Origin of the sequence: Halomonas flagellata (genome assembly GCF_022487945.1) — a bacterium.
GTDB lineage: Bacteria > Pseudomonadota > Gammaproteobacteria > Pseudomonadales > Halomonadaceae > Halomonas > Halomonas flagellata.
The window spans coordinates 1-105,959 of the sequence record NZ_JAKVPY010000017.1 but is presented as its reverse complement, the minus strand read 5'-3'; the positions used below and the strand labels follow the sequence as shown (position 1 = coordinate 105,959).

At 67.5% G+C, this 105,959-nt stretch carries 96 protein-coding genes, 2 tRNA genes, 1 other RNA gene and 1 pseudogene; 47 read left to right on the top strand and 53 right to left on the bottom strand.

Going from position 1 to position 105,959, the window contains the following annotated elements:
* Nucleotides 1-683: 683 nt before the first annotated feature.
* A complete protein-coding gene (gene tyrS / locus MKP05_RS14530) occupies nucleotides 684-1,883 on the bottom strand; it encodes a tyrosine--tRNA ligase (protein WP_240568983.1) in 1,200 nt (399 codons plus the stop codon).
* 118 nt (nucleotides 1,884-2,001) lie between these two features.
* Between tyrS and MKP05_RS14525 the strand changes: the two genes are divergently transcribed.
* Complete coding sequence (locus tag MKP05_RS14525) at nucleotides 2,002-3,141, top strand: anhydro-N-acetylmuramic acid kinase (RefSeq protein ID WP_240568981.1); 1,140 nt, start codon at nucleotides 2,002-2,004, stop codon at nucleotides 3,139-3,141.
* A gap of 15 nt (nucleotides 3,142-3,156) precedes the next feature.
* Here MKP05_RS14525 and MKP05_RS14520 read toward each other — a convergent pair whose 3' ends face one another.
* Nucleotides 3,157-4,299: a PilT/PilU family type 4a pilus ATPase gene (locus MKP05_RS14520; RefSeq protein ID WP_240568979.1), complete on the bottom strand. Its 1,143-nt coding sequence runs from the start codon at nucleotides 4,297-4,299 to the stop codon at nucleotides 3,157-3,159.
* Nucleotides 4,300-4,327: 28 nt separating this feature from the next.
* A complete protein-coding gene (locus MKP05_RS14515; RefSeq protein WP_240568977.1) occupies nucleotides 4,328-5,362 on the bottom strand; it encodes a type IV pilus twitching motility protein PilT in 1,035 nt (344 codons plus the stop codon).
* A 64-nt stretch (nucleotides 5,363-5,426) separates the two neighbouring features.
* On the opposite strand from MKP05_RS14515, the gene MKP05_RS14510 reads away from it, so the two are divergent.
* From MKP05_RS14510 to MKP05_RS14480, 7 genes are all read left to right on the top strand, one after another.
* Entirely contained in the window at nucleotides 5,427-6,134 is a 708-nt protein-coding gene (locus MKP05_RS14510) for a YggS family pyridoxal phosphate-dependent enzyme (protein ID WP_240568990.1), read from the top strand.
* A 65-nt stretch (nucleotides 6,135-6,199) separates the two neighbouring features.
* A complete protein-coding gene (gene proC / locus MKP05_RS14505; protein ID WP_240568974.1) occupies nucleotides 6,200-7,024 on the top strand; it encodes a pyrroline-5-carboxylate reductase in 825 nt (274 codons plus the stop codon).
* A 34-nt stretch (nucleotides 7,025-7,058) separates the two neighbouring features.
* On the top strand, nucleotides 7,059-7,652 hold the full coding sequence (locus MKP05_RS14500; RefSeq protein ID WP_110285407.1) for a YggT family protein: 594 nt from the start codon (nucleotides 7,059-7,061) through the stop codon (nucleotides 7,650-7,652).
* Nucleotides 7,653-7,705: 53 nt separating this feature from the next.
* Complete coding sequence (gene metX / locus MKP05_RS14495) at nucleotides 7,706-8,863, top strand: homoserine O-succinyltransferase MetX (protein WP_240568988.1); 1,158 nt, start codon at nucleotides 7,706-7,708, stop codon at nucleotides 8,861-8,863.
* Complete coding sequence (gene metW / locus MKP05_RS14490) at nucleotides 8,863-9,462, top strand: methionine biosynthesis protein MetW (protein WP_110285484.1); 600 nt, start codon at nucleotides 8,863-8,865, stop codon at nucleotides 9,460-9,462. Before metX ends, metW begins: the two co-directional genes overlap by 1 nt.
* Nucleotides 9,463-9,511: 49 nt before the next feature.
* Nucleotides 9,512-9,964, top strand: a complete 453-nt coding sequence (locus MKP05_RS14485) for a DUF4426 domain-containing protein (RefSeq protein ID WP_240568972.1) — start codon at nucleotides 9,512-9,514, stop codon at nucleotides 9,962-9,964.
* A gap of 8 nt (nucleotides 9,965-9,972) precedes the next feature.
* Nucleotides 9,973-11,244: an RNA polymerase sigma factor gene (locus MKP05_RS14480; protein WP_240568970.1), complete on the top strand. Its 1,272-nt coding sequence runs from the start codon at nucleotides 9,973-9,975 to the stop codon at nucleotides 11,242-11,244.
* A gap of 51 nt (nucleotides 11,245-11,295) precedes the next feature.
* Here MKP05_RS14480 and sfsA read toward each other — a convergent pair whose 3' ends face one another.
* The gene (gene sfsA / locus MKP05_RS14475) at nucleotides 11,296-12,066 is read right to left on the bottom strand and encodes a DNA/RNA nuclease SfsA (RefSeq protein ID WP_110285411.1); all 771 of its coding nucleotides are present in this window, start codon (nucleotides 12,064-12,066) and stop codon (nucleotides 11,296-11,298) included.
* Between the two features lie 5 nt (nucleotides 12,067-12,071).
* Complete coding sequence (locus tag MKP05_RS14470) at nucleotides 12,072-13,232, bottom strand: pyridoxal phosphate-dependent aminotransferase (RefSeq protein WP_110285412.1); 1,161 nt, start codon at nucleotides 13,230-13,232, stop codon at nucleotides 12,072-12,074.
* A gap of 220 nt (nucleotides 13,233-13,452) precedes the next feature.
* Between MKP05_RS14470 and dksA the strand changes: the two genes are divergently transcribed.
* From dksA to MKP05_RS14410, 12 genes are all read left to right on the top strand, one after another.
* Nucleotides 13,453-13,890, top strand: a complete 438-nt coding sequence (gene dksA / locus MKP05_RS14465) for an RNA polymerase-binding protein DksA (protein WP_102629279.1) — start codon at nucleotides 13,453-13,455, stop codon at nucleotides 13,888-13,890.
* A gap of 93 nt (nucleotides 13,891-13,983) precedes the next feature.
* Nucleotides 13,984-14,877 (top strand): tRNA glutamyl-Q(34) synthetase GluQRS, encoded by an 894-nt coding sequence (gene gluQRS / locus MKP05_RS14460; protein ID WP_110285413.1) that lies wholly within the window; start codon nucleotides 13,984-13,986, stop codon nucleotides 14,875-14,877.
* Between the two features lie 12 nt (nucleotides 14,878-14,889).
* Nucleotides 14,890-15,066: a hypothetical protein gene (locus MKP05_RS14455; protein WP_181422133.1), complete on the top strand. Its 177-nt coding sequence runs from the start codon at nucleotides 14,890-14,892 to the stop codon at nucleotides 15,064-15,066.
* Nucleotides 15,067-15,102: 36 nt separating this feature from the next.
* The gene (locus tag MKP05_RS14450) at nucleotides 15,103-18,063 is read left to right on the top strand and encodes an ATP-binding protein (protein ID WP_110285414.1); all 2,961 of its coding nucleotides are present in this window, start codon (nucleotides 15,103-15,105) and stop codon (nucleotides 18,061-18,063) included.
* Nucleotides 18,041-19,414 (top strand): sigma-54-dependent transcriptional regulator, encoded by a 1,374-nt coding sequence (locus MKP05_RS14445; RefSeq protein WP_110285415.1) that lies wholly within the window; start codon nucleotides 18,041-18,043, stop codon nucleotides 19,412-19,414. Before MKP05_RS14450 ends, MKP05_RS14445 begins: the two co-directional genes overlap by 23 nt.
* Before the next feature lie 568 nt (nucleotides 19,415-19,982).
* Entirely contained in the window at nucleotides 19,983-20,219 is a 237-nt protein-coding gene (locus MKP05_RS14440) for a hypothetical protein (protein WP_146218741.1), read from the top strand.
* Nucleotides 20,220-20,305: 86 nt separating this feature from the next.
* Nucleotides 20,306-21,703, top strand: coding sequence for a polynucleotide adenylyltransferase PcnB (pcnB, locus tag MKP05_RS14435; RefSeq protein ID WP_110285416.1), 1,398 nt, complete (start codon nucleotides 20,306-20,308; stop codon nucleotides 21,701-21,703).
* On the top strand, nucleotides 21,700-22,194 hold the full coding sequence (folK, locus tag MKP05_RS14430) for a 2-amino-4-hydroxy-6-hydroxymethyldihydropteridine diphosphokinase (RefSeq protein WP_110285417.1): 495 nt from the start codon (nucleotides 21,700-21,702) through the stop codon (nucleotides 22,192-22,194). Before pcnB ends, folK begins: the two co-directional genes overlap by 4 nt.
* Before the next feature lie 115 nt (nucleotides 22,195-22,309).
* Nucleotides 22,310-23,101, top strand: a complete 792-nt coding sequence (gene panB, locus MKP05_RS14425) for a 3-methyl-2-oxobutanoate hydroxymethyltransferase (protein WP_240568968.1) — start codon at nucleotides 22,310-22,312, stop codon at nucleotides 23,099-23,101.
* Between the two features lie 12 nt (nucleotides 23,102-23,113).
* On the top strand, nucleotides 23,114-23,962 hold the full coding sequence (gene panC / locus MKP05_RS14420; protein WP_240568967.1) for a pantoate--beta-alanine ligase: 849 nt from the start codon (nucleotides 23,114-23,116) through the stop codon (nucleotides 23,960-23,962).
* Nucleotides 23,963-23,996: 34 nt separating this feature from the next.
* The gene (gene panD, locus MKP05_RS14415) at nucleotides 23,997-24,377 is read left to right on the top strand and encodes an aspartate 1-decarboxylase (protein ID WP_110285420.1); all 381 of its coding nucleotides are present in this window, start codon (nucleotides 23,997-23,999) and stop codon (nucleotides 24,375-24,377) included.
* 185 nt (nucleotides 24,378-24,562) lie between these two features.
* Nucleotides 24,563-25,741, top strand: coding sequence for an acetyl-CoA C-acetyltransferase (locus MKP05_RS14410; protein WP_110285421.1), 1,179 nt, complete (start codon nucleotides 24,563-24,565; stop codon nucleotides 25,739-25,741).
* Nucleotides 25,742-25,949: 208 nt separating this feature from the next.
* On the opposite strand, the gene pnp is transcribed toward MKP05_RS14410, so the two are convergent.
* The 15 genes from pnp to rlmE form a co-directional block, all read right to left on the bottom strand.
* Nucleotides 25,950-28,085, bottom strand: coding sequence for a polyribonucleotide nucleotidyltransferase (gene pnp, locus MKP05_RS14405; RefSeq protein ID WP_240568965.1), 2,136 nt, complete (start codon nucleotides 28,083-28,085; stop codon nucleotides 25,950-25,952).
* Nucleotides 28,086-28,380: 295 nt separating this feature from the next.
* On the bottom strand, nucleotides 28,381-28,650 hold the full coding sequence (gene rpsO / locus MKP05_RS14400) for a 30S ribosomal protein S15 (RefSeq protein ID WP_110285423.1): 270 nt from the start codon (nucleotides 28,648-28,650) through the stop codon (nucleotides 28,381-28,383).
* 79 nt (nucleotides 28,651-28,729) lie between these two features.
* On the bottom strand, nucleotides 28,730-29,647 hold the full coding sequence (truB, locus tag MKP05_RS14395; protein ID WP_240568963.1) for a tRNA pseudouridine(55) synthase TruB: 918 nt from the start codon (nucleotides 29,645-29,647) through the stop codon (nucleotides 28,730-28,732).
* Nucleotides 29,647-30,087 carry a 30S ribosome-binding factor RbfA gene (rbfA, locus tag MKP05_RS14390; RefSeq protein ID WP_110285425.1) on the bottom strand — a complete coding sequence of 147 codons (441 nt, stop codon included), beginning with the start codon at nucleotides 30,085-30,087 and terminating at the stop codon, nucleotides 29,647-29,649. The genes truB and rbfA overlap by 1 nt, the downstream gene beginning before the upstream one ends.
* A gap of 16 nt (nucleotides 30,088-30,103) precedes the next feature.
* Nucleotides 30,104-32,614, bottom strand: a complete 2,511-nt coding sequence (infB, locus tag MKP05_RS14385) for a translation initiation factor IF-2 (protein WP_240568961.1) — start codon at nucleotides 32,612-32,614, stop codon at nucleotides 30,104-30,106.
* Nucleotides 32,615-32,718: 104 nt separating this feature from the next.
* Nucleotides 32,719-34,209 carry a transcription termination factor NusA gene (gene nusA, locus MKP05_RS14380; RefSeq protein ID WP_110285427.1) on the bottom strand — a complete coding sequence of 497 codons (1,491 nt, stop codon included), beginning with the start codon at nucleotides 34,207-34,209 and terminating at the stop codon, nucleotides 32,719-32,721.
* A 66-nt stretch (nucleotides 34,210-34,275) separates the two neighbouring features.
* Entirely contained in the window at nucleotides 34,276-34,737 is a 462-nt protein-coding gene (gene rimP, locus MKP05_RS14375; RefSeq protein WP_110285428.1) for a ribosome maturation factor RimP, read from the bottom strand.
* Between the two features lie 236 nt (nucleotides 34,738-34,973).
* Nucleotides 34,974-35,050, bottom strand: a tRNA-Met gene (locus MKP05_RS14370).
* Between the two features lie 132 nt (nucleotides 35,051-35,182).
* Nucleotides 35,183-35,269, bottom strand: a tRNA-Leu gene (locus tag MKP05_RS14365).
* Between the two features lie 42 nt (nucleotides 35,270-35,311).
* Nucleotides 35,312-35,671 (bottom strand): preprotein translocase subunit SecG, encoded by a 360-nt coding sequence (gene secG / locus MKP05_RS14360; protein ID WP_110285429.1) that lies wholly within the window; start codon nucleotides 35,669-35,671, stop codon nucleotides 35,312-35,314.
* A gap of 4 nt (nucleotides 35,672-35,675) precedes the next feature.
* Complete coding sequence (gene tpiA, locus MKP05_RS14355) at nucleotides 35,676-36,425, bottom strand: triose-phosphate isomerase (RefSeq protein ID WP_240568959.1); 750 nt, start codon at nucleotides 36,423-36,425, stop codon at nucleotides 35,676-35,678.
* A gap of 86 nt (nucleotides 36,426-36,511) precedes the next feature.
* Nucleotides 36,512-37,861, bottom strand: a complete 1,350-nt coding sequence (glmM, locus tag MKP05_RS14350) for a phosphoglucosamine mutase (protein WP_240568958.1) — start codon at nucleotides 37,859-37,861, stop codon at nucleotides 36,512-36,514.
* Entirely contained in the window at nucleotides 37,854-38,720 is an 867-nt protein-coding gene (folP, locus tag MKP05_RS14345; RefSeq protein WP_439108997.1) for a dihydropteroate synthase, read from the bottom strand. The genes glmM and folP overlap by 8 nt, the downstream gene beginning before the upstream one ends.
* A gap of 88 nt (nucleotides 38,721-38,808) precedes the next feature.
* On the bottom strand, nucleotides 38,809-40,788 hold the full coding sequence (ftsH, locus tag MKP05_RS14340; protein WP_240568956.1) for an ATP-dependent zinc metalloprotease FtsH: 1,980 nt from the start codon (nucleotides 40,786-40,788) through the stop codon (nucleotides 38,809-38,811).
* Between the two features lie 219 nt (nucleotides 40,789-41,007).
* Nucleotides 41,008-41,679, bottom strand: a complete 672-nt coding sequence (gene rlmE / locus MKP05_RS14335; protein ID WP_240568954.1) for a 23S rRNA (uridine(2552)-2'-O)-methyltransferase RlmE — start codon at nucleotides 41,677-41,679, stop codon at nucleotides 41,008-41,010.
* Nucleotides 41,680-41,864: 185 nt separating this feature from the next.
* On the opposite strand from rlmE, the gene yhbY reads away from it, so the two are divergent.
* Nucleotides 41,865-42,191 carry a ribosome assembly RNA-binding protein YhbY gene (yhbY, locus tag MKP05_RS14330; protein WP_240568953.1) on the top strand — a complete coding sequence of 109 codons (327 nt, stop codon included), beginning with the start codon at nucleotides 41,865-41,867 and terminating at the stop codon, nucleotides 42,189-42,191.
* 203 nt (nucleotides 42,192-42,394) lie between these two features.
* Here yhbY and greA read toward each other — a convergent pair whose 3' ends face one another.
* The 6 genes from greA to MKP05_RS14300 all read right to left on the bottom strand — a co-directional run bounded on the left by greA (nucleotide 42,395) and on the right by MKP05_RS14300 (nucleotide 49,213).
* On the bottom strand, nucleotides 42,395-42,871 hold the full coding sequence (greA, locus tag MKP05_RS14325) for a transcription elongation factor GreA (RefSeq protein ID WP_110285435.1): 477 nt from the start codon (nucleotides 42,869-42,871) through the stop codon (nucleotides 42,395-42,397).
* Complete coding sequence (gene carB, locus MKP05_RS14320) at nucleotides 42,868-46,098, bottom strand: carbamoyl-phosphate synthase large subunit (RefSeq protein WP_240568951.1); 3,231 nt, start codon at nucleotides 46,096-46,098, stop codon at nucleotides 42,868-42,870. The genes greA and carB overlap by 4 nt, the downstream gene beginning before the upstream one ends.
* Nucleotides 46,099-46,144: 46 nt before the next feature.
* Complete coding sequence (gene carA / locus MKP05_RS14315; protein ID WP_240568949.1) at nucleotides 46,145-47,296, bottom strand: glutamine-hydrolyzing carbamoyl-phosphate synthase small subunit; 1,152 nt, start codon at nucleotides 47,294-47,296, stop codon at nucleotides 46,145-46,147.
* 449 nt (nucleotides 47,297-47,745) lie between these two features.
* Entirely contained in the window at nucleotides 47,746-48,549 is an 804-nt protein-coding gene (gene dapB, locus MKP05_RS14310) for a 4-hydroxy-tetrahydrodipicolinate reductase (RefSeq protein WP_240568948.1), read from the bottom strand.
* A gap of 54 nt (nucleotides 48,550-48,603) precedes the next feature.
* Complete coding sequence (locus MKP05_RS14305; protein WP_240568947.1) at nucleotides 48,604-48,906, bottom strand: HigA family addiction module antitoxin; 303 nt, start codon at nucleotides 48,904-48,906, stop codon at nucleotides 48,604-48,606.
* A 25-nt stretch (nucleotides 48,907-48,931) separates the two neighbouring features.
* A complete protein-coding gene (locus tag MKP05_RS14300; protein ID WP_240568946.1) occupies nucleotides 48,932-49,213 on the bottom strand; it encodes a type II toxin-antitoxin system RelE/ParE family toxin in 282 nt (93 codons plus the stop codon).
* Between the two features lie 126 nt (nucleotides 49,214-49,339).
* On the opposite strand from MKP05_RS14300, the gene MKP05_RS14295 reads away from it, so the two are divergent.
* Entirely contained in the window at nucleotides 49,340-51,280 is a 1,941-nt protein-coding gene (locus tag MKP05_RS14295; RefSeq protein ID WP_240568945.1) for a Clp1/GlmU family protein, read from the top strand.
* Nucleotides 51,281-51,302: 22 nt separating this feature from the next.
* Here MKP05_RS14295 and MKP05_RS14290 read toward each other — a convergent pair whose 3' ends face one another.
* The 3 genes from MKP05_RS14290 to MKP05_RS14280 form a co-directional block, all read right to left on the bottom strand.
* The gene (locus MKP05_RS14290; protein WP_240568944.1) at nucleotides 51,303-52,220 is read right to left on the bottom strand and encodes an EamA family transporter; all 918 of its coding nucleotides are present in this window, start codon (nucleotides 52,218-52,220) and stop codon (nucleotides 51,303-51,305) included.
* Entirely contained in the window at nucleotides 52,217-52,498 is a 282-nt protein-coding gene (locus tag MKP05_RS14285) for a DUF2218 domain-containing protein (RefSeq protein ID WP_240568943.1), read from the bottom strand. The genes MKP05_RS14290 and MKP05_RS14285 overlap by 4 nt, the downstream gene beginning before the upstream one ends.
* A gap of 84 nt (nucleotides 52,499-52,582) precedes the next feature.
* Nucleotides 52,583-52,855 carry a DUF2218 domain-containing protein gene (locus MKP05_RS14280; RefSeq protein ID WP_240568942.1) on the bottom strand — a complete coding sequence of 91 codons (273 nt, stop codon included), beginning with the start codon at nucleotides 52,853-52,855 and terminating at the stop codon, nucleotides 52,583-52,585.
* Between the two features lie 145 nt (nucleotides 52,856-53,000).
* Here MKP05_RS14280 and MKP05_RS14275 point away from each other — a divergent pair, with 145 nt between their 5' ends.
* The 3 genes from MKP05_RS14275 to MKP05_RS14265 are packed head-to-tail and all read left to right on the top strand — an operon-like array spanning nucleotide 53,001 to nucleotide 55,931.
* Nucleotides 53,001-54,128 carry an ABC transporter substrate-binding protein gene (locus tag MKP05_RS14275; RefSeq protein WP_240568940.1) on the top strand — a complete coding sequence of 376 codons (1,128 nt, stop codon included), beginning with the start codon at nucleotides 53,001-53,003 and terminating at the stop codon, nucleotides 54,126-54,128.
* On the top strand, nucleotides 54,118-55,188 hold the full coding sequence (locus MKP05_RS14270; RefSeq protein WP_240568939.1) for a FecCD family ABC transporter permease: 1,071 nt from the start codon (nucleotides 54,118-54,120) through the stop codon (nucleotides 55,186-55,188). The genes MKP05_RS14275 and MKP05_RS14270 overlap by 11 nt, the downstream gene beginning before the upstream one ends.
* Nucleotides 55,182-55,931 carry an ABC transporter ATP-binding protein gene (locus MKP05_RS14265; protein ID WP_240568936.1) on the top strand — a complete coding sequence of 250 codons (750 nt, stop codon included), beginning with the start codon at nucleotides 55,182-55,184 and terminating at the stop codon, nucleotides 55,929-55,931. The genes MKP05_RS14270 and MKP05_RS14265 overlap by 7 nt, the downstream gene beginning before the upstream one ends.
* Here the strand turns inward: MKP05_RS14265 and MKP05_RS14260 are convergent.
* On the bottom strand, nucleotides 55,909-56,802 hold the full coding sequence (locus tag MKP05_RS14260) for a DMT family transporter (RefSeq protein ID WP_240568934.1): 894 nt from the start codon (nucleotides 56,800-56,802) through the stop codon (nucleotides 55,909-55,911). The two genes, MKP05_RS14265 and MKP05_RS14260, sit on opposite strands and share 23 nt — an antisense overlap.
* A gap of 239 nt (nucleotides 56,803-57,041) precedes the next feature.
* Between MKP05_RS14260 and MKP05_RS14255 the strand changes: the two are divergent.
* Nucleotides 57,042-57,356 (top strand): annotated as a pseudogene (locus MKP05_RS14255) (HNH endonuclease); the annotation flags it as partial.
* Nucleotides 57,357-57,428: 72 nt separating this feature from the next.
* On the opposite strand, the gene dnaJ reads toward MKP05_RS14255, so the two are convergent.
* From dnaJ to grpE, 3 genes are all read right to left on the bottom strand, one after another.
* Nucleotides 57,429-58,586 (bottom strand): molecular chaperone DnaJ, encoded by a 1,158-nt coding sequence (gene dnaJ / locus MKP05_RS14250; protein ID WP_240568931.1) that lies wholly within the window; start codon nucleotides 58,584-58,586, stop codon nucleotides 57,429-57,431.
* Nucleotides 58,587-58,678: 92 nt separating this feature from the next.
* Complete coding sequence (gene dnaK / locus MKP05_RS14245) at nucleotides 58,679-60,610, bottom strand: molecular chaperone DnaK (RefSeq protein WP_110285447.1); 1,932 nt, start codon at nucleotides 60,608-60,610, stop codon at nucleotides 58,679-58,681.
* A 129-nt stretch (nucleotides 60,611-60,739) separates the two neighbouring features.
* A complete protein-coding gene (gene grpE, locus MKP05_RS14240) occupies nucleotides 60,740-61,366 on the bottom strand; it encodes a nucleotide exchange factor GrpE (RefSeq protein ID WP_110285448.1) in 627 nt (208 codons plus the stop codon).
* A 247-nt stretch (nucleotides 61,367-61,613) separates the two neighbouring features.
* On the opposite strand from grpE, the gene recN reads away from it, so the two are divergent.
* Nucleotides 61,614-63,287 carry a DNA repair protein RecN gene (recN, locus tag MKP05_RS14235; RefSeq protein WP_240568929.1) on the top strand — a complete coding sequence of 558 codons (1,674 nt, stop codon included), beginning with the start codon at nucleotides 61,614-61,616 and terminating at the stop codon, nucleotides 63,285-63,287.
* A gap of 105 nt (nucleotides 63,288-63,392) precedes the next feature.
* Here the strand turns inward: recN and fur are convergent, their stop codons facing one another.
* Nucleotides 63,393-63,842 carry a ferric iron uptake transcriptional regulator gene (fur, locus tag MKP05_RS14230; RefSeq protein ID WP_110285450.1) on the bottom strand — a complete coding sequence of 150 codons (450 nt, stop codon included), beginning with the start codon at nucleotides 63,840-63,842 and terminating at the stop codon, nucleotides 63,393-63,395.
* A gap of 72 nt (nucleotides 63,843-63,914) precedes the next feature.
* Here fur and MKP05_RS14225 point away from each other — a divergent pair, with 72 nt between their 5' ends.
* Complete coding sequence (locus MKP05_RS14225) at nucleotides 63,915-64,364, top strand: outer membrane protein assembly factor BamE (RefSeq protein ID WP_240568927.1); 450 nt, start codon at nucleotides 63,915-63,917, stop codon at nucleotides 64,362-64,364.
* A gap of 51 nt (nucleotides 64,365-64,415) precedes the next feature.
* Here the strand turns inward: MKP05_RS14225 and MKP05_RS14220 are convergent, their stop codons facing one another.
* A complete protein-coding gene (locus MKP05_RS14220; RefSeq protein ID WP_240568925.1) occupies nucleotides 64,416-64,718 on the bottom strand; it encodes an RnfH family protein in 303 nt (100 codons plus the stop codon).
* Nucleotides 64,705-65,142, bottom strand: a complete 438-nt coding sequence (locus tag MKP05_RS14215) for a type II toxin-antitoxin system RatA family toxin (RefSeq protein WP_110285453.1) — start codon at nucleotides 65,140-65,142, stop codon at nucleotides 64,705-64,707. Before MKP05_RS14215 ends, MKP05_RS14220 begins: the two co-directional genes overlap by 14 nt.
* Before the next feature lie 127 nt (nucleotides 65,143-65,269).
* Here MKP05_RS14215 and smpB point away from each other — a divergent pair, with 127 nt between their 5' ends.
* From smpB to MKP05_RS14180, 7 genes are all read left to right on the top strand, one after another.
* Nucleotides 65,270-65,761, top strand: a complete 492-nt coding sequence (gene smpB / locus MKP05_RS14210; protein ID WP_110285454.1) for an SsrA-binding protein SmpB — start codon at nucleotides 65,270-65,272, stop codon at nucleotides 65,759-65,761.
* Between the two features lie 40 nt (nucleotides 65,762-65,801).
* Nucleotides 65,802-66,182, top strand: a transfer-messenger RNA (tmRNA) gene (ssrA, locus tag MKP05_RS14205).
* A 205-nt stretch (nucleotides 66,183-66,387) separates the two neighbouring features.
* Entirely contained in the window at nucleotides 66,388-66,630 is a 243-nt protein-coding gene (locus tag MKP05_RS14200; RefSeq protein ID WP_240568922.1) for a type II toxin-antitoxin system ParD family antitoxin, read from the top strand.
* 5 nt (nucleotides 66,631-66,635) lie between these two features.
* Complete coding sequence (locus MKP05_RS14195; protein WP_240568920.1) at nucleotides 66,636-66,929, top strand: type II toxin-antitoxin system RelE/ParE family toxin; 294 nt, start codon at nucleotides 66,636-66,638, stop codon at nucleotides 66,927-66,929.
* A gap of 192 nt (nucleotides 66,930-67,121) precedes the next feature.
* Complete coding sequence (locus tag MKP05_RS14190) at nucleotides 67,122-68,321, top strand: saccharopine dehydrogenase family protein (protein WP_110285455.1); 1,200 nt, start codon at nucleotides 67,122-67,124, stop codon at nucleotides 68,319-68,321.
* 6 nt (nucleotides 68,322-68,327) lie between these two features.
* The gene (nspC, locus tag MKP05_RS14185) at nucleotides 68,328-69,485 is read left to right on the top strand and encodes a carboxynorspermidine decarboxylase (protein ID WP_110285456.1); all 1,158 of its coding nucleotides are present in this window, start codon (nucleotides 68,328-68,330) and stop codon (nucleotides 69,483-69,485) included.
* Nucleotides 69,486-69,678: 193 nt separating this feature from the next.
* A complete protein-coding gene (locus MKP05_RS14180) occupies nucleotides 69,679-70,971 on the top strand; it encodes an aspartate kinase (RefSeq protein ID WP_240568918.1) in 1,293 nt (430 codons plus the stop codon).
* A gap of 56 nt (nucleotides 70,972-71,027) precedes the next feature.
* Here the strand turns inward: MKP05_RS14180 and MKP05_RS14175 are convergent, their stop codons facing one another.
* The 4 genes from MKP05_RS14175 to iolE (MKP05_RS14160) are packed head-to-tail and all read right to left on the bottom strand — an operon-like array spanning nucleotide 71,028 to nucleotide 75,375.
* Nucleotides 71,028-72,020, bottom strand: a complete 993-nt coding sequence (locus MKP05_RS14175) for a Gfo/Idh/MocA family protein (RefSeq protein WP_240568915.1) — start codon at nucleotides 72,018-72,020, stop codon at nucleotides 71,028-71,030.
* Nucleotides 72,021-72,038: 18 nt separating this feature from the next.
* On the bottom strand, nucleotides 72,039-73,196 hold the full coding sequence (locus MKP05_RS14170; protein ID WP_240568913.1) for a Gfo/Idh/MocA family protein: 1,158 nt from the start codon (nucleotides 73,194-73,196) through the stop codon (nucleotides 72,039-72,041).
* 53 nt (nucleotides 73,197-73,249) lie between these two features.
* Nucleotides 73,250-74,413 carry a Gfo/Idh/MocA family protein gene (locus MKP05_RS14165; protein ID WP_240568911.1) on the bottom strand — a complete coding sequence of 388 codons (1,164 nt, stop codon included), beginning with the start codon at nucleotides 74,411-74,413 and terminating at the stop codon, nucleotides 73,250-73,252.
* A 41-nt stretch (nucleotides 74,414-74,454) separates the two neighbouring features.
* Nucleotides 74,455-75,375: a myo-inosose-2 dehydratase gene (gene iolE / locus MKP05_RS14160; RefSeq protein ID WP_240568909.1), complete on the bottom strand. Its 921-nt coding sequence runs from the start codon at nucleotides 75,373-75,375 to the stop codon at nucleotides 74,455-74,457.
* A gap of 91 nt (nucleotides 75,376-75,466) precedes the next feature.
* Between iolE (MKP05_RS14160) and MKP05_RS14155 the strand changes: the two genes are divergently transcribed.
* Nucleotides 75,467-76,516, top strand: coding sequence for a LacI family DNA-binding transcriptional regulator (locus tag MKP05_RS14155; protein ID WP_240568908.1), 1,050 nt, complete (start codon nucleotides 75,467-75,469; stop codon nucleotides 76,514-76,516).
* Between the two features lie 24 nt (nucleotides 76,517-76,540).
* Here MKP05_RS14155 and MKP05_RS14150 read toward each other — a convergent pair whose 3' ends face one another.
* From MKP05_RS14150 to MKP05_RS14140, 3 genes are all read right to left on the bottom strand, one after another.
* Nucleotides 76,541-77,425 carry a helix-turn-helix domain-containing protein gene (locus MKP05_RS14150; protein WP_240568907.1) on the bottom strand — a complete coding sequence of 295 codons (885 nt, stop codon included), beginning with the start codon at nucleotides 77,423-77,425 and terminating at the stop codon, nucleotides 76,541-76,543.
* A gap of 67 nt (nucleotides 77,426-77,492) precedes the next feature.
* Nucleotides 77,493-78,665 (bottom strand): Gfo/Idh/MocA family protein, encoded by a 1,173-nt coding sequence (locus MKP05_RS14145; RefSeq protein WP_240568906.1) that lies wholly within the window; start codon nucleotides 78,663-78,665, stop codon nucleotides 77,493-77,495.
* 16 nt (nucleotides 78,666-78,681) lie between these two features.
* Nucleotides 78,682-79,617 (bottom strand): TIM barrel protein, encoded by a 936-nt coding sequence (locus MKP05_RS14140; protein WP_240568905.1) that lies wholly within the window; start codon nucleotides 79,615-79,617, stop codon nucleotides 78,682-78,684.
* A 483-nt stretch (nucleotides 79,618-80,100) separates the two neighbouring features.
* Between MKP05_RS14140 and lhpI the strand changes: the two genes are divergently transcribed.
* Genes lhpI through MKP05_RS14125 form a run of 3 tightly spaced genes read left to right on the top strand, consistent with a single transcriptional unit; the run spans nucleotide 80,101 to nucleotide 82,503 of the window.
* Nucleotides 80,101-81,063: a bifunctional Delta(1)-pyrroline-2-carboxylate/Delta(1)-piperideine-2-carboxylate reductase gene (gene lhpI / locus MKP05_RS14135; protein ID WP_240568904.1), complete on the top strand. Its 963-nt coding sequence runs from the start codon at nucleotides 80,101-80,103 to the stop codon at nucleotides 81,061-81,063.
* A gap of 40 nt (nucleotides 81,064-81,103) precedes the next feature.
* Nucleotides 81,104-81,244: a hypothetical protein gene (locus MKP05_RS14130; RefSeq protein WP_240568903.1), complete on the top strand. Its 141-nt coding sequence runs from the start codon at nucleotides 81,104-81,106 to the stop codon at nucleotides 81,242-81,244.
* The gene (locus tag MKP05_RS14125; protein ID WP_240568902.1) at nucleotides 81,241-82,503 is read left to right on the top strand and encodes an NAD(P)/FAD-dependent oxidoreductase; all 1,263 of its coding nucleotides are present in this window, start codon (nucleotides 81,241-81,243) and stop codon (nucleotides 82,501-82,503) included. Before MKP05_RS14130 ends, MKP05_RS14125 begins: the two co-directional genes overlap by 4 nt.
* Nucleotides 82,504-82,603: 100 nt before the next feature.
* Here MKP05_RS14125 and MKP05_RS14120 read toward each other — a convergent pair whose 3' ends face one another.
* Entirely contained in the window at nucleotides 82,604-83,449 is an 846-nt protein-coding gene (locus MKP05_RS14120; RefSeq protein ID WP_110285468.1) for a helix-turn-helix transcriptional regulator, read from the bottom strand.
* A gap of 119 nt (nucleotides 83,450-83,568) precedes the next feature.
* Here MKP05_RS14120 and MKP05_RS14115 point away from each other — a divergent pair, with 119 nt between their 5' ends.
* Both MKP05_RS14115 and putA read left to right on the top strand, forming a co-directional pair.
* Complete coding sequence (locus MKP05_RS14115; protein ID WP_181422137.1) at nucleotides 83,569-83,736, top strand: hypothetical protein; 168 nt, start codon at nucleotides 83,569-83,571, stop codon at nucleotides 83,734-83,736.
* 98 nt (nucleotides 83,737-83,834) lie between these two features.
* On the top strand, nucleotides 83,835-87,500 hold the full coding sequence (gene putA, locus MKP05_RS14110) for a bifunctional proline dehydrogenase/L-glutamate gamma-semialdehyde dehydrogenase PutA (protein WP_240568900.1): 3,666 nt from the start codon (nucleotides 83,835-83,837) through the stop codon (nucleotides 87,498-87,500).
* A 159-nt stretch (nucleotides 87,501-87,659) separates the two neighbouring features.
* Here the strand turns inward: putA and MKP05_RS14105 are convergent, their stop codons facing one another.
* The 7 genes from MKP05_RS14105 to MKP05_RS14075 form a co-directional block, all read right to left on the bottom strand.
* Complete coding sequence (locus tag MKP05_RS14105) at nucleotides 87,660-89,162, bottom strand: CoA-acylating methylmalonate-semialdehyde dehydrogenase (protein ID WP_240568898.1); 1,503 nt, start codon at nucleotides 89,160-89,162, stop codon at nucleotides 87,660-87,662.
* A 31-nt stretch (nucleotides 89,163-89,193) separates the two neighbouring features.
* Nucleotides 89,194-90,093, bottom strand: coding sequence for a myo-inosose-2 dehydratase (gene iolE, locus MKP05_RS14100; protein ID WP_240568896.1), 900 nt, complete (start codon nucleotides 90,091-90,093; stop codon nucleotides 89,194-89,196).
* Nucleotides 90,094-90,386: 293 nt separating this feature from the next.
* Nucleotides 90,387-92,237: a 3D-(3,5/4)-trihydroxycyclohexane-1,2-dione acylhydrolase (decyclizing) gene (gene iolD, locus MKP05_RS14095; RefSeq protein ID WP_240568894.1), complete on the bottom strand. Its 1,851-nt coding sequence runs from the start codon at nucleotides 92,235-92,237 to the stop codon at nucleotides 90,387-90,389.
* 59 nt (nucleotides 92,238-92,296) lie between these two features.
* On the bottom strand, nucleotides 92,297-94,216 hold the full coding sequence (locus MKP05_RS14090; protein ID WP_240568891.1) for a bifunctional 5-dehydro-2-deoxygluconokinase/5-dehydro-2-deoxyphosphogluconate aldolase: 1,920 nt from the start codon (nucleotides 94,214-94,216) through the stop codon (nucleotides 92,297-92,299).
* 253 nt (nucleotides 94,217-94,469) lie between these two features.
* Nucleotides 94,470-95,480 carry a bifunctional inositol 2-dehydrogenase/D-chiro-inositol 1-dehydrogenase gene (gene iolG, locus MKP05_RS14085; RefSeq protein ID WP_240568889.1) on the bottom strand — a complete coding sequence of 337 codons (1,011 nt, stop codon included), beginning with the start codon at nucleotides 95,478-95,480 and terminating at the stop codon, nucleotides 94,470-94,472.
* Nucleotides 95,481-95,495: 15 nt separating this feature from the next.
* Entirely contained in the window at nucleotides 95,496-96,398 is a 903-nt protein-coding gene (locus tag MKP05_RS14080; protein ID WP_240568887.1) for a sugar phosphate isomerase/epimerase family protein, read from the bottom strand.
* A 28-nt stretch (nucleotides 96,399-96,426) separates the two neighbouring features.
* Nucleotides 96,427-97,254, bottom strand: a complete 828-nt coding sequence (locus MKP05_RS14075) for a TIM barrel protein (protein ID WP_240568885.1) — start codon at nucleotides 97,252-97,254, stop codon at nucleotides 96,427-96,429.
* Between the two features lie 482 nt (nucleotides 97,255-97,736).
* On the opposite strand from MKP05_RS14075, the gene MKP05_RS14070 reads away from it, so the two are divergent.
* From MKP05_RS14070 to MKP05_RS14050, 5 genes are all read left to right on the top strand, one after another.
* Complete coding sequence (locus MKP05_RS14070; RefSeq protein WP_240568883.1) at nucleotides 97,737-98,600, top strand: MurR/RpiR family transcriptional regulator; 864 nt, start codon at nucleotides 97,737-97,739, stop codon at nucleotides 98,598-98,600.
* Between the two features lie 49 nt (nucleotides 98,601-98,649).
* On the top strand, nucleotides 98,650-99,453 hold the full coding sequence (iolB, locus tag MKP05_RS14065) for a 5-deoxy-glucuronate isomerase (protein ID WP_110285480.1): 804 nt from the start codon (nucleotides 98,650-98,652) through the stop codon (nucleotides 99,451-99,453).
* Nucleotides 99,454-99,725: 272 nt separating this feature from the next.
* Entirely contained in the window at nucleotides 99,726-100,646 is a 921-nt protein-coding gene (locus MKP05_RS14060) for a sugar ABC transporter substrate-binding protein (RefSeq protein ID WP_240568881.1), read from the top strand.
* A gap of 57 nt (nucleotides 100,647-100,703) precedes the next feature.
* Nucleotides 100,704-102,254 (top strand): sugar ABC transporter ATP-binding protein, encoded by a 1,551-nt coding sequence (locus MKP05_RS14055; protein ID WP_240568878.1) that lies wholly within the window; start codon nucleotides 100,704-100,706, stop codon nucleotides 102,252-102,254.
* A gap of 35 nt (nucleotides 102,255-102,289) precedes the next feature.
* Complete coding sequence (locus MKP05_RS14050) at nucleotides 102,290-103,327, top strand: ABC transporter permease (protein ID WP_240568877.1); 1,038 nt, start codon at nucleotides 102,290-102,292, stop codon at nucleotides 103,325-103,327.
* A 60-nt stretch (nucleotides 103,328-103,387) separates the two neighbouring features.
* On the opposite strand, the gene MKP05_RS14045 is transcribed toward MKP05_RS14050, so the two are convergent.
* The gene (locus MKP05_RS14045; protein WP_240568876.1) at nucleotides 103,388-104,131 is read right to left on the bottom strand and encodes a sulfite exporter TauE/SafE family protein; all 744 of its coding nucleotides are present in this window, start codon (nucleotides 104,129-104,131) and stop codon (nucleotides 103,388-103,390) included.
* A 103-nt stretch (nucleotides 104,132-104,234) separates the two neighbouring features.
* Nucleotides 104,235-105,257: a type I glyceraldehyde-3-phosphate dehydrogenase gene (gap, locus tag MKP05_RS14040; RefSeq protein ID WP_240568874.1), complete on the bottom strand. Its 1,023-nt coding sequence runs from the start codon at nucleotides 105,255-105,257 to the stop codon at nucleotides 104,235-104,237.
* 377 nt (nucleotides 105,258-105,634) lie between these two features.
* On the opposite strand from gap, the gene MKP05_RS14035 reads away from it, so the two are divergent.
* Nucleotides 105,635-105,959: pyruvate kinase (locus tag MKP05_RS14035; RefSeq protein ID WP_240568872.1), on the top strand; the 325-nt coding region annotated here is incomplete at its 3' end.

Genomic DNA, 105,959 nt, shown 5'->3' with positions numbered 1-105,959 from the left:
CAAACGTTCTCAAAAAGACCCGAAGGTCTTTGACGAGTCGCTTGCCTTGATGGTTCTGTGACTGGTCACCGACCCATCGACAAGCGCCCACATGAATTACCTGATCGATTGTTAAAGAGCGGCTCCGGACTCTCGTAAGGAGCGGAGCGTCTCGCTGTTGCTGTGCCGTCTGGCCCAGCGCCCGGCGAGGAAGGCGTATTCTACGTGACCGGCGCTCGCTGTCAAGGCTTCGTGTCACCACCCGACCGGGTGGGAAACCTCGACGCGCCAGCCTCGCTGGTCGCCGATAGAGCCCTCAGCGGGTCTCTGTCACGAGTGGTGCGCATTCTACCGAATCCGCCGCGCCTGTCAAGTGAGAGCTTTTCGAAAGCTACGAAAAACCTCATAAATAACAAACACTTCTACCACTCATCACCGCCTGCAACGTTGCCCGTCGCCGGCAGCGGATGCGTACTTTACGGATTTCCGCGGGCCTCCACAAGGCCTTTTCGAGAAAAACCTCGAGGCTATGATAGGAGACCCGCTAAGGCTGGTGAAAGTTCGCCCACAGGGAGCTGCGGTGGCAAGAGGTTGTGGATAAGCCGCCGTCCACCAGACAGCACAACGCCCGCACAGGGCGGGCGCTGGCAGTGAGGGAGTTGGGAGAGCCAAGGAGCAACTGACTTGTAATCAGTTGCTCTACGTCAGCGCACGGTCACCCGAGCGAAGCGCTTCTTGCCGGCCTGGATGACGTAGCTCTTGCCGCTGTCGAGCATATGGTCGCGCTCGACCACCTCGCCATCCACCTTGACCCGCCCGTTGCCGAGCATGTCCTTGGCCTGGGCACTGTTGTTGGCCAGGCCGGAGCGGTTGAGCACCGCGGCGATGGGTGCCTGGGCACTGCCCGCGAAATCGACCTCGACCTCGGGCAGGTCTTCCGGCAGCTCGCCCTCGGCCAGCAGGTTGCCGGCGGACCGGTGGGCATTGGCCGCGGCTTCCTCACCGTGATAACGACCGATCAGTTCGCGGGCGAGGAGCATCTTGATGTCGCGGGGGTTGGCCCCCTGCTCCGCATCGCGCTTGAGTGCCTCGATTTCCTCGTTGGGCTTGAGCGACAGCAGCTCGAAGTAGCGCCACATCAGGCTGTCGGGCATGGAGACCAGCTTGTTGAACATGGCGCCCGGCGCCTCGTCGACGCCCACATAGTTGCCCAGCGACTTGGACATTTTCTGCACGCCATCGAGACCTTCCAGCAGCGGCATGGTGATCACGACCTGGGGCTCCATGCCGAAGTGCTTCTGGATCTCTCGGCCCATCAGCAGGTTGAACTTCTGGTCGGTGCCGCCGAGCTCCACGTCCGCCTTCAGTGCCACGGAGTCGTAGCCCTGCACCAGCGGGTAGAGGAACTCGTGGATGGAGATGGACTGTCCGGACTGGTAGCGCTTCTCGAAATCGTCGCGCTCGAGCATGCGCGCCACGGTGCTCTGCCCTGCCAGCTCGATCATGTCGGCCGCGCTCATGGCGGAGAACCACTCGGCGTTGAAGCGCACCTCGGTCTTCTCGGGATCGAGGATCTTGAACACCTGCTCCTTGTAGGTCTCGGCGTTGACCCTGACCTCCTCCGCGGTGAGCGGCTTGCGCGTCACGTTCTTGCCGGAGGGATCACCGATACGGCCGGTGAAGTCGCCGATCAGGAAGATCACCTCATGACCGAGCTCCTGGAACTGGCGCATCTTGGTCAACAGCACGCTGTGGCCCAGGTGCAGATCGGGGGCCGTCGGGTCGAAGCCCGCCTTGATGCGCAGCTTGCGCCCGGACTCGAGCTTCTTGACCAGCTCCTCCTCCAGCAGAATCTCCTGGGTGCCTCGTTTCAGAAGCGCCAGCGCGCTCGCCACATCGGTCATCTTCTCCCACTCCACGAAATCACGGTTGATCCCCCTGCGCACAGGGCCCATCGAATGGGGCAGAATGGTAGCATGACTCGGTGGCGTGAGGTTACGCCGCATCGCTCGGGAGAAATGCATGTCACTGTTCATCGGCCTGATGTCCGGCACCAGCCTCGACGGTATCGACGCCGCCCTGGTGGAGATAGCGGAAAACGACGCCGAGGGTCGCCCGCGCCTGGTGGCGACCCACGCCGAGCCGATGCCCGAACCGCTACGCCAACGGCTCTGGCAGCTCTGCCATGCCGACCGGGCGAGCTTCGCCGAGCTGGCCGCCGCCGAGGATGCCTTCTGCCGCCTCCAGGCCGGCACCATCGAGGCACTACTGGCCACCAGCAACACGCCGCGCGAGGCGATCACCGCCGTGGGCAGCCATGGCCAGACCATCGAACATGCCCCCGGAGGCCATGGCGACGGCCCCGCCTACACCCTGCAACTCGACAACCCCAGCCTGCTCGCCGAACTCACCGGCTGCCCGGTGGTGGCCGACTTCCGCCGCCGCGACCTCGCCGCCGGCGGCCAGGCCGCCCCCCTCGCCCCGGCCTTCCACGAGGCGCTGCTGCGCGCCCCGGGCCAGTGGCGACTGGTGCTGAACCTGGGCGGTTTCGCCAACCTGACGCTGCTGCCACCGACAGAGGACCAGCGCGAGCCGCTCGGTTTCGACACCGGCCCGGCCAATGCCCTGCTGGATGCCTGGCATGCCCGCCACCGCGGCGGCCGCTTCGACGAGGGAGGGGAGTGGGCGGCCTCGGGGCGAGTCGATGACGCCCTGCTGGAACGCTTGCTGGCGGAGCCGTTCTTCCACCAGCCGCCGCCTCGCAGCACGGGCCGCGAGCTGTTCCACCTCGATTGGCTGGAACGACGGCTGACGGGGAAGGAAACGCCGCAGGATGTCCAGGCGACCCTGGCCGAGCTGACCGCAACCAGCGTCGCGCTCGGCATCGGGATGGCGCGGGAGCAGCTGGCGGCCCCCACCGCCGCGGCCCTGATCCCCTGCGGCGGTGGTGCCCACAATCCGGACCTGCTGGCCCGCCTGGGCCGCCACCTGCCCGAGACGCCGCTGGTGGCAAGCGCCGACTGGGGCTGGCCTGCCGACTGGCTGGAGGCCGGCGCCTTCGCCTGGCTCGCCGGGCGAAGGCTCCAGGGGCTGTCCGGCAACCTGCCCTCGGTCACCGGAGCCTCGGGCCGCCGGATACTTGGCGGCGTCTACGCCCCCTGACTTCAGCAGAACGCTCTAGAAATCGTCCTCGCTGCGCAGCGACAGGTTCGACGCCGCCTCCCTGGACCGGGAAAGCCCTTCGCTGTTCTGGTCGGCGTACTTGATCATCATGCGCAGATCGTTGGCGGAGTCGGCGTGCACCAGCGCCACCTCCTCGGTGATCTTGCCCGCCCTGAAGAGGTCATAGAGCGCCTGGTCGAAGGTCTGCATGCCCAGATCCCGTGAACGCGCCATGGCATTCTTGATATCGGTCACCGCCCCCTTGCGCACCAGGTCGCCGACAAGCGGCGACTTGAGCAGGATCTCGATGGCCGGGCAACGACCACCGTCCATTGTCGGCAACAGCTGCTGCGCCACGATGGCCTGCAGGTTGAGCGACAGGTCGAGCCAGATCTGCTCGTGCCGCTCGTGGGGAAAGAAGTGGATGATGCGATCCAGCGCCTGGTTGGCATTGTTGGCGTGCAGCGTGGCCAGGCAGAGGTGGCCGGTCTCGGCGAAGGTCAGCGCATGCTCCATGGTCTCCCGGGTGCGCACCTCGCCGATCAGGATCACGTCGGGCGCCTGGCGCAGGGTGTTCTTCAGGGCCACCTCGAAGGAGTCGGTATCGATGCCCACTTCCCGCTGGTTGATGATCGCCTTCTTGTGCGGGTGAACGTACTCGATGGGGTCCTCGACGCTGATGATGTGGCCGCCGATGGTCTCGTTGCGCTGCTGGATCATCGACGCCAGGGTGGTCGACTTGCCGGTGCCGGTACCCCCGACCACGAACACCAGGCCGCGCTTGATGTTGGCCAGCTCGCCCAGCACCGGGGGCAGCGACAGCTCCTCCAGGTGGGGAATCTCGAAGGCGATGCGGCGGATCACCATCGCCAGCTGGTTGCGCTGCTGGAAGGCGCTGACGCGGAAGCGCCCACGCCCCGTGAGACTGAGCGCGAAATTGGCCTCCCGTTCGGTCTGGAAGCGCTCGCGCAGCCCCTCGGGTACCGAGGCATTGACCAGTTCATTGACCTGCTCGGCGCTGAGCACCTGGTCGCCCAGCGGCGTGAGCTGGCCTGCCATCTTCAGGGTCGGTGGGGCATTCACCGAGATCAGCAGATCCGACGCCTCCTGCTGCACCATGATGTCCAGCAGCTGGTGAAGCCACTCTGTTGCCGTCATGTCCCTGCTCCTTGTCGTTGTGTCTTCCTCAGCTCGCCAGCACGCTCTTGGCCTTGGCCTGAGCCTCGTCACGAGCCACCACGTTGTCGGCCACCAGCCTGGACAGCGAGGCGTCCAGGGTCTGCATGCCCAGGTTGCCACCGGTCTGGATCGCCGAGTAGATCTGCGCCACCTTGTCCTCGCGAATCAGGTTGCGCACCGCCGCCGTGGCGATGAGTATCTCGTGGGCCGCCACCCGACCGCCACCCTGGCGCTTGACCAGGGCCTGCGAAACCACCGCCTGCAGCGACTCGGAGAGCATCGAGCGCACCATGGACTTCTCGTCGCCGGGGAAGACGTCGATGATGCGGTCGATGGTCTTGGCCGCCGAGGTGGTGTGCAGGGTGCCGAACACCAGGTGCCCGGTCTCGGCCGCGGTCAATGCCAGGCGAATGGTCTCCAGGTCACGCATCTCCCCGACCAGGATGATGTCCGGGTCCTCGCGCAGGGCGCTGCGCAGGGCCGGGGCAAAGCCATGGGTATCACGGTGCACCTCACGCTGGTTGACCAGGCAGCGCTTGCTGCGATGGACGAATTCCACCGGGTCCTCGATGGTGAGGATATGCTCGTAGCGGTTGTCGTTGATGTAGTCGATCATCGCCGCGAGGGTCGTGCTCTTGCCCGAGCCGGTGGGACCGGTCACCAGCACCAGGCCACGGGGCAACATGGCCAGCCGGCGAAAGACGTCCCCCATTCCAAGGTCATCCAGGGTCAACACTTCCGAGGGAATGGTGCGAAACACCGCCCCGGCCCCGCGCGCCTGGTTGAAGACGTTGACACGAAAGCGCGAGACCCCCGGGACCTCGAAGGAGAAGTCGGTCTCGTAGAACTCCTCGTAGTCGCGACGCTGGCGATCCGCCATGATGTCGTAGATCAGCTTGCGGACCTCCCGGTCCTCCATGGCCGGCACATTGAGCCGGCGGATGTCGCCATCGACGCGTATCATCGGCGGCAGGCCTGCCGACAGATGGAGGTCCGAAGCGTTCTGCTTTGCCGAGAACGCCAGCAATTCGGTAATATCCATGCGTTTCCCCTGCTCCCGGGATAAGGTTCCCTTCAGTTATGACCAGTATGATAGACCTTTCGTGATGAAGGCTTTGGTACTTTCCGAGTCGCTGGCCGCTGCCCGTGCTCGCCTGGCCGAGGCCCTGCAGGCCGCCGGGCGCCCCGTCACGGATGCCCGCCTGCTCGCCGTCAGCAAGACCAGGCCGACGGCGATGATCCGCGAGGCCTGGCATCTCGGCCAGCGCGACTTCGGCGAGAGTTATGTCCAGGAAGCCCTCGACAAGCAGGCCGAGCTGGCGGACCTCGACGACATCGTCTGGCATTTCATCGGGCCGTTGCAATCCAACAAGACGCGAGCCGTGGCCGAGCACTTCGCCTGGGTACACAGCCTAGACCGGGAGAAGATCGCCCGGCGTCTGAACGATCAACGCCCCGAGGGCCTCGGGCCGCTGAACGTCTGCCTGCAGGTCAACATCAGCGATGAGCCCAGCAAGTCCGGCGTCATGCTCGCCGAGCTGCCGGCCCTGGCCGGGGCGGTGCTGGCGATGCCGGCCCTGCGCCTGCGCGGGCTGATGGCGATTCCCGCGCCGGCCGAGGGCCGCGAGGCACAGCGCGAGCCCTTCGCCCGGTTGCGCGAGGCCCTGGCAGCGTTGCAGGAACGCTTTCCGGACGCGCCGCTGGACACCCTGTCGATGGGCATGACCGCCGACCTGGAGGCCGCCGTAGAGGAAGGCGCCACCCTGGTCCGGCTGGGCACCGCCATCTTCGGCGAACGGGCAGCATCACAGTAGCGACAACACGCGTGCCGGTACCGCAAGCCGGCCGAACATTCGTCGACCGACACAGGACAGATCGCATGGCCAGCAGAGTCACCTTCATCGGCGCCGGCAACATGGCCAGCGCCATCATCGGCGGCATGATCGACAACGGCTTCTCGCCCGCCGCCATCACCGCCACCTCGCCCAGCGACGAGATGCTCGCCCCGGTACGCCGCCGACTGGGCATCCACACCGCGACCGACAACGCCGCCGCGACCGACCAGGCCGACGTGGTGGTGCTGGCGGTGAAGCCACAGGTGATGCGCGACGTCTGCGCGGGACTGCGTGACGTGGTCCAGCGCCGCCGTCCGCTGATCGTTTCGGTGGCCGCCGGCCTGCCCGCCGAGACGCTCGAGCACTGGCTGGGCGGCGACCTGGCGGTGGTACGCTGCATGCCCAACACGCCTTCGCTGGTCGGCGCCGGCGCCGCCGGCCTCTTCGCCAATGCCAACGTCAGCGATGCGCAGCGCCAGCTCGCCACCGAGATGCTGGAGGCGGTGGGCCTGGTCGAGTGGGTCGAGCAGGAAGCCCTGCTCGATGCCGTAACCGCGGTTTCCGGCAGTGGCCCCGCCTATTTCTTCCTGATGTTCGAGGCGATGGAGGAAGCCGGCGTATCCCTCGGCCTGCCCGCCGAGACCGCCCGCCGGCTGGCGATACAGACGGCCCTGGGCGCGGCGAAGATGGCCCAGCAGAGCGACAAGCTTCCCGCCGAGCTCAAGCGCAATGTGATGTCCCCCGGCGGCACCACCGAGCGTGCCATCGAGCACCTGGAGAGCGCCGGCCTGCGCCGGACCCTGGGGGAAGCGCTCGAGGCCTGCGCCGCCCGAGCCCGCGAAATGGCCGACGAGCTCGGCAAGCGCTGACCCGGCAAGCTTTCACGAACAAGGAGGAGCCCTGATGGGCAGTCAACTGGGAAGTGCCGGCCTGCTGCTGGTCAACACCCTCATCAATATCTACCTGTTCCTGCTGATGCTGCGCTTCCTGCTGCAGGCATCACGGGCCGACTACTACAATCCCATCAGCCAGTCGGTGGTGAAGATCACCCAGCCGGTGGTGCGTCCCTTCCAGGGCTTCCTCGGGCCGGTGATGAACCGCTTCGACCTGGCCACCCTTGCGGCCGGCTTCGTGATCAAGGCGGTGAGCATCGTGGTCATCCTGCAGGTGGCCGGCTTCGGCATGGCGCCGCTGCTCGGCGTGGCCATCGGGTCGGTCGCGGCGCTGGCCAACGCCATCCTGAAGATCTATTTCTTCGCGCTGATCGTGATGATCATCCTCAGCTGGGTCGCCCCCAATGCCAGCCACCCCGGCGCGCTCCTGGTGATGCAACTGGTGGAGCCGATCATGGCGCCGTTGCGCCGCGTGATCCCGCCGCTGGGCATGATCGACATCTCGCCCATCGTGGCCTTCATCGCCATCAGCATCATCGATGGTATCGTGGTGGGCTCGCTGACCCGTGCGGCCGGCATCTCCGGCGCCCTGGTCGGCCTCTGAGCCAGGTCCCCATGACAACAGGCACCACGCAACGACTGGACACCGAACGACTGATGCCCGAGCTTCCGCGTGACTCGGTCGGCCTGGTGACGCCGCAGACGGCGCACTTCGACGACCCCCTGGCCCTGGCCTGCGGCAAGACGCTGCCGGCCTACGACCTCGTCTATGAAACCTACGGCACGCTCAACGCCGCGCGCTCCAATGCGGTGCTGGTCTGCCACGCCCTCTCCGGTCACCACCATGCCGCGGGCTTCCACGCCCCCGACGAACGCAAGCCGGGCTGGTGGGACGCCCATATCGGCCCCGGCAAGTCCATCGACACCGAGCGCTTCTTCGTGGTCTCGTTGAACAACCTGGGCGGCTGCCACGGCAGCACCGGCCCGAACAGCGAGAACCCCGAGACCGGCCGCCAGTGGGGACCGGACTTCCCGATGATGACGGTGGGTGACTGGGTCCACAGCCAGGCGCGGCTGGCCGACCGGCTCGGCATCGAGCGCTTCGCCGCGGTGATCGGCGGCAGCCTCGGTGGCATGCAGGCGGTCCAGTGGACCCTCTCCTATCCCGAGCGGGTGGCCAATGCAGCGGTGATCGCCGCCACGCCGAAGCTGTCGGCCCAGAACATCGCCTTCAACGAGGTCGCTCGCCAGGCGATCCGCTCCGACCCCGACTATCATGACGGCTGGTATGCCGAGCAGGGCAAGGTGCCCCGACGCGGCCTCAAGCTCGCCCGCATGGTGGGACACATCACCTACCTGTCGGAAGACGCCATGGGCAGCAAGTTCGGCCGCGACCTGCGCACCGACGACCTCAACTTCGGCTACGACGTCGAGTTCCAGGTGGAGTCCTACCTGCGCTACCAGGGGGACACCTTCTCCACCTCCTTCGACGCCAACACCTACCTGCTGATGACCAAGGCGCTGGACTACTTCGACCCGGCCGCGGCCCATGGTGGCGACCTGGCCCGGGCCCTGGCGCCGGCGGCCTGCCCCTTTCTGGTGGTCAGTTTCACCACCGACTGGCGCTTCCCGCCGTCACGCTCGCGGGAGCTGGTCAACGCCCTGATCCGCGCCGGCAAGGCGGTCAGCTACGCCAACATCGACTCCCCCCACGGTCACGACGCCTTCCTGATGCCCGAGCCCCGCTACCAGGCGGTGTTCTCCGCCTTCATGGCCCGCGTGGCCCGGGACCTCGGCCTGGAGGACCACCCATGATGCGTGCCGACTTCAAGCTGATCCATGACTGGGTGCCCGCGGGGGCCCACATCCTCGATCTGGCCTGCGGCGACGGTACCCTGCTGGCGGCCCTGGCCCGGGACAAGAACGTCACCGGCTACGGCCTGGAGATCGACCCGGAGGGCATCACCGCCTGCATCGCCCGGGGCGTCAACGTCATCGAGCAGAACCTCGACGAAGGGCTGGCCAACTTCGAGGACGACGCCTGCGACCTGGTGATCATGACCCAGGCGCTGCAGGCCCTGCGCCGCCCCGACCGCATGCTCGACGAGATGCTGCGGGTAGCGGAAGAGTGCATCATCACCTTCCCCAACTTCGCCTACTGGCGCCACCGGGCCTATCTCGGCCTCAAGGGCTACATGCCGGTCTCGAAGTCGCTGCCCCACGCCTGGTACGACACCCCCAACATCCACCTGTCGACCTTCAACGACTTTGAACAACTCTGCCGCGACAAGGGTCTGATCATCGTCGACCGGGCGGTGGGCATCGGCGACCATGAGGGCCACTGGACCTCACGCTGGTGGCCCAACCTGTTCGGCGAGATCGCCATCTTCCGCGTCACCCGCCGGAGTGATTGACTCGAACAGAGAAAGAACGCAAACCGAAGCGCAAGACCGGGGGCACACCATGATCCAGCGATTCCTGACCGGCCTGGCCCTGGGGTGGCTACTGCTGCTTGCCCTGCCGCTGCAGGCCCAGCAGTTCGAACAGATCGGCGACTACCAGATCCACTACAGTGCGGTGAACACCAGCTTCCTGCCCCGGGAGGTGGCCGAGGAACACCGCATCCAGCGCAACCAGGTGATGGCACTGCTCAATGTCAGCGTGCTCGAGGAGCGGGAGGACGGCACGACCCGGGTGGTGCCGGCCACCGTCAACGGCCGGGTCAGCGAGCTGGGCAGCAGCGACGGCGAGCCGCTCGCCTTCCGTACCCTGCGCAGCGACGACAGCGTGTCGCAGATCGCGGTCTTCCGCATCCACGAGGACGCCCCCATGCGCTTCGACCTCGAGGTGCGTTACGACCGCAACAGTGAGCCCGCGGAAGTCAGCTTCATTCAACGATTCTACATAGACAGGTAACCCTTCGGATGCATGGTCGTCTGCCGGAGAGCCCGGCCCCCCTGACGCAGGCCCTGGACGCTTGCCGCCGCCGGGACCCCGAGGGGTTTCACCGGCTTCGGCAGTTCATCGCTCCCCCGATGCTGGCCACCGCCGACCACTTCCTGGAGGCCCCCCGACAGGCCGAGGATGTCGTGCACGACACCCTCCTGCTGGCCTGGCTCAACGCCGGGCGCTTCGCTGCCGATGAGGACCACCCCGGTTCCTGGCTCTTCACCATCCTCGGCAGCCGGCTGCACAATCAGCTCGAGGCCTTGACCACCGCTACACCCTCGGCCACGCGGAGGATCCCCGCCAGGCTCCAGGGGCAGGCACTCTGGACGCTATCCCGCGACCTGGAGCCGAGGCCACCCAGTCCGTCGCTGAGCGATCGCCTGGGCGACTCCCTGTCGGCTCGGCTGGCGGCCCCGCAGTTGCCGAGGACCCCCACCGGTGAACTGGTGCACCCGCCGCTCTACGATGCCAGGCTTCGCCGGAAGATGCTGACCTCCCGCCTCGCCTACCAGGCCAAGGAGGGCTTCAAGCGCCGCCTGGGCCGGCCCCTGGAAGACTGGCTGTTCCGGCGCTGGCTGGCTCAGCGATCCGGCTGCCATTGGCTGGAAGCCCAGGGGTTGCCGCGGCGCAGTATCGAACACGCCCTGGGCGATCGCCTGGACCTCGAGGTGAACCCCGGGCGACTGGTCCGCAGCCTGAGCTATCCGGATGCCTTTCCCAACCGCGCGGAGCGGCGCAAGGCATCGAACCTGTTCCTGTGGTCCGGAGACTGGGACCTGCCCCGCCATGACCTGGTCGACAGCAGTCGCACCCGCTTCATCCGGGATCTCTGGACCCATCGACTCGACCCGAGCCGCAGCGAGACCTGCCGGCAACTGGAACGGCAGCTGGAACAGGGCCGCCCGCTGCGCTCCCACCACAAGGGGATGCTGCTCGACAGCCGTGAGCGCATCCTCGAGTACCTGCGGCTCTACCTGCTGTACATGGAGAACATGGCCTGTTTCGGCTTCGACATGCACGAGGGAAAGGACAGGCTGGGGGTGACCATCGACCGCCACGGCAGGCTCATCAAGACCAACAAGGGCCTGCATCGGCTGGCGATGGCGCAGGTCCTGGGCCTGGCCGTGGTCACGGTCCGGGTCCGCAGCGTTCATCGTCAATGGTGGGAACGGCACGCCGGTGACGCCAAGGGGCGTGACGCCCTGGAGCGCGTGGCACAGGCCCTGGCGGATTGCGCCCCGGCCTGAACGGATGACATCAACGAGCGATGCGTGGCAACCTCGAGGGAGATCCCCGACTCAGTCGAGGGCAACATCCACCCGGCGCTCGAGCAACACCGGCAGCCGCCGGCCCAGGCGGATCGCCACCGGCACGCCTTCGCGGCGCATGACCTCGCAGCGGTGGGCCAGCACCTCCACCCCACGCCCGGCCACGTCACGCAGCGTCGCCGCATAGGCCGGATCCAGATGAGCCGCCGGGGCCACGTCGGGGATGCCCTCGTGGGCCACGCAGAACAGCAGCACGGCACGCTGGCCCCGAGCGGCGAGCTCGGCCAGCACCTCGAGGTGTTTCCTGCCCCGTTCGCTCACCGCATCGGGGAAATAGCCGTGGCCATCGGTTTCCTTCAGCGTCACCTGCTTGACCTCGACGAAGGCCGAGCCCCGCGCCGGATCATCGAGACGGAAGTCCAGCCGGGCGGCCTTCTCACCGGCCCCGTGCGCCACCTTCACCTCGCGCCTGAGGGCCGAGTAGCCGGCGAGCGCCGGCACCCGCCCCTCGCGCAGCGCCTCCTCGACGATGCGGTTGGCCCGGCCGGTCTGCACCGAGGCCAGCGCCCACGAGTCGTCGGACTGGGGCAGCGCGATCAGCTCCCAGGTCCAGGCCAGCTTGCGCGCCGGGTTGTCGCTGGGCGAGAGCCAGACCCGGCAGCCCGGTACGTTCACCGCCCGCATCGAGCCGGTATTGGGGCAGTGCGCCACCACCTCGCGGCCATCGTCGAGGCGCACGTCGGCGAGAAAGCGCTTGTAGCGGCGCAGCAGGGTACCGGGCACCAGGGCGGGATAGTCCATGCCGTCTAGCCCCTTGCCAGGAAGCGTTCGAGCCGGCTCACCGCCTCCTCCAGGCGCGCGATGCCGGTGGTGAAGGCGATGCGCACGTGATGCTCGCCGCCCGAGAGGGCGAAGTCGATGCCCGGGGTGATGGCGACGTTCTCCTCCTCGAGCAGCCGCTGGCAGAAGGCCTGGCTGTCGTCGCTATAGCGCGAGATGTCGAGCCACAGGTAGAAGGCCCCCTGGGGCGGCAGCGACGGCGCCAGCCCCAGCCGGGCGAGCCCGGCCAGCAGGGCATCGCGGCGGCGCCCCAGCTCGACGCGCCGCGCCTCGAGGATCCCGCGGCACTCGGGGGTGAAGGCGGCCAGGGCCGCATGCTGGGCCGGCGTGGGCGCGGCCAGGAAGACGTTCTGGGCCAGCCGGGTCAGTGGCTCCACCGCGGCCTGGGGCGCCAGCAGCCACCCCAGGCGCCAGCCGGTCATGCCGAAGTACTTGGAGAAGCTGTTGACCACGAAGGCATCCGGCGTCAGAGAAGCCACCGATAGCGACGGCAGATCGAAACAGAGGCCTTGGTAGATCTCGTCCACCAGCAGATGTCCCTCGCGCGCCGCCACCGTGGCGGCCACCCCGGCCAGTTGCTCGGCATCGAGCATATGGCCGGTGGGGTTGGAGGGGCTGGCGAGCATCGCCAGCCGGGTATCGTCGCGCCAGTGACGGGCGACCAGCTCCGCGTCGAGCTGCCAGCCGCTTTCGTCGCCCACCGGCACGGCATCCACCTCGGCCCCGGCCAGGGCCATGAAGTGGCGGTTGCAGGGATAGTTGGGGTCGGCCATCAGCACCCGGTCGCCGGGGCCGACCAGCAGCTGGCTGGCCAGCAGCAGCGCCCCCGACGCCCCCGGGGTGACCAGGATCCGCGCCGGGTCGACCTCGGCGCCGAAGTGCTCGGCGTAGTGGCCGGCGATGGCCTCGCGCAGCGCCGGCAGCCCCGCCGCCGGCGTATAGCGGGTGTGCCCCGCGGCCAGGGCCTCACCACCGGCGGCGACCACCGGTTCGGGGGTGGGGAAGTCAGGCTCGCCCACCTCCAGGTGGATCACATCGTGCCCGGCCGCCTCCCGGGCCTGGGCGGTCTCCAGCAGGCTCATGACCCGGAAGGGGGCGACCCGCGCGACACGCGAATTCCATGGCATGACTGGCTCCTGTACGGATGATCGACTGGACGGGCATTCTTTCGCCTCCGCGCGGTCCAACGGGAATATTGTACCGACTTTCGTGGAACCCGCGCAGGTCGTGCGGCCCGGGGAGTTGCAAAGCCTGCGTTTTTCCGCTAAACAAGCATCCTTTTGGCGTGAGATACCTTGCACCATGGCGGGTATTGATCAGCAGTCACTACAGTAACGAGGCAATCCCATGCCAGTAGCAGAAAAGAAGACGGAAGCGCCGAAGAAATTCACCCCGTACGAGCCGGCGGCGGGTGAAGAGTACATGAACGAACAGCAGCTGGAGCACTTCCGACAGATCCTGCTGGGCTGGAAACAGGAGCTGATGGAAGAGGTGGACCGCACCGTGCGCCACCTGCAGGAAGAGGCCAACAACTACGCCGACCCTGCCGACCGCGCCACCCAGGAGGAGGGGTTCAGCCTGGAGCTGCGCACCCGGGACCGTGAGCGCAAGCTGCTCAAGAAGATCAACGAGACCCTCGAGAAGATCGACGAGGACGACTACGGCTTCTGCGAGGCCTGTGGCGTGGAGATCGGAATCCGCCGCCTCGAGGCGCGCCCCACCGCCACCCTGTGTGTCGACTGCAAGACGCTGGCCGAGCTCAAGGAAAAGCAGCTGGGGGGCTGATCCGGCCATGCCGATCGCCTTGCAACAGCAACGTCGCGACGGGCACCCAGGGGTGCCCGTTTGCATGTCCGAGCGTCACCGGAGGTGGTGCCCATGAGCCGCTACCGCGGCCGCTTCGCCCCGACCCCCTCGGGGCCGCTGCACTTCGGCTCGCTGGTGGCGGCACTGGCGAGCTTTCTCGACGCCCGACGGGCCGGCGGGCAGTGGCTGCTGCGCATCGAGAACATCGACCCGCCGCGTTGCCCGCCGGGCGCGGCCGAGACCATCCTGCACCAGCTCGAGGCCTTCGGCCTGCACTGGGACGGCCCGGTCCACTGGCAGCATGAGCGCGACGCGGCCTATCAGGCGGCGCTGGACACCCTGGTCGACCGGGGCCTGGCCTACCCCTGCAGCTGTTCGCGCAAGCAGTGGCGCGACCATGCCCTCTACCCCGGCTGGTGCCGCGACGGCCCGCGTGAGCCCGGCGGGCCGGTGGCCTGGCGGCTACGCAGCGACCTCGGCCTGCGCCCGATCGCCTGGCAGGACCGGCTGTTCGACGAGCAGCGCTTCGACCCGGCCGCGCTCGGCGATGTGGTGCTCAAGCGCAAGGACGGCCTCTGGGCCTACCAGCTCGCCGTGGCGGTGGACGACGCCGACCAGGGCATCACCGATGTGGTCCGGGGGTTCGACCTGCTCGACAACACTCCCTGGCAGCGCCAGCTGCAGCACGCCCTGGGCCTGCCCCACCCCCGCTATCTGCATCTGCCGCTGATCATGGGCGACGATGGCCAGAAGCTCTCCAAGCAGAACCTGGCCCCGCCACTGCCGCGGGAAGACGACGCGGTTCGCCCGCTGCTGCACCGGGCCCTGACGGCGCTGGACCAGCGACCGCCCGCGGAGCTCGCCACGGCCCCGGTGGCCGACCAGCTCGCCCGGGCCATCAGCGCCTGGGACGCCGGCCGGATCCACCCCCACCCCGAGCGCTCGGCCACCGGGGCCCGCCACTGAGAGGAGAGCCCCATGTATGTCTATCGCCTCATGCTCTTCCTGGTCTTCGGCGGCTACCTGCTCTCGCCACTGCTGATGAGCGGCTGGGCCAGCCCCGGCGTGGCCTGGTACCGTCCCTTCCTCATCTGGGGGGTGCTGATCGCCCTGACGCTGTGGCTGGAGCAGAAGAGGAAGCTCGATGAACGCTAGATGGTTACTGGCGCCCCTGGGCGACGAGGAGCGCCGATGAGCGCCAGCCTGGTCAGCGTACTGGCGCTGGGGACCGGCTACCTGCTGCTGCTGTTCCTCTGTGCCCTGGCGGTGGAGCGCGGCTGGATACCTGCGCGCATCGCTCGCCACCCGGCGGTCTACACCCTGGCGCTGGGGGTCTATGCCAGCGCCTGGGCGATCTACGGCAGTCTGGAGCTGGCCAGCAACGCCGGCTTCGGCTACCTGGCCTACTACCTCGGGGTGGCCGGCGCCTTCCTGCTCGCCCCGGTGCTGCTGGTGCCGATCCAGCGGCTGAGCCGCACCTACCAGCTCTCCTCGCTCGCCGACCTCTTCGCCTTCCGCTTCCGTTCGCGCTGGGTCGGTACCCTGGTCACCCTGGTCAGCCTGCTGGCGGTGATGCCGCTGCTCGCGCTGCAGGTGCAGACCATGGGCGACGCCATCTTCCTGATGACCGGGGCCGCCTCGCCGTCGCTACTGGCGCTGGCCTTCTGCGTGCTGATCGCGCTGTTCACCATCCTCTTCGGGGCCCGCCACACCCGGCTGCACGCCCGCCACGACACCCTGCTCGTGACCATTGCCCTGGAATCGGCGGTCAAGCTCGGCGCCATGCTGGCGCTGGGCGCCTTCGCCCTGTTCGCCGTCTTCGACGGCCCCGCCGACCTCCAGGTCTGGCTCGACGGCCCCGGTCGTGCGGCCCAGGCCGGGGTCGAGCACCTCGACCCCGCCCAGTGGCGCACCCTGCTGCTGCTGTTCTTCGCCGCGGCCTTCCTGATGCCGCACATGTTCCATATCACCTTCGCCGAGACCCTCTCCCGGCGCACCCTGCTCCAGGCCTCCTGGACACTGCCGCTGTTCCTGCTGCTGATGGCACTGCCGGTGCCGCTGATCCTGTGGGCCGCCCAGCGGGTCGGGGCAGAGGCCACGGGGAGCGGGGCGGCCTACCTGGCCTTCGCGCTCTCGGAGTCCTGGTGGGTCGGGGCCCTGGCCTTCATCGCCGGCCTGGCCGCGGCCAGTGGCACCATGATCATCATCTCCCTGGCGCTGTCGGGGATGATCCTCAACCACCTGGTGCTGGTGGCCCATCCACCGATCGACCAGCCCGACCTCTACCACTGGCTGCGCTGGCTGCGTCGGGCACTGATCGGCGCGGTGATCCTCGGCGGTTGGCTCTTCTATCGCACCGTGGGGGTGAATCACGACCTCACCACCCTGGGCCTGGCCGCCTTCATCGGCATGGCCCAGTGCCTGCCGGGCATGCTGGCGCTGCTCTACTGGCCGGGCGCCAACCGCAAGGGCATGGTGTCGGGCCTCGCCGCCGGCACCCTGATCTGGCTGGCCGGCCTGTGGCCGCCGCTGCTCACCGACCTGCCGGCCCTGGTGGTGCTGCCCCCGGGACTCGAGATGCTCGCCGGCGAGCCGGAGTGGTACATCGTGACCCTGGTGTCGCTTGCCACCAACATCCTCATCCTGATCCTGGTCTCGCTGGCCACCCGCACCTCCCCGGGGGAGCGGGCCGCCGCCGAGGCCTGCTCGGTGGACGCGGTGATCCGCCCCAAGCGCCTGCCGCTGGAGGCCGCCAACGGCGAGGAGTTCAAGCACCACCTGGCCCGGGCGCTGGGTGACGATGTCGCCTCGCGCGAGGTCGACCGCGCCCTGGCCGCCCTGCACCTCTCGCCGCTGGAGAGTCGCCCCTACGCGCTGCGTCGCCTGCGCGACCGCATCCAGGCCAACCTGTCCGGCCTGATGGGTCCGTCGGTGGCCCAGGACATCGTCGACCGCTACCTGCCCTACCGTCAGGATGGTGGCGACGCCACCGAGGACATCCACTTCGTCGAGAGTCGCCTGGAGGCCTACCGCACCCGCCTGACCGGCCTGGCCCGGGAGCTCGACGGCCTGCGCCGCTACCACCGCCGCACTCTGACCCGTCTGCCCGTGGGGCTCTGCGCCTTCGGCGACGACGGTGAGCTGCTGATGTGGAACGACGCCCTCTCCGCCCTCACCGGCATTCCCGGCGAGAGCGTGGTCGGCGCGCGGCGCGACAGCCTGCCGGCCCCCTGGGGCGAACTGCTCGGCCGCATCCTCGCCGAGCCCCACAGCCACCTCTACAAGCAGCCGGTGGAACTCGAGGGCGGGCTGCGCTACCTGACCCTGCACAAGGCCGAGCTGCACGAGGACCGGCACGAGCCCGGTGGCAAGGTGATCCTGATCGAGGACCACAGCGAGATGAAGTGGCTGGAGGACGAGCTGGTGCATGCCGCCAGGCTGGCCTCGATCGGCCAGCTGGCCGCCGGGGTGGCCCACGAGATCGGCAACCCCATCACCGGCATCTCCTCGCTGGCCCAGAACCTGCGCTACGACACCGATGACCCCCGGCTGCTCGAGACCGCCGGGCAGATCCAGCAGCTCACCGACCGGGTCTCGCGTATCGTCTCCTCGCTGGTCGGCTTCGCCCATGGCGGCCGCCATGTGGCGGGACAGGCCTTCGCCCCGGTGTCGATGGCCGCCGTCACCGACGAGGCGCTGCACTTGATCCACCTGGCCCGCTCGGGGGAGGATGTGGACTACCACAACCTCTGCCCCCCCGACCTGGAGGTCCAGGGTGACGCCCAGCGGCTGCTGCAGGTGATGATCAACCTGCTCGGCAACGCACGCGACGCCAGCGAGCCGGGCGGCCGGGTGGTCGTCGATGCCGCCCCGGAAGGGGAGTGGCTGCTGGTCACCGTGACCGACGAGGGACACGGCATCGACGAGCGCGTCCGCGACCACTTGTTCGAGCCGTTCACCACCACCAAGCCACCCGGTGAAGGTACGGGGCTCGGCCTGCCACTGGTCTACAGCATCATCGCCGAGCATCGCGGGCAGATCGATATCGACTCCCCGCCGCCCGGGCAGCCACGCGGCACCCGCATCAGCCTCTGGCTGCCCCTCAACCGACAGGATGGTGAAAGCCCCGATGAGCCGGATTCTGATCGTTGAAGACGAAGCCATCATCCGCACCGCCCTCCGGCGGCTGCTGGAGCGCCACGACTACCGGGTCAGCGAGGCCGGCTCGGTGGCCGAGGCCCTCGAGCTCGACCCCCAGTGCTTCGACCTGGTGATCAGTGACCTGCGCCTGCCCGGCGAGCCCGGCACCGAGCTGATCAGTCGTGCCGCGCCCATTCCGGTGCTGATCATGACCAGCTACGCCAGCATGCGCTCGGCGGTGGAGGCCCTGAAGCTCGGCGCGGTGGACTATGTGGCCAAGCCATTCGACCACGACGAGCTGCTCGAGACCGTGGCAAGGGCGCTGCACCAGCAGGCCACCCGAAGCGCCGAGCCCCCCGACATCACCGAACCGGACGGTCATGCCCAGCAGATGATCGGCAACTGCGCCGCCATGCAGGTGGTCTACACTCGCATCCGCAAGACTGCACCCGCCGACGTCACGGTGCTGATCCAGGGCGAGTCGGGCACCGGCAAGGAGCTGGTGGCCCGTGCCATCCATCAGCAGAGCAGGCGCGCTACGGCACCGCTGATCTGCGTGAACTGCGCGGCGATTCCCGAGACGCTGATCGAGTCCGAGCTGTTCGGCCACGAGAAGGGCGCCTTCACCGGCGCCAGCGCCGCCCGCACCGGCCTGGTGGAGGCCGCCGACGGCGGCACCCTGTTCCTCGACGAGATCGGCGAACTGCCGCTGGATGCCCAGGCACGCCTGCTACGCGTGCTGCAGGAGGGCGAGATCCGCAAGATCGGCTCGGTGGAAACCCGCCACGTCGACGTGCGCCTGATCGCCGCCACCCACCGTGACCTGCGTGCCCTGTCGCGCACCGGTGAATTCCGCCTCGACCTCTACTACCGCCTCAACGTGATGCAGATCGACCTGCCGCCACTGCGCGAGCGCGACGACGACATCCTCGAGATCGCCGACATCCTGCTCGACAAGGCCTGCCACCGCCACGATCGCGAGGGGCTGCGGCTCTCCCGGGCCGCCCGGCGGACCATCCACGACTACCCCTGGCCCGGCAACGTGCGCGAACTGGAGAACGCCCTGGAGCGTGGCGTCATCCTCGCCGAGGGCCACCTGATCCACCCCGATGACCTGGGGCTGTCGGCGCCCCCGCGGCCGGTGGTCGCCGTTCCCCCCAGCAGCGGCGCCGATGCGCCGGGCGATGCCGAGGAGGACCTCTCGCTGGAGGACTACTTCCAGCATTTCGTGCTCGAACACCAGGACCAGATGAGCGAGACCGAGCTCGCCCAGAAGCTCGGCATCAGCCGCAAGTGTCTGTGGGAACGTCGCCAGCGACTCGGCATCCCGCGCAAGAAGAGCCCCAAGCGCAGCACCGGATGAGCCGGGCACGGCCCTCCCCCATGCCCTGCCCCGACGCCTTAGACCAAGGTTCTAGTGCCCGCGGCCGACACCGCGGGCGCTTTTTTTCCGCCTCGCGACCCGTTTCTGCACCACTTGTTACCTTCCCACCCAGGAAGCGCCCCATGAAGGGGCCAATCCGGTAACACTCCCGCCACCCATCGATGCCGCCGACTGGCATGCCATCAGTAAGCTAATGATTTTAAATGGGTAAAAATGACATGGCATGCGGTCTGCTACTCTATAGGGCAAGAAAAACAAATCCGGATGTCACCCACTGCCAACAACAACAACAGGGCAGAGACGCGGTGACGGGCCTGACCCGCCAACAAGAACAACACCCTCGGGCCAGAGACGCTGCAGACGCGACGACCAACAACAAGCACAACTGTGGACTCGCGCGAGCCCTTCGGGCCAACAAGAACAACGAGCTCGAAGCACCGGAGCCATCAGGACGCGACGCACCAGCCTACGGCCGCCAACAAGAACAAGGGCCGTCAAGGTGCACTCCCGGCAACAACAGCAACAAGTCGGGAGGAGGCATATCTCCATGCCGTCGTGGTTGGATTATTGTTTTGAATACGAGGTGGTCGCCCTCAGGAGCGTCAACAAGGACAACAACACTGCTTGCCTGAAATTCTCCTTGGTGACTGTGGTGCGTATTCAAGGCGATGCGCCATCACGAAAAAGAACCAGCAGCACGGATGCTGCCATTTTGCTTGACGGGGGAGGCCAGATGGCCTCCCCTTTCTGCTTTCTCCGCGCCACCCTCCCGCGCCATCCGTGAGCCCTGGTCCGCACGATGCTTTGCAAGGTGTCGGGGGTCGGCTACACTCAACGCTTTTCGTCCCCCCCGCGAGTCGATATCGCCGCATGTTCAAAGGATTTACCCGCTTTCTGCAGAGCCCTGGCGAGCACCTGAAATCGCTGCTCGGCCCTCAGGATGCGCCCGGCGGCAGCACCGGGCTACGCATCATTCCCCGCCAGGAGCACCCGGTATCGCGCCAGCACTTCAGCGATGCGGCGCTCAAGGTCCTCTATCGCCTCCACAACGCCGGCTTCGAGGCCTACCTGGTGGGCGGCTGCATCCGCGATTCGCTGCTCGGACGCATGCCCAAGGACTTCGATGTGGCGACCGACGCCACCCCGGAGCAGGTCAAGGACCTGTTTCGCAACTCGCGGATCATCGGCCGACGCTTCCGCATCGTGCACGTGCGTTTCGGGCGCGAGGTGATCGAGGTCACCACCTTCCGCGGCAAGCCGGGAGACGATCACGGCGACCACATCGCCCAGCAGTCCGACGAAGGCCTGCTGCTGCGCGACAATGTCTGGGGCAACATCCAGGAAGACGCCCTGCGCCGCGACTTCACCGTCAACGCCCTCTACTACAGCATCGCCGACTTCTCGATCCATGACTTCGCCGACGGCGTGCGCGACATCGAGGCACGCACCCTGCGCCTGATCGGCGACCCGGCCACCCGCTACCGCGAGGACCCGGTGCGCATGCTGCGTGCAGTGCGCTTCGCCGCCAAGCTCGAGTTCCGGCTGGACCCGGCCACCGAGGCGCCGATCCGCGAACACGCCGAGCTGCTGCTGCAGATTCCGCCTGCCCGGCTGTTCGACGAGATACTCAAGCTGTTCATGGCCGGCCATGGCGTCGACACCTTCCAGCTGCTGCGCCACTACGGCCTGTTCGCCATGCTCTTCCCCGAGGCCGACGAGGCCATGGCCGAGCTGCCCTGGGCCGAGCGGCTGGTCGAGCTGGCACTGGAGAGCACCGACCGCCGTATCGCCGAGGAACGCCCGGTCACGCCGGCCTTCCTGTTCGCCGCCCTGCTCTGGGGGCCGGTCCAGCTCCGCCAGGCGGCCCTGGAAGCCGACGACATGCCGCCGATCCCGGCACTGCAGGCCGCCTCCCAGCAGGTGGTGTCGCACCAGCTCCAGCATATCTCGATCCCCAAGCGCTTCAGCCTGCCGATGCGCGACATCTGGGATCTGCAACAGCGCCTGCCGCTGCGCCGCGGCCGCCGCGTCTACCAGACCCGCGAACACCCCCGCTTCCGTGCCGCCTACGACCTGCTGCTGCTGCGCGAGGCCGCCGGCGAGCTCGAACCGGACCTCGGCGACTGGTGGACCGCCTTCCAGCAGGCCGACGAGCACGAGCAGCGCCGCCTGCTGGGCAAGGTCGGGGCCGACCCCGCCGGCAGCGGCGTGCCCCGCAAGCGCCGCCGGCGGCGGCGCAAGCCCCGGGGGCCCTCGGGCGAGACATGAGCGACCATCACGCCTGGATCGGCCTGGGCAGCAACCTGGGCGACCCACGCCGTCAGGTCGAGCGTGCCCTGGAGGCCCTCGACCGGCTACCGCTGACCCGGCGGGCCGCCACCTCGCGGCTCTATGCCAGTCGCCCGCTCGGCCCCCAGGACCAACCCGATTTCATCAATGCCGTGGCACTCCTCGAGACCCGCTTGTCGCCCCTGGCCCTGCTCGACCAGCTGCAGGCCCTGGAACAGCGCCACCGCCGGGTCCGCCAGCGCCGCTGGGGGCCCCGCACCCTGGACCTCGATCTGTTACTCTTCGATGATCGGCGCCTGGCGCTGCCGCGCCTGACGGTGCCCCACCCCGAGATGACGCACCGCGCCTTCGTGATGGTGCCGCTGGCAGAGCTGGCCCCCTCGCTGCGACTGCCCGATGGACGACGGGTCAGCGAGCTGGCCCGGGCGCTGGACGATGGCAACCTGCGCCCGGTGTTACCCACCACCTGACACCACCTCCCAGGTGTTACCTATCGACACCTCGAGGCGGATCGGGTAACAATCACGGGTTACATACGCGACCGGTCCCGAGCAGGCCACTCCGACGACAACATGAGAGCACGCCATGAAAACCGTCTCCCTGAGCACGCTGCAGGCCTTCAAGCGCGCCGGTGAGCCCATCAGCTGCCTGACCGCCTATGATGCCTCCTTCGCCCGCGCCGCCGGCGAGGCCGGTATCGAGGTCCTGCTGGTGGGCGACTCCCTGGGCATGGTCCTGCAGGGACATGCCAGTACCCTGCCGGTGACCCTCGCCGATATCTGCTACCACACCCACTGTGTGGTGCGCGGCAAGGGAGCGAGCCTGCTGATGGTCGACCTGCCGTTCATGAGCAACTCGACCCCCGAGCGCCTGCTGCAGGATGCCGGCGAGCTGATGCGCGCCGGTGCCGAACTGGTCAAGGTCGAGGGCGAGGCCTGGATGGCCGACGGCATCCGCGAGCTCACCCGCCGCGGCGTGCCGGTCTGCGCCCATCTGGGCCTGACGCCCCAGTCGGTCTACCAGCTCGGCGGCTACAAGGTGCAGGGCCGGGAGACCGAGCACGCCGCCCGCATCCTCGAGGATGCCCGCACCCTGGTGGAGGCCGGTGCCTCGGCGATCCTGCTGGAGTGCGTGCCGGCGAGCCTCGGGCGCGCGGTGAGCGAGGCCCTCGAGGTGCCGGTCATCGGCATCGGCGCCGGCCCCGACACCGACGGCCAGATCCTGGTGATGCACGACGTGCTGGGCGTGACCCACGGCCGTACCCCGCGCTTCGTCAAGAACTTCATGGCGGAGGCCGACGACATCCCGGGCGCCCTCCGCCGCTACCACGAGGACGTCAAGGCCCGGCGCTTCCCGGCCGAGGAACACTGCTTCTAGGAGCCCGCTGTGATGCGTACCCTGCGTGAGATTGCCGCCCTGCGCGAGACCCTCGACGACTGCCGTCGACGTGGCCAGCGCATCGCCCTGGTGCCCACCATGGGCAACCTGCACGCCGGCCACCTGGCACTGGTCGAGAGCGCCCGCCGCCACGCCGACGTGGTGGTGGCGACCATCTTCGTCAATCCGATGCAGTTCGGCCCGAACGAAGACCTGGCCGCCTACCCCCGGACCCTCGCCGAGGACCAGCAGAAGCTCGAGGGCGCCGGCTGTGACCTGCTGTTCGCCCCGGCGACCGCCAGCGTCTACCCCCGCGGGCACGAGGCCCAGACCCGGGTCAGCGTGCCCGGGATCAGCCAGGGCCTGTGCGGTGGCTCGCGACCGGGGCACTTCGACGGCGTCGCCACCATCGTCAGCATGCTCTTCAACCTGGTACAGCCCCAGGTGGCCTGCTTCGGCGAGAAGGACTACCAGCAGCTGGCGGTGATCCGCCAGCTGGTGGCCGACCTGCACTTCCCCGTCGAGATCGTCGGCGTGCCCATCGTGCGCGCCGATGACGGCCTGGCGCTGTCGTCGCGCAATGGCTATCTCGACCCCGGCCAGCGCGCCACCGCCCCGCGGCTCTACCAGACCCTGGGCGAGCTGCGCCAGGCGCTGGAGGCGGGGGCGCCGGTCGACACCACCCTGGAAACGGGCCTGGCCCGGCTGCGCGAAGCCGGCTTTGGCCCCGACTACCTGGAACTTCGCGCACCCGACCTGGGCCCGGTCACCATGGCGACCCGCGAGGCCGTGCTGCTCGCCGCCGCCCGACTCGGCCCGACCCGACTGATCGACAACCTGACCCTGACCCTGCCGCGCTGAGTCCGCGGCACTGGCAAGAGAGGATCCCCTGCCCATGCTGACCATCATGCTCAAGGCCAAGCTGCACATGGCCCGTGTCACCCACGCCGTCCTCAACTACGAGGGTTCCTGTGCCATCGACGGCGACCTGCTGGACATGTCCGGCATCCGCGAGAACGAACAGGTCCAGATCTACAATGTCGAGAACGGGCAGCGCTTCACCACCTATGCGATCCGTGCCGAGGAGGGCTCCAGGGTCATCTCGGTGAACGGCGCCGCGGCCCACCTCGCCGGCGTCGGCGACCGGGTGATCATCTGCAGCTATGCCCACTACAGCGAGGCCGAGCTGGATGCCCACCAGCCGGCTCTCGTCTATCTGCAGCAAGGCAATGCCGTCAGCCATACCAGCAATGCCATCCCCGTCCAGCTGGCCTGAGCCCGGTGGCGGCACCCGCCGGTGCCGCCACCGCCACGCCTCCTGCACGGCACGGCACGTCCCCGCTATACTGAGTGATCCAGACCGACTGAGCGCTTCAGCCGATTTGGGCATTGCCGCAGCGCACAAGCGTCCCCTATGCTGAGGGGACAACCGCCCCCGACAGACCTCAGGAGTAACTCCTTATGCAAGAAGTGGTGATCGTTGCCGCACGCCGCACCGCCGTCGGTACCTTCGGTGGCTCCCTGGCCGGCATTCCCGCCAGTGACCTCGGAGCCCTGGTGATCAAGGACATCATCGCCAGCACCGGTGTCGCCGCCGACCAGGTCGATGAAGTGCTGCTCGGCCAGGTGCTGACCGCCGGCGTCGGCCAGAACCCCGCTCGACAGGCCGCCATCAAGGCCGGCCTGCCCGATGCCGTACCCGCCATGACCATCAACAAGGTCTGCGGCTCGGGCCTCAAGGCCCTGCACCTGGCCACCCAGGCGATCCGCTGTGGTGACGCCGAACTGATCATCGCCGGCGGCCAGGAGAACATGTCCGCCTCGCCGCACGTGCTGCCCAACTCCCGCAACGGCCAGCGCATGGGCGACTGGAAGGCCATCGACTCCATGGTCCACGACGGCCTGTGGGACGCCTTCAACAACTTCCACATGGGCATCACCGCCGAGAACCTGGCGGAGAAGTACGGCATCACCCGCGAGGAGATGGACGAGTTCGCCGCCGCCTCCCAGCAGAAGGCCGCCGCCGCCATCGAGGGCGGCAAGTTCCAGAGCCAGATCGTCCCGGTGGAGATTCCCCAGCGCAAGGGCGACCCCATCGTCTTCGATACCGATGAAGGCCCGCGCGGCGGTACCACGGCCGAGAAGCTCGCCGGCATGCGCCCCGCCTTCAAGAAGGACGGCACCATCACCGCCGGCAACGCCTCCTCCATCAACGACGGCGCCGCCGTGGTGATGCTCTGCTCCGCCGAGAAGGCCAAGGCGCTGGGCCTCGAGCCGCTGGCCCGCATCGCCGCCTACTCCAACGCCGGCGTCGACCCGGCGATCATGGGCATCGGCCCGGCCCCGGCCACCCGTCGCTGCCTGGAGAAGGCCGGCTGGAGCCTGGACGACCTGGACCTGGTCGAGGCCAACGAGGCCTTCGCCGCCCAGGCCCTCTCCGTCAACAAGGAGCTCGGCTGGGACACTGACAAGATCAACGTCAACGGCGGCGCCATCGCGCTCGGCCACCCCATCGGCGCCTCCGGCTGCCGCATCCTGGTGACCCTGGTGCACGAGATGATCGCCCGCGATGCCAAGAAGGGCCTGGCGACCCTGTGCATCGGCGGTGGACAGGGCGTCGCGCTGGCGATCGAACGGTAAGCACGCACCACAACACGAGCGGCCCCGGGGACAGGTCGAAGCGGAGGTCCGATGCCATGGATGGCATCGGTAGCGCCCAGGGAAGGGTTCACAGCGCCTCCGCGCAGGCCTGTCGCCGGGAAAGCCGCGCCACCCCAAACGCGAACCGCCCCCGCAGCCTGGCTGCGGGGGCGGTTTTTCTTACGGCTTAACGCTTAAGGCTTACGGCTCACAGCTGGGGCTCGGCGGCCTCCTCGGCCTCGAACGCCGCCTTCTCTTCCGGGGTGATCTCCTTGATGGTGAGCTTCACCCGGTTGCGGTTGTCGATGTCGAGCACCTTGACCACGATCTCGTCGCCCTCGTTGAGGAAGTCACGCACGTCGTTGACCCGCTCGGGCACGATCTGGGAGATGTGCACCAGGCCGTCGGTCCCCGGCATGATGTTGACGAAAGCGCCGAAGTCGGCGATGCGCACCACCTTGCCGCGGTAGAGCTTGCCGATCTCCGCCTCGGCGGTGATCGCCAGCACGGTGTCGATGGCCTTCTTGGCCGCCGTCTTGTCCTCGGCGTAGATGCGCACGGTGCCGTCGTCATCCAGGTCGATGGAGGCGCCGGTGTCCTCGCAGATCTTGCGGATGGTGGCACCGCCCTTGCCGATGACGTCGCGGATCTTCTCCGGGTCGATCTTGATGGTGGCCATGGAGGGCGCGTTCTCGGACACCTCGGCACGGCTCTGGGCGATCACCGCGTTCATCTGCTCGAGGATATGCAGGCGTGCCTCGTTGGCCTGCTGCAGGGCGACCTCCATGATCTCCTCGTTGATGCCCTCGATCTTGATGTCCATCTGCAGGGCGGTCACACCGGCGGCGGAGCCGGCCACCTTGAAGTCCATGTCGCCGAGGTGATCCTCGTCGCCGAGGATGTCGGTGAGCACCGCGAAGCCGTCGGCATCCTTGACCAGGCCCATGGCGATGCCGGCCACCGGCGCCTTCATTGGCACGCCGGCGTCCATCAGGGCCAGCGAGGAGCCGCACACCGAGGCCATGGAGCTCGAGCCGTTGGACTCGGTGATCTCGGAGACCACGCGAATGGTGTAGGGGAACTCGGCGTCATCGGGCAGCATCGCCTGCACGCCACGGCGCGCCAGGCGACCGTGACCGATCTCGCGACGCTTCGGCCCGCCCATGAAGCCGGCCTCGCCCACGCTGTACGGGGGGAAGTTGTAGTGCAGCAGGAAGCGATCCTTGCGCTCGCCCTCCAGCGACTCGATCAACTGGGCGTCGCGCAGGGTGCCCAGGGTGGCGATGACGATCGCCTGGGTCTCCCCGCGAGTGAAGATCGCCGAGCCGTGGGTCTTGGGCAGCGTCCCCACCTCGATGGAAAGCGGCCGAACGGTCCGGAGGTCGCGGCCATCGATGCGCGGCTCGCCCTTGACCACCCGGGAGCGCACCACGCGCTTCTCCAGGCCGGCGAAGGCGCCCTTGACGTCATCGGCGTCGAACTTGCCCTCCTCCTCCCCGGCGAGCTGCTCGACCGCCTCGGCCTTGAGCTCGGCGAGCGCGTCCTGGCGGGCCATCTTGTCGGTGATGCGATAGGCCTCGCCCACCCGGGTCTCGTAGGCCTGGGCCACGGCGTCCTTGAGGGCGGTGTTCTCCGCCGGCGGCTGCCAGTCCCACTTCGGCTTGCCGGCCTCGGCGGCCAGCTCGTTGATGGCCTTGATCGCCACCTGCATCTCCTGGTGGCCGTAGAGCACGGCTCCCAGCATCTCGTCCTCGAGCAGCTCCTTGGCCTCGGACTCGACCATCAGCACGGCCTTCTCGGTGCCGGCGACGACCATGTCGAGCTCGGAGCTGGCCAGCTCCTCCACGGTGGGATTGAGGAAGTAGCCCTTCTCCTCGTCGAAGCCCACCCGCGCCGCACCGATCGGACCGCTGAAGGGCACGCCGGAGATGGCCAGGGCCGCGGAGGTGCCGAGCAGGGCAGCGATGTCCGGGTCATGGTTGCGGTCGGTGGAGAGCACGGTGCAGATTACCTGCACCTCGTTCATGAAGCCCTTGGGGAACAGCGGGCGGATCGGGCGATCGATCAACCGCGAGGTGAGGGTCTCCTTCTCGGTGGGACGCCCCTCGCGCTTGAAGAAGCCGCCGGGGATCTTGCCCACCGCGTAGGTCTTCTCCTGGTAGAACACCGCCAGCGGGAAGAAGTCCTGTCCTGGCTTGAGCTCTTTCTTGGCGACAACGGTGCACAGCACCACGGTGTCGTCCATGGTGACCATCACGGCACCGGTAGCCTGGCGGGCGATGCGCCCGGTTTCCAGGGTGACGGTGCTGCGACCGTACTGAAACGTTTTCTTGACCGGATTCACGGCGACTCTTCCTTCAACTTTTCGATGTTTGGGTCGTTTCGACTCGGCGACCATTTTAGGGGTTGACGCCCGACGGGGCTACCGGTTAGCGACATTTCCGTCCACCTTTGGGGTCAGACCCCGGCGGAGGGCGACGCCGACCGAACCGTGCACCATGACAGGCCTGCCGGCTGGGCTGGGGTCTGACCCCAAAAGGGCCCAGACGCCGTCCCTGGAGCCTGGCCCAACCCTTTGCCCCAACGCGAAACGGGCAGCCCTAGGGCTGCCCGTTTCGCTACCGCTTGGGGTACGTCGCTTAGCGACGCAGGCCCAGACGCTGGATCAGCGCCTGATAGCGCCCGAAGTCCTTGCGCTTCAGGTAGTCCAGCAGCTTGCGGCGCTGGTTGACCATGCGAATCAGGCCACGACGGGAGTGGTGATCCTGCTTGTTGGTCTTGAAGTGGTCCTGCAGGCCATCGATGTTGGCGCTCAGCAGGGCCACCTGCACTTCGGGGGAACCGGTATCGTTGTCGCCACGGCCGAATTCGTTGACGATCTCGGCCTTCTGTTCAGCGGTCAGTGCCATCTGTCTCTCCAGTAAGCAATATGCCTGAATGATGTAGGTGTGAGACCACGCATATTTGCAGTCTCGAGCGTCTTTCCCTTCAATCGGCTGCCGTGCTCAGCAGCCGTTTCGGCGCCACCTCCTGTGGCCCCGTCACCGTGCCGAGCCCCAGAAAGGCCTCGTCACGGTAGAGTCTTGCCGTCTCGCCTGCCGCCAGGGCCCCGGTGTCGACCCGGGCCGACTGGCCATGGGCCAGGCGCCCGGCGGCATCGGCATCCAGCACCAGGGGCAGCAGATGCGCCACCAGCACGTCGACGGGCAGCAGCACCGCCTCGCGCTCGGCCTGGCCGGGCAGCGCCTCCAGCGTCTCGAGACCCAGCATCCCGTCACTGGTGAAGGGGCCGGTCTCCAGGCGGCGCAAGGCACTGATATGGCCGCCGCATCCCAGCGCCCGGCCGATGTCCTCGGCCAGGGTGCGGATATAGGTGCCCTTGCTCACGCGCACTTCCAGCTCGAAGGCAGCGTCTTCGACGACGAGAAGGCGCGCATCATACACCGTCACGCGCCGCACTGCACGCTCGACCGTCCTGCCCTCCCGGGCCAGCTCGTAGAGCTTGCGCCCCTGATGCTTGAGCGCCGAATACATCGGCGGCACCTGCTCGATCTCGCCGTGGAACTGCTCGAGCACGCCCTCGACATCGCCCCGGGTCAGGGGCGGCACCTCGTGGCGCTCGACCACCGCCCCCTCGGCGTCACCGGTGTCGGTGATCACGCCCAGCTCCACCCGGGTGCGGTAGACCTTGTCGGCCGCCAGCAGGTGGGCGGAGAACTTGGTCGCCTCGCCGAAGCAGACCGGTAACAGGCCGGTGGCCATGGGATCCAGGGTGCCGGTGTGGCCGGCCTTCTGCGCCTGGAACAGGCGCCGTGCCCGCTGCAGGGCGTGGTTGCTCGACACCCCCTGGGGCTTGTCGAGCAGCAGCACCCCGTTCACCGGCAGGCCGCGACGCCGACGCGCCATCAGTCTCGCCCGCTCTCGCCGCCGGGCGCATCGCCAGCGTCACTGGCCGGGGCGTCGTCGTCGGTCTCGTCGCCCTGACGGGCCTTGTCGCTGGCCACGGCCTCCTCGATCAGCGACGACAGCCGCTGGCCACGCACCACGCTCTCGTCGTAGTGGAAGCGCAGCTCCGGCACATGGCGCAGCTTGATGCGCCGGGCGATCTGCCCGCGCAGGAAACCGGCGGCCTGGCGCAGCACCTTGAGGTTCTCCTTGATGCGCTCCGGCGTGTCCTCGCCCAGCAGGGTCACATGGACGTCGGCATAGCCCAGGTCACGGCTGACCTCGACGCCGCTCACCGTGACCATGCCCAGACGCGGGTCCTTGACCTCGCGCTGGATGAGCACCGCCAGCTCCTTCTGGAGCTGGTCGGCCACCCGGTCGGTCCGCTTGAACTCGCGCATGATCGCTCCTCGACCCTCAGAGGGTCCGCTCGACCTTGACCTGATCGAACACCTCGATCTTGTCGCCGACCTGGACGTCGTTGTAGTTCTTCACGCCGATGCCGCACTCCATGCCGTTGCGCACTTCCGGGACGTCGTCCTTGAAGCGACGCAGCGACTCGAGCTCGCCCTCGTAGATGACCACGTTATCGCGCAGCACGCGGATCTTCTTGTGGCGGAAGACGCTGCCCTCGACCACCATGCAGCCGGCCACGGCGCCGATCTTCGGCGCACGGAAGACGTCGCGGACCTCGGCCACGCCGACGATCTCCTCCTTCCACTCCGGCGCGAGCATGCCGCTCATGGCCTGCTTGACCTCGTCGATCAGCTGGTAGATGACGCTGTAGTAGCGCAGGTCCAGGCCTTCGCGCTCGATGATCTCGCGGGCCGCGGCGTCGGCACGCACATTGAAGCCGACCACGATGGCGTCACTGGCCAGCGCCAGGTTGGCGTCGGTGCCGGTGATGCCACCCACGCCCGAGGAGACTACCGCCACCTGGACCTCGTCGGTGGAGAGCTCCTCCAGCGCCCCCTTGATGGCCTCCAGCGAGCCCTGGACATCGGCCTTGAGCACGATGTTGACCTTGGCCACCTCGTCCTGGCCCATCTGGCTGAACATGTTCTCCAGCTTGGCCTTCTGCTGGCGCGCCAGGCGCACCTCGCGGTACTTGCCCTGACGGAAGTTGGCGACCTCGCGGGCCTTCTTCTCGTCGGCCAGCACCATGAAGTCGTCGCCGGCATCCGGGGTCCCGTCGAGGCCCTGGATCTCCACCGGCATCGCCGGGCCCACGGCGTCGACCTGCTGGCCGAGCTCGTTGGTCAGGGCGCGCACGCGGCCGTAGTGCAGGCCGGCGAGCACGATGTCGCCCTTGCGCAGGGTGCCGTTCTGGACCAGCACGGTGGCCACCGGGCCACGCCCCTTGTCCAGGCGGGACTCGACCACCACGCCCTTGCCGGGCGCTTCCGGCACGGCCTTGAGCTCGAGCACCTCGGAAACCAGCAGCACGGCCTCGAGCAGGGCATCGATGCCTTCGCCGGTCTTGGCGGAGACGTGGACGAACTGGGTGTCACCGCCCCACTCCTCGGAGATGACGCCGTGCTGGGACAGCTCGTTCTTGACCCGATCCGGATCGGCGCCGGGCTTGTCGATCTTGTTGACCGCCACCACCAGCGGGACCTCGGCGGCCTTGGCGTGCTCGATGGCCTCGATGGTCTGGGGCATCACGCCGTCGTCGGCGGCCACCACCAGGATGACCACGTCGGTGGCCTTGGCACCCCGGGCGCGCATGGCGGTGAACGCCGCGTGGCCGGGGGTGTCCAGGAAGGTCACGCCGCCATGCTCGTCGGCCACGTGATAGGCGCCGATGTGCTGGGTGATGCCGCCGGCCTCGCCGGTGGCCACCTTGGCCTTGCGGATATGGTCGAGCAGCGAGGTCTTGCCGTGGTCGACGTGGCCCATCACCGTGACCACCGGCGAGCGGGTGATCTCCTCGCCCTCGTAGGAGATGCCCTCGAGGACCTCGGTCTCCAGGGCATCGTCCTTGACCAGCTTGGGCTTGTGCCCCATCTCCTCGACCACGATGGCCGCGGTGTCCTGATCGATGGTCTGGTTGATGGTCACCGCCGCCCCCATGGTGAACATGGCCTTGATGACCTCGTTCGCCTTGATCGACATCTTGTCGGCCAGGTCGGCGACGCTGATCGACTCGGGAATCGACACCTCACGCACGATGGGCTGGGTCGGCTTCTGGAAGCCGTGCTTGCCACCGCCCTGACTGCCGCCACGGCGGGTACCGCGACGCTCGGCGCGCTTGACCTTCTTGCCGCCCCGGCGGCGCTCCTCGCGATCGCCCCGGTCGTCGTCGTCGCGGCCACCGCGGCCCTTCTTGGCGGCCGCCTTCTTGGGCGGCGCCGTGCGGCGGTCGCTGCGGCCCTCCTTGGGGGGGGCCGGCGGCTCGTTGGTGGCCTCCTGCGGCACTTCCAGTTCGGGCACCGGGATCTCGGGCACCTCGGCCGCCTTCGCTGCCTCGGCCTTGGACGCCTCCTCGCGTGCCGCCTCCTCGGCGGCACGCGCCTGGTCGGCCGCGGCCTCACGGGCCTCCTGCTCGGCCCTGGCCTGCCGGGAGTCGGCCATGTCGCCGACCAGCTGGCGCGGGCCCGACTCTTCGGCCGGCTCGGGCGCAGGTGCCTCTTCCTCGGCACGCTTGACGTAGGTACGCTTCTTGCGCACCTGCACCTCGATGGTCTTGCCCCGCTCACCGGTCTTGATGCGGCTCTTGGTCTTGCGGGTCAAGGTGATGCGATTCCTGGCCCCGGCGCCGCCGCCGTGGCTCTTGGTGAGGAAGTCGAGCAGTTGGCGCTTGTCCTCCTCGGACACGGCATCGCCCTCGGACTGGTGCTCGAGCCCGGCTTCTTTCATCTGTTCCAGCAGGCGGGGCACGTCGCGCCCCACCTTCGCTGCAAAATCCTTAACGGTCATCTCTGACATTACGACCCTCCTCAGCCCGTGACCTAATACTGTTCGCTATCGAATGATTACTGACTCGAATGATTCGACGACGAGCGATTCGCTCTCGATCTATTCGTTCTCGGCTATTCGCTTTCGAACCATGGCGCACGGGCGGTCATGATCAGTGCCGCGGCGCGCTCCTCGTCCATCTCCTCGATATCCATCAGATCATCGACGGACTGCTCGGCAAGATCCTCCATGGTGACGATCCCGCGACTGGCCAGGATGAAGGCCAGGTGGCGCTCCATGCCGTCCATCCCCAACAGGTCGTCGGCCGGCTGGGCACCGTCGAGCTCCTCCTCGGAAGCGATGGCCAGGTTCAGCAACTCGTCCTTGGCACGAGCGCGCAGCTCCTCGATAAGCTCCTCGTCGAGCTCCTCGATCTCGAGCATCTCCTCCACCGGCACGTAGGCGACTTCCTCGATCGAGGTGAAGCCCTCCTCGACCAGCAGGCGCGCGACCTCCTCGTCGATGTCCAAGTGCTGGATGAAGTGTTCGACCAGGCTGTCGATCTCCTGGTCACGCTTGGCCTCGGCCTCGTCCTCGGTCATGACGTTGAGACGCCAGCCGGTGAGTTCGGAAGCCAGGCGTACGTTCTGGCCACTGCGGCCGATGGCCTGGGCCAGGTTGTCCTCGGCGACGGCCACGTCCATGGCGTGGGCGTCCTCGTCGACGAGGATCGAGGCGACATCCGCCGGCGCCATGGCGTTGATCACCAGTTGGGCGGGGTTGTCGTCCCACAGCACGATGTCCACACGCTCGTTCTGCAGCTCCGAGGACACCGCCTGGACGCGGGAACCCCGCATGCCGACGCAGGCACCCACCGGGTCGATGCGCCGATCGTTGGTCTTGACCGCGATCTTGGCCCGGGAGCCGGGATCGCGGGCCGCGCCCTTGATTTCGATGAGCTGCTCGGCGATCTCCGGCACCTCGATCCGGAACAGCTCGATGATCAGTTCCGGGCAGGTGCGCGACAGGATCAGCTGGGCGCCGCGCGCCTCGGGATCGACCTTGGTCAGCAGCGCGCGGACCCGCTCGTTCATGCGGTAGCGCTCGCCGGGAATCATCTCGCTGCGCGGCAGAAAGGCCTCGGCGTTGTCGCCGAGATCGATGATCAGGCCGTCGCGGGTGGTCTTCTTGACGATGCCGGCGACCAGCTCGCCTTCACGCTCGGCGTAGAGGCGCACCACCTCGGCGCGCTCGGCCTCGCGCACCTTCTGCACGATGACCTGCTTGGCGGTCTGGGCGGCGATGCGGCCGAAGGCGGCGTTCTCGATCTGCTCCTCGACCACGTCACCCAGCCCCAGGGGCGGGTCGCGACGCTCGGCGAAGGAGAGCTTGATCTGGGCGTCGGGTCCGTCGAAGTCGTCGTCCTCGACCACCTCCCAGCGGCGGAAGGTCTCGTAGTCGCCGGTGCGGCGATCGATATGCACCCGCACGCTGGCTTCCTCGCCCTCGAAACGCTTGCGTGACGCACTGGCCAGGGCCGCTTCGACGGCCTCGAAGATCACCTCGCGGGGAACGCCCTTCTCGTTGGAGATCGCATCAACGACCGTCAGAATTTCTTTACTCATGCCTATGCCTCGCCAGAAAACCTGTCCTTGAGCACCGTGCTCGTTCGCCACCCTCGGCGGCCGGGATCACTCCTCGAACCGGGGCACGATGTGCGCCTGATCGATGCTGTCGATGGGAAAGCAGTACTCCTCGCCGTCGAGCTGCAGCAGCACCTCGTCGTTCTCGATGCCGGCCAGCAGTCCCTGGAACTTGCGACGGCCCTCGTAGGGAACACGCAGCTTGAGCTTGACCTCGTGCCCCCGGTAGCGCTCGAACTGGTCGAGGGTATAGAGCGGCCGATCCATGCCGGGCGAGGAGACCTCCAGACGGTATTCACCGCGAATCGGGTCCTCGACATCGAGTACGGCACTGACCTGGCGGCTGATATCGGCGCAATCCTCCACGCTCACCCCGTCCTGGTGATCTATATAGATCACCAGGCGCGAGTGCTTGCCCTGGGACAGGTAGTCGATGCCCCACAGTTCGAACCCCATGGCCGTGACCACCGGCTCGATCAGCGCATGCAGCGCAGCATCCTTGATTGCCACGGAAAAAGCTCCTACAGCCGTTGCATCAGGCACCTGGCCGGGAGTGAACAGGAAAGACAGGTGGCTGATTGGCGTTGCCCGGAACAGCGCCCTCGACGCCATGCGTCGCCGGGCAAGCTGCTAACAAAAAGCCCCTTCACAGGAAGGGGCTTTCACAAGAAACCTGTAATACCACTTCGGCTAGGCGGCAGCCCCATGTTTCCGGTTCAACCTCCGGAAGGCGCCTGCCTGGAAGATGGTAGCGGGGACCGGATTTGAACCGATGACCTTCGGGTTATGAGCCCGACGAGCTACCAGACTGCTCCACCCCGCATCAATCTAGGTCGGTAATTGTATGCCTGACTTGCACTTTCGTCAAGGCATCAAAGCCACCACTACTGCCAATCCTGCGCCTGATGATCCGACGACCCTGCGCACTCGGCGTCACGACTCGTGGCATATCAGGTGGTGCCGAAGGCGGGACTTGAACCCGCACGACCGTAAGGTCACTACCCCCTCAAGATAGCGTGTCTACCAATTCCACCACTTCGGCATCGGGGAGGCCGGAATTGCGACGGACAACGGAGCCGATGGCTCAGTCGCCGTTTTCCTCCAGCACTGGCGCGGTATTATCCACATCATTCGGCTCGTCGTCAAGGGTCGGAACGCCCTGCTGCCGTTCGATCAGCTCGGAGTCGGGAATCCCGGCCTCCGGCGCCTGGCTCGCCTGGGTGGCGTACCAGGCCAGCGTCAGGGACGTGGCGAAGAAGCCGGCCGCCAGCACGGCAGTGAACTTCGACAGGAAGCCGCCGCTGCCGCGGGAGCCGAACACCGTCTGTGAGGCGCCGCCGCCGAAGGCGGCACCGGCTTCGGCGCCCTTGCCCTGCTGCAGCAGGATCAGGACGACCAGGGCGATGGCGATCGCCACATGGATCATGAGAATGGCAACTTGCATGGATTCAACCTGCTGACTGACAAATGGCTAGAAAATCGTCGACCTTGAGCGAGGCACCGCCCACCAGGCCGCCGTCGATGTCCGGCTGAGCGAGCAGCTCGGCCGCGTTGTTCGCGTTCATGCTACCGCCGTAGAGCAGCCGCATCCCGTGGGCCAGGGCGCCGGCATAGCGCTCCAGGCGATCGCGGATGGCCGCATGCACCGCCTGGGCCTGCTGCGGCGTGGCGGTGCGCCCGGTGCCGATGGCCCATACCGGCTCGTAGGCGATCACCAGCTTTTCGCGCTCTTCCGGAGACAGGGCGTCGAACACGGCCTCGAGCTGGCCAAGCACCACCGCCTCGGTGCGCTCGGCCTCGCGCTCCTCCAGGGTCTCACCGAGGCAGAGCAACGGCACCAGCCCCGCGGCCAGGGCCGCGCGGACCCGCGCCAGCACGGCGGCATCGTCCTCGTGGAAGAGCGAACGGCGCTCGGAGTGCCCCACCAGCACGTAACGGGCCCCCAGCTCGGCGAGCATGCCGCCGCTGACCTCTCCGGTGAAGGCACCGGACGGCTGATCGCTCAGCGTCTGGGCGCCGACGGCCACCGGCGTCTCGTCCAGCACGCCGACAGCGGCGCCGAGATACGGGAAAGGCACCATCAGCGCCACCTCGACGCCCACCGGCGGCCTGGTCCGGGAAAATGCCTGGCCGAAGGTCTCGACCAGTGCCAGGGAGCCGTTCATCTTCCAGTTGCCGGCGATCAGCGGGGTACGCATGGGATGTCCTCTTTCAAGGTGGTGCGAAATGGTATAGGAGCGGCCCTGTCAAGACAACCGCGAAGCCATCGGGGCCAGGGCTAGCGTCAGGACAGCAGCCCCTCGACCTCGCCGGCCAGGTGGCGGGCCAGGCCCTGGACATCCAGGTGCGCACGCCCCTCGACCATGACCCGGATCAGCGGCTCGGTGCCGGAGGGACGCAGCAGCACCCGCCCCTGGTCGCCCAGCTCCGCCTCCACGGCGGCCACGGCCTCCTGCAGTGCCGGCGTGTCCATCAGCGCCTTGGCATCGCTGCCCGGCGTCAGGCGCACATTGACCAGCACCTGGGGCGCCTTTTCCAGCCCGGCCAGCAGGCGGTTCAGCGGCTGGCCTTCCCGCACCATGATCGCCAGCACCTGGAGCGCCGAGACGATGCCATCGCCGGTGGTCTGCACATGGCCGCAGACGATGTGCCCGGAGGACTCGCCGCCGAGCTGCCAGCCATTGGCGGCCAGGCGCTCCATGACATACCGATCGCCGACCCTGGCGCGCTCGAAGGGGATGTCCATCTCCTCGAGAGCCGCCGCGAGGCCGAAGTTGGACATCAGGGTGCCGACCACACCGCCCCTCAGCTCGCCACGGGCGTGGCGATCCCGGGCGATCAGGTAGAGGATGTCGTCGCCGTCGATCTCGCGGCCGTCGGCATCGACCATCAGCACCCGGTCCCCGTCGCCGTCCAGGGCTATGCCCAGGTCCGCCCCCTGCTGGATCACCGCCGCGCGCAGTGCCGCCGGATGGGTGGAGCCCACCTCGTGGTTGATGTTGAGGCCGTCCGGCTGGGCCCCGATCAGGCTGACCTCGGCGCCGAGCTCGCGGAACACGCTGGGGGCGATGTGGTAGGTGGCGCCGTGGGCGCAGTCGACCACCATGCGCAGGCCATGCAGGCTGACCCGGTCGGGAATGGTCGACTTGCAGAACTCGATGTAGCGGCCGGCGGCGTCATCGACGCGCATCGCCTTGCCCAGGCGGTCGGCGGCGACGGTGGTCAACGGCATCTCGAGCATGGCCTCGATGTGTGCCTCGACCTCATCGGCCAGCTTGACCCCCTCGGCGGAGAAGAACTTGATGCCGTTGTCGGCGAAAGGGTTGTGGGACGCCGAGATGACGATGCCCGCATCGGCGCGGAAGGTCCGGGTCAGGTAGGCGATACCCGGCGTGGGCATGGGGCCGAGCAGCACCACATCGACACCGGCGGCGGAGAGCCCGGCCTCGAGGGCCGATTCGAACATGTAGCCGGAGATCCGTGTGTCCTTGCCGATCAAGACACGGGCGCGGCCATGTTCGCGGGCCAGCACGCGCCCGGTGGCCCAGCCCAGCTTCAGCATGAAGTCAGCGGTGATGGGCGCCTCGCCCACCGTGCCACGAATGCCATCGGTGCCAAAATAGCGTCTAGTCATGCTCGCAACCTTCCTTGAGTACGGCCCAGGTCATGTTTGCCGCGTCCACGGTGGGCCCCACATCGTGGACGCGCAGGATTCGCGCCCCACGCTCGACGGCCAGCGCCGTCAGTGCCAGCCCACCGGGCAGGCGCTCCTCCACCGGTCGCGCGAGCACCTTGCCGATCATGCTCTTGCGCGACATGCCCACCAGCAGCGGCAGACCGAGGTGCGTCAGGCGCTCCATGCGGTTGAGCAGGCGCAGATTGTGCTCGACGGTCTTGCCGAAACCGAAGCCCGGGTCCAGCAGCAGGCGCTCGCGGCGCAGGCCGACGGCCTCGCAGGCGGCCACCCGGCTCTCGAGGAAATCGGCCACCGCCTCCTCCACCGGCACATCATAGCGGGGCGCCTGCTGCATGTCGCGGGGCTCGCCCTGGCGATGCATCAGGCAGACCGGCAGGCCGCTGCCGGCCGCCGCTTCCAGCGCCCCCTGGTGCTCCAGGGCGCGCACATCGTTGATCAGGCCGGCACCGAGGGACGCCACCTCGCGCATCACCGCCGGGCTGCTGGTGTCCACCGACACCAGGGCATCGAGCTCGCGCACCAGCGCCTCGACCACCGGCGCCACCCGCTCCAGCTCCTGCTGCGGGCTGATCGGGTCGGCACCGGGGCGAGTCGACTCCCCCCCCACGTCGACGATTGCCGCCCCTTCGGCCAGCATCCGCTCGGCATGGCGCAGGGCGTCATCCAGCGCCAGGTGGCGCCCGCCGTCGGAGAAGGAGTCGGGGGTGACGTTGAGGATCCCCATCACCCGGGGAAAGGAGAGGTCGAGCCGGTGCCGACCGCACTGCAGGGAAATAGCGGGAGAGTCGTCCATCATGGTGTCGGAATCGAAGCCTGGGTCGAAAAGCGGAGAACCAGAATGGCGAAGGCGCCCCGCGGGGCGCCTGCCAGTCGAAGGGAGAGCCTCAGGTGCCGGCCGGCCCGCCCAGGGGGTCGGAAGGCCGCCGTCGGGGAGCGTCGTCGCCCTCCTCGTCTCCGTCGTCGCCCTGCCCCGGCGTCTCCGGCGCCGCCTCGGCACCGGGCCCGCCGGCCGAGGGGGCACCGCTGCCCGGGTCGTCCCAGCCCTCGGGGGGACGCGGCTCGCGCCCTTCCATGATGTCCTTGAGCTGGGTGGCGTCGATGGTCTCGTACATCATCAGCGCCTCGGCCATGGCATCGAGCTTGTCGCGATTGTCCTCGAGGATCTGCTTGGCCTGGGCATAGCAGTCGTCGATGATCTTGCGCACTTCCTTGTCGAGCTTGGAGGTGGTCTCGCCGGACTTGAGCTTGCCGCCCGGACCAGGGCCGCCGAGGAACTGGTGGGACTCGTCCTCGTCGTACATGATCGGGCCCATCTCCTCGGAGAGCCCCCACTTGGCGACCATGTTGTGGGCCAGCTCGGTGGCACGCTTGATATCGTTGGACGCGCCCGTCGTCACCCCATTGGGGCCGAGCGTCATCTCCTCGGCGATACGACCACCGAACAGCGAGCAGATCTGGCTGATGATCTGCTGGCGGGAGAGGCTGTAGCGATCCTCCTCCGGCAGGAACATGGTCACGCCGAGCGCCCGGCCACGCGGGATGATGGTGACCTTGTAGACCGGGTCGTGCTCCGGCATCACCAGACCGATGATGGCGTGGCCCGACTCGTGGTAGGCGGTGTTGAGCTTCTCCTTCTCGGTCATGACCATGGAGCGGCGCTCGGCGCCCATCATGATCTTGTCCTTGGCCATGTCGAGTTCTTCCATGCCCACCAGGCGCTTGTTGCGCCGCGCGGCGAACAGGGCGGCCTCGTTGACCAGGTTGGCCAGGTCGGCACCGGAGAAGCCCGGGGTGCCGCGGGCGATCAGCGACGGCTTGACGTCGTCGGCCAGCGGCACCTTGCGCAGGTGCACGTTGAGGATGTGCTCGCGCCCGCGGATGTCGGGCAGCGGCACCACCACCTGGCGATCGAAGCGACCCGGGCGCAGCAGCGCCGGGTCGAGCACGTCGGGGCGGTTGGTGGCGGCGATGACGATGATGCCCTCATTGGCCTCGAAGCCGTCCATCTCGACCAGCAGCTGGTTGAGGGTCTGCTCGCGCTCGTCGTTGCCGCCGCCCATGCCGGCGCCACGGGAACGGCCCACGGCATCGATCTCGTCGATGAAGATGATGCAGGGGGCCTGCTTCTTGGCCTGCTCGAACATGTCGCGTACGCGGGAGGCACCCACGCCGACGAACATCTCGACGAAGTCGGAGCCGGAGATCGAGAAGAACGGCACCTTGGCCTCGCCGGCGATGGACTTGGCCAGCAGGGTCTTGCCGGTCCCCGGCGGGCCGACCATCAGCACGCCGCGCGGGATGGTGCCGCCCAGGCGCTGGAACTTGGTCGGGTCACGCAGGAAGTCGACCAGTTCCTCGACCTCCTCCTTGGCCTCGTCACAGCCGGCCACGTCGGAGAAGGTGGTCTTGATCTGGTCCTGGGAGAGCAGCTTGGCCTTGGACTTGCCGAAGCTCATCGGGCCGCCCTTGCCCCCGGCGCCGCCCTGCATCTGGCGCATGAAGAACATGAAGATGCCGAGGATCAGCAGGATCGGGAAGCTGGCGATCAGCAGGCGCGTCCACAGGCTCTGCTGTTCGGGCTCCTTGCCGACCACGGTGACGTTGTTGGCCAGCAGGTCGTCCATCAACTTGGGATCCTCCGCCGCCGGGCGGATGGTCTGGAACTGGGAGCCGTCCGTGCGTTCACCGGTGATCTTGTAGCCATCGATGGTCACGCTGCGGACCTGTTGGTTCTGCACTTGCTGGACGAACTGCGAGTAGTTCGTCGTCTGCGGTGCGGTGTCGACGCTGAAGTTGTTGAACACCGTCAGCAGCACTGCCGCGATGACCAACCACAGGATCAGGTTCTTCGCCATGTCGTTCAAGGGACCACCCTCAATTGCAAAAATCGGTCAGCCGGAATGCGCCTGGCATCTTGGACACTACATGAGCGGGCCGTGTTCAGCCCGTGGCGGGCGAATCGGCCCACGCAGTCTGCTTCATGCTCTACTGTGACACAGTCGAGACGCCATGTCCGGCAATGGCGCCAGTAGTCCCTGCCTATCGAGGCGCTACGTATGTCTCTGGGCGGTCGAGGCACTGCCTCAACCACGAAAATTCTCTGCCAGCAGGTAGACTTCACGGGAACGCGCCCGCGAGGCCTCCGGCTTGCGCGTCACCACACGCCCGAAGCTGCCGCGCAGCTCCTTGAGGTAGGCGTCGAACCCCTCGCCCTGGAACACCTTGGCCAGGAAGCGGCCGCCGGGCGACAGGGTCTGGCGCGCCAGGTCCAGCGCCAGCTCCACCAGGTACATCGCCTGTGGCTGGTCGATCGCCGCCATACCACTCATATTGGGGGCCATGTCGGACATCACAAGGTCCACCGGGCGATCCCCCAGGGCCGCGAGGATCGCCTCGAGCACCGGCTCCTCGGTGAAGTCGCCCTGGATGAACTCGACACCGGCCAGGGCATCCATCTCGAGAATGTCGGAGGCGATCACCACGCCCTTCGGCCCGACCCGCTCCGCCGCCACCTGGCTCCAGCCACCGGGGGCGGCGCCCAGGTCGATCACCGTCATGCCGGGGCGCAGCAGCCGATCCTTCTCGTCGAGCTCCATCAGCTTGTAGCTCGCCCGGGAACGATAGCCGTCCTGCCAGCTGCGTTGCACGTAGCGGTCGTCGAAATGCTCCTTCAGCCAGCCGGCGCTGCTCTTGCTGGCGCCATGCTTTCTGGCGCCCTGGCCGGCGCCCTTGCGGGAAGAGGGAGAACTTGCCACGGCGTCACCTGTGATGAAACGGGAATGACAGACAGGCGGTCGAGCGGATTCCGGAAAGACCCGGGAGATGCGACGGGGTCCTGACCTGCGGTCCCGGGACGGCATCGGCGCGAGTCCGCGCTTTCGCCGCGCGGCGATTCACCGTACCATGTGCGCAGCGCGCAACCGGGAAGACGCACGATACCATGAGCTTGTCACAGGCACAAAAGAAAGCATTTCGCAGCATCGGCCACCACCTGAACCCGGTGGTCACGGTCTCCGAGAACGGCATCTCGGAGGGGGTGCTGGGCGAACTCGACCGGGCGCTCAGCGACCATGAGCTGGTCAAGGTCAAGCTGGCCCTGCCGGAGCGCGACGACCGCGCCGCCATGCTGGAGGAGCTCGTCACCGCCAGCGGTGCCGAGCGGGTGCAGACCATCGGCAAGATGGCGCTGCTCTACCGCCGGAACCCCCAGGCCAACCCGAAGCTCTCCAACGTCAAGCGCTTCGAGGGTCACCACGGGCGGCACTGACGCGCTTCGCGCGAGCTGGAAGCTGGAAGCTGGAAGCTGGAAGCTGGAAGCTGGAAGCTGGAAGCTGGAAGCTGGAAGCTGGAAGCTGGAAGCCAGCATGATGCGACAGTCGTAGATACAAAACACCCCGCAGCCATGGCTGCGGGGTGTTTTTCTTCCGGCTTCAAGCTTCCAGGCGCGAAGCGCCGCTCTTCCAGCTTGGGTTAGAGATGCTCGACCCCGGAGATCTCGTACTCGACATCGCCGCCGGGGGTCCTGACCGCCACCACGTCGCCCTCCTCCTTGCCGATCAGGGCGCGGGCGATGGGCGAGGTGACCGAGATGCGGCCGGACCTGATGTCGGCCTCGTCCTCGCCGACGATGCGGTAGGTCACCTCCTCGTCGGTATCGAGGTTGAGCAACTCGACGGTGACGCCGAAGATCACCTTGCCGGTGCGCGGCAGCTTGGTGACGTCGATCACCTGGGCATTGGAGAGCTTGCCCTCGATCTCCTGGATGCGCCCCTCGATGAAGCCCTGCTGCTCCCGGGCGGCATGGTATTCGGCGTTCTCCTTGAGATCGCCGTGCTCGCGGGCCTCGGCGATGGAGGCGATCACCCTTGGCCGCGCCTCGCTCTTGAGCTCCTCGAGCTCCTTGCGCAGGCGCGCCTCACCGGCAACGGTCATCGGGACCTTGTTCATTGTGCAGCTCCTGCATGCAGTTCCTGAAGCCGACGCACCGTGATCTCGTTACCGTATTCGAGCGCCATGCAAACGGCACTGGCCCCCGCCAGGGTGGTGGCGTAGGGAACCTTGCGGGCGAGCGCGGTACGACGGATCACCGAGGAGTCACTGATCGCCTGACGGCCCTCGGTGGTATTGACGATATAGGCAATCTCGTCGTTCTTGAGCAGATCGACGATATGCGGGCGACCTTCGAACACCTTGTTCACGACCTCGACGTCGAGCCCGGCGGCCTCGAGGGCGGCGGCGGTGCCACGGGTCGCGCACAGTGTGAAACCCAATGCTAGCAGAGAACGGGCCACCTCGATAACACCCGCCTTGTCGGGTTCGCGCACCGAGAGGAAGGCCTTGCGGTCGCCCTCGATGGGGGGAATCGCCTCGCCGGCCCCCAGCTGCGCCTTGTAGAAGGCCTCGGCGAAGGTGTCGCCGCTGCCCATCACCTCGCCGGTGGACTTCATCTCCGGCGACAGGATCGGGTCGACGCCGGGGAACTTGTTGAACGGGAAGACCGCCTCCTTGACGCTGTAGAAGTGCGGCACGATCTCGGCCTCGAAGCCCTGTTCGGCCAGGGTCTTGCCGGCCATGCAGCGGGCGGCGACCTGGGCCAGCGAGGTGCCGATGCACTTGGAGACGAAGGGCACGGTGCGCGAGGCGCGCGGGTTGACCTCGATGACGTAGATCTCGCCGTCCTGCCAGGCCAGCTGCACGTTCATCAGGCCCTTGACGCCGAGTTCCACCGCCATGCGCTTGACCTGGTCGCGCATTTTGTCCTGGACATCGGCGGGCAGCGAATAGGGCGGCAGCGCGCAGGCGGAATCGCCGGAGTGCACGCCCGCCTGCTCGATGTGCTGCATGATGCCGCCGATCACCACCTGCTGGCCGTCGGAGACCGCGTCGATGTCGATCTCGATGGCCGCGTTGAGGAAGTGGTCGAGCAGCACCGGCGAATCGTTGGAGACCTTGACCGCATGGGTCATGTAGTTCTCGAGCTCGGAGGCGTCATAGACGATCTCCATGGCGCGGCCACCGAGCACATAGCTCGGCCGCACCACCAGCGGATAACCGATCGCCTCGGCCTTGGCGAAGGCCTCCTCGAAGCTGCGTGCGGTGGCATTGGGCGGCTGCCTGAGGCCCAGCTTGTCGATCATCTGCTGGAAGCGCTCGCGGTCCTCGGCGCGGTCGATGGCGTCGGGGGTGGTGCCGATGATCGGCACGCCGGCGGCCTCGAGCTCGCGGGCGAGCTTGAGCGGGGTCTGGCCGCCGAACTGCACGATCACCCCGACCGGCCGCTCCTTGTCGGCGACCTCCAGCACGTCCTCCAGGGTCACCGGCTCGAAGTAGAGGCGGTCGCTGGTGTCGTAGTCGGTGGAGACGGTCTCCGGGTTGCAGTTGACCATGATGGTCTCGAAGCCGTCGTCGTGCATGGCGAAGGCGGCATGCACGCAGCAGTAGTCGAACTCGATGCCCTGGCCGATGCGGTTCGGCCCCCCGCCCAGCACCATGATCTTCTGGCGGTCGGAGACCTCGGCCTCGCACTCCTCCTCGTAGGTGGAGTACATGTAGGCGGTATCCGAGGCGAACTCGGCGGCACAGGTATCGACCCGCTTGTAGACCGGGCGGATGCCGGCCTTCTGGCGGGTCTTGCGGAACTCCTTCTCGGCGACGCCGAGCAGTCCGGCCAGGCGGGCATCACTGAAGCCCTTGCGCTTCAGCGCGAACAGCTCCCGGGCCGAGAAGTCGGAGAGCGAGCGCTTCGCCACGGCCTGTTCGGTCTTGACCAGGTCCTCGAGCTGGACCAGGTACCAGGGGTCGATGCGGGTCAGCGCGAAGACCTCGTCCACGCCCAGGCCGGCGCGCATGGCATCGGCCACGTAGAAGATGCGCTCGGCGCCGGCGGCCTGCAGCTCGCCCTTGATATGCGCCATGGCATCGGCGGTGAACTCGGTGACGATGGGGTCGAGGCCGTCGTTGCCGGTCTCCAGGCCGCGCAGCGCCTTCTGCAGCGACTCCTGGAAGGTGCGGCCGATGGCCATCACCTCGCCCACCGACTTCATCTGGGTGGTCAGGCGGTCGTTGGCCTGGGGGAACTTCTCGAAGGTGAAGCGCGGGATCTTGGTGACCACATAGTCGATCGCCGGCTCGAACGACGCCGGGGTGCGGCCGCCGGTGATGTCGTTCGAGAGCTCGTCCAGGGTGTAGCCCACCGCCAGCTTGGCGGCGATCTTGGCGATCGGGAAGCCGGTGGCCTTGGAAGCCAGGGCCGAGGAGCGCGACACCCGCGGGTTCATCTCGATGACCACCATGCGCCCGGTCTCCGGATCCATCCCGAACTGTACGTTCGAGCCGCCGGTCTCGACGCCGATCTCGCGCAGCACCGCCAGGGAGGCGTCGCGCATGATCTGGTATTCCTTGTCGGTCAGCGTCTGGGCCGGGGCCACGGTGATGGAATCGCCGGTGTGCACGCCCATGGGGTCGAAGTTCTCGATGGAGCAGACGATGATGCAGTTGTCGTTGCGGTCGCGAACGACCTCCATCTCGTACTCCTTCCAGCCCAGCAGCGACTCGTCGATCAACAGCTCATGGTTGTTCGACAGCTCGAAGCCGCGGGTGCAGATCTCCTCGAACTCCTCCTTGTTGTAGGCCACGCCGCCGCCGGAACCGCCCATGGTATAGGAGGGGCGGATGATCGCCGGGAAGCCGAGCTCGGCCTGGATCTCCCAGGCCTCCGCCATGGAGTGGGCGACCTTGGCCCGGGGGCACTCCAGGCCGATACGCTTCATCGCCTGGTCGAAGAGGTCGCGGTCCTCGGCCTTGTTGATGGCATCGGCATTGGCGCCGATCATCTCCACGCCGTACTTCTCGAGCACGCCGTGCTCGTCGAGGTCGAGGGCACAGTTGAGCGCCGTCTGGCCACCCATGGTGGGCAGGATGGCGTCGGGACGCTCGGCCTCGATGATCTTCGCCACCGCCTGCCAGGTGATCGGCTCGATATAGGTGGCGTCGGCCATCACCGGGTCGGTCATGATGGTGGCCGGGTTGGAGTTGACCAGGATGACCCGGAAGCCCTCCTCGCGCAGCGCCTTGCAGGCCTGGGCGCCGGAGTAGTCGAATTCGCACGCCTGGCCGATGACGATCGGGCCGGCGCCGATGATCAGGATGCTCTGGATGTCGGTACGCTTGGGCATGGTGCTTCCCGCAAATAAGGGTGACGAATGACGACGATTCTCTGGCTCAGGCCTGGCGACGGGCCTTCATCATCTCGATAAAGCGGTCGAACAGCGGTGCCACGTCACGCGGCCCCGGACTCGCCTCGGGATGACCCTGGAAGCTGAAGGCCGGGCGGTCGGTGCGTTCGATGCCCTGCAGCGACCCGTCGAACAGCGAACGGTGCGTGGCGCGCACATTGGCCGGCAGGGTCGCCTCGTCGGCGGCGAAGCCGTGGTTCTGGCTGGTGATCATCACCTGGCCGCTGTCGAGGTCCTGCACCGGGTGATTGGCGCCGTGGTGGCCGAACTTCATCTTCACCGTCTTCGCCCCGCTGGCCAGCGCCAGCAGCTGGTGGCCCAGGCAGATGCCGAACACCGGCAGCTCGGTCTCGAGGATCTCGCCGATCGCCTTGATGGCGTAGTCGCAGGGCTCGGGGTCACCCGGGCCGTTGGCCAGGAAGACGCCGTCGGGGTTCATGGCCATCACCTCGGAGGCCGGCGTCTGGGCCGGCACCACGGTGAGACGGCAGCCGCGGGAGGCGAGCATGCGCAGGATGTTGCGCTTCACGCCGTAGTCATAGGCCACCACATGGTAGGGCCGCTCTCCCAGGCCGGTGTCGGCGTAGCCCTCGCCCAGCGTCCACTCGCCCTCGCTCCACTCGTAGGGCGTCTGGCAGGAGACCACCTTGGCCAGGTCCATGCCCTTGAGGCCGGGGAAGGCGCGGGCGGCCTCCAGGGCGCGCTCGACGGCGCCGTCGCCGGAGGCTTCGGGCCCGGCGAGGATGGCGCCGTTCTGGGCGCCCTTGTCGCGCAGGATGCGGGTCAGGCGGCGGGTGTCGATATCGGCGATGCCCAGCACGTTCTGGCCCTTGAGATAGTCGGAAAGCGACTGCTCGGAGCGGAAGCTGCTGGCCAGCAATGGCAGGTCGCGGATCACCAGGCCGGCGGCGGCGATGGCGCCGGACTCCACGTCCTCGCGGTTGATGCCGGTGTTGCCGATATGCGGGTAGGTGAGGGTGACGATCTGTCGGGTATAGGAAGGATCGGTCAGGATTTCCTGATAGCCGGTCATGGCCGTATTGAACACCACCTCACCGCTGGTTTGTCCATCGGCACCGATGGCCGTGCCGTGGAATACACTGCCATCTTCCAGGGCCAGTATCGCGGGTCTGTTCAACGCAACGTCCTCCCATGCTCGTCAAGGAATACTGCTCGCCGGGGCGCGGCCGTAAAAAAGCGGGACGAAACCCGATGAAGACCGGTTTCATCCCGCTTGTTGTCATTCGCTCGGAATGCAGGGCCGAAGCAACAAGCGCTCACGGGGCTTTCACCCGATACGCCCGGCCAAAATTTTGGAGATGTTACAGGAAATGGCGCCCAGCGGCTACCCCCACTGGGCTCAGTGCATGGCAATTGCGGTTAGCCATGTCCCTCGAGGCTGATCCGTCGACAGGTCTTTCTCTCCATCTTCAACCTGTCCCCGGCGCCCCTCGCCAACTGCGGCTGCGATTGCCATAGGGAGCGGAAGCGCCGGAGCCCTACCGCCCACCTTCCGCCAACACATTGATATTCAAAAGGTGTTCCCGGCCCCCTCTCGGGGCCAGCACCGAGCGATACCGCTGGACTTCATAGCCCCAGCACGTCCTGCATAGCGTAGCGGCCGTTGCCCTGGCCGGCCACCCAGCGCGCCGCGCGTACCGCCCCCCTGGCGAAGGTCATGCGACTCGACGCCTTGTGGGTGATCTCGATGCGCTCGCCCTCGGTGGCGAACATCACCGTATGCTCGCCGACGATATCGCCCGCCCTGACGGTCGCGAAGCCGATCTCGCGGTCCGAGCGCGGGCCGCACTGGCCGACCCGCTCGAACACACCGTGCTCCTTGAGGGTGCGGCCCAGGCTCTCGGCGACCACCTCGCCCATCTTCAGGGCGGTGCCGGAGGGGGCATCGACCTTGTGGCGGTGGTGCGCCTCGATCACCTCGATATCGTAGCCCTCGTCGCCCAGCGCCTTCGCCGCCGTTTCCAGCAGTTTCAGCGTGAGGTTCACCCCCACGCTCATATTGGGCGCGAACACCATCGGCAGCTTGTCGCGGTAGCCGTCGAGCTCGGCGAGCTCGTCGTCGGACAGCCCGGTGGTGCCGATCACGATGCGCTTGCCGTGCGCGGCACAGAACGCCAGGTTGGCGAGCGTCACCCGCGGGGCGGTGAAGTCGATCAGCACGTCGAAGTCGTCGACGATGGCCTCCAGCGAATCCACCGCGCTCACCCCCAGTCTGCCGACGCCCGCCAGCTCGCCGATATCGGCGCCGGCGAGCGAGCTGCCCGGCTCGACGATGCCGCCGGCCAGGGTGGCCCCGGCATCCTGCTGCACGGCGTTGACCAGGGTGCGGCCCATGCGGCCGGCGACACCGACGATGGCGATACGGGTCATGCGGACTCCTGCGAATTCGATGGCATTGAGAATGCCGTGGAGTATACCAGAGGCTCAGGCCGCATCTCGCGGCGATACGCTGCGCTCGATCTCCTCGCCATGGTCGAGCTCGACCCTCTTGAGGTCATACGCTGCCTGGAGGTTCAGCCACGACTGGGCATCACCACCGAAATAACGCGCCAGACGCAGGGCCGTATCCGCCGAGATCGCGCGGCGCTCCTTGACGATCTCGTGCAACCGGGTCGCGGGCACGCGCAGCTCACGCGCCAGGGCGTTGACGCTCATCCCCAGCGGCTCGAGATAGTCCTCACGCAGCACCTCGCCTGGATGGATAGGCCGCATGCCGTTCTTGATCATGATGGCAACTCCTGCTCGACAGAGGTCAGTGATAATCCACGATTTCGACATCGAAGGCGGCGCCGCTCTCGAAGCGAAAGCAGATTCTCCACTGATCGTTGATACGAATGCTGTACTGCCCCTGCCTGTCACCGCGTAGCGCCTCGAGACGGTTGCCGGGTGGCGAGCGCAAGAAATCCAGCGTGGTTGCAGAATCCAGCAGTTGCAGCTTGCGCTCGGCCTGGCGCCGGAAGGCACGAAATGCGTTGGCGCACCCCGCTCCCTCGAAAAGTCGCTGCGCTCGCTTGCAGGCAAAGGACTCGATCATGTCACCATGATATTACGCCTCGCGTTATACGTCAAACAGAACTCTCCGCCTGGTGGGGCGGGAATCCGCTTGGGCAGCCGCGGAGGAATCGCCCACACTGGGCGTATCGATGCGAGGGTCACCGCCATGCACTCGCCCCCCGACCGCCTGCCGCGGGACCACCCGCTGCTGGCACTGCTTCTGCGGCACGAACGCGTGCTGCTGACCGGCGCCCCGGGCAGCGGCAAGACCAGCCTGGCCCGGGCCGCGGCCGCCAGCCTGGCCGACGAAGGCCTGGCCTGCCACTGCCTGAGCGCCGACCCGGGGCTGCCCGGCGTCGGCCCGCCCGGCGCCGTCTGCCTGGGCGCCTGGCGTGGCGACGCCTGGCAGATCGAGGCGGTGGCGGCGCTCGCCACCCTGGACTCGGCGCGCTTTCGCCTGCCGCTGGCCGAGGCGGTACGCCGCCTGGCCGACCTCGTGCCGGACGGCCCGCTCCTGCTGGATGCGCCCGGCGTGGTGCGCGGCGCCGCCGGGGCCGAACTGCTACCGGCACTGGCCGCGGCCGGACGGGTGACCGCCCTGGTCATGCTGGCAGCCGACGCCAACCCCGGGCCCCTGAGCCATGAGTGCCGCGCCCTGGGCCTCGAACGGCTGCCGCTGCCCCCGGACCCGCGGGCCCGCCACCCGGGGCGGCAGCTGCGCACCCGGCGCCGCACGGACGCCTGGGACGCCTACCTGGCCGACGCCACCGAGCAGACGCTCGACCTTGCACACCTGGCGGTGGTCGGCACGCCGCCGCCACGCTCCGCCCCCGCCGCCTGGCGCGGCCGGCAGGTCGGGCTGCTCGACGCCCGGGGCCACACCCAGGCCCTGGGCGAGGTACTCGCACTGGACGGAGCGAGCCTGCGACTGCGGGCACCACCGCTGAGCGAACCGACCGCCACCCTGGTGATTCGCGACGCCCAGCGACGCGGCGACGGGCAACTGGGCACCGCCCGCCCCCACCGCGCGCCGGCCAGGCGCACCGCCGAGCCGACCGAAATGCCCGTCCCCCTGGCGGCCAGGCCGGGGCCACGCCCCCAGGTCCGGCTCACCACCCTGACCGCGACCCTGGTCAATGGCGTCTTCGGCGACCCCCTGCTGCACCTGCGCCTGAGGCACCAGAAGCGCAGCCTGCTGTTCGACCTGGGCGACCCGGGCCGCCTGCCGGCGCGCCTCGCCCACCAGGTGACCGACGTCTTCATCAGCCACGCCCACTTCGACCATATCGGCGGCTTCCCCTGGCTGCTGCGTTCGCGGATCGGCGACTTTCCCGCCTGCCGGCTCTACGGCCCGCCGGGCCTGGCCGACCATCTGGCCGGGCAGATCCGCGGCGTGCTCTGGGACCGGGTGGGCGACAAGGCGCCCCGTTTCGAGGTCACCGAGCTGCACGGCGAACGGCTCGAGCGCTACCGCCTCACCGCCGGCGAGACGCAGCCGACGGCCCTGCCGCCACGACGGGCGGCCGACGGCGTGCTGCACGAGGAGCTCGGCTTTCGCGTGCGCGCGGCGACGCTGGATCACGGCACCCCGGTGCTCGCCTTCGCCTTCGAGCCCGACCTTCAGGTGAAGGTGCGCAAGGAGCGACTGGAGGCCCTCGGCTGGCCGCCGGGCCCCTGGCTGGGCGAGCTCAAGCACCATGTGCTGGCCGGCGAGGGTGCCGCCCGGCTCACCCTGCCGAACGGCGAGCGCTGGCAGGCGGCACGACTGGCGGAGGTTCTGCTGCTCACCGAGCCCGGCCAGCGGCTGGTCTACGCCACCGACCTGGGCGATACCGCGGAGAACCGCCGGCGACTGATCGCCCTGGCCCGGGGGGCCCAGGTGCTGTTCTGCGAGGCCCCCTTCCTGGCACGCGAGGCCGACCAGGCGCGACTCACCGGCCACCTCACCGCCCGCGCCTGCGGCGAGATCGCCGCCGCGGCCGGCGTCGACCAGCTGGTCCCCTTCCACTTCTCGCGCCGTCATGCGGGCAACGCCCGGGCGATTCCCGACGAGATCCGCGGCAGCTTCGCTCGCCTGCTGCCCGCGGCCGATGACGGGGAGGAGTGAGCGACCCACGCCGCCCGACGGCTCACCCCGCCGGCGTCGGCGGGCGGCCGTTGCGCAACAGCAGGGCAATGGCCGTCAACACCAGCAGGCTGCCCGGCAGCCAGACCCAGCCGATCCGCTCCGGCGACTCGATGAACAGCAGCAGCATGGAGACGAAGGGCACCAGGTAGCCGTAGGCGGTGACCGCCCCCGGGGTCAGCACCGCAGTGGCCCGCTGCATCAGCCAGAAGGTCAGGGCGCTGGAGAAGAGCCCCAGGTAGATCAGCAGCAGGAGGTCGTGCCGGCTCATCGCGGCGAGCCGCCCCACGGGCTCGATCGCCAGGCCCAGCAGGCCGATCAGCCCCCCGCCCAGGCCCAGGCTCCAGAAGGTGCGCACCGCCGCCGACTCGGCCAGGCGCCCGCTGGCCAGCCCCCACTTGCTGAGCACCGGGTAGAGCGCCGAGGAGACGCAGCCGAGGAAGAACACCGCCTCGCCGACGCCGAGGCTAACCCCCTCCGGCTCCCCCAGCGACTCGGCGAAGGCCAGCCCCAGCGCCCCCGCCGCGCCCAGGGCCAGGATCGCCGGCAGCCGCCAGGCCAGGCGCTCGACCCCGAACCCCAGCCCCAGCAGGAAGGCCAGCAACGGCACGGTGACATAGAGGGTGGCCATGGAGAGCGCCGTGGCATGGTGCGCCGCCCAGAACATGGCGCCGAAGAAGCCCGCCAGGCAGAGCCCCATCAGGCCGTAGAGCGGCAGCGCCCGCCAGCCGGGGAGAAAGGCCGGGGAGCGGCGCGCCAGCCACCAGAGCCCGGCACAGGCGATGGCGAAGCGCAGGGCGGTGAGCGACAGCGGCGGCAGCTCGCTCATCAGCCCCACGGCGGGAAACGACAGCCCCACCAGCACCGCCCACAGCAGCATGCCCAGGTGGGCGACGCGGGTCGGTGACGCGGTGGTGGTCAATTTTCCCAGACGATGACCAGTTCCTCCTCGCCCGCCATGCGCTCGAGGTGGCTCGCCACCACGCCCTCCAGGCGGTCCAGGCCCTCCTCGTCCAGGGCCTCGATGGCCACCACCAGCTTGTCCGCATCGGCCTGCATCAGGCAGGAGCCGTCCTCGAAGGCCACCCGACCCTCGCCCTCCTTCTGCTCCACCTCCAGCTTGTGCGCCCAGTGCTTGCACAGGCGGTTGATCAGCTTCGCCCCGGACTCGGTGGCGATCTCCGCACGCGAAATCGGCATGGCCCTCTCCCTTGTCTGTCGCTGGAAGGCCCAGCCTATGACGAGCCGGGCGCTCGGCGCCAGCCCCGCCCGCCCAGGCCAGCCTCACGGCCAGACGATGCTCAGGCGCTCCTTGCCGGCCAGGCGCTCCAGATGACTGGCCACCACGCCCTGCAGGCGCGCCAGCCGTTCGGCGTCGCTGGCCTCGAGACGCACCTCGAGGCGCTCCTCCGTGGCCCGCATGTGGCACACGCCGCCATCGAACACCACCCGCCCCTGGTCGGCATCGATCTCGAGCCGGTGCGCCCAGTGCTTGCAAAGCCGCCGGATCAGGCGCGGCCCGGAAGCCGTCTCGACGACGGTTCTGGACTCGATCATACTAGCCAGCCTCCGCGAATGAGAATTATGTACCAAGACCAGCGAAGCTGGATCCCGCCCAGGCAGGGAACACGGCGTTCGCCATGACGCCCCGCTGCACGATCGAGCCCCACGACAGCCCTCAACGAGTGACGAAGCCCCGAACATGCACAAGCCGCTGCTGAACGCCGCCTTTGGCACCGCCATCGCCCTCGCCGGCACGACCGCCCAGGCCGAGGAGATCACCGTTACCGACATCGCCGGCCGCCAGGTCACCCTCGACGCCCCCGTGGAGCGCATGATCCTCGGCGAGGGGCGCCAGATCTATCTGCTCGGCGCGCTGCAGCCCGAGGATCCCTTCGCCGGCGTGGTGGGCTGGCGGGAGGATTTCTCCCAGGCCGATCCGGACAACTACGCCGTCTACGCCGAGCGCTTCCCAGAGCTGGAGGAGATCCCCACCTTCGGCGGCTTCAAGGACGGCACCTTCGACGTGGAACAGGCCGCCGCGCTGGGGCCGGACGTGGTGCTGATGAACCTCGAGGCCAGGACGGCTACCGAGGACGCCGGCTACGACGACAAGCTCGCCGAGCTGGGCATCCCCATCGTCTATGTGGACCTCCGCGAGGACCCGCTCGAGCACACCCTGCCTTCCATGCGCCTGATGGGCCGGTTGCTGGGTGAGGAGGAGGACGCCGAGGCCTTTATCGCCTTCGCCGAGGCCCAGATGGCTCGCGTCACGGAGGTCATCGCCGAAGCGAATCCCGAGCGCCCCAGGGTCTTTGTCGACCGCGCCGGCGGCTATTCCGAGGATTGCTGCATGAGCTTCGGTCCCGGCAACTTCGGCGAGTACGTGGAGCTGGCGGGCGGCAGCAACATCGCCGACGGCATCATCCCCAACACCTTTGGCTCGCTGAACCCGGAGCAGATCCTCGCCGCCGACCCCGAGCAAGTGGTGGTCACCGGCGGCAACTGGGATGCCTATGTGCCCGGCGGCGACTGGGTCGGCGTGGGCCCCGGGGCCGATCTGGAAGCCGCGCGGGCCAAGCTCGAGGCACTCACCGAGCGCACCGCCATGACCGGCATCGCGGCCGTCGAGAGCGGCGATTTCCATGCCATCTGGCACCAGTTCTACAACAGTCCCTACTACTTCGTGGCCGTGCAGCAGTTGGCCAAGTGGTTCCACCCGGAGCTGTTCGCCGACCTCGACCCCGAGGCCACGATGACGGAACTCCACGAGCGGTTCCTGCCCGTGGACCCAGAGCCGGGCTACTGGATCTCCCTCCATGACCACTGAAGCGACCTCACCCACCGACGTTTCCCAGGGCCGCGGCTTCTACCACGCCCTGGTGTGGCGACGCCAGCTGATCCTCGGCGCCCTGGTGTTGGCGCTGTTCCTCAGCCTGTGTGTCGACCTCGCCCTGGGACCCGCTCGCTTCGGCCTGGGCGAGGTGATCGCCGCCCTCTTCACCCCGGATGCCGTCAGCCAGCAGGCGCGGGTGATCCTCTGGGAGATTCGCATGCCGGTGGCGCTGATGGCCCTGGCGGTCGGCGCCAGCCTGTCGGTCGCCGGCGCCCAGATGCAGACCATCCTCAGCAACCCGCTGGCCAGCCCCTTCACCCTCGGCATCTCCGCCGGGGCGAGTTTCGGCGCGGCCCTGGCGCTGGCCTTCGGCGTGGCGCTGATCCCCGCCGCCATCGAGTACGTGGTGCCGATCAACGCCTTCATCATGGCCATGCTGACCGCCTTTGCCATCCATGCGCTGAGCCTGAAGCGTGGGGTGACGATCGAGACCATCGTGCTGCTGGGCATCGCCATGGTGTTCATCTTCAACTCGCTGATGGCGCTGATCCAGTTCTTCGCCAGCCAGCAGGCCGTGGCCGCGGTGGTGTTCTGGACCATGGGCAGCCTGACCAAGGCGACCTGGCCCAAGCTGTGGGTTGCCCTGGGTGTCCTGGCGGCGGTGCTGCCGCTGCTGGCGCGCCATGGCTGGGCGCTCACCGCCATGCGCCTGGGCGACGCCAAGGCCGAGAGCATGGGCGTGAAGCCACGCGCCTTGCGCCTGGAGGTGCTGGTACTGGTGTCGCTGCTGGCGGCCATCGCCGTGGCCTTCGTCGGTACCATCGGCTTCATCGGCCTGGTCGGGCCGCATATCGCGCGCCTGCTGCTGGGCGAGGATCAGCGCTTCTTCCTGCCGGGCGCGGCACTCTGCGGTGCCCTGATCCTCTCCATCGGCTCGGTGCTGTCGAAGATCATCATCCCCGGCACCATCATCCCCATCGGGATCATCACCTCCCTGGTGGGCATTCCCTTCTTCCTGTTCCTCGTCCTCAGCCACAAGAAGGCCTCATGGTAACCCTGCAACTCGACCACCTGTCGGCCGGCTACGGCCGCCGCCAGATCCTGGCGGAAATCACCACCCCGCCCCTCGAGGGCGGCCAGGTCGTCGCCCTGCTCGGCCCCAATGCCGCGGGCAAGTCCACGCTCTTCCGGCGCATTCTCGGCCTGCTCAAGGGTGAGGGAGAGGTGCGGATCACCGGCACCCGCGCCGAGCGCCCCGTGGCCTACATGCCCCAGGACACCGGCGCCAAGGCGGTGCTGACGGTCTACGAATCGGTGTTGCTGGCGCGGATGCAGGGGCGCGGACTGAAGGTCCAGGCCGAGGACCTGGCGCAGGTCGACCGCGCCCTGGAGGAATTGGGGATCGCGGCACTGGGCGAGCGCGATATCGGCGACCTCAGTGGCGGCCAGCGCCAACTGGTGAGCGCGGCCCAGGCCCTGGTGCAGGAACCCGAGATCCTGATGCTCGACGAGCCCACCTCGGCCCTCGACCTCAACCGCCAGATCGGCCTGCTGACGGTGCTGCGGCGCTTGGCCCGGGAGCGCAAGATGCTGATCCTGGTGGCGCTGCACGACCTGGGCCATGCCCTGCGCTTCACCGATCAGGCCATGGTGCTCGAGCAGGGTCGCCTGATCGCCTGCGGGCCGACGGAGCAGGTGGTCACTCCCGAGCTGCTGCGCCGGGTCTACCGGGTGGAGGCCCGCATCGAGCCCTGCTCGAAGGGCCGCCCCCAGCTTATTGTCGAGCAGGCCGTCTGAGGCCCCGCCCCTCCAATGCCGCCAGCCCTGCCCCGGCCAGCACCAGGGGCAGGGCCAGCAGGAAGCCAGAGGAGGGCGGCAGCCCGAAGATCGCCAGATCGGCCAGCACCGGCCAGATCAGGGCCAGGTATTCGAAGGGCGCCAGCCGCGAGGCCTCCGCATAGCGCAGTGCCAGGGTCATGCAGATATGCGCCGCCCCACCGAACAGCCCCGAGAGCACCAGCAGCCCCAGCTCCGGCCCCGTGAGCGCGGCCCAGCCCAGGGGCAGGGTGGCCAGCCCCGCCAGCGCCGAGACCAGGATGAAGTAGAAGGCGATCGCCCCCGCCGTCTCCGTACGCGAGATGCGCCTCACCGTCAGCAGCGCCCCCGCCGATAGCAGCGCCGCGAGCACCCCCAGGGCGTACCCCATCACCGGCGCACCACCGGCACCGAGCCTGGGCAGCACCAGCACGGCCACGCCGGCCAGCGCCAGCAACAGCGCCCCGGCACGATAGGGCGTGAACCGTTCACCCAGCAAGATGACGCCACCCAGCGCCATCAGTATCGGGGTCAACTGCGCCAGCAGCGTCGCCTCGGCCACCGGTAACAAGGCCACCGCCGCGAAGGAGGCGAACATCGCCGCCGCCCCGAGACCCGAGCGCAGCAGGTGCCCCGCCGGGCGACGGGTGGCCAGCCCGGCGGGAAACTCCCGCCGCCATGCCAGGAACACCACAATGGGCAGCAGCGCGAAGGCCGAACGAAAGAACACGGTCTGCCCCAGCGGGGACACCGTGCTGGTCGCCTTCACGCACACCATCATCGCCGTGAAGAGGATGCCCGACAGCAGCCTGAGCGTGATGCCGGCCAGCGGCCTATCGGTGAGGTCGTCCATGAACACCATTGCCTACAGAGCTGAGCGAAAAGGGGCATTCTCGCCCCATCATGCATCGAAAGCCATCGACGGGACCCAGCTGGTAGCCCCGGCTATTTCAACAGAGCAAAATGCCGCTGTGGCATGCCTTCCCGAGTGCCCTCTACATCACGTCATGCCGATACAGGGAGACCGCCTGACTTTCGCCTTCGGCTGCCTATCCCGGGCTCGAGGCCTACGACTATCGATGTGCGGCGAGCCGGCTGCGCTATATCACGCCCGACTACCGTTACCTGGTGGAGGCTGCACACCTTATTCCCTTCGCCGAGAGCCAGGATGACCGTCCAGTGAATGGCCTGGCCCTTACCCCCAACCCGCACTGGGCCATGGACAACCACCTGATCGCCCCCGGCCCCGACCAGCTCTGGCACGTCAGCCCCACGGTGGACTCGCTGGTGGCGGATAATCAGTGGCTCTGCGAGTTGAATGGCAAGCCACTGGTATTGCCTCGTGATCCCAAGTGGCAACCCGACAGGGAGGCGCTGACGTGGCGCATGGATCATCTCCAGCGCTGAAGTCCGAACACAGAAGGCCCCCGGCATCCGACGATACCGGGGGCCATTCGCTTCGGGGCGGAAGCCGGGAGGTTACGGCTTCATGTCCTCGAAGAACTTCTTCACGCCGTCGAAGAAGCTGGTCTTGCGCGGCGAGTGGCTGTTGCCTTCGCCGAGGCTCTCCTGGAGCTGGCGCAGCAGCTCCTTCTGATCTTCCTTGAGGTTGACCGGGGTCTCGACCACCACCCGGCAGAGCAGGTCGCCCGGGGGGCCGCCGCGCACCGGCTTGACGCCCTTGCCGCGCAGCCGGAACAGCTTGCCGGTCTGGGTCTCGGGCGGAATCTTCAGCTTGACCCGGCCGTCGAGGGTCGGCACCTCGAGCTCGCCGCCGAGCGCCGCGTCGATGAAGTTGATCGGCACCTCGCACTGCAGGTTGCGGCCGTCGCGCTGGAAGATGTGGTGCGGCTTGATGTGCACCTGGACGTAGAGATCGCCCGGCGGGCCGCCGTTGATGCCGGCCTCGCCCTCGCCGTTCAGGCGAATGCGGTCACCGGTATCCACGCCGGCGGGGATCTTCACCGACAGGGTGCGGGTCTCGCGTACCCGGCCCTCGCCGTTGCACTTGTGGCACGGCACCTTGATGTGCTGGCCGCTGCCGTGGCAGGTGGGGCAGGTCTGCTGCACGGCGAAGAAGCCCTGCTGCATGCGCACCTGGCCATGGCCGTTGCAGGTGGGGCAGGTCTCCTTGGAGGAGCCGGGCTCGGCACCATGGCCATCGCAGCGCTCGCACTCGACGTGGCGCGGCACGCGGATGTCCACGGTAGTACCGGTCACCGCGCTCTCGAGATCGAGCTCGAGGTTGTAGCGCAGGTCGCTGCCGCGGGCCGGCGCGTGGGGATTGCGGCGCCCGCCGCCGCCACCGAAGATGTCGCCGAAGACATCGCCGAAGATGTCGCTGAAGCCTCCGGCCCCGGCCCCGGCCCCGGCGCCACCGAAGCCGCCCGCACCGAAGCCGCCGGCCTGGCCGTCGACACCGGCATGGCCGAACTGGTCGTAGGCGGCGCGCTTCTCGCTGTCGGTCAGGACCTCGTAGGCCTCCGAGACCTCGCGGAACTTGGCCGCCGCCGTGTCGTCGTCCGGGTTGCGGTCCGGGTGAAACTTCTGGGCCAGGCGCCGATAGGCCTTCTTGATGTCCTTCTGGTCGGCCCCGCGCTCTACGCCCAGCACCTCGTAATAGTCTCGTTTGGACATGGGTCTGTCCGCCTCCGTAGCGACACCGCGGAAACACCAACGCGGGAGTCGGGCCCCCGCGCTGGCGTCATCCGTGGCTCAGATGTCGTGGTTTACTGCTTCTTCTGGTCGTCGTTGACTTCCTCGTACTCGGCGTCGACCACGTCATCTTCCTGCTTGGCGCCGGCTTCACCGGCCTCGCCCTCGGCCTGCTGCGCGGCCTCGGCCTGGGCGGCATACATCTTCTGGGCCAGGTTGCCGGAAGCCTCGGTGAGCTTGTCCAGCTTGGCCTGGATGGCGTCCTTGTCGTCACCCTTGAGCGCCTCCTCCAGCTCGGAGATGGCGGTCTCGATGGCCTGCTTCTCCTCGGCGCTGGCCTTGTCGCCGGCCTCCTCGAGGGTCTTGCGCGAGGCGTGGACCATGCCGTCGGCCTGGTTGCGCAGCGCCACCAGCTCCTCGAACTTCTTGTCCTCGTCGGCGTGGGCCTCGGCGTCGCGGACCATCTGTTCGATCTCCTCTTCGGTCAGGCCGCTGGAGGCCTTGATGACAATCGACTGCTCCTTGCCGGTGGCCTTGTCCTTGGCGGAGACGTGCAGGATGCCGTTGGCGTCCAGGTCGAAGGCGACCTCGATCTGCGGCACGCCACGCGGCGCCGGCGGGATGTCGGCCAGGTCGAAGCGGCCCAGCGACTTGTTCTGGCCGGCCTGCTTGCGCTCGCCCTGCAGCACGTGAATGGTCACGGCAGTCTGGTTGTCGTCCGCGGTCGAGAAGGTCTGGGTCTTCTTGGTCGGGATGGTGGTGTTCTTCTCGATCAGCGGGGTCATCACGCCGCCCAGGGTCTCGATGCCCAGGGTCAGCGGGGTGACGTCGAGCAGCAGCACGTCCTTGACGTCGCCGCCCAGCACGCCGCCCTGGATCGCCGCGCCCACGGCCACGGCCTCGTCCGGGTTGACGTCCTTGCGCGCTTCCTTGCCGAAGAAGTCGGCGACCTTGGCCTGCACCATGGGCATGCGGGTCTGGCCGCCGACCAGGATGACGTCGTCGATCTCGGACGCGGACAGCCCGGCATCCTTGAGCACGGCCTTGCACGGCTCCATGGAGCGCTGCACCAGCTCCTCCACCAGCGACTCCAGCTTGGCCCGGGTCACCTTGACGTTGAGGTGCTTGGGCCCGGTGTTGTCGGCGGTGATGTAGGGCAGGTTGACGTCGGTCTGCTGGGCGCTGGAGAGCTCGATCTTGGCCTTCTCGGCGGCTTCCTTGAGGCGCTGCATGGCCAGGTTGTCGCCGGACAGGTCGATGCCGCTGTCGGCCTTGAACTGGTCGACCAGGTAGTTGATCAGCTTGAGGTCGAAGTCCTCACCGCCCAGGAAGGTGTCGCCGTTGGTGGCCAGCACCTCGAACTGGGTCTCGCCGTCGACGTCGGCCACCTCGATGATCGAGATGTCGAAGGTACCGCCGCCCAGGTCGTAGACCGCGATGGTCTTGTCGCCGCGCGCCTTGTCCATGCCGTAGGCCAGCGCCGCCGCGGTGGGCTCGTTGATGATGCGCTTGACCTCGAGGCCGGCGATGCGGCCGGCATCCTTGGTGGCCTGGCGCTGGGAGTCGTTGAAGTAGGCCGGCACGGTGATCACCGCCTCGGTGACTTCCTCACCCAGGTAGTCCTCGGCGGTCTTCTTCATCTTCTTCAGCACTTCGGCGCTGACCTGCGGCGGGGCCAGCTTCTTGCCCTTCACCTCCACCCAGGCGTCGCCGTTGTCGGCCTCGGTGATCTTGTAGGGCACCATCTTGATGTCCTTCTGCACGACATCGTCCTTGAAGCGACGGCCGATCAGGCGCTTGATGGCGTACAGGGTGTTCTCGGGGTTGGTGACCGCCTGGCGCTTGGCCGCCTGACCCACCAGGATCTCGCCGTCGTCGGTGTAGGCGATGATGGACGGCGTGGTACGCGCGCCCTCGGCGTTCTCGATCACCTTGGCGCTGTCGCCTTCGAGCAGGGCCACGCAGGAGTTGGTGGTCCCCAGGTCAATACCGATGATGCGTCCCATAGGAAATCCTCGAAAGTCGTTGCAGAGTTTCTGAAAGTCGCGTTCTGCGGCCTTCGCCGCGGAGTTGTCGTCTATCTGGGGGCCGCTCGTCGCTTTTCAAGACCCGCCGCCCCCATTTGTTGCTCGCCGTCAGTCGGCGGCCTGGCTGACCACCACCATGGCGGGGCGCACCAGGCGACCATTGAGCAGGTAGCCCTTCTGCATCACCTCCATCACGGTGTTGGGCTCGAGCTCGGGGTTGGGCACCATGGCCATGGCCTCGTGGTACTGCGGATCGAAGGGTTCGCCATGGGGCTCCACCACCTCGACGCCGAACTTGCCGAGCACGTCGTGCTGCATCTTCAGCGTCATCGAGACGCCCTCGCGGTGGGCCTCGGTGGCGTCCTCGCCCATGGCCTCGAGCGCCTTCTCCAGGCTGTCGACCACCGGCAGCAGCTCCCTGACGAACTTCTCCAGGGCGAACTTGCGCGCCTTCTCGGCCTCCTGCTCGGCACGACGGCGCACGTTCTGCGCCTCGGCGGCGGCGCGCAACGCCTGGTCCTTGGCCTCGGCCACGCTCTGCTCGAGCTCCTCGACGCGGGCCGCCAGCACCTCGGCCTCCGGATTGTCGGAGGACTCGGCCTCCCGTGCGACCTGCTCGGCCTCTTCGGCCCCTTCGATGGCGTCCTCCAGCTCGCCCTCCCGCGGCTGGGGCTCGGCCTCCTCTTCCTGGCGGGCGAGTTCCTCGTCAAGCGGGGTCTGGGGGTCTTTGGCCATGTGTGTCTCCTGAAATGCCGCTCTTGAATGCTGAGGGGCGACGCGCGCGCCGCCCGCGGGGAGTGTCGAAACATCTTCGCAGTCTGCGGGGATATATGGGGCTGGGTGCGCCGAACTCAAGTCGTGACAACGACAAGGCACTCATCGAGGGCGCCGACGTGCATTGTCGGCCCCCCTGGACTACTGTATAAACGCACAAGACGTGTACGGATAGACAGTGGTTTCGGACGGGCCCCGGGGAGGCGTCATGCTGACAGAGCTTGCCATTCGCGACTTCGCCATCGTCGATCACCTCGAGCTGGAGCTGGCCACCGGCATGACCGCCATCACCGGCGAGACCGGCGCCGGCAAGTCGATCCTGCTCGGCGCCCTGGGGCTCTGCCTGGGCGAGCGCGCCGATGCCGCCAGCGTGCGACACGGCCGCGAGCGCGCCGACCTCTCGGCCCGCTTCGACATCCGCCAGTTGCCCGCGGCGCGAGCCTGGCTCGAGGAGCGCGAGCTGCCGGCGGACGACTGCCTGCTGCGCCGGGTGGTCACCGCCGCGGGCCGCTCGAAGGCCTGGATCAACGGCCAGCCGGCCACGGTGGCCGACCTCCGAGCACTTGGCGAGCGGTTGATCGAGATCCATGGCCAGCACGCCCACCAGGCGCTGCTGCGCGAGGAGACCCACCTGCGCCTGCTCGACGACTTCGCCGGCCAGCGCGAGGCCGTGGCGGCCCTGGGCGAGACCTTCCGCCGCTGGCAGGCGGCCCGGCGCCGGCTCAAGCGGCTGGCCGAGGACGGCGACGAGCTCCAGGCACGCCGCCAGCTGCTGCGCTACCAGGTCGAGGAACTCGATCAGCTGGCCCTGGCGGAGGACGAGCTCAAGGGCCTGGAAGCGGAGCAGGAGGAGCTCGCCCATGCCGAGGAGCGCCTGCGCGAGGCGCAGTTTGCCGCCGAGTGCTGCGACAACGACGAGGGCGGTGCCACGACCCTGCTGACCCGGGCGATCAACCGGCTCTCGGCGCTGCCCGGCAGTGACCGCGGCTCCCTGGCCGAGGCGCTGGCCATGCTGGGTGACGCCCGCATCCAGGTCGAGGAGGCGGCCCGCGAGCTCAACCACTTCGCCGGCACCACCGAGCTCGACCCGGAACGCCTGGCCTGGGTCGAGGAGCGCCTCGGCGAGGTGCACCGCATCGCCCGCAAGCACCACGTGATGCCCGAGGAGGTCGTCGCGCTGCACCGCCGACTGCAGGCGGAGCTCGAGGGGCTGGAGGGCGGCGAACAGGACCTGGAGACGCTCTCCGCCGAGGTCGACGCCCTGCGCGATGCCTGGCGCGAGCAGGCCCGCCGCGTGGGCGAGGCGCGGCGCCGGGCGGCCGAGCGCTTCGGCAAGGCGGTGCAGGAGCAGCTGGCCTTCCTGGCCATGGACAAGGCGCGCTTCGCGGTGGAGGTGGAAGCCCGCGACACCCCGGCCGCGGAAGGGCTCGAGGGGGTACGCTTCCTGATCAGCGCCAACCCCGGCCAGCCGCCGCGGCCGCTGGCCAAGGTCGCCTCGGGCGGCGAGCTGTCGCGCATCAGCCTGGCGATCCAGGTGGTGGCGGCACGCCACTCGACCATTCCCTGCCTGGTGTTCGACGAGGTGGACGTGGGGGTCTCGGGCGCCACCGCCGAGATCGTTGGCCAGCTGCTGCGCCGGCTGGGCGAGCAGGGCCAGGTCCTGACCGTCACCCACCTGCCCCAGGTGGCCGCCCAGGCACACCACCACCTGCATATCGAGAAACGGGCGAAGCGCGACACCACCCTGACCCGCATGGCGCTGCTCGACGAGGCCGGCCGGGTCGGCGAGCTGGCGCGCATGCTGGGTGGCGTCAACCTCTCCGACCATACCCTGGCCCACGCCCGGGAGATGCTCGACGCCAGCCAGCGTGCCCATCACTGACCACGCCGCCCCGGCGCTCCCTCCCGGCGCCGGAACGAACACGGCCCCGATCGATGACCGGGGCCGTGTTCGTGTTCGGGGTGCTGCACTCAACGCAGCGTGCGATCACTTCTTCGGATGGATGCCTTCCTGGCGGGTCGCCTTGGAGCCCTTGGGGCGCACATAGAGCACCAGCGCATGGTCGACGAGCTCGAAGCCATGCTCCTCGGCGATCTCCTGCTGGCGACGCTCGATGGTCTCGTCGAAGAATTCGATGATCTCGCCGCTCTCGAGGCAGACCATGTGGTCGTGATGCTCTTCCTGGGAGAGCTCGAACAGCGCGTGGCCGCCATCGAAGTTGTGGCGAATCACCAGGCCGGCCGATTCGAACTGGGTGAGCACGCGGTAGACGGTGGCCAGGCCCACGTCCTCACCGGCCTCCAGCAACGCCTTGTAGACGTCCTCGGCACTCAGGTGATGCTGTCCCGGGGCATTCTCCAGGATCTGCAGTATCTTCACGCGCGGCAGGGTCACCTTCAGACCGGCCTTGCGTAGTTCATGGTTCTGGTCGGCCATGGTCGCTCTTCGCAGTATCGGGTAGGGTCGGGTATGATCGACCGAATCCACGATAGTGAAGAACAGGCGCAAATGCAAAAGTTGACTGGAATCGTCACCCTTTCGGCCATCCTGCTGCTGAGCAGCGGCTGCAGCTACCTCGGCGTCTACAAGCGCGACATCCCCCAGGGCAACCTGGTGACGGCCGAGATGGTCGAGCAGCTCCAGCCCGGCATGAGCCGCGAGCAGGTGGTCCGCGTGATGGGTCGCCCGCTGCTGGAGGCGCCCTTCGATGCCAACCAGTGGGACTACGTCTTCCGCCTCGACGAGGCCTATGGGGGCGTGGACAGCCGCCGGGTCACCCTGACCTTTGCCGGCGACCGCCTGGCCAATGTCGAGCGCGAGGGTGACCTCAGTGGCGATATCGAGCTACGCCCCGCCGAGGGCGCCGCCCCGCTGGAGGCCATGCCGGCGCCGCAGCCGCAACCCCAGCAGGATGCCGGTGCCCCCCTGCCCCAGGGCGGCGCGCCCCTCGCCCCCTGATCCGCAGTCGACACCTGACGCCCCGGCGCCGAGCCTCCTCGGCCCGGGGCGTCAGCGCTTGGTGCGGGCACGTTCGGCACGCGCCGCCTTGGGGTCGATCACCAGCGGCCGATAGACCTCGACGCGATCACCGGCCCGCAGCACCTGGTGGTCGGGGTCGCGCAGCGGCTTGCCGAAGATCCCCAGGTCCGCCTCGCCGAAGGTCGAAGGCGGCAGCTCGGGGAACAGCGTCTCCAGCCCGGCGAGCCGGACGGCCTGGCGGGCCGTGGTGCCCTCCGGGACGGCGAGGGTGACGATGCGCTGCCGCTCCGGCAGGGCGAAGGCCACCTCGATCTCGATCTCAGTAGCGGCCATAGATGTCATCGGCACGGCGGGTGAAGGAGTCGACGAGTTGCCCGGCCACCTGCTGGAAGAGCCTGCCGAAGGCCATGCCCAGCAGGCGGCTGGCGAACTCGAACTCCATCTCCAGGCTCACCTTGCAGGCATTCTCGCCCATGGGGGTGAACAGCCAGCGACCGCGCAGCCGCTTGAAGGGGCCGCTGACCAGCGACATCTCGATGCGGTCGGGCTCGATCAGGTCGTTACGGGTGGCGATGCTCTGCTCGATGCCGGCCCGTCCCAGGGTCATCTCGCCGATCAGGTGGGAGTCGTCGCGCTCGATCAGCCGCGCGCGCCGGCACCCGGGCAGGAACTCCGGATAACGCTCGAAGTCGTTGACCAGGTCGAACATCTCCTGAGGGGTGTGCCGCACCATGGCGGACCGATTGACCGTTGGCATTGAGCTCTCCGCTGACTTCACAGTGCCCAGGGCGTATCATGAGGCGTTATTTCGGGCCTTGAATGGTATCACGCTTCCCCCCATGTCGGAGGGGAGCCGCCATCGGCAGAACACGACACGAGGTTTCATGGCCAACAAGAAAGGCAAGGGCAAGGGGCCCGGCAGCAACGTCATCGCCTTGAACAAGAAGGCGCGCTTCGAGTACCACATCGACGAGACCTTCGAGGCCGGCCTGGTGCTGGCCGGCTGGGAAGTGAAGAGCCTGCGCGCCGGCAAGGCGCAGCTGACGGACACCTACATCCTGATCAAGGATGGCGAGGCCTGGCTGCTGGGCAGCCATATCATGCCGCTCAACACCGCCAGCACCCACGAGGTGGCCGACCCCACCCGCACCCGCAAGCTGCTGCTGCACCGCAAGGAGATCGCCCGGGTCTTCTCGCGGACCCAGGACAAGGGGCACACCTGCGTGCCGCTCAAGCTCTACTGGAAGGGCAACCGGGTGAAGTGCGAGCTGGCGCTGGTGACCGGCAAGAAGCTGCACGACAAGCGGGCCACCGAGAAGGACCGCGACTGGCAGCGGCAGAAGGGACGCATCATGCGGGAACAAAACAAGGCCTGAGGTATCACAATACGGCACATCCTGATAGGATGGACGTTACGGGGGCGACATGGTTTCGACGCTGGTGACAACCCCTGCGGTGCATGCCGAGAGCGTGATGTATCTCGTAAATCCAACATCACGACTAAATAGTCGCAAACGACGACAACTACGCTCAGGGCGCGCTGGCAGCTTAAACGCTGTTAGCTTCTAGCCCGGCCCGAACGCGATGTGCCCATTCATCGCCGACGGGATATGAGCCAAGACTGATGGGATCGCGGTTGGTGGTGTCCTCTCGCCAATCGCTAAACTTGACGAGGAATCGCGTTGCTGGATCCTGCCCGTCGGAGCCAGTAGCGTTAAAGCAAAAGACGGACCTAAGCATGTAGAGCCAATGGGCGAGTGCCGGCGGACGCGGGTTCGATCCCCGCCGCCTCCACCAATCAAGCAAGCGAATCAAGCACCTACGGGTGCTTTTTTCGTTTCTGTCCTGTGCCTGATCTAGTCTTCGGTCCTCGAGGTTCTCGCCGCGCTACGTGCCGACCAGGGAGACTGACCGCCACCTGTGCGCCCCTCGTCGTCACCGACAGGCCTGAATTGGCAAAGCTTGCCAAAGTCTGCCACTCTTGCCGTAGGAGGTACTCGCCATGGCCACCATGAACGTTTCCCTACCCGACGCCATGAAGCAGTGGGTAGAAGAACAAGCCCGATCCGGCCGCTACAGCAACACCAGCGACTATGTGCGCGACCTGATCCGGCGCGATCAGGACAGGGCACAGAAGATCGCCCACATGCAGGCCCTCGTCGACGAAGGCACCGAAAGCGGCACTGGCAGCCGCTCCATGGACGAGTTGCGCGAAGCAGCCCGCGATCGGGCCTCGGCCAACTGAACTCGATGCGCTACAGGCTCAGCCGCAAGGCCGAAGAGGACATCATCGGCATCTTCCTCATTGGAGTGGAGCGGTTCGGTATGGCACAAGCCGAGCGCTATCACGGTCAACTGGAGAAGTGCTTCCGCTTCCTGGCCGACAACCCCCTGGCCGCACATGAGCGCCATGAAATCATGCCTCCGGTTCGAATCCACCCAGTGGGAGCGCACCTCGTAATCTACCGAATCGAGGACGATGGCGGCATCTTTGTCATTCGCGTTCGCCACGGACACGAGGACTGGCAGGACGCATCAGAGTAACCGACTTTCGTCTCACCCTTGACGTAAAAACCCCTTGCGGCCAGCCTCAGGGGAAGCCATTATCAGCGCCCACTCGCCGGCCCAGGCGAGAGTGAGACCGGGGTGGCATCGGGTCCGGACGCGCCGAGGCGCTCCAATTACCGATAAGACCCTACCATTGTTGATATTTTCCCGATCTGGATTCGATACCCCATGAGCAAAGTCCTGATTGTCGGCGCCGGCGGCGTCGGTGGCGTCGTCACCCACAAGTGTGCCCAGCATCCCGAGGTCTTCAGCGAGATCATGCTGGCCAGCCGCAACGAAGCGAAGTGCAAGGCGATCGCGGCCCAGCTGGACCGTCCCATCCAGACGGCCCGGGTGGATGCCGATGACGTCGAGGCGCTGGTCGCACTGATCGAGTCGTTCCAGCCGGACGTGCTGATCCACGTGGCCCTGCCCTATCAGGACCTGACCATCATGGAGGCGTGCCTGCGCACCGGCGTGCCCTATCTCGACACCGCCAACTACGAGCACCCCGACGAGGCCAAGTTCGAGTACAAGGAGCAGTGGGCCTTCCAGGAGCGCTACGCCCGCGCCGGCAACATGGCCACCCTGGGCTGCGGTTTCGACCCGGGCATGACCAACATCTACTGCGCCTATGGCCAGAAGAACCTGTTCGACGAGATCCACCGGATCGACATCCTGGATGCCAACGGCGGCGACCACGGCTACCCCTTCGCCACCAACTTCAACCCCGAGATCAACATTCGCGAGATCACCGCGAATGGCCGCTACTGGGAGAAGGGCGAGTGGAAGGAGACCGCGCCCCTGGCGGAGAAGCGCACCTTCGACTTCGACGGCATCGGCGAGAAGGACCTCTACCTGCTCTACCACGAGGAGCTCGAGTCTCTCAGCCAGAACATCAAGGGCCTGGAGCGCATCCGCTTCTGGATGACCTTCTCCGAGAAGTACATCACCCACCTCAAGGTGCTGGAGAACGTCGGCATGACGCGCATCGAGCCGATCGAGGTGGAAGGGTGCAAGATCGCCCCGCTGCAGTTCCTCAAGGCGGTGCTGCCCGACCCGGCGTCGCTCGGGCCGCGCACCAAGGGCAAGACCAACATCGGCGTGATCCTCGACGGCATCAAGGACGGCAAGCGGCGCAAGGTGCACATCTACAACATCTGCGACCACCAGAAGTGCTATGAGGAGGTCAAGTCCCAGGCGATCTCCTACACCACCGGCGTGCCGGCGGTGACCGGCGCCATGCTGATGCTCCAGGGCATCTGGAAGGGCGAGGGCGTGTTCAACGTCGAGCAGCTCGACCCGGACCCCTTCATGGAGCGTATCGGCGACATGGGCCTGCCGTGGCAGATGGTAGAACTCGACCCCGACGCCGACCCGCTGGCCTGATCCACGATGGCAGAACCGACCTATCCGTTCGACATCCACGCCTGCCCCTCGCCGGCCTACGTGGTGGATGACGCCCTGCTGCGCCGCAACCTGGACCTGCTCGGCGAGGTCCAGGAGCGCAGCGGTGCCCGCATCCTGCTGGCCCTGAAGGGCTTCGCCATGTGGGACTGCTTCCCCATGATCCGCGAGTACCTGATGGGCACCACCTCCAGTGGCCAGGACGAGGCGCGCCTGGGGGCGGAGACCTTCGGCGGCGAGGTGCATGTCTACTCGCCGGCCTTCACCGAGCCGGAGATGGAGGTGGTGCTGCGCTACGCGGACCACCTGAGCTTCAACTCGCCGGGGCAGTGGCGGCGCTTCCGCAGCCGGATCGCGGGGGCGCCGCGCCGGGTCTCCTGCGGGCTGCGAGTCAATCCGGAGCACTCCACCGGCGCGGTACCGCTCTACGACCCCTGCGCCCCGGGCTCGCGACTCGGCACCCGGGCCGTGGACCTCAGGCCGGATGACCTCGAGGGCCTCGAGGGGCTGCACTTCCACACCCTGTGCGAGCAGAACAGCGACGCCTTCGAGGAGACCCTCGCGGCGTTCGAGGCCCAGTTCGGCCGCTATCTGCCCGCCATGAAGTGGATGAACTTCGGCGGCGGGCACCATATCACCCGCTCGGACTATGACGTGGAGCGGCTGGTGCGGGTGGTTCGCGACTTCCGTGCTCGCTACCCGCACCTCACGGTTTACCTGGAGCCCGGCGAGGCCATCGCCCTGAACACCGGCTACCTGGTGTGCACGGTGCTGGACATCGTCGAGAACGGCGGCCCCATCGCCATCCTCGACACCTCGGCCACGGCCCATATGCCGGACGTGCTGGAGATGCCCTACCGACCGGAGATCATCGGCGCCGGCGAGCCCGGCGAGAAGGCCCACACCTATCGGCTGGGCGGCCTGACCTGCCTCGCCGGCGACGTGGTGGGCGAGTACTCCTTCGATGCCCCCCTGCAGATCGGCGACCGGCTGGTGTTCACCGACATGGCCCACTACACCATGGTCAAGACCACCACCTTCAACGGCATCCGCCTGCCGTCGATCTGCCGGATCGACGAGGCGAGCCGCCAGGTGCGCACGGTGAAGACCTTCGGGTATGTGGACTATATGCAGCGGCTTAGCTGATACGGCCCTCGCTGCTGTCCGGACGGCTGCCGCCATGCCCCATGGCAAGGCCGGCCGGACACCCAAGGCACCCCCGGGTGCCTTTTTCATCTCTGCCCCCGGTGCTTCGCTCCCCGCGCCACCGCCTCTTCCGCCCGGCTCGCGTTTCCCGCATGGTGGCGGCTGTGACATCAACGGCCAGGGAGAATCGGCAATGACGACGGTCTTCAAGTTCGGCGGCGCCTCGATCAGGGACGCCGCGGCCATCCGCCACCTGGGCGAACTGCTGGCGGGCGTCCGGACGCGCCCGCTGGTGGTCGTGGTCTCGGCCATGGGCAAGACCACCAACGCCCTGGAGGCGCTGCTCGCCGCCGCGCGCCGCGGCGATAACGCGGACTACCGCACCCGGCTCGAGAGGCTCAGGCACGACCACCTTGCCACCGTCGAGGCCCTGTTCGGCGACCGTGCCGCCCCCGTCACCAAACGGGCCGCCGCCCTCTTCGAGGAGCTCGATCGCCGACACCAGTGCTACCGCGGCGAGGCGCGCCCCTTCCACTACGACCAGACGATCGGTTTCGGGGAACTGCTTTCCAGCACCATCGTGAACGCCTGGCTCAACGAGATCGGCGTGGCCAGCGACTGGCACGATGCCCGGGAGCTGGTGATCACCGACGATTGCCACCAGGCGGCCAATGTCGACTGGCGGGCCACCACCGAACGGATCCGCGGGCTCGGCATCGCCGGCGACGCCGTGGTGCTGACCCAGGGCTTTATCGGCGGCACCCCCGAGGGAATCTCGACGACCCTGGGTCGGGAGGGCTCGGACTACAGCGCGGCGATCTTCGCCCACTGCCTGGATGCCGAGGAGGTGGTGATCTGGAAGGACGTGCCGGGGCTGTTCAACGCCGACCCGCGACGCTTCACCAACGCCGTTCAGCTCGAGCGGATCACCTACGACGAGGCCATCGAGCTGGCCTGGCACGGTGCCAAGGTGATCCACCCCAAGACCCTGGCGCCGCTGCGGCAAAAGGCAATTCCCCTGGTGGTGCGCTCCTTCGAGAAGCCCGACGCCCCGCCCAGCATCATCGCCGCCGAAGGCCCCGACGCCGCCATCCCGGCCTTCATCCTTGCCGAAGAGCAGGCGCTGGTGGAGCTTCACCCCAGGGACTTCTCGTTCATGGACGAGCCGCGGCTGCACGACATCTTCGGTCGTCTCGCCAAGGCCGGACTGCACGCCGGCCTGGTCGACAGCGGCGCCGCACGCCTGTCGCTCTGCCTCGACGCCCACCCGGCGCGGCTCGACCCCCTGGTCGCCTCGCTGGCGTGCGACTACTCGCTCGAGCGCTACGACGCCCTGACGCTGCTCACCGTCCGCCATCCGACCGACGCCCTGCTGTCCGCGCTCAGCGGCACGCGCACGATCCTCGCCGAACGGTGCAATGCCACCACCGCCCAGCGGCTCTTCCTAGGCAGCGAGTGCCCGGCGACCTGGCAGATTCCGTCCTGAGGCCGACGCCTTCGTCAAAGGTGCGCGGCACGGTGCTGGACATCGTCGAGAACGAATCAATCGACATCGATCGCCACCGGCGCCCGGGTCTGCAGCGACCGCGTGGCGGCGTCGGCGATGCGCTGGGCGCGCAGGGCGGCCTCGGCACCCGGATAGTCGACATCCTTTCCGTGGAGCCCGGCCACGAAGGCGTCCAGGGCCGCGGCGAAGGTGGGTTCGATGCGCTCCAGCCAGTCGGCGTGGAGGCCATCACTGACTTGCTCGCGCCCCTTGTAGACCGACAGGTGGCGATGGGGCTGGCGTCGCGACTCCGCCATGCCCTGCGCGCCGAAGACCTCCACGCGCTCGTCGTAGCCGTAGCGGGTGCGCCGCGTGCTGTCGATCTGCACCAGGGCGCCGGAGGCCATGCGCAGGGTGGCGATGGAGGTATCCACGTCACCGGCCTCGCCGATGCGCGGGTCGACCAGCGCCTCGCCGAAGACATGCACCTCCACCGGCACGTCCTCGGTCAGCCAGCAGAGCAGGTCGAAGAAGTGGATGGTCTGATCGCGCATCTGGCCACCCGAGACCTCGATGTAGGAGAGGGGCGGCGCGTCCTGGGAACGGCAGCTCATCTGCACGAGCTCCACCCGGCCCAGCTCGCCGCGGGCCACGACGTCCTTGAGGGCGGCATGGCTGGCGTCGAAGCGGCGATTGAAACCGATCATCATCGCCACCCCGGCCTCGCGTACCGCGGCCACGGCCCGCTTGGCGCGCCGGGTATCGAGGTCGATGGGCTTCTCGCAGTAGATCGCCTGGCCGGCCCGGGCGGCCCGCTCCACATAGTCGGCATGGGTAGGCGTGGAGGAAGCAATCAGCACGGCGTCCACGTCGGAAGCGAAGACCTTTTCGACGGAAATGGCCCGCGCCCCGTACTGCGACGCCAATGCCTGGGCCCGTGCCGGGTCGACATCGGCCACCAGGGCGAAGTCCACCTCGGGGTGGCGGAACAGGTTGCGGGCATGCAGGGTGCCGATGAAGCCCGCGCCGATCAGGGCAAAGCGTTTCATGGTCAGGGTTCCTTGTGCTCAGAGGGGGATGTGGACCCAGCGGCCCTGGGCGGCATGGGACTCGCCGACCGCCTTGACGAAGCGCACCCCCAGCAGGCCGTCGCGGCTGCCGGGCAGCGGCAGGTCATCGTGGGCGGCCTGGCCGGTCTCGCGGTAGCGGTGGATGGCCTCGGCGACATCGCCGTAGAGGTTGGCGAAGGACTCGATGAAACCCTCCGGGTGCCCCAGCCCCACCCGGGTCAGCCGGGCCTGGTCGGGGCTCTGGCCGTCATGCCCCTGGACCAGCGTCTCGCGGCGACCACCGGGATAGTTCAGGGTGAGGTAGTGCGGGTCCATCTGGCGCCACTCCAGGGAGGCCTTGTCGCCGAACAGGCGGATGCGCAGCCCATGCTCGTGGCCGGTGGCGGCCATGCTGGCCCAGAGGGTGCCCCGCGCGCCATTGGCGAGGCGCACCTGCACCTGGGCATCGTCGTAGACCCGGCGGCCCGGCACGCAGGTGTGCAGCTCGGCCGAGACCTCGGTCACCTCGAGGCCGCTGACGAAGCGCAGCAGCTGATGGGCATGGGTGCCCAGGTCGAAGATCAGGCTCTCCTCGCCGGATTGCGCCGGGTCGAGGCGCCAGGCGGCCTGCTTGTTGCTCGCGTCGGCCTCCACCAGGCTGGCGGCCCAGCCCGAGGCGTGCTCCACCATGGCGATGCGCAGCTCCCCCAGGGCCCCGTCGCGGACCCGGCGCGCCGCCTCGCGCACCATGGCATAGGCGCTGTAGTTATGGGTCAGGACGAAGACCCGCCCTTTCTCCGCGGCCAGCGCATTCAGGCGCTCGGCCTCCTCCAGGTCGCCGGTCATCGGCTTGTCGCAGATCACGTGGATGCCCGCCTCCAGGAAGGCGCGGGCCACCGGGTAGTGGCTGTCGTTGGGCGTGACGATGGCCACCACCTCGATACCGTCCTCCCGGGCGGCCTCCTCGCGCGCCATCTGCTCGAAGTCGGCGTACACCCGTGTCTCGTCGACGCCGAGCTTGGCCGCGGCCTGGCGCGACTTCTCCAGGGAGCGGGAGAAGACACCGGCGACCAGCGCGTAGCGATCGTCCAGGCGCATGCCCATGCGGTGCGCCTTGGCGATCCCGGCCCCGGGCCCGCCTCCCACCATGCCGATACGGATCCTGTCAGCGCTCATAATCAGCTCCTGTGCGTTGTTTTCGATGGCGTGACGATGGCTCGTCGTGGGTGCTAGACGCGGACCCACTGGCTCGAATGAGCGGACTCGTCCATGGCGGTGATGATGCGCTGGTTGGTGCGGCCGAAGGCGAAGTTCGGGTAGCAGTCCTCGTCCCCGGCGATGCCCTGGATCAGGTCGTGGACCTCGATCACCTTGATGTCGAAGAAGCCCAGGCCGCCGCCGGCGAAGTCGAAACCGAAGAAGGCGCCGTACTGGGGCACCTGGGAGCCGGCCAGCAGGGTCTTGAAGCCGCGGTCGCGCTTGTCGTCGCCCACGCGGAAGACCTGCAGCTCGTTGAAACGCTCGCCGTCCATGTAGAGGGTGCCCTCGGTACCCGAGACCTCCCAGTAGACGCCGAACACCCGACCGGCGGCGACGCGCGAGCTCTCGATCACCCCGGCGGCGCCGGAGGCGAACTGGACCAGCGCCTGGGTCTGGTCGTCGTTCTCGACGCGGCGCATCTCGGCACCCTCCTGCACGCGGCTGGCGTAGCCGGCGTCGCTGGCGGGCACGGGGCGCTCGGTGATCTGGGTCTGGGCCTGACAGTTCACCTGCGTGAAGTCGCCCATCAGGAACTGGGCCACGCTGATCACGTGCGCCCCCAGGTCGCCCAGGGCACCGGTGCCGGCCCCCTCGCGGGAGCAGCGCCAGGACCAGGGCAGGTTCGGGTCGTTGAAGAAGCCCTGATCGAAGGTGCCGCGGAAGCGGATCGGCTGGCCGATCTCGCCGGCCTCGATCAGCTGCTTGGCCAGCAGGGCCGCCGGGGTCTTGATGTTGTTGAAGGCCACCATGGTCTTCACCCCGGCGCGCTCGGCCGCCTCCTGCATCTCCCGGGCCTGGTCGTCGTTCATGGCCAGCGGCTTCTCGCAGTAGACGTGCTTGCCCGCGGCGATGGCCGCCAGCGCCATCTCGTGGTGCAGGGCGTTGGGCGAGGTGATGTCCACCACGTCCACCTCGGGGTCGGCCACCAGCGCTCGCCAGTCGCCGTAGCCCCTCTCGAAGCCGAGGCGCGCCCGGGCGGCCTCGGCCGCCTCCTCGCCCTGGTCGGCGATGGCGTAGAGCCGCGGGGTCAGCGGCAGGTCGCGATAGAGCATCCTGGCACGATGGTAGGCATCGGCATGGGCCTGGCCCATGAAGCCGCTGCCGATCAGGCCGATATTCAGGGGGCGGGTCATGGCAGTCTCTCCTGCAAAACGGGAATCGGGGGCTGGCGTATTCAGCGCTGCGCCAGCAGCTGAGTGATATGGCGATAGGCCGTACTGGCCATCTCGCGGGGTGGCGCCTTGGTCGGATCCTGCTCGGCCTCGACGATCAGCCAGCCGCGATAGTCCGGGGAGGTCGCGAAGTCCAGCAGCGGGGTGAAGTCCAGGTAGCCGTCGCCGGGCACGGTGAACATGCCGTCGCGCACCCCCTGGTTGAAGCTGATGTCCTCGCGGCGCACCCGGGCCATGACATCGCGGCGAATGTCCTTGAGGTGCAGGTGGTTGATACGCTGGCCGTGGCGCGCCAGCAGGCCGGCGAGGTCACCGCCGCCGGCCACCACATGGCCGGCATCGAACAGCAGCCCCACGGCCTCGCCGGTGTGGGCCATCAGCGCATCGATCTCGGCCTCACTCTCGACCACCATCATCAGGTGGGCGTGATAGACCAGCTCGACACCATGGCGCGCCTTGAGCGCCTCGGCGAAGCGGGTCAGGCGTTCGCCATAGGCCTGCCAGTCGCCCCGGGCCACCACCGGGGTCCGCGACAGCGGCTCGTCCAGGGGTGACTCGCCGGGCATCAGCCCGCACTCGCCGTAGACCATCACCCGTGCACCGCAGGCCGCCAGCAGGTCGGCGTGGTCGGCCACCGCCTCGAGCTCGGCCTCCGGATCACGCTCGGCCAGGAAGCCGGAGTACCAGCCGCTGGCCAGGGCCAGGTCATACTCCGCCAGCAGCGGCCCCAGCACCGCCGCCTCGCGGGGAAACTTGCGCCCCATCTCCACGCCCTGGTAGCCGCACTCCGCGGCCTCGCGCAGGAAGGTCTCCACCGGGGTGTCGTCACCGAACTCCTCGATGACGTCGTTGGTCCAGCTCAGCGGATTGATGCCGAGCCGCAGATCGTGGGGAGCCAGCAACTCGGCTGCACGTTTTGCCATGACCTTCTCCGCCATGCCCATCTCCTCGCCTATTGCGCTTTGATAGATCTATGATAGATTGATAGCAAACATCATATGCAGGCGAATATCCATGAGTGACAAGCCGTCGTCGACCCCTACGATGGTCGATATTGCCAAGGCCGCCGGCGTCGGCGTAGCCACCGTCGACCGGGTCTTCAGCGGGCGCGCCAAGGTCCGCCGTGAAACCGCCGACAGGGTCATGAAGGCTGCCAGGTCATTGGATTATGAAAGGCCAAAAGAGGAGGCCGGCGAAGCGAGTGCCGCCGCTATGGCACCCGCCCGACGCCTGGGTTTCCTGCTGCAGAAACGCACCTCGCCGGTCTACCGGATCATCGCCGACTCCTTGATAGAGGCATCAAGAAGCCATCACGGGGCACGGGTGATGCCGGTGATCGAGTACTGCGATACCCTGGATCCGGAGCAGGTCTCCGCCGCCCTGAGGCGGCTGGGAAAGCAGGTCGAGGCGATCGGCGTGGTGGCCACCGACCATCCCGAGGTGTCCCAGACCATCGCACGCCTGCGCCAGTCGGGCGTGCCGGCCTTCGCGCTGCTCTCCGAGCTGCCCGCCGGCGGCCACAGCGCGGGCTTCATCGGCCAGGACGGCCGCAAGATGGGACGCACCGCGGCCTGGGCCATGAGCCGCATGACTCAGCCCGGGCCGGTAGGCATCATCACCGGCAGCCATCGCTATGTCTGCCAGGAGCTCTACGAGATCGGCTTTCGCGGCTACTTCCGCGAGAAGGCCCCAGCGTTTCGCGTGGTGGAGCCAATCTTCAGCCAGGAGGATCCCGTGCTGGCCGCCCGGGCGACCCGCGAGCTACTGGATGCCGAACCCGAGCTGCGCGGCCTCTACGTGGCCGGGGGCGGCATCGAGGGGGTGGTCCAGGCGGTCCGCGAGCGCGCTCGCCAGGACCTGTTCATCGTCGGCCACGACCTCACCGCCACCACCCGCGCCGCCCTGGTGGACGGCACCCTGGATATGCTGCTGTCGATACCCCGCCGCGAGCTGGCAGAGCGCACGGTATCGGCCATGGTCGAGGCACTGCAGGCGCCCCTGCCCGACGTCGGCTCGCGGCAGATCATCCTGCCGATCGATATCTTTACGCCGGAGAGCGTATGAGCCGGACTCACCTGTCAATGGCGCTCAACCGCTCAGGTAGCGCTTCCGGTAGCCGCCGGGCGTCACACCCACGACCCGCTTGAAGGCGGTGTTGAAGTAGCTGGGATGGCGATAGCCCACCTGCTCGGCGATCTCGGCAACGCTCAGCGGCGTGTTGATCAGCAGGGACTGGGCTTCGCCGACCCGACGCCGGATCAGGTAATGGATGGGCGAGCAGCCGACCGCGGCCTTGAAGCGGTGGGCGAGATGATAGGGACTGACCTTGAAGCGCTGGGCCATGACCTGCAGGTCGATCGCCTCGGCGTAGCGCTCGTCGATATAGCGCCTGACCTCCTGGCCGAGGTCGTAGCCGGGAGACTCGAGCCGCAGTTCCGGGCGTTCGAGCAGGCGCCCCACCAACTGGATCAGCGCCTGCAGCAGATGATGGCAGACCTCGGCGCTGCCGCCCTGCCCCACCTGATCGTAGAGCAGCTGCATGAGGCCCTCGAAGGCGGCATGGTGCTCGCCACTGGCCAGCACCGGGCTGCCCTGCTCGGGCACCAGGTGATTGACCGGCAACCCCCTGAGCTTGAGCCCCCGGAAGCCGCAGCAGTAGGCGACGATGCCAACCTCGGGCCGAGCGGACTCGTCGTGGAGGATACCGCTGTTGTAGATCAGCACGTCGCCCCGGCGGGTCCGGTACTCGTGCCCGCCGATGATATGGGTACCCTGCCCCTCGCGGATGAAGACGATCTCGGCACGGTCGTCATGGCGATGCATGGCCCGGGGCATGGCGCTCTGGGTGCCCTCGGCCCTGCACATATAGAGCAACTCGGCGGGATGCTCGACGATCAGCGAGCTGCTGGCGCCAGGCCTCATGAACCGCTGGATCACCGGTGCCCCTCCACAATGGCGACGTTCACCGGTCATCTTCGCGCATCCCCGGCGTCGCCTGCCAGCCCGCTGGCTTCCTCCCGGGGCGGGCCGGCATGGACCATCAGGCATAGTCGACCCAGACCGCCCCGGCATCGGCGGAACGCACGCAGTTCTCCACCCAGCGCACGCCCTCGACCCCGGCATCGATGTCGGGGATCCCCAGCGCCTCGACGGCCGTGGTGTCGCCGCGATCCATCGCCTCCATGGCCAGCGCGAAGCGGTAGTAGAGATTGGACCACGCCTCGAACAGCCCCTCGGGGTGGCCGGCGCCGATGCGATCGTCCTCCCGCGCCTGTGGATAGAGGTAGTCCATGCCACGCTCCAGGATCCGCACCGGCTCGCCCTGCACCTCGTAGCGCAGCTGGTTGGGGTGCTCGTCCCACCACTCGACACTGGCCCGGGAGCCGATGACCCGCACCTTCTGGCCGTGCATGGAGCCGGCATTGACCGCCGAGGTCCAGAGGTGGCCCATGGCGCCGCCCTCGTACTCCATCAGCACGTAGGCGTTGTCCTCCAGCGGCGCCCGGCTCGCCACGAAGCTCTGGCGCGAGCACAGCAGCCGCTTGATCCGGAGTTCCGGCAGCATCATCTCGGCGATGTAGTAGGGGTGAGTCGCCAGGTCCCCGAGCACGTAGCTGGGCCCGGCGTAGCGCGGATCGACCCGCCATCGGGTGCCGGGGTTGGCCTGCTCGACGGCCTCGCTGTGGAAGCCATGGGCGAACTGCATGTGGATCATGCGGATCTCGCCGAGGTCGCCGTTGGCGATCATCTCCCGCGCCTGGCGGATCAGCTGATGCCCGGCGTAGCCATAGGTCACGCCGACGATGCGTCGCCGCTCCTGGGCCAGGGCACGGAGTTCCTCGGCCTCATCCACGCTGAAGCACAGCGGCTTCTCGCAGACCACGTGCAGCCCGGCCTCCAGCGCCGCCTTGCAGATGGCGAAGTGGGTGCTGTTGGGCGTGGCGATGGAGACCGCCTGGATACCGTCCTCGCGCCGGGCCTCCTCGGCGAACAGCGTCTGGTAGTCCGGATAGCAGCGCTCGGGCGCCACTCGCAGCGACTCGCCGAATTCCCGGCCGCGCTCGGGGTCGATGTCGAAGGCGCCGGCCACCAGTTGGAAGCTGTTGTCGCGCAACGCCGCGCAGCGGTGGCTATAGCCGATCTGGCTGCCGCGGCCGCCCCCCACCATCGCCCAGCGGATCGGGGCTGTGACTTTCAGGTCACCCTGGATCATGGTCATGTCTCCTGTGTTAGAGGCTGGCCTGGAAGCCCTGGCCCTTCAGGTATTCGAGACTCGCCGTCACATCGGCGAGGCTGCCGTCGGCATCGCGCGGATCGCGCTCCTGTTCGATGGTGATGTAGCCCCGGTAGTCGATCTCGTTGAGCAGCCGGTAGATGCCATCGTAGTCCACGATGCCCTTGCCGATGGGGCACATCACCCCCTGGGCGCAGGCATCGAAGAAGTCCACCTGCCGGGCCATGACCTCGTCGAATATCTTCGGCTCGATGTCCTTGAAGTGCAGGTAGTCCATCCGGTCGGCGTGCTCGCGGAGCCAGGTCACGGGATCCATGCCCGAGTAGTGGAGGTGGCCGGTATCCAGGCACAGGCCGGCGGTCTCGTAGGGGATATCCTCCATCAGGCGCAGGATCTCGTCCTCGAACTCGATGTAGCCGCCGGCATGGGGGTGGATGACGACGCGGATGCCATACTCGCGGCTGGCCAGCTCGGCGATGGTGCGGATATGCCCCATCATTGTGGTCCACGGGTCATCATCGAGACGCGCTGCCTTGTCGGGATGGCCGGCATAGCGGCTGCGCTCGGCATGCACGTGGTCGATCACCACCAGGTAGGGAGCCGGGTAGTACTGGCCCGGTTCGCGCGGCAGTTCCGGCAGCTGCTTGAGGAAGGCGCAGATCTCGTGGGTCTGCTTGACCAGGCTGCCCAGGTTCTCCGGATCGACCAGGTCGTCGAAGATGGTGCCGGCGACTACCTTCAGGCTGCGCTCGTCCAGGGCCTTGCCCAGCAGCTCCTTGTCGAGGGGCAGGTAGCCGTAGGGGCCCAGCTCCAGGCCCTGGTAGCCCGCCTGGGCGGCCTCGTCCAGGACCTTCTGCCAGGGCGGCAGATGGGGGTTGTTGACGTCGTCGACGCCCCAGCAGCAGGGCGCGCTGGCGATTCGCATGCTCATGTGGATGGCTCCTATTGCTCTTGTCATGGGGGCTGGGGCTACGCCCGAGCGACCCCCATTACAACAGGCCTCCATCAGCCCCAGTTTCATATTCTTGCGATTTCTTTGCCCCTCCACTCAACCGACGACCTGCAGCAAATCCGTCAGCTAGAGGGCTGGCGGCGACGGCCGTCCCCGCCGGGTACAACCGATTTAATTTTCTTGTGATAGGCGGCACCGGGACAGCGAGTCCCGGAAAAGCATGGCGGCCCGGGGTGCGCCCGGGCCGCCATGGTAATGTGGAGGCAAGCGCATACGAGAAACGCCGAACTCTTTGACGCGGTGATCCAGCTTTGGGGCTGGGCACGGGGACGGCTCCTGGCTCGAACCGGCAGGGAAGGAGCGAACTGTGGAGCCTGGGGTAACTATTGCGGAGCCTCGGTCAAGGGGATAGGGGGGCGCCGCCGTAGACTGATCCTATCGCCCAACCAATCGGAGACGGTCATGTATCTCGATGCCGATCAAGTGATCCAGGCCCTGCCCTGGCCTGCCCTCGTGGAGGCCCTGGATGACGTCTTCACCCAAAGGGTGCACTCACCGGTACGTCACCACCATCACCTGCAGGTGCCCGGTGACCCGGAGGCGACCCTGCTGCTGATGCCGGCCTGGATCGAGGGCAAGTATCTGGGCGTCAAGCAGGTCAACGTCTTCCCCGGCAATAGTGCCCGTGGCCTGCCCGGCCTCACCGGCCACTACCTGCTGAGCTGCGCACGTACCGGCCACCACCTGGCCCAATTCGAGGCGAACGAGCTGACTGCCCGCCGCACCGCGGCGGCCTCGGCCCTGGCCGCGCGCTACCTGGCCCGCGAGGACGCCAGCGAGCTGCTGATGGTCGGCGCCGGGCGCATGGCCCGCCGTCTGATTCCGGCGCACCAGGCGATTCGGCCGATCCAGCGGGTGCGCATCTGGGATATCCGCGAGGCCTCGGCCCGTGCCCTGGCGGAAGAGTTCCGTGCCGAGGGGATCGATGCCGAGGCGGTAGCGGAGGACGGCTTGGCCGAGGCCGCCGGCCGGGCCGACATCATCAGCTGCGCCACCCTGAGTCGCGATCCGCTGATCCAGGGCGAGTGGCTGTCGCCCGGCACGCACCTGGACCTGGTCGGCAGCTTCACGCCCTTCATGCGCGAGGCCGACGACGAGGTGATGCGTCGTGGCGCGGTCTTCGTCGATACCCGTGAGGGTGCCCTGAGCGAGACCGGCGACCTGATCGAGCCGCTGAAGGCGGGTGTCATCCAGGAATCCGACATCCTGGCCGACTTCCCCGACCTGTGCGGCAAGCGCCATGCCGGCCGCAGCGCGCTCGAGGATCCCCAGCAGGCCATCACGGTGTTCAAGTCGGTGGGGGCCTCGGTGGAAGACCTGGCGGCGGCCATCCTGGCCTACGAGCGCTGCTCCACGCCGTCCTGAGCGGCGGGTCGGTAACCCTCGCCCAGGAGTGTTCCGCAAGATGAAAGACGACGCAGTCCCCGACATCCCCGTACCGCGTCTGCCGCTGGCCTTGATCCCCATCGCGCTGCTCGGCTGGTTCTCCCGGCGGGCCGAGCCCGAGGCACCGGCTGGCGCGGCCATGGTGGAGGACCAGGCATGAGCCAGGCCGCCTTCCCTTGCCGGATTGCGGTGGTCGGCGCCGGCGTGGTGGGCATGACCACCGCGCTGGCCCTGCAGCGCCAGGGGCATACGGTCAGCGTGCTGGATCCCCAGGGGCCGGGAGAAGGCGCCTCCTACGGCAACGCCGGCTTCCTGGCCACCGAGTTGATCGACCCCTTGTCGACGCCGGCCACCCTGCGCAAGGCGCCACGGTTGTGGTTCGACCCCCACGGGGCCCTGGCCCTGCCCCTTCGCTACCTGCCACGGCTGGCGCCCTGGCTGATGCGTTTTATCGCCGCCGCCCGCCCCGTCCAGGTCGCCAAGGGGCGCCAGGCACTGGCGGCCCTGAACGGGGCGGCGGTGGCCGCCTGGCAGCGCTGCCTGGCTGATATCGGGGCCGAGGAGGAGTTGGTGGCCTCGGGGTATCTCCTGGTTTGGGAGTCTGACCGAGGCCGGGCGGCGGCCAAGGCGCAGATGGCACACCTGCGCCATTGGGGGTATGAGGTGGAATGGCTCGAGGCGGCGGCGCTACGCAAGCGCGAGCCGGGACTGACGGGCGAGCTGAGCCACGGGCTCTACTTCCCCGGCGCCCACCAGGTGCGCGACCCCTATGCCCTGGTGCGGCGCCTGGCCGCAGCGTTCGAGGCCCGCGGCGGGGTTATCCGCCAGACGAAGGTGGAGCGCCTCGAGCCGCGTGGCGAAGGCGTACGCCTTCACACCGATGCGGGGGAGTGGGAGGCGGACCAGGCGGTGGTCGCCGCGGGGGCCTGGAGCCATCGGCTGGCCGCCGGGCTCGGCCTGTCGATCCCGCTGGAGACCGAGCGCGGCTATCACCTCACGCTGCCCCAGCGGGGGGAAGCGCTGCGCCAGCCGGTGGGCTCGGCGGAACGCCGCTTCGTGATGACGCCGATGCGTTGCGGCCTGCGGGTGGTCGGCTTCACCGAGCTCGGTGGCCTGGCGCTGCCCCCGGTCAAGCGCCGCTACACCTCCCTGCGCCATCATGCCGAGGCGCTGCTGCGCGACCCCACCGGCCTCGATGACGGTGCCGAGGAGTGGATGGGCTTCCGGCCGACGCTGCCCGACTCCCTGCCGGTGATCGATACCCACCCGGACTACCCGGCGGTGCACTTCGCCTTCGGCCACCAGCACCTCGGCCTCACCCAGGCGGCGATCACGGCAGAACTCGTCGGCGCCCTGGTGATGGGGGAGCCCCCCGCCCTGGACCTCGAGCCTTATCGTGTGACGCGCTTTCAGCGGTGAAGGAGGGCACACCAAGCCGGCCGGTTCCGTAGTGGCTCGGCGTGACAAGACCGCCGCGAAAACGGTTGGATGTCGAGACCTCTTCCGGCCTCCGGGCCCATCACGCCGATGGCATCCGGCCAGGTAAGGTGTCCGCGTTGCATCTATCTGGATGCATTGCGCTTCTGCGCTCCTCACTCGGTGAATAGCCCATCCTGCGCCGATAGGCTCGTGAAAAGCTCGACACCCCGGAAAAGCCCAGGTCGAAGGCGATTTCACTTACCCGGCGCGGCGTCTCGCGTAACCAGAAACGCGCCCAGCGTAAACGCCGGTTCATGACATACTGCTGCGGAGTGACGCCGAAATCGCGCAGGCAGAGCAGGTGGAGTTGGCTCTGGCTGAGATGGCAGGCATCGGCCAGCAGCTGGTTATCGGGAGGCGTCGTCAGGCGCTCGTCGATCAAGCTATCGAGAAGTGTCGCGGAGAGTCGCCCTTGGCCTCGGGTCTCCGTATGACCCAACGCCAGTAGCTCACTGAGCTGGCTGACGAACAGGATGGCCAGTTGGTGGTTGAGGAGGGCGGACTGCGCCGTGGACTTGTCCGCCTTCAACTGGCGTGTGGCCAGCTCCACCATGGGGATCAAGGTGGGCGGCAGGCTGAGGGTCTTGGGCGTCGCGAACAGGGACTCGCGCAGTTGCAGGGCGCAGCTCTGCTCCAGTGACGCCAGGCAGGGGTCATCGGTGTCGAGATCGATGACCAGGATCTCGCAGCTGTCGTCGCCTCCCCGGAAAAGATGGTGCTCGCTGGGCGGCAGGATCGCCGCCCGGCCCAGTTCGAGGTGCTCTCCGCCGGGGCTGAATTCAATGTCCAGGACGCCACGCCACCCCAGCAGCAGTTGCGGATAGGAATGGCAATGCTCTCCCGAGTGGCGTGCAATGCGGTTGCAGCGAGCCAGGGTCTGGGACATGGGCCTTCCTCGGGCAGCAAGAGTGCGGAGTCTCGAGCAACGGCTCAGGAGTCTGGATCAAGAGTCCGGTCGATGCTCTGCCTAGACTGGCATGACAACATCGTTGAAACGAGGTTGACATGAAGCTCGAGTCCGAGCAAGCGACCGAGGCGCTACCTTGGGAGGCCCTGGCTGACGTCTCCGGACGCGAAGCCAAGGTCGGGATCACCCTGTTCAAGGGCGTGGGCATCGCCACCGAGGATCTCGGTGTCGCCATCCCGGCGCTGGAGACGGTGGGCGCAACCTGAGCCGGGACACCTAAGCTACATAATGACCTTTCGACAAGAACGACAAATCCGAGTTGGCGCATCGACGCTGTGTTCCAGGTGACAAGGGGAGATCGACCATGAGCGAAGTAACAATGCGCCACCATGGCACTGTGAGCGAACCGCGGGCGCGCATCCGTGCCCACTATGCAGCCGACGAGGCCGAGGTGCTGCGTGGGCTCGTCGAACGCATCACGCTGTCGGAGGACGACCGCCGCCGGGTAGCCGAGGTCGGCGCCCACTATGTGGAGCGCGTGCGCCAGGAAACCTCGCCCTCGATGATGGAGGCGTTCCTGGCCGAATACGGGCTCTCGACCGAGGAGGGCGTCGGCCTGATGTGCCTGGCCGAGGCGCTGCTGCGCGTGCCCGATGCGGAGACCATCGACGATCTGATCCATGACAAGATCGAGCCGTCCGACTGGGGCGCGCACCTGGGCAAGTCCTCGTCGTCGATGGTCAACGCCTCGACCTGGGCGCTGATGCTGACCGGCAAGGTGCTGGAAGAGGATCCCAAGGGCCCGGTGCGGGCGCTGCGCGGCCTGGTGCGCCGCATGGGCGAGCCGGTGGTACGCACCGCCGTCGGTCAGTCGATGAAGGTCCTCGGCCGCCAGTTCGTGCTCGGCCAGACCATCGAGGAGGGCATGAAGAATGCCCGCGAGCTCGAGAAGCAGGGCTACACCTACTCCTACGACATGCTGGGCGAGGCGGCGCGCACCGACGCCGACGCACGGCGCTATCACCAGGCCTATGCCACGGCGATCGCCGCCATCGCCAAGCAGGCCAAGGGCGACGTGCGCGGAAGTCCCGGGATCTCGGTGAAGCTCTCGGCGCTGCACCCGCGCTATGAAACCACCCACCGCGATACGGTGATGGCCGAGCTCCTGCCGCGCGCCCTGGAGCTGGTGCAGCAGGCGGCCAAGGCCAATATCGGTTTCAACATCGACGCCGAGGAACAGGACCGCCTGGACCTGTCGCTCGACGTGATCGAGGCGCTGCTCTCCGACCCCGGTCTCGCCGGCTGGGACGGTTTCGGGGTGGTGGTGCAGGCCTACGGGCGCCGCGCCGCGCCGGTGATCGAGGCGCTCTACGAGCTGGCCGAGCGGCTCGACCGCCGGATCATGGTGCGGCTGGTGAAGGGCGCCTACTGGGACACCGAGATCAAGTTGTCGCAGGAGATGGGGGTCGAGACCTTCCCGGTCTTCACCCGCAAGGTCAACACCGATGTGAGCTACATGGCCTGCGCGCAGCTGCTGCTCGACCGGCGCGACCGCATCTATCCGCAGTTCGCCACCCACAACGCCCATACCTGCGCCGCCGTCGTCGCCATGGCGGGCGACGACAAGGACAGCTACGAGTTCCAGCGCCTGCACGGCATGGGCGAATCGCTGCACCATATCGTCAAGCAGGCGGAGGGCACGCATTGCCGGATCTATGCCCCGGTCGGTGCGCACCGTGACCTGCTGGCCTACCTGGTACGCCGCCTGCTGGAGAACGGGGCGAACTCTTCGTTCGTGAACCAGGTGGTGGACGACTCGATTCCCCCCAGCGAGGTCTCGAAGGATCCGGTGGCCGGGATGCAGCGCCTCGGCGACGCCATCGCCAGCCCGTTGATCCGCCAGCCCGGCGAGCTCTTCGCCCCCGAGCGCAAGAACTCCCGCGGCTACCGGATCAACGAACCCGCCTCGATCCTGCCGCTGCTGGCGGCGCGCGAGGAATTCGCCGACACGACCTGGACCGCCGGGCCCATGCTGGCGGGAAGCCCGGCACCGCAGGGACCGGCCCGCGATGCCCTGTCCCCCACCGACGGCTCGCGCCTGGTCGGCAGGGTGCATGAGGCGACGCCGGCCGAGGTCGCGGCCGCGCTCGACGCCGCCGAGGACGGCTACCGCGACTGGTCGGCGCGGCCGGTGGCCGAGCGGGCCGAGGTGCTGCGCCGAATCGCCGACCTCTACGAGCAGCACATCGCCGAGCTGACCGCGATCGCCACCCGCGAGGCCGGCAAGATGATTCTCGATGGCATCGCCGAGGTGCGCGAGGCGGTGGATTTCCTGCGCTACTACGCCAACGAGGGCGAGCGGCTGGAGGCGGAAGCGCCCGGCGGCGCCCGCGGCATCTTCGTCTGCATCAGCCCGTGGAACTTTCCGCTGGCCATCTTCACCGGCCAGATCGCCGCGGCATTGGCGGCCGGCAACGCGGTGCTCGCCAAGCCCGCCGAGCAGACACCGCTGATCGCCGCCCGGGCCGTCGAGCTGATGCGCGAGGCCGGGCTGCCGGAGGCGGCGCTGCAGTTGCTGCCCGGCGACGGGCCGACGGTGGGCGGGCCGCTGACCTGCGACCCGCGGATCGCCGGCGTCTGCTTCACCGGCTCGATCGAGGTGGCGCAGATCATCCACCAGGCCCTGGCGCAGAATGCCGGGCCGGATGCGGTGCTGATCGCCGAGACCGGCGGGCTGAACGCCATGATCGTGGACTCCACGGCGCTGACCGAGCAGGCGGTGCGCGATATCCTGATCTCGTCCTTCCAGTCGGCCGGCCAGCGCTGCTCGGCGCTGCGCATGCTGTATGTCCAGGAAGAGGCGCGCGAGCGGCTGCTGACGATGCTCGACGGCGCCATGGACGCGCTCACCATCGGCGACCCCTGGAACACCGACACCGACGTCTCGCCGGTGATCGACGCCGACGCCCAGGCCGACATCGCCGCCTACGTGGCGGCGCAGCAGAAGGCCGGCAAGGTGCTGAAGACGCTGCCCGCGCCGGACGTCGGCACCTTCGTCACCCCGGCCGTAGTCGAGGTCGGGGGCATCGAGGATCTCGAGCGCGAGATCTTCGGCCCGGTCCTGCACGTGGCGACCTTCAAGGCGCGGGACATCGACAAGGTGGTCGACGCGATCAATGCCAAGGGGTATGGGCTGACCTTCGGCCTGCATACCCGGATCGACGACCGCGTGCAGCAGATCGTCGAACGCCTCCATGTCGGCAATATCTACGTCAACCGCAACCAGATCGGCGCCATCGTCGGCTCCCAGCCCTTCGGGGGCGAGGGCCTGTCGGGGACCGGGCCCAAGGCCGGCGGCCCGCTCTACGTCAACCGCTTTCGCCGCACCGCCACCGCCGAGCGCCACGAGGCGCCCCAGGACGCCGCCGTGGCGCTCGGGGATCTCCAGTCGGCCCTCGACGGCCTGGACCCGCGCAACTGGGCGGCGCGCCCCGACCGGGTCGAGGTGCTGCGCAAGGCGCTCTCCGGTAAACGCGGCGTGATCCGCAAGGCGCTCGCCGAGACCGCGGCCCTGGACATGACGCCGCAGACGCTGCCGGGGCCGACGGGGGAAAGCAACCGGCTGTCGTTCTATCCCAAGGGCCCGGTCCTCTGCCTCGGGCCGACGCTCGACATCGCCATCGCCCAGGCGGTGCAGGCGCTCGGCGCGGGCTGTGCGGCGGTGCTCGCAGCACCGGGTGCGGTACCGGCCGTGCGGCCGCTGGTCGATGCCGGGGCGCCCGTCGCCGCGCGCGACGGCCGCGTCACGGCCGAGACGCTGAGCGCGGTCCAGGGCATCGCGGCGGTGGCCGCTTCTGGCGCCAGCGACTGGACCCGCGACCTGCGCCTCGCGCTCGCCGCGCGCGACGGCCCCATCGTGTCGCTCGAGACCCAGACCATCGCGCCGGAGCGCTACGTGGTGGAACGCCACCTGTGCATCGACACCACCGCCGCGGGCGGCAACGCCAGCCTGCTGGCGACGGCCGAATAGGCTCACCGGTTCTGTCGGGGTGATCCCGCCCCCACCGGCAAGGGGGCGGAACACAGCATCGAAAGGCTCGGAGCCATCAAGCGGGATGGAACGTTTCTAATAAAAACGCCGGGGCCTTGAGCCCCGGCGTTCGCGGTCACACCAATATCCGATCGATGATCAGTGCGTCGGCATGGTGAAGTGGTTGGTCTCCTCACGGATACCGCTGGGCCAGCGCTGGGTGATGGTCTTCATGCGGGTGTTGAAGCGCACGCCGTCGGGGCCGTGCATGTGCAGCGGACCGAACAGCGAGCGCTTCCAGCCGCCGAAGCTGTGGAAGGCCATGGGCACCGGGATCGGCACGTTGACGCCAACCATGCCCACCTGGATCTGCTCGCAGTACTGGCGGGCGGCGTCGCCATCGCGGGTGAAGATGGCGGTGCCGTTGCCGAACTCGTGGTCGTTGATCATCGCCACGGCGTCGTCGAAGCTCTCCGCTCGAGCGATGGCCAGTACCGGGCCGAAGATCTCCTCGCGGTGGATGCGCATGCCCGGCTTGACGTGATCGAACAGCGAGCCGCCGAGGAAGAAGCCGTCGCCGGCGCCCTCGATCACCGCCTCGCGGCCGTCGACCACCAGCTCGGCGCCCTCGTCCACCCCGACCTGGATATAACCCTTGACCTTCTCCAGGTGCTCACGGGTGACCAGCGGGCCCATGTCGTGGTCCGGGCCGTCGACGATGCCCGGGCCGACGCTCAGCTTCTGGAGCTGCTCGACGAGCTTCTCGCGCAGTCGGCTCGCGGTCTCCTCGCCCACCGGCACGGCCACGGAAATCGCCATGCAGCGCTCGCCGGCGGAGCCGTAGGCGGCCCCCATCAGCGCACCGACGGCCTGGTCCAGGTCGGCGTCGGGCATGATCACCATATGGTTCTTGGCGCCGCCCAGGGCCTGGACGCGCTTGCCATGGGCAGAGCCGGTGGCGTAGATGTACTCGGCGATGGGGGTGGAGCCGACGAAGCTCACCGCCTGGACGCGCTCGTCGGTGAGCAGCACGTCGACGGCCTCCTTGTCGCCGTTGACCACATTGAACACGCCATCGGGGAGGCCGGCCTCCTTGAGCAGCTCGGCCAGGCGGATGGAGGTGGAGGGATCCTTCTCGGAGGGCTTCATCACGAAGGTGTTGCCGCAGGCCAGGGCGATGGGGAACATCCACATCGGCACCATCGCCGGGAAGTTGAACGGCGAGATGCCGGCACACACGCCCAGCGGCTGCATCATGGAGTAGCTGTCCACCCCGGTGCCCACATTCATGGAGTGCTCGCCCTTCTGCAGGTGCGGGATGCCGCAGGCGAACTCGACGACTTCCAGGCCGCGGGTCACCTCGCCCTTGGCGTCGGAGAACACCTTGCCGTGCTCGCTGGAGATCAGCCGCGCCAGCTCGTCGGCGTGCGTTTCCACCAGCTCCTTGAACTTGAACAGGATCCGCGAACGCTTGAGCGGCGTGACCTTGGCCCAGCCGGCGAAGGCCTCATGGGCGACGCGCACCGCCTCGCGGGTCTCGGCGGCGCTGGAGAGCGCCACCTGCAGGCTCTGCTCGCCGGTGGCGGGATTGTAGACCGGCGCGGTGCGGCCGCTCTGGCTGGCCGCGGCCTGGCCATTGATGTAGTTACCCAGAATGCTCATGTAGGGAGCTCCTCTTTTATCGTGTATCGGCTTATTCGGTGATGCTCAGCCCGGCCTCGGCGCAGAAGCGCTTGAGGCTGTCGCAACCCAGGCGGGCGTAGGTCAGCGGGTGGGCCACGGCGGGGTCCTGCTCGGCCTCGACCACCACCCAGCCCTCGTAGCCGCTCTCGCGCAGCCCCTGGAAGAGGGTCACGTAGTCGATGTAGCCGTCGCCCGGCACGGTGAACATGCCGTTGAGTACGCCGTCCAGGAAGCTGAGGTCGCGATTGCGGGCATCCGCCAGCACCTCCTTGCGGATGTCCTTGCAGTGCACGTGAACGATGCGCTCGGCGTACTGCTTCTGTACCGCGACCGGATCGCCGCCGGCGCCGACCAGGTGCCCGGAGTCGAGCAGCAGCCCCACCGACGGGCGGGTCTCGGCCATCAGACGGTCGATCTCCTCGGGCGTCTCGATCACCGTGCCCAGGTGGTGGTGATAGGCGATCTGCACGCCCTGCTCCAGGCAGTAGTCGGCCACCCGGTTGAGGCGCGGGATGAAGGTCTGCCACTCCGCCTCGCTCATGCTCGGGCTATGGGACAGCGGCACGTCGCGCTGGCCGTGCACGCAGTGGGTGACCTCGCAGAACACCATCGCCGTGGCGCCCAGCGACTTGAGCAGGTGCAGGTGCGGCTTGAGCGCCTCGATCTCCTCCTCGGCGCTGCGGGTCAGCAGCTCGCTGCTGTACCAGCCGGAGACCAGGGAGAGGCCGTGCTTGTCGAGGATCGGCCCCAGCACCTCGGGGTCGCGAGGGAACTTGTGGCCCAGCTCGAAGCCGGAGAAGCCGGCCTCGCGGCCTTCGGACAGGCAAACCTCGAGGGGCGTATCACCGCCCAGCGAGGGCATGTCGTCGTTGGTCCAGGTCAGCGGGTTGATGCCCAGTCTTACGCTCATGGCGAACTCCTGTAGGGAAACACTGCATAAATGTCTGCGCGGGCGAATCACTGCGTTGCGCGCTGCGACCCACACGGATGTGGGAAGTGCGTTGGCCCGTAGGGAACGGGCCTAGCCTCGACATCCTCACCTAGTACCGCATAGGCTCCGGTGGACTCGAAGCCTTCGGCTTCTCGCCCCTTCGGGGCCAGCCTACGGCTGTTTGTCGCTTCGCTCGGTTCTGCGCTGCGGGCGCCTTGTGCTTCATCCCGCTCGCCGATTTATTCAGCGTTTCCTAAGTCGGTGTGTATCGATTAAAGATTCTGGAACTGGCGAGCCTTGTAGGCCTCGTAGCGCTTTCGGGCCTCCTTGACCTCGCTGCGCTCGGAGACCTCGGGCACCGCCACGTCCCACCAGGCGCCGCCGTCCTGGGTATCGGCCAGTGCATCGGTGTCGATGGCGATCACGTAGCTGGTCGCGGAGGCCTTGGCGCGTTCCAGTGCCGCCTCGAGCTCCTTGATGTTGCCCACCTGCTCGCTGCGGGCCCCCAGCGCCGCGGCATGGGCGGCGAAGTCGGTCTTGGGGGCGCCGCCCTCCACGGTCAGGCAGTCGTCGAGCAGGTTGTTGAAGCCGGGGCCGCCGCAGAACTGCTGCAGGCGGTGGATGCAGCCGTAGCCACGGTTGTCGAGGACCACGGCGATGATCTTGTGCCCCAGCATCACCGAGGTGGCAATCTCGGAGTTGAGCATCAGGTAGGAGCCGTCGCCGACCATGACGAAGACCTCGGAGTCGGGCATGGCCATCTTGGCGCCCAGGCCGCCGGCCAGCTCGTAGCCCATGCAGGAGTAGCCGTACTCCATGTGGTAGCCGCGGTGGAAGCGGGTGCGCCACAGCTTCTGCAGCTCGCCGGGCAGGCCGCCGGCGGCACACACCACGATGTCGCGTTCGCCGGCGGCGCGGTTCACCGCCCCCACCACCTCGGCGTCACAGGGCAGGTCGCTGCCGCGATCGGCGGTAACGCGCTCCACGGTCTGGTTCCAGTCGGCGCGCAGCTCGGCGGCCTGCTCGATCCAGCTGCCTTCGGGTTGCCAGTCTTCCAGGCCTGCGGTCAGCTCCGGCAGGGTCAGGCGGGCATCGCCCACCAGTGCCTGCCCCTTGTGCTTGACCGCATCGAAGGAGGCGACGTTGAGACACAAGAGTCTGGCCTCGGGGTTGATCATGGCGCGCGACCCGGAGGCGAAGTCGCCCAGGCGGGTGCCCACGGCGATGATCAGGTCGGCCTCGGCGGCCAGGGCGTTGGCGGAGGCCGCGCCGGTGACGCCCATCGTGCCCAGGTTCTGCTCGTGATCCCAGGGCAGTGCACCCTTGCCGGCCTGGGTCTCGCCCACCGGCAGGTGGTAACGGGAGACCAGGGCGTCCAGTTCGTCAAGGGCACCCGAGTAGTGCACCCCGCCCCCGGCGATGACCAGCGGCTTCTTCGCCTGGCGGATCAGCGCGATGGCATCCTCGAGTTCCCGGCGGTCGGCGGCCTGGCGACGCGGCCGGTGCACCTGCTCGTCGAAGAAGTGCGCCGGATAGTCGAAGGCGAAGGTCTGGATGTCCTGGGGCAGCGCCAGGGTGACCGGGCCGCACTCCACCGGGTCGGTGAGCACGCGCACCGCCTGGGGCAGCGAGGTGAGCAGCTGCTCGGGGCGGGTGATGCGGTCGAAGAAGCGGCTCACCGGCTTGAAGCAGTCGTTGGTGGTCAGGGTGTGGTCGTGGAAGCTCTCCACCTGCTGCAGCACCGGGTCGGGCATGCGGGTGGCAAAGGTATCGCCCGGCAGGAAGAGCACCGGCAAGCGGTTGACGTGGGCCACCGCGGCGGCGGTGACCATGTTGGTGGACCCCGGCCCCGCCGAGGCGGTGCAGGCCATCACCTGGCGCCGGTTCAGCGTCTTGGTGTAGGCGATGGCCGCATGGGCCATGCCCTGCTCGTTGTGGGCGCGATAGGTGGGAAGCTCGTTCCGTACCTGGTAGAGCGCCTCGCCGAGGCCGGCCACGTTGCCGTGGCCGAAGATCGCCCAGACCCCGGGAAACAGCGGCTTGATCTCGCCCTCGATGTCGACCTTCTGGGCCATCATGTAGCGGATGACGGCCTGGGCCATGGTGAGTCGAATGGTTGTCATGGTCTTTCGCCCTTGATCAGGAGTCGTTGCCCTGCCCCGGGCACCCGGGGCCCGTGCGTTCAGGCGGCGCGCTGCCGCGCCTTCCAGGTGTCCACCAGCTCGCGGTAGTTGACCACCACGGCCTCGATCAGCTGCCGATCATCATAGTCGCCGCGCAGCCATTTCCGGCTGGGCTCCCCGAAGATGGTGCGGCCCACCGCGAACCCCTTGCAGACACCGAAGCCGGCACTGTCCATGAAGCCCTTCTTCAGCTCCTCGACCGGCGCATCCAGGCCCAGCATCACCACCCCGCGACAGTGGGGAGCCCGCGCGGCGAGCAGGTCGGTGATGCGCTGCCAGGCGGCCGGCGTCTGTGGCGGCAGCTTCCACCAGTCGGGCTGCACGCCCAGGTTGTAGAAGCGCTGCATGGCGTTGAGGAAGGTGTCGTCGTCGCTGGCCAGGTCGCGGGGCGGAATGATCTCCAGCAGCAGCTCGTGGCCCGACTCGCAGCAGGCGCGATAGAGCTCGATCACCTGGCGCTCCTGGTCGCGACGCAGTTGGACCTGGTCCTCGGGATGGTAGAACACCAGGCACTTGACGATATGCTCGCGCGGCCAGGTCTTGAGCCGCGAACCGATGCTGCGGCCGCCTTCCAGCTCGAGGGGGCGCGAACTGGGCAGTTCCACGGGGCGGCCGATCCACCAGCCGCGACCGGTGACGTCGTTGAGGGCATCCAGGCCATAGGTATCATCGATCAGCACCCCGACCTGGCTGTCGCCCAGGTGTTCGCTGCCGCGCTCGGCGGCCTGAACCAGCAATCGCTTGAGGGTCTTGATGCGGGAGGGGTCGGCGCCCTCCTCGCGAGCCATGTCGAAGAGCTGCTTGCGATGGTCGAAGGCCAGGATGCACAGGTCCTTCCACTCGATGGGCGTGCGCTGGGTGGTCACCCGATGCAGGTAGTTCAAGCGCGTATCGAGGTCCGGCCGCGGGATCGACTCGGCACGCACCAGGTAGTCGTCGAGCTCCTCGGCGCTGGGAATGGCCGGCGCGCAGCCATGGCGCGACACCACCAGGGCACCGCAGGCGTTGGCATAGGCACAGCTTTGCGCATGGGACTCACCTTGCAGCCAGCCCCGCAGGAAGCCACTCATGAAGGCGTCGCCGGCGCCCAGCACGTTGAGCACGTCCACCCGCACGCCGGTGTGCACCTCGAAATCGTCCTCGCTGTCGGGAATCGCCCCGTCGAGCACCGTGCACCCCTGGGCGCCGAGCTTGAGCACGATGGTGGCATCGGTCAGCTCTCGCATCGCCTTGAGCGCCGTGATGGTGTCGGTACTGCCACCGGCGATATGCACCTCCTCCTCGGTGCCGACCACCAGGTCCAGGTCCGGCAGGATGGTCTGCAGGTGGCGGCTGACGCCCTCGTCGGAGACGAAGCGGGTCTCGCCGTCGCCCAGGGTGGTCAGCCCCCACAGCACCGGCCGGTAGTCGATGTCCAGGATCACCTTGGTGCCCGCCGCCTTGGCGTACTCGATGGCGGTCTTGCTGGTCTGGTAGGTCTGCTCGGTGGAGAAGTGGGTGCCGGTGATCAGCAGCGCCCGGCTGGAGGCGATGAACTCGGCACTGAAATCGCCACTGTCGACGGCCATGTCGGCGCAGTCCTGGCGATAGAAGATCAGCGGGAAGGTGTCCCGGTCCTTGATCCCCAGGATCACCAGGCCGGTGAGGCGCTCCTTGTCGGTCACCACATGACTGGTGTCGACGCCGGCGCGGGCCAGTTCTTCGCGCACGAAGCGCCCCATGTGCTCGTCGCCCACCCGGGTCAGCATGGCGGACTTGAGGCCCAGGCGGGCGGTGCCGTAGGCGATGTTACCCGAGGAACCGCCCAGGTACTTGGCGAAGCCGCTCATGTCCTCCAGGCGGCTGCCGATCTGCTCACCATAGAGGTCGACGGCAGCGCGCCCCAGGCAGATCAGGTCCAGTGTCTTGGTGTCTTTCATGGGATCGCATCCTACTGTTGGCCTGTGCGGGCATGCCCGGTCGATCCTGGATCACGCTGCGGGCACCGCCGGCTGGTTTACCGTTTCGTCAGTTCTTGTGTTCCAACTGAGCCCATAATAGAACGAAGATTCCAATTATTCAACAAATGGAAAAGATGATTCATCCATCTTTGGTCGTAGGTTACCGACCAACGACAGAGCCCCGGACCGTCGGACCCGGGGCTCGCTGTCACGCCAACGGAAGACGACCTCGTCAGGCGTAGAAGGCCGGGCGCTCGGGCATCTCGATGGCCTCGATGGCGCCGCTCTCCTGGGCCCTGACGCAGACGTCACCGGCAATGGCCGCGGCATAGCCGTCCCAAGACGACGGGCCGGTTACCTCGCCCGCGGCGACACCGTCGATGAAGCCCTGGAGCTCCACGTCGAAGGCGTCGTTGAAACGTTTCTTCCAGTCCTGGAGGATCTCGCAGGACAGTTGCCCGGCCTGGCGGAAGGTCAGGCTCTGGGGTTCGGGCAGGCGGGCGATGCCCTCCTCGCCCACCACGTCGCACTGGATGTCGTAGCCGTAGCGGCAGTTGACGAACACCTCGACGTCGATACGCACGCCCTTGACGGTCTCCAGCAGCACGATCTGCGGATCCTCCACCTTGCTGTGGGCGTGGCGCGTCTTGCGCGGGAAGATCACCTGGGCACTCTTGTAGTCGTCGTCGAGCAACCAGCGGAAGGTGTCCAGCTCGTGGATCAGGGTGTCGTGGATGGCCATGGGCGTGACATAGCGCTCCGGCACCTCCGGGTTGCGGTGGGCCGCGTGGATCATCAGCGGCTCGCCCAACCGGTCGGCATCGATGGCCTCCTTCATCAGGTTGTAGCCACTGTCGTAACGACGCATGAAGCCGACCTGGACCAGGCGGCGGCCCGCCTCGATCTCGGCATCGATGATGTTGCGGCAGCCCTCGGCGGTGGTCGCCAGCGGCTTCTCGCAGAACACGTACTTTCCTGCCGCGATGGCCGCCAGCACGTACTCCTCGTGGGTGGGGCCCCAGGAGGTAACCAGCACGGCATCCACGTCGTCGGCCTGGATCAGCGACTGGCCGTCCTCATATACCTTCGCAGCGAGCCCCAGGCGCTCGACCACGGCCCGGGCCTGGTCCTGGTTGACGTCGGTGACGGCGACGATCTCGCCGCCGGTGAGATTCTGGGTGATACGACGGGAGTGCTCCTCGCCGATCATCCCCGTGCCGATGACTCCGATTCTGATTGTCATGTTGCTCTCTCCGAATTATTTCCAGTATTTGTCAACGTAGCGCTGGATCTCGTTGCGCATGAAGCGTGATGACTCCTCGGCCTTCTCTTCCCAGGCGAAGACGCAGGCGGTCATGATGCCGTCGAAGCCCACGTCGGCCAGGGTCTTGAAGAAGAGGTCCCAGTTCACCTCGCCTTCACCGATGTTGAGGTGCTGGTGGACCCGGGCGGTGGAGCCAGGCGGGTTGATGATGTAGCGCAGCCCGGAGGAGGCCTTGTGGTTGAAGGTGTCGGCCACGTGGACATGGGCCAGCACCGGCGCGCAGTCCCGGATCATCTGTTCCATGTCGTCGCCGAAGTGGAAGGTGTGCGGCGCACAGTAGAGAAACTTGACGTTGTCGGAATTGATGGTGCGAATCATGTCCACCGCGGGGTGCAGTGTCTCGACGAAGTCATCCGGATGTGGCTCGACGTTGAGCTGGATCCCCTCGCGCTCGAAGATCGGCACCAGCTCCTCCATGGAGCGCCACCAGGAGGCCTCGCTGGACTCGGTGGTCGCCCCGCCCTGGCAGCAGCTGGAACAACTGCCCCGCTCGGGGTGCGGGCCACGGCCGAACTCGGAGTTCATGGTGTCGACGCCCAGCTCCACGGCGATCTCGATGGCCTGCTTCCAGTACTTCACCGCCGCCTGGCGCTCGTCCTCGTGGGGACTCGCCCAGCGATACATGGGTAGCAGGGAGGAGAGCTGGACGCCGTGGTCGCGGAGCGACTTCTTGAAGGACTGCAGGCGCTGGGGATAGACCCGCGGATGCACGAACCAGTCGAGGAAGTCGGCACGCGGGGAGAGCTCGATATACTCGTAGCCCAGGTCGGCGGCGAGCCGGGGCAGGTCATCGAGGGGCACATGACGGTGCATGAAGGGGTCGAGGGCGATCTTCATGATCAGGATCCTCCGGTAGGTTGATGGATCAGCGCTGGAGGCCGGCCTGGACAAAGTCCATGCTGTCGCGCAGGGCGGTAACCGGATCCGTCAGGGCATGCACCGACTCGGCGAAGGGTTCGAAGGAGACGTAGCCGTCATAGCCATCCGCCAGCAGTTGCCGGAGCTGGCCGACGTTGTCCAGCCGGTCGCGCTCGCCGACCAGCAGGCGGTGCTCGTCGAGCATGTCATCGAAGCTCAGCTCGGGGTCCTCGACGCCGGAGATATGCACCAGCCCGGTGCGCTCGGCGAAGAAGGCGGTCTCCCCGGCCCCCTGGTGATGGAAGGTGTCGTGGACCAGGCCGAAGCGCGATGCCAGGCCCAGTGAGCGGATCGCCTCCACCGCCTCGGCCTTGGTGCGCAGCGAGGAGATGGGAAAGCCCAGCGGCTCGACGAAGCCCTGCAGGTCGTAGCGACCGAGGATGTCGTCCAGGGCGGTCAGCGCCTGCTCGAGGCCGGCGCGTCGTTCTTCCGCGGAGGCGCTGTAGTCGCCATCCACCAGCGGGCAGAGCACCAGCCCCCGGCCGCCGGCGGCATCGACCAGCTGCGCCAGTTTCTCGGCCTGGGCGGCGCGCTCCTCGTTCCAGATATTGAAGGGGTACAGGGCATTGATGCTCAGCACCTCGATGCCCAGCTCCCGGGCGCGCTCTCCGGCGGCGCGGGCCTGTTCGAGTTCGATGATGCTGTTGGTGCCGACATCATTGCGCAGCTCCACTGCGCCCAGGCCCATCTCGGCGGCGGTCTCGATCAGCTGCTGTGGCGTCCAGCGCGGACAGACCATGTGATTCAGGGAAAACATGAGTGATGGCTTGGACATCGATATATCCACCCTTGGTCATGGGTTGTTGATGGTCGAGGCGGCTTGGTATCCCGCGAGAAGCGGGTGGCCGCTCAGTGACGGTTTGTTCGTGGTCGTGCGTGAACCAGCGTTGGCGCAACACCGGGCGGCGTGCTGGATGACATGAAGGCTAGAACAATCATTCCGATAAGGCAATAAACAGAATATTTCGTTTGAGATTCGTTTCGACGTCCCGAGAGGCAGGTTTTTTTATCGAACAATCAACACCTTGATAGTCATATCAGTGGGTGGCGAGCCGTGGCCTGCCCTGCGCTCTACGACCAAAGCAGCAGATTTCGACGGGTCAGCGCCTCGGTCATGGCGGCCGTTGGCCAGGAAGGGACTCACCGTTCTATACTAACGTATCAATAGAATTTTTATTCCAGAAAGGCTAGAGTGGTTTCAAGATGCGAAGTCGGCGTCGAGACGTCGCTGGCCGGTAGATCATAGAGGCGGACACCATGACCCAGACCCCACGGGACTTCACCGAACTGGAAGCGCGCATCACCGAGGACTACCCCTCGCTGAGCCGACGGCTGCAGCAGACGGCGCGCTTCCTGCTCGACCATCCGCAGCAGGTCGCCTTCGCCACGGTGGCCAAGCTGGCCGAGCAGGCCGGCGTCACGCCCTCCACCCTGATCCGCTTCGCCAACAGCTTCGGCTTCAAGGGCTTCTCGGAGATGCAGCAGCTGTTCCGGGCGCGCCTGGTGGACGAACTGCCAAACTACACCGAGCGCATCCATGCCGTGCGCACCGCCACCGGCGAGACACCCGGCAGCACTCAGCTGTTGTGGGAGTTCGCCGAAGCCAACCGCGAGGTGCTCGACCAGTTGCCGAGCCGCATCGATCCACGCAGCCTGGAACAGGCGCTGGACATCTTCGAGCAGGCCGAGATCGTGCATGTGATGGGCGCACGGCGCAGCTTCGTGGTGGCCAACTATTTCACCTATGCGCTGCACCACATCGACAAGCGCACTCACCTGGTCAACGCCCTGGGCGGCATGCATGCCGAGCAGCTGAAGTCGATCGGCCCCCGCGATGCCCTGCTGGTGGTGAGCTTCTCACCCTACGCCCAGGAATCCCGCGACGCCGCCGAGGAAGCCGTGCGTCGTGGCATCCCGCTGGTGGTGATCACCGACTCCAGCCTGAGCCCCTTGGCGCTCCTGGCCGATGTTTCGCTGGTGGTGCATGAGGCCGAGGTCAAGAGCTTTCGCGGCCTGACCGCCTCGCTATGCCTCAGCCAGACCCTGGCCATCTCCCTTGGGGTGCGCCAGGACAAGGCCCGTGACGAGGCCGAGCGGGAGGACACCCCGGCGACTCGCTGAAGAGCCGACAACCTATTCCATACCGTTTCCCCAAAGAGGAGGGCACACGATGACATCCCTACTGGTACGCCCCCACGCGCCCGATGCCCAAGGCAAGGTGCTGGAAGTCACCCCCGAATCCGCCGGCTGGGACCATGTGGGCTTTCGCGTGCACAAACTGGCGAAGGGCCAGGGGCTTGAGGCCAACACCGGTGACCGCGAGCACTGCCTGGTGCTGCTGTCGGGTCACGCCACCGTGACCAGCGGCGAGCACCGCTGGGAGGACATCGGCGAGCGCATGGATATCTTCGAGAAGATACCGCCCTATGCCGTCTACCTGCCGGATGGCGTGAGCTTCAGCGTGGAAGCCACCACCGACCTCGAACTGGCCGTGTGCAGCGCCCCGGGCAAGGGCAATCACGCCCCGCGCCTGATCACCCCGGACCAGGTCAAGCGCAGCACTCGGGGAACCGGCACCAATACCCGCCATATCCAGGACATCCTGCCGGAGACCGAACCGGCCGACAGCCTGCTGGTGGTGGAGGTCTACACGCCGGCCGGCAACTGGTCCAGCTACCCGCCGCACAAGCACGACGTGGACAACCTGCCCGAGGAGTCGATCCTCGAGGAGACCTACTACCACCGCCTGAACCCCTCCCAGGGCTTCGCCTTCCAGCGGGTCTACACCGACGACCGCTCCCTGGACGAGACCATGGCGGTGGAGGACGGCTGCTGCGTGATGGTGCCCCGCGGCTATCACCCCGCCGGCACGCCCCACGGCTACGAGCTCTACTACCTGAACGTGATGGCCGGCCCCAAGCGCAAGTGGAAGTTCCAGAACGACCCGGCCCATGAGTGGATCGTCAAGCAGTGAGCGGGCTCTCCGCCTGCACCGTCGGACTCTCCGTCCTGACGTCTCTTCGCCCCGCTTCGGCGGGGTATTTTTTTGAACCTCAACCCCAACGGGGGAGGAACAGGGGTTCCATTTATACCAAAGTATAGAACGTATTTTTTGCAAAGCCACGCAATGGAATCTATATTCCATTACGTGGGTAGACGAGACCTCACGCTCCACCCTGCCGGCCGCGGTCCGAAACCCCCGGCCGGTGACAACCACAACAACGGTTCACTTCAGGAGACTCAATGATGAAACGCCTACTGCTCGGTGCCGCCATCTTTGCCACCTGCACCTCCTCCGCCATGGCCCAGTCCATCGGCGTCTCTGTTGCCTGGTTCGACGACAACTTCCTCACCACCATGCGCAACGCCATGGAAGCCGAGGCCCAGGCCCAGGGCTACGATATTCAGTTCCTGGACGCCCAGGGCGACATCGGTCGCCAGATCAGTCAGACCCAGAGTCTTGCCGCCAAGGACGTCGATGCCATCATCATCAACCCGGTCGACACCGCCGCCACCGGCAGCATGACCGAGGTCGCCGTGGAGAACGGCATCCCGCTGGTCTACGTCAACCGTCAGCCCGAGGGCAACGATCTCGACCATGACGGCGTGGTCTTCGTCGGCTCGGACCAGAAGATCTCCGGCGAGATGCAGATGAAGGCCCTGGCCGAGAAGCTCGGCGGCGAGGGCAAGGTCGCCATCATGCTGGGAGAGCTTTCCTCGGGGGCGACGCACCAACGCACCGACGGGGTCAAGGAAGTCGCCGCCGAGTATCCCGGTATCGAGATCGTCGAGGAACAACCGGCCGACTACCAGCGCACCGAAGCCATCGACCTGATGACCAACTGGATCGTCGGCGGCCAGCAGATCGATGCCGTCGCCGCCAACAACGACGAGATGGCCATCGGCGCCCTCAACGCCATGCGCCAGCTGGGCATTTCACCGCAGGACATCCTGGTAGGCGGCATCGATGCCACTCGCGATGCCCTGGATTCGATGCAGCGCGGCGAACTGGCCGTCACCGTCTTCCAGGACCCGGTCGGCCAGGGCGGCGGTGCCGTGAAGGCCGCGATTGCGCTGGCCGAGGGCAAGGAGGTCGACAACATCACCCTGGTGCCCTTCGAGCTGGTCACCCCCGAGACCCTTGAAGAATTCCTTGCCGATAAATGAGGTGTTCGGCCCGCCGTCGAGCGGCGGGCCGGCCTCGAAGCCTCCGGAGGACACAGCATGGCGACAATGACCGCCGAAGACCTGACCCCCGACACCGCCGAGCTCCTGCTCGAGGTCGTGGACGCCCGCAAGACCTTTCCCGGCGTGGTGGCGCTGGACAACGTCCAGTTCAAGGTCCGCCCGGGCACCGTGCATGCCCTGATGGGCGAAAACGGCGCCGGCAAGTCCACCCTGATGAAGATCATCGCCGGCATCTACATTCCCGACCAGGGTGAGGTGCGCCTCCACGGCAAGACGCTTACCCTCAATGGCCCACTCGATGCCCTGGAGGCCGGCATCGCCATGATCCATCAGGAGCTCAACCTGATGCCGTTCATGACCATCGCCGAGAACATCTGGATCCGCCGTGAGCCGCTGAATGCTATCGGCCTGGTCGACCACCACCGCATGCACCAGATGACCGAGGCGCTGTTCGAGCGCCTGGGTATCGACATGAACCCGGAAACCGAGGTGCGCCACCTCACGGTGGCCGGGCGCCAGATGATCGAGATCGCCAAGGCGGTCTCCTATGAGTCCGACGTGCTGATCATGGACGAGCCCACCTCCGCGCTCACGGACCGGGAGGTCGAACACCTGTTCCGGATCATCAACGACCTGCGCGCCCAGGGTAAGGGCATCATCTATATCACCCACAAGATGGACGAGGTGTTCGAGATCGCCGACGACATCTCGGTGTTCCGCGACGGCCAGTTCATCCACTCCGCGCCGGCCAGTGAACTCGATTCCGACGCGATCATCCAGTTGATGGTCGGCAGGGAAGTCTCCCAGATGTTCCCCAAGGAGGAGGTGCCCATCGGCGAGGTGGTGCTCTCGGTGGACAACCTCGGCCTCGAGGGTGTCTTCGAGGACATCAGCTTCGAGGTCCGCGCCGGCGAGATCCTCGGCATAGCCGGCCTGATGGGCTCCGGGCGCACCAATGTGGCCGAGACGCTGTTCGGCGTGACCCCACCCACCGCGGGCACCATCGCCATCGACGGCCAGGAAACCGTGATCAGCTCGCCCCACCAGGCCATGCTGCGCGGCCTGGCGCTGCTCACCGAGGACCGCAAGGAGACTGGCCTGTTCCTGAACCTGTCGGTCATCGAGAACATGGAGATGGCCGTACTGCGCGACGGCTACACCCGGGGCACCTTCGTCCAGCAGGGTCGCCTCGACCACGAGTGCGACACCATGAATGAGCTCCTGCGCGTCAAGACCCCCAGCCTCGACGAGCGCATCGGCAACCTCTCCGGCGGCAACCAGCAGAAGGTGCTGATCGGCCGCTGGCTGATGACCAAGCCACGCATCCTGATCCTCGACGAACCCACACGCGGCATCGACGTGGGTGCCAAGGCCGAGATCCACAAGCTGATCAGCAAGCTCGCCGGCGAGGGCGTGGCGGTGATCATGATCTCGTCGGAGTTGCCGGAAGTGCTCGGCATGAGCGACCGCATCATGGTCATGCACGAAGGCAAGGTCACCGGCTTCCTCGACCGGGCCGAGGCCAACCAGGTCAACATCATGGAACTCGCCTCATCGCCGGTGGAGCCGCCGGTCGTCGAGGAATGACTCCTGCCGCGACAGACAACTACAGGTGAATCAACATGGCTAATGCAACCGACACCCCCGAGACCACCCAGCACCTGGAGGTGGTCAAGAAACGCAAGAAACGCATTCCCACCGAGGTGAGCATCCTGCTGGTGCTGATCGGCATCGCGGTGCTCTTCGAGATCCTCGGCTGGGTCGTGCGTGGCGACTCCTTCCTGATGAACCCCCAGCGCCTGCTGATCATGATCCTGCAAGTGTCAATCATCGGTGTCATCGCCATCGGGGTGACCCAGGTGATCATCACCGGCGGCATCGACCTGTCGTCGGGCTCGGTACTCGCCCTGACCGCCATGGTCACCGCCAGCCTGGCACAGCAGTCCGATTACCTGCGCGCCGTCTACCCCGCGCTCACCGACCTGCCATGGTTCATCCCCTTGCTCGCCGGGCTAGTGGTCGGGGCCTTGGCGGGATTGATCAATGGCGCCTTGATCGCCTTCGCCATGATCCCCCCCTTCATCGCCACCCTGGGCATGATGGTCAGCGCCCGCGGCCTTGCCCGCGCCTACACCGAGGGTCAGCCGGTGAGCATGCTGACCGACGAGTTCACCTGGATCGGCTCCGGTGCCAACCCGGTGATCATCTTCCTCGCCGTGGCCGTGATCTTCCATATCGCGCTCAAGTACACCCGCTACGGCAAGTATACCTATGCCATCGGCGCCAACCCCCAGGCCGCTCGCGTCTCCGGCATCAATGTGCGCCGCCACCTGATAATGGTCTATTCCATCGCCGGCCTGCTCGCCGGCCTCGCCGGGGTCGTGGCTTCGGCCCGCGCAGGCACCGGTCAGGCGGGCATGGGCATCATGTACGAGCTCGATGCCATCGCGGCAGCCGTCATCGGCGGCACCAGCCTGGCCGGCGGCGTGGGACGTATCGCCGGCACCGTGATCGGGGCGTTGATCCTGGGCGTGATGCTCAGCGGCTTCACCTTCCTGGGCGTCGATGCCTACTATCAGGACATCGTCAAGGGCGCGATCATCGTCGCCGCGGTCATCATCGACCAGTACCGTCAGCGCAAGCGCAACAAGACCGCCTGATACCGATCATCGTCGCGCTCCCTTTCGCTGCCACACCACCCGGTGTGGCAGCGTTCTTTTTCACCCCAGCGCCTTGGCCACCAGTTGCACGCCGACGATGGCCATGGCCAGGATCACCAGGCGATAGAAGAGCGCCTCGCTGACCCGCTGCTGCAGCCACAGGCCGCTGCGCACCCCGAACCAGGCCACCGGCACCAGCAGCAGAGAGGCCCAGGCGCTGGTGATATTGATCTCGCCGAGCCACAGGTAGGGCCCGAGTTTCATCAGGTTCACCGCGGCGAAGGCCAGCGCGCTGGTGGCGATGAAGGTCTCCTTGGGCAAACGCCGGGGGATCAGGTAGAGGTTGAGCGGCGGCGCCCCGGCATGGGCCAGGAAGCTGGTGAAGCCGCAGCCGGTACCGGCCGGCAGCGCCCAGCGCGGCGAGATGGGCCGCCCGGCCGCCGGCCTGAGCAGCATATAGGCGGCGAACAGCAGCGAGAGCACGCCGAGCAGCAGGCGCACCCCGTTCTCGTCGAGAGTGCCGGCCAGCAGGGTGCCGATGACCACGCCGACCGCCAGCCCCGGCACCAGGCGGCGCACCTCGGCACCATCGTGCCGGCCCCACCAGGCCTTGACCGTGAAGGCGTCCATCACCAGCAACAGCGGCAGCAGCAGGCCGGCCGCCTCGATGGGCCCGATGGCCAGCGCCATCAGCGGTACCGAGAGGGTCCCGAAACCGCCGGCGAAGCCGCCCTTGGAGACGCCGGTGAGGTAGGTGGAGGTCACGATCAGGGTCCAGGCGAGCCAGGAGTAGTCGGGCAGCATCGGGCATCCTTGCGGCGAAACGGGCATGACAGACACGAAAATGCCGGGGCGGTGTGCCGCCCCGGCGTTCGATCATACCAACCTGCGTGGTCAAGTCACCGCATCAGGCGGCGTCGCGCTTGGCGTCACTCGCGGCCTGCATGGACAGGGCGGTATCGAGCATGCGGTTGGAGAAGCCCCACTCGTTGTCGTACCAGGCCATCACCTTGACCAGGCGACCGTTCACCCGGGTGTGGTTGGCGTCGAAGGTCGAGGAGTTGGCGTCGTGGTTGAAGTCGATGGAGACCAGCGGCTGGGCGTTGACCGCCAGCACCGGCGAGCCCTCGGCGGCCTTGGCGACGATGGCGTTGATCTCTTCCTTGGTGGTGTCGCGGCTGGCGGTGAACACCAGGTCCACCAGCGAGACGTTGATCACCGGCACCCGCACCGCCAGGCCGTCGAACTTGCCGGCGAGTTCGGGCAGGACCAGCCCCACCGCCGCCGCGGCCCCGGTCTTGGTCGGGATCATCGAGTGGGTGGCGCTGCGCGCCCGGTAGGGGTCGCTGTGGTAGACATCGGAGAGGTTCTGGTCGTTGGTGTAGGCGTGCACCGTGGTCATCAGGCCGTTCTCGATGCCCACCGCCTCGTTGAGGGCCTGGGCCACCGGGGCCAGGCAGTTGGTGGTGCAGGAAGCGTTGGAGACCACCTTGTGCTCGGCGGTCAGCACGTCCTCGTTGACGCCGTAGACCACGGTGGCGTCGGCGTCGGGGCTGGGCGCGGAGATCAGCACCCGCTGGGCGCCGGCCTCGATGTGCTTGGCCGCGGCGGCACGCTTGGTGAACAGGCCGGTGCATTCCATCACCAGGTCGATGTCCAGCAACTTCCAGGGCAGGGCGGCCGGGTCGCGCTCGGAGAGGATGGTGATGCGGTCGCCATCCACGCTCAGGCTCTCCTCGTCATGTTCTACCTTGAAGGGAAAGTGGCCGTGCACGGTGTCGTGACGCAGCAAATGGGCATTGAGGGCGGGATCGCCCAGGTCGTTGATGGCGACCACTTGCACACGATTGCGGTAGCCGTTCTCGTAAAGGGCGCGAAGCACGTTGCGGCCGATGCGGCCGAAGCCGTTGATGGCGATCTTGAGCGTCATGGCGTCTTTCCTCTCGCTCCAGTGGCGTCTGGTGGGTCGTGGCTGAGCCGATTGGCGGAGGCATCCAGGCTTGGCGACCGGCGTCGATCTCGTCCCTGCGTAACGGCCTGCGGCTCATCTGCCCCTTAATGTGGACCAGTCGACAAAAAGACTCAAGTATTTTTTAGTAACTTTACAACATATGGTTCTGCCATGGCCAAGACGCGAATTTCACCGGAATGCCGCACCATACGGAGATAGTTCGACTAGATGCATCGATTCATCTGCGTGATCAGGCAGAGACATCGCCGCATCATGACGCGTCTTTATGTAGTAAACTTACCAGAAAGGCGCTATCGTACCCCGACAACAACACAGCCCCACCGGAGGAGCCCGACATGTCGAGCACACCGCTGCACGATCCCATCCGCCGCACCAAGATCGTCGCCACCCTGGGCCCGGCCAGCGACCGCGACGGCGTGCTGGAGGCGATGATCGCCGCCGGCGTCGATGTGGTACGCCTCAATTTCTCCCACGGCGCGCCCGACGACCACCGTCGCCGCCTCGTGCAGGTGCGCGAAGCCGCCTCCCGCCTGGGCCGCAGCGTCGCGGCGCTGGGCGACCTGCAGGGGCCCAAGATCCGCATCGCCCGCTTCCGCGACGGCGCCGTGGACCTCGAGGAGGGCCAGCCCTTCATCCTCGACATGGCGCTCGACGGCAACG

Coding starts and splice junctions, on each gene's coding strand:
- tyrS (WP_240568983.1), bottom strand. CDS start 1,883: ATGACCGATGTGGCGAGCGCGCTGGCGCTTCTGAAACGAGGCACCCAG.
- MKP05_RS14525 (WP_240568981.1), top strand. CDS start 2,002: ATGTCACTGTTCATCGGCCTGATGTCCGGCACCAGCCTCGACGGTATC.
- MKP05_RS14520 (WP_240568979.1), bottom strand. CDS start 4,299: ATGACGGCAACAGAGTGGCTTCACCAGCTGCTGGACATCATGGTGCAG.
- MKP05_RS14515 (WP_240568977.1), bottom strand. CDS start 5,362: ATGGATATTACCGAATTGCTGGCGTTCTCGGCAAAGCAGAACGCTTCG.
- MKP05_RS14510 (WP_240568990.1), top strand. CDS start 5,427: ATGAAGGCTTTGGTACTTTCCGAGTCGCTGGCCGCTGCCCGTGCTCGC.
- proC (WP_240568974.1), top strand. CDS start 6,200: ATGGCCAGCAGAGTCACCTTCATCGGCGCCGGCAACATGGCCAGCGCC.
- MKP05_RS14500 (WP_110285407.1), top strand. CDS start 7,059: ATGGGCAGTCAACTGGGAAGTGCCGGCCTGCTGCTGGTCAACACCCTC.
- metX (WP_240568988.1), top strand. CDS start 7,706: ATGCCCGAGCTTCCGCGTGACTCGGTCGGCCTGGTGACGCCGCAGACG.
- metW (WP_110285484.1), top strand. CDS start 8,863: ATGCGTGCCGACTTCAAGCTGATCCATGACTGGGTGCCCGCGGGGGCC.
- MKP05_RS14485 (WP_240568972.1), top strand. CDS start 9,512: ATGATCCAGCGATTCCTGACCGGCCTGGCCCTGGGGTGGCTACTGCTG.
- MKP05_RS14480 (WP_240568970.1), top strand. CDS start 9,973: ATGCATGGTCGTCTGCCGGAGAGCCCGGCCCCCCTGACGCAGGCCCTG.
- sfsA (WP_110285411.1), bottom strand. CDS start 12,066: ATGGACTATCCCGCCCTGGTGCCCGGTACCCTGCTGCGCCGCTACAAG.
- MKP05_RS14470 (WP_110285412.1), bottom strand. CDS start 13,232: ATGCCATGGAATTCGCGTGTCGCGCGGGTCGCCCCCTTCCGGGTCATG.
- dksA (WP_102629279.1), top strand. CDS start 13,453: ATGCCAGTAGCAGAAAAGAAGACGGAAGCGCCGAAGAAATTCACCCCG.
- gluQRS (WP_110285413.1), top strand. CDS start 13,984: ATGAGCCGCTACCGCGGCCGCTTCGCCCCGACCCCCTCGGGGCCGCTG.
- MKP05_RS14455 (WP_181422133.1), top strand. CDS start 14,890: ATGTATGTCTATCGCCTCATGCTCTTCCTGGTCTTCGGCGGCTACCTG.
- MKP05_RS14450 (WP_110285414.1), top strand. CDS start 15,103: ATGAGCGCCAGCCTGGTCAGCGTACTGGCGCTGGGGACCGGCTACCTG.
- MKP05_RS14445 (WP_110285415.1), top strand. CDS start 18,041: ATGAGCCGGATTCTGATCGTTGAAGACGAAGCCATCATCCGCACCGCC.
- MKP05_RS14440 (WP_146218741.1), top strand. CDS start 19,983: ATGCCGTCGTGGTTGGATTATTGTTTTGAATACGAGGTGGTCGCCCTC.
- pcnB (WP_110285416.1), top strand. CDS start 20,306: ATGTTCAAAGGATTTACCCGCTTTCTGCAGAGCCCTGGCGAGCACCTG.
- folK (WP_110285417.1), top strand. CDS start 21,700: ATGAGCGACCATCACGCCTGGATCGGCCTGGGCAGCAACCTGGGCGAC.
- panB (WP_240568968.1), top strand. CDS start 22,310: ATGAAAACCGTCTCCCTGAGCACGCTGCAGGCCTTCAAGCGCGCCGGT.
- panC (WP_240568967.1), top strand. CDS start 23,114: ATGCGTACCCTGCGTGAGATTGCCGCCCTGCGCGAGACCCTCGACGAC.
- panD (WP_110285420.1), top strand. CDS start 23,997: ATGCTGACCATCATGCTCAAGGCCAAGCTGCACATGGCCCGTGTCACC.
- MKP05_RS14410 (WP_110285421.1), top strand. CDS start 24,563: ATGCAAGAAGTGGTGATCGTTGCCGCACGCCGCACCGCCGTCGGTACC.
- rpsO (WP_110285423.1), bottom strand. CDS start 28,650: ATGGCACTGACCGCTGAACAGAAGGCCGAGATCGTCAACGAATTCGGC.
- truB (WP_240568963.1), bottom strand. CDS start 29,647: ATGGCGCGTCGGCGTCGCGGCCTGCCGGTGAACGGGGTGCTGCTGCTC.
- rbfA (WP_110285425.1), bottom strand. CDS start 30,087: ATGCGCGAGTTCAAGCGGACCGACCGGGTGGCCGACCAGCTCCAGAAG.
- infB (WP_240568961.1), bottom strand. CDS start 32,614: ATGTCAGAGATGACCGTTAAGGATTTTGCAGCGAAGGTGGGGCGCGAC.
- nusA (WP_110285427.1), bottom strand. CDS start 34,209: ATGAGTAAAGAAATTCTGACGGTCGTTGATGCGATCTCCAACGAGAAG.
- secG (WP_110285429.1), bottom strand. CDS start 35,671: ATGCAAGTTGCCATTCTCATGATCCATGTGGCGATCGCCATCGCCCTG.
- tpiA (WP_240568959.1), bottom strand. CDS start 36,425: ATGCGTACCCCGCTGATCGCCGGCAACTGGAAGATGAACGGCTCCCTG.
- glmM (WP_240568958.1), bottom strand. CDS start 37,861: ATGACTAGACGCTATTTTGGCACCGATGGCATTCGTGGCACGGTGGGC.
- folP (WP_439108997.1), bottom strand. CDS start 38,720: ATGATGGACGACTCTCCCGCTATTTCCCTGCAGTGCGGTCGGCACCGG.
- yhbY (WP_240568953.1), top strand. CDS start 41,865: ATGAGCTTGTCACAGGCACAAAAGAAAGCATTTCGCAGCATCGGCCAC.
- greA (WP_110285435.1), bottom strand. CDS start 42,871: ATGAACAAGGTCCCGATGACCGTTGCCGGTGAGGCGCGCCTGCGCAAG.
- carB (WP_240568951.1), bottom strand. CDS start 46,098: ATGCCCAAGCGTACCGACATCCAGAGCATCCTGATCATCGGCGCCGGC.
- dapB (WP_240568948.1), bottom strand. CDS start 48,549: ATGACCCGTATCGCCATCGTCGGTGTCGCCGGCCGCATGGGCCGCACC.
- MKP05_RS14305 (WP_240568947.1), bottom strand. CDS start 48,906: ATGATCAAGAACGGCATGCGGCCTATCCATCCAGGCGAGGTGCTGCGT.
- MKP05_RS14300 (WP_240568946.1), bottom strand. CDS start 49,213: ATGATCGAGTCCTTTGCCTGCAAGCGAGCGCAGCGACTTTTCGAGGGA.
- MKP05_RS14295 (WP_240568945.1), top strand. CDS start 49,340: ATGCACTCGCCCCCCGACCGCCTGCCGCGGGACCACCCGCTGCTGGCA.
- MKP05_RS14285 (WP_240568943.1), bottom strand. CDS start 52,498: ATGCCGATTTCGCGTGCGGAGATCGCCACCGAGTCCGGGGCGAAGCTG.
- MKP05_RS14280 (WP_240568942.1), bottom strand. CDS start 52,855: ATGATCGAGTCCAGAACCGTCGTCGAGACGGCTTCCGGGCCGCGCCTG.
- MKP05_RS14275 (WP_240568940.1), top strand. CDS start 53,001: ATGCACAAGCCGCTGCTGAACGCCGCCTTTGGCACCGCCATCGCCCTC.
- MKP05_RS14270 (WP_240568939.1), top strand. CDS start 54,118: ATGACCACTGAAGCGACCTCACCCACCGACGTTTCCCAGGGCCGCGGC.
- MKP05_RS14265 (WP_240568936.1), top strand. CDS start 55,182: ATGGTAACCCTGCAACTCGACCACCTGTCGGCCGGCTACGGCCGCCGC.
- MKP05_RS14260 (WP_240568934.1), bottom strand. CDS start 56,802: ATGGACGACCTCACCGATAGGCCGCTGGCCGGCATCACGCTCAGGCTG.
- dnaJ (WP_240568931.1), bottom strand. CDS start 58,586: ATGTCCAAACGAGACTATTACGAGGTGCTGGGCGTAGAGCGCGGGGCC.
- dnaK (WP_110285447.1), bottom strand. CDS start 60,610: ATGGGACGCATCATCGGTATTGACCTGGGGACCACCAACTCCTGCGTG.
- grpE (WP_110285448.1), bottom strand. CDS start 61,366: ATGGCCAAAGACCCCCAGACCCCGCTTGACGAGGAACTCGCCCGCCAG.
- recN (WP_240568929.1), top strand. CDS start 61,614: ATGCTGACAGAGCTTGCCATTCGCGACTTCGCCATCGTCGATCACCTC.
- fur (WP_110285450.1), bottom strand. CDS start 63,842: ATGGCCGACCAGAACCATGAACTACGCAAGGCCGGTCTGAAGGTGACC.
- MKP05_RS14225 (WP_240568927.1), top strand. CDS start 63,915: ATGCAAAAGTTGACTGGAATCGTCACCCTTTCGGCCATCCTGCTGCTG.
- MKP05_RS14220 (WP_240568925.1), bottom strand. CDS start 64,718: ATGGCCGCTACTGAGATCGAGATCGAGGTGGCCTTCGCCCTGCCGGAG.
- MKP05_RS14215 (WP_110285453.1), bottom strand. CDS start 65,142: ATGCCAACGGTCAATCGGTCCGCCATGGTGCGGCACACCCCTCAGGAG.
- smpB (WP_110285454.1), top strand. CDS start 65,270: ATGGCCAACAAGAAAGGCAAGGGCAAGGGGCCCGGCAGCAACGTCATC.
- MKP05_RS14200 (WP_240568922.1), top strand. CDS start 66,388: ATGGCCACCATGAACGTTTCCCTACCCGACGCCATGAAGCAGTGGGTA.
- MKP05_RS14195 (WP_240568920.1), top strand. CDS start 66,636: ATGCGCTACAGGCTCAGCCGCAAGGCCGAAGAGGACATCATCGGCATC.
- MKP05_RS14190 (WP_110285455.1), top strand. CDS start 67,122: ATGAGCAAAGTCCTGATTGTCGGCGCCGGCGGCGTCGGTGGCGTCGTC.
- nspC (WP_110285456.1), top strand. CDS start 68,328: ATGGCAGAACCGACCTATCCGTTCGACATCCACGCCTGCCCCTCGCCG.
- MKP05_RS14180 (WP_240568918.1), top strand. CDS start 69,679: ATGACGACGGTCTTCAAGTTCGGCGGCGCCTCGATCAGGGACGCCGCG.
- MKP05_RS14175 (WP_240568915.1), bottom strand. CDS start 72,020: ATGAAACGCTTTGCCCTGATCGGCGCGGGCTTCATCGGCACCCTGCAT.
- MKP05_RS14170 (WP_240568913.1), bottom strand. CDS start 73,196: ATGAGCGCTGACAGGATCCGTATCGGCATGGTGGGAGGCGGGCCCGGG.
- MKP05_RS14165 (WP_240568911.1), bottom strand. CDS start 74,413: ATGACCCGCCCCCTGAATATCGGCCTGATCGGCAGCGGCTTCATGGGC.
- iolE (WP_240568909.1), bottom strand. CDS start 75,375: ATGGCAAAACGTGCAGCCGAGTTGCTGGCTCCCCACGATCTGCGGCTC.
- MKP05_RS14155 (WP_240568908.1), top strand. CDS start 75,467: ATGAGTGACAAGCCGTCGTCGACCCCTACGATGGTCGATATTGCCAAG.
- MKP05_RS14150 (WP_240568907.1), bottom strand. CDS start 77,425: ATGACCGGTGAACGTCGCCATTGTGGAGGGGCACCGGTGATCCAGCGG.
- MKP05_RS14145 (WP_240568906.1), bottom strand. CDS start 78,665: ATGATCCAGGGTGACCTGAAAGTCACAGCCCCGATCCGCTGGGCGATG.
- MKP05_RS14140 (WP_240568905.1), bottom strand. CDS start 79,617: ATGAGCATGCGAATCGCCAGCGCGCCCTGCTGCTGGGGCGTCGACGAC.
- lhpI (WP_240568904.1), top strand. CDS start 80,101: ATGTATCTCGATGCCGATCAAGTGATCCAGGCCCTGCCCTGGCCTGCC.
- MKP05_RS14130 (WP_240568903.1), top strand. CDS start 81,104: ATGAAAGACGACGCAGTCCCCGACATCCCCGTACCGCGTCTGCCGCTG.
- MKP05_RS14125 (WP_240568902.1), top strand. CDS start 81,241: ATGAGCCAGGCCGCCTTCCCTTGCCGGATTGCGGTGGTCGGCGCCGGC.
- MKP05_RS14120 (WP_110285468.1), bottom strand. CDS start 83,449: ATGTCCCAGACCCTGGCTCGCTGCAACCGCATTGCACGCCACTCGGGA.
- MKP05_RS14115 (WP_181422137.1), top strand. CDS start 83,569: ATGAAGCTCGAGTCCGAGCAAGCGACCGAGGCGCTACCTTGGGAGGCC.
- putA (WP_240568900.1), top strand. CDS start 83,835: ATGAGCGAAGTAACAATGCGCCACCATGGCACTGTGAGCGAACCGCGG.
- MKP05_RS14105 (WP_240568898.1), bottom strand. CDS start 89,162: ATGAGCATTCTGGGTAACTACATCAATGGCCAGGCCGCGGCCAGCCAG.
- iolE (WP_240568896.1), bottom strand. CDS start 90,093: ATGAGCGTAAGACTGGGCATCAACCCGCTGACCTGGACCAACGACGAC.
- iolD (WP_240568894.1), bottom strand. CDS start 92,237: ATGACAACCATTCGACTCACCATGGCCCAGGCCGTCATCCGCTACATG.
- MKP05_RS14090 (WP_240568891.1), bottom strand. CDS start 94,216: ATGAAAGACACCAAGACACTGGACCTGATCTGCCTGGGGCGCGCTGCC.
- iolG (WP_240568889.1), bottom strand. CDS start 95,480: ATGACAATCAGAATCGGAGTCATCGGCACGGGGATGATCGGCGAGGAG.
- MKP05_RS14080 (WP_240568887.1), bottom strand. CDS start 96,398: ATGAAGATCGCCCTCGACCCCTTCATGCACCGTCATGTGCCCCTCGAT.
- MKP05_RS14075 (WP_240568885.1), bottom strand. CDS start 97,254: ATGTCCAAGCCATCACTCATGTTTTCCCTGAATCACATGGTCTGTCCG.
- MKP05_RS14070 (WP_240568883.1), top strand. CDS start 97,737: ATGACCCAGACCCCACGGGACTTCACCGAACTGGAAGCGCGCATCACC.
- iolB (WP_110285480.1), top strand. CDS start 98,650: ATGACATCCCTACTGGTACGCCCCCACGCGCCCGATGCCCAAGGCAAG.
- MKP05_RS14060 (WP_240568881.1), top strand. CDS start 99,726: ATGAAACGCCTACTGCTCGGTGCCGCCATCTTTGCCACCTGCACCTCC.
- MKP05_RS14055 (WP_240568878.1), top strand. CDS start 100,704: ATGGCGACAATGACCGCCGAAGACCTGACCCCCGACACCGCCGAGCTC.
- MKP05_RS14050 (WP_240568877.1), top strand. CDS start 102,290: ATGGCTAATGCAACCGACACCCCCGAGACCACCCAGCACCTGGAGGTG.
- MKP05_RS14045 (WP_240568876.1), bottom strand. CDS start 104,131: ATGCTGCCCGACTACTCCTGGCTCGCCTGGACCCTGATCGTGACCTCC.
- gap (WP_240568874.1), bottom strand. CDS start 105,257: ATGACGCTCAAGATCGCCATCAACGGCTTCGGCCGCATCGGCCGCAAC.